A 112,580-nucleotide genomic window follows, 5' to 3' on the forward strand; every position below is an offset into this window, starting at 1 on the left:
CCACACGGGGTGCGGCAACCAGCAAATTCAACCAATCAAAAAACAATCGGTATCAACAAACTTGGCACACTATTGAGTTCTCAAACAACAGGAGCTACCGGCACCAAACACGACCAAACCATCATGTCCTCGCTCCGAAGCAACTTCACAAGCTTACCCTTACTGCTTCCGTTCTCCAAATCGGCCGGTTCCCGCTTCCCCGATCCCCTGTTCCCACCCGTACGGGTAGGAAGGACTTCTCGGTTCTGTGGTTGTCGGCCGACCAGATAACTTCATCAGCGCGGATATAAACAGTAGCATCGCCCGCCCGTGGATGCAAAACAGCGGCGGACCCCGCTTCCGGGGTCCGCCGCTGTCGTGCCGGCCGATGTTCGGGCCGAGGTCCTGCCCGACGGGTCAGGAGGTGGCGGGCTTCAGGTAGAGCACCCCGAGAGGCGGTACGCGGACGTCGCCGTATGCGGGCTGCCCGTTGTGGGCGCCTTCCTTCGCGGTGATGGGGCCGGCGTTGCCCACACCCGATCCCCCGAACTCGGTGGAGTCGGTGTTCAGGACCTCGGTCCACTCCCCCGCCCAGGGCAGGCCCACGCGGAAACCTTCGTGCGGTCCGCCCGCGAAGTTGGCGATACACACCAGCGGGTTGCCCTGGTGGTCCCAGCGGATGAAGGACAGCGTGTTGTGCTCGCCGTCGTTCTCGTCGATCCACTGGAAGCCGGCGGGCTCGTTGTCCCGTGCGTAGAGCGCAGGGGTGTTCCGGTAGATCGAGTTGAGGGAACGGACGAGGTGCTGGACGCCCTGGTGCGAGGGCGTCTCGGTCAGCCACCAGTCGAGGCTGTGGTGCTCGGCCCACTCCGCTTCCTGGGCGAACTCCGACCCCATGAAGATGAGCTGCTTGCCGGGGTGCGCCCACTGGAAGGCGAGATAGGCCCGGACGTTGGCGAGCTGCTGCCACCGGTCGCCCGGCATCTTGCGCAGGAGCGATCCCTTGCCGTGGACCACCTCGTCATGGCTGATCGGCAGCATGAAGTTCTCGGTGTAGGCGTAGACCATCGAGAAGGTGGCCTTCCCGTGGTGGTGCACCCGGTTGATCGGGTCCTCGGAGATGTACTGGAGGGTGTCGTGCATCCAGCCCATGTTCCATTTGATGCCGAATCCGAGGCCGCCGCTGCTCGTGGGCCGGGTGACGCCGTCGAACGCCGTCGACTCCTCGGCGACCATGACGATGCCCGGGGCCCGCTTGTAGGCGGTGGCGTTGACCTCCTGCAGGAAGGAGATCGCCTCGAGGTTCTCGCGGCCGCCGAACTTGTTCGGACGCCACTGCCCTTCCTCCCGGGAGTAGTCCAGATAGAGCATCGACGCGACGGCGTCGACACGGAGTCCGTCGATGTGGAACTCCTCGAGCCAGTACAGCGCGTTCGCGACGAGGAAGTTGCGCACCTCGCGGCGCCCGAAGTCGAAGATCAGGGTGCCCCAGTCCTGGTGCTCGCCGAGGAACGGGTCCCCGTGCTCGTACAGCGTGCCGCCGTCGAACTTGGCCAGGGCCCAGGCGTCCTTCGGGAAGTGGGCCGGGACCCAGTCCATGAGCACGCCGATCCCGGCCTGGTGCAGCCGGTCGATCAGGTACTTGAAGTCGTCGGGCGAGCCGAACCGCGACGTCGGCGCGAAGTAGGACGTCACCTGGTAGCCCCACGAGCCACCGAACGGGTGCTCGGCGACGGGCATGAGCTCGACGTGCGTGAAGCCCTGCCAGGAGACGTACTCCACGAGCTGCTCGGCGAGTTCCCGGTAGCTCAGTCCCTGCCGCCACGAACCGAGGTGCACCTCGTAGACGCTCATGGGGCCGTTGTGGGGATCGCCGGCCGCGCGGGCCTGCATCCACTCGTCGTCCCCGAACACGTAGGTACTCTCTACGACCTTCGAGCCGGTGAGCGGCGGGATCTCGGTACCGCGTGCCATGGGATCGGCCTTCTCGCGCCACTGGCCGTCGCTGCCGAGGATGTGGAACTTGTAGCACGTGCCCACACCGGCGTCGGGGATGAAGATCTCCCAGATGCCCGAGCTGCCGAGGGCGCGCATGGCGTTGACGCTGCCGTCCCAGCCGTTGAAGTCACCCATGACCTGGACGGCCCGGGCGTTCGGGGCCCACACCGCGAAGGACACACCCTCGATGTCGCCGACTACGGACGAGTAGTGGCGGACGTGTGCGCCGAGCGCGGTCCACAGGGTCTCGTGCCGGCCCTCGCCGATGAGGTGCATGTCGATCTCGCCGAGTGTCGGCAGGAACCGGTAGGGGTCGTCGACGGTGATCGGATCACCCTCGTACGTCACCTCGAGCCGGTAGTCGGGGACGTGCCCGGGGTTCTCCGCCCTGACGGCACCGACCCAGATGCCGTTGTGCTCGTGCCGGAGTTCCGTGCGGCCGGATCCGGTGACGACGACGACGGACCGCGCGAGGCGGCGCAGCGTGCGGATGGTGACGACGTCGTCGTCACCGAGGTGCGCACCCAGCACGGCGTGGGGCTGGTGGTACACGCCCTCCGACACCTGGTGGAGGACGGACTGGTCGACGGCCACGGGCGTGAGGTCGGCGGCTCCGGTGGCGGCCGGCGCCGTCCCGGTCTGGCCGGAACCGGCGTCGCGGGCCTTGTCCGCGACCTCGGCGACGGCGCTCCTCGCCTTGTCCGTGGCGGCCTTCGCCGTCTCGGCAACGGTCTTGGCGGCCTTGGCGACGATGTTCGTCTGCCCGGCGCCCTGGTCGCGGTCGGCGTTCTTCGGAGGATTCATGTCAGCTGCTTTCGTTGCGTCCGCACCGGACGGCGCGCCCAAAGCGCGGCGCACGTCCCGTGCAGGCATCTCGACCCAGTCGGGCCTGTTGCGGATCTCGTAGACGACTTCGTACAGGGCCTTGTCCAGCCAGAGGGCACGGAAGAGCGGGCCGGAGGTGTCCACGGGCGCGCCGATCTCCTCCGCGTACCCCTCGAGGAAGGCCTCGCGGGCGGCATCGGACCACTGTTCGGTCGCTGTGGCGTCGGGCGAACCGAGCGGGGCGGCCCCGCGGGACGCGGCCGCGTACTCGAGCGAGCGGACCATCCCGACGACGTCGCGCACTGTCACATCGGGGACGCTGCGCTCGGCGGTGGGCCTGAGCGGCTCCCCCTCGAAGTCGATGACGAGCCACGTGCCGTCGGGGGCCTGCAGCACCTGTCCGAGGTGGAGGTCGGCGTGGATCCGCTGCAGGGGCGGGATCTCCTCGAGGTCCTCGATCTCGTGGATGATGCGGTCGACCTCGGCGCCGAGGTCGCCGACGACGTCGCCCGCCTCCTCCCACGCCCAGCGGATGCGCTGCGCGAGGGCCTCCTTGAACTCCCGCTCCTCGGCCTCGGTGGCCGTGCGGCTGCCGAAGGCGCCGTCGAGCTGCCGGTGGATGCGTGCCACCGCACGGCCGAGGCCCTGGGCCTCCGCCGTGAAGCCGGTGGCGGTGGACGCGGCGGACGAAGCCGTGCGCCAGGCGTCGGTGCTCCCCTCGACGAAGTCCCGCAGGACGCTGACGTGGCCCGTGACGTGGTGGCCGGGCTCGGCGTCCGTTGCCTGCCAGGTCCCCGTCACCCAGCCGAAGGTGTCGGGGGTGTCCGTGGATCCGCCGGCCGTGAGCTCGGCGCTGATCTGCACGTCGGGGCTCTCACCGGCGGCGAGCACCCGGAAGAACTTCACGATCATCGAGCCCGGACCGGACCCATGGACGACGGAGGTATTGGACTGCTCGCCCTGCAGCACCCTGACGGGTGGCACCGTGCCGGGCTCCTGACGCGCCGGCGCCTTGACGAGTTCGCCGACGAGGCGGCCGTCGGCCGTGGTCCCGCGGGTCAGGATGAAGTCGACCCAGAGGCGCACGAAGTCGGCGTCGTGGGTGGCATCGTACGCCCACCGCGCGCCGAGCTCCGGGTGGTCCACCTGGCCGATGAGTCCGGACGCGGCGCCGTCGAGCGGTGCCGTGCGATAGCTGATCGGCACGCTGACGACGTCGGTGCGCGTACCGGAGGTGACGGCCAGGAAGTGCACCTCGAAGCCGGCCTCGCCGGCCGGGTCCTCGAGGACCGTCCCGCCGACGACCGTCAGGTCCACCGACTCCCCCTTCACGGGGAACCACCGCTGCGACGGCAACCACCCGGTGAGGATCTCCGGGACGTAGGGCGTGTGGGTCGCCATTACCTGACCGCCTCCGGGATGGAGATGACGGGCATCGCCTCGGTGTGCGGCGACGCGGTGTTGGAGCTGGCCGAGCGGACACGCAGCCAGAAGAAGTCGTGGCTGCCGAGGGTCAGCGTGATCTCGCCGTCCTCCTCGAACGCCGGGAAGATGGCGCCGCCGAACAGATCGCGCAGGCCACGGCCGGCGAACTCGGGAAGGCGCATCTTCGCCGCGACGGGGTGCTGCGACAGGTTGAAGATGCAGAGCACCGATTCCGCGGGCTCGCCCTCGTTGTTGCCGTGCTCGACCTCGCGGAGGAAGGCCAGGACGTGCTCCGACTCCACCGGGACGTTCCGGTAGACGCCCAGCCCGAACGCCGGGTGCGCCTTGCGGACCGCGAGCATCTGCCGGACCCAGTGCAGCAGCGAGCTGGAGGTCGCCATCTGCGCCTCGACGTTGACGTGGTTGTAGTGGTACACCAGCGACTGCACGACCGGCAGGTACAGCTTGCCGGGATCCACGGGCGAGAAGCCGGCGTTGCGGTCCGGGTTCCACTGCATCGGGGTCCGCGACGCGTCACGGTCCTCGAGCCAGATGTTGTCTCCCATGCCGATCTCGTCCCCGTAGTAGAGGAACGGGCTGCCGGGCAGCGACAGCAGCAGCGCGTGGATCAGCTCCACCTCGGCGCGGGAGTTGTCGAGCAGCGGGGACAGCCGGCGGCGGATACCGACGTTCGCGCGCATGCGCGGATCGGGCGCGTACCACCCGAGCATCGCCTCCCGCTCCTCATTGGTGACCATCTCCAGCGTCAGCTCGTCGTGGTTGCGCAGGAACGTGCCCCACTGTGCGCCCGCGGGGATGTCAGGGGTCTCGGCCATCGTCTCGATGATGGGGGCGGCCTTCTGGTCACGCAGCGCGTAGAAGAGCCGCGGCATGATCGGGAAGTGGAAGCACATGTGGCACTCGGGCTCGTCCTCGCTGCCGAAGTACTCCACCACTTCGTCGGGCATCTGGTTCGCCTCGGCGATGATCACGCGGCCGGGGTAGTTCTCGTCCACCATCGCGCGGAGGCGCTTGAGGAACCCGTGCGTCTCCGGCAGGTTCTCGCAGTTGGTGCCCTCCTCCTCGAAGAGGTAGGGGATGGCGTCCGCCCGGAACCCGTCGATGCCCTGGTCCAGCCAGAACCGCACGACATCGAAGATGGCCTCCTGCACCTTGGGGTTCTCGAAGTTGAGATCCGGCTGGTGGCTGAAGAAGCGGTGCCAGAAGAACTGGCGGCGGACCGGGTCGAACGTCCAGTTCGACTCCTCCGTGTCCACGAAGATGATGCGCGCGTCCTCGTACTTCTCGTCCGTGTCGCTCCAGACGTAGAAGTCGCCGTAGGGACCCTCGGGGTCCCGCCGTGACTCCTGGAACCAGTGGTGCTGGTCCGAGGTGTGGTTCATGGGCAGGTCGATGATGACCCGGACGCCGCGCGCGTGGGCCTCGGCGACGAGCCGCTTGAAGTCGCCCAGGGAGCCGAACTCGTCGAGGACATCGTAGTAGTCGGAGATGTCGTACCCGCCGTCGCGCAGCGGCGACTTGAAGAACGGAGGAAGCCACAGGCAGTCCACGCCGAGCCACTGGAGGTAGTCCATCTTCTCGATGAGCCCCGAGAGGTCACCGGAGCCGTCCCCGTTCGCATCGGCGAAACCTCGGACCAGCGCCTCGTAGAAGACCGCCTTGCGGAACCAGTGGGGGTCGTGGGCCAGTCCAGGTGCGTTGAGCTGGAAGGGGTTGGGCACTAGTGCTGCCTCCTGATTGAGAGAATGTGGGCGGGTTCCACGTAGGGGTCGAGCCGCACGTAGTTGTGCTCGCCCCACGCGAAGGTCTGGCCCGTGACGAGGTCGTCCACGAGGAATGTACCGTTCCCGTCGAGGTCCGCGGCGTCGATCCCGAGCTTCGCGAGATCCAGCGACACGGTGCTCTCGCGCGTACTATGCGGGTCGACGTTGACGACGACGATGATGGTGTCCTTGCCCTCGGCCGTCTGCTTGTGCTTGGCGAAGACCACCGTGGAGGGATCGGTGCTGCTGTGGACGGTGAGGTTCTCGAGGTCTCCGAGCGCGGGATGCGCGCGGCGGATCGCGTTGAGCCGTGTGATGAAGGGGGCTAGCGAGCGGCCCTCCGCCTCGGCTGCGGCGTAGTCCCGGGGACGGTACTGGAACTTCTCGTTGTCGATGTACTCCTCGGCGCCAGGACGGGCGACGTGCTCGAACAGCTCGTACCCGGAGTAGACGCCCCACAGGGGGCTGGCCATGGACGCGAGCACGGCACGGATCTTGAATGCCGCCGGCCCGCCGTACTGGAGGTACTCGGTGAGGATGTCGGGCGTGTTCACGAAGAAGTTGGGGCGGAAGTAGGCCGGCGAGACCGAGCTGATCTCGGTGAAGTACTCCTCCAGCTCCGTCTTGGTGTTCCGCCACGTGAAGTACGAGTAGGACTGCTGGAACCCGGCGCGGCCGAGCGCATGCATCATCGGCGGGCGGGTGAACGCCTCCGCGAGGAAGATGACGTCGGGATGCTTCTTGTTCACGCGGGCGATCAGCCACTCCCAGAACTGCACCGGCTTGGTGTGCGGGTTGTCCACCCGGAAGATCTTCACGCCGTGCTGGATCCACAGGAGGACGATCCGCAGGATCTCCTTCGACAGCCCCTTCGGGTCGTTGTCGAAGTTGATGGGGTAGATGTCCTGGTACTTCTTCGGCGGGTTCTCCGCGTACGCGATCGATCCGTCCACGCGCGTGGTGAACCACTCGGGGTGCGTCTGGACCCAGGGGTGGTCCGGTGCGGCCTGCAGGGCGAGGTCCAGGGCCACCTCGAGGTCCAGCTCGCGGGCCCGGGCGACGAAGGCGTCGAAGTCCTCGAAGGTGCCGAGGTCCGGGTGGATGGCGTCGTGGCCGCCGTCGGCGGAGCCGATGGCCCAGGGCGAGCCGGGGTCGGCGGGGCCGGCCGTCAGCGTGTTGTTCGGTCCCTTGCGGTGCGTGCGGCCGATCGGGTGGATGGGCGGCAGGTACACGACGTCGAAGTTCATGGCCGCCACGGCGTCGAGCCGCTTGGCGGCCTCGCGGAAGGTGCCCGAGGTCCACTCCGCCGTCTCGGGGTTGTAGGTGGCTCCCTCGGAGCGGGGGAAGAACTCGTACCAGGCGGCGCGCCCGGCCAGTTCGCGCTCCACGTTGATGGGGTAGGCCTGCGAGGCGGTCACGAGCGAGCGGATGGGCCGGCGTGCGATGGCCTCGTGGATCTCGGGGGACAGACCCGCGGCGAGGCGCGTCTCGACGCTCTGTGCCGTGTCAGCCAGGACGTCGGCGGCACGGCGGAAGAGCGCGGCGTCGCGGGCGGTCCGCTCCCCTGCGGCCCGCGTGAAGAGTGCGGCCCCTTCGGCGAGCATCAGCTCGACGTCGACCCCCGCGGCGATCTTGATGGTGGCGTCGTGTTCCCACGTGCCGTAGACATCGGACCAGCCCTCGATGGTGAACGTGTGGACCCCCTTGGTCCGCGGCGTCAGGGTCCCGGCCCAGCGGTCGAGGCCGGATCCGACCGGCGTCATACGAACGCGCTGCACCTCCTTGCCACGGGGGTCGTAGAGGACGGCCGAGACGCCGAGCTGGTCGTGGCCCTCCCGGAAGACGGTCGCCCCCACGGCGATGTCCGAGCCCGGGATCCCCTTGGCGGGGAAGCGTCCGTCCTCGACGACGGGACTGACCGCCGTGATCGGGATGCGGCCGAAGCGCAGTCCCTCGGGATACGGGGCATTTCGGTTCTGCTCGGTAGGAGTGCTCACCTGCACGACGTTAGCGAGTAATGGGCCGAAATGCTAAGGGGGCTTCGCGTAACGTCAAGCCCGCTCCTGTATTACGCAAGCGTTTGCGCACCCGTCTCCCCTGCGCAGGGCAAGTGCGCTAGCGTAACCGGGGTGAAGGCCATCCGCAGATTTACCGTCAGAACCGTCCTCCCCGAGAGCATCGCCCCTCTGGGCAAGCTCGCAAGCAATCTGCGTTGGTCCTGGCACCTGCCGACCTCGCGCCTGTTCGAGGACATCGACCGCGCCGCCTGGGAGGAGAGCGGCCACGATCCGGTGTCCTTCCTGGGCTCCGTGACACGCGAGAAGCTGCAGCAGCTCGCCGCCGACGAGAAACTGGTGCAGCGCATCCAAGAACTCGGCGCCGACCTCGACAGCTACCTGACGGAACCGCGCTGGTACCAGGGCCTCGGCGAGGACGCGCCCCGCAGCATCGCCTACTTCTCCCCCGAGTACGGCATCAGCGCCGTCCTCCCGCAGTACTCCGGCGGCCTCGGCATCCTCGCCGGCGACCACCTGAAGTCCGCATCCGATCTCGGTGTCCCCCTGATCGGCGTGGGCCTGCTCTACCAGGCCGGCTACTTCAAGCAGTCCCTGTCCCGGGACGCCTGGCAGCAGGAGACCTACCCGGTCCTCGACCCCGACGGCCTGCCGCTGACCCTGCTCCGCGAGGAGGACGGCTCCGCCGCGATGGTGGTGCTGCCCCTGCCCAACGGACGGCAGCTCTCGGCGCACATCTGGCGTGCCGACGTCGGCCGTGTGCCCCTCCTGCTCCTCGACTCGAACGTCGCCGAGAACGACGACGCGGCGCGCAACGTCACCGACCGCCTCTACGGCGGCGGCGGGGACCAGCGCCTCCAGCAGGAACTGCTCCTCGGGATGGGCGGGGTGAAGGCCCTGCGCATCTTCCAGCGCCTCACCGGGACGCCGGCTCCCGAGGTCTTCCACACCAACGAGGGCCACGCCGGCTTCCTCGGGATCGAGCGCATCCGCGAACTCATGGACCCGTCCAACGAGTCGCCGATGAGCTGGGAGGAGGCGCTCACCGCGGGACGCGCGTCCACCGTGTTCACCACCCACACTCCGGTACCCGCCGGCATCGACCGCTTCGAGCGCTCCCAGATCGAGCACTTCTTCCACGCCGGCCTCGCGCCCGCCGTGCCCACCGACCGCGTCCTGGCCCTCGGCGCGGAGAACTACGCGGACGGCGACCCGACGAAGTTCAACATGGCCGTCATGGGCCTGCGCCTCGCGCAGCGTGCCAACGGCGTGGCGAAGCTGCACGGCGAGGTCTCGCGCGGCATGTTCTCCGGACTCTGGCCGGGGTTCGACGCCCGCGAGGTGCCCATCACGTCCGTGACCAACGGCGTGCACGTGCCGAGCTGGGTGGACCCGCAGATCGCGGACTTCGCCCTCGAGCACTTCGGCGCCGAATCCGTCCTCGACCCCCAGTGGGCCAAGGTCTACGACGTCCCGGACACGGACATCTGGGCCCTGCGCCGCAGCCTCCGCTCGAACCTCGTGGACGACGTGCGCCAGCGCCTGCGCTCCTCGTGGAAGAAGCGCGGCGCGGCCGACGCCGAACTGGCGTGGACCGACTCCGTACTGGATCCCGACGTCCTGACGATCGGTTTCGCGCGCCGCGTCCCGACGTACAAGCGCCTCACGCTCATGCTGCGTGACCCCGCCCGTCTCAAGGCGCTGCTGCTGCACCCGGAGCACCCCATCCAGCTGGTCATCGCCGGCAAGTCACACCCCGCCGACGAGCAGGGCAAGCGCATGATCCAGGACCTGGTCCGGTTCACGGACGACCCCGAGGTCCGCCACCGCATCGTCTTCCTGCCCAACTACGACATCGCCATGGCCCTCACGCTCTTCCCGGGCTGCGACGTGTGGCTGAACAACCCGCTGCGTCCGCTCGAGGCCTGCGGGACGTCCGGCATGAAGGCCGCGATCAACGGCGGTCTCAACCTCTCCGTCCTCGACGGCTGGTGGGACGAGATGTACGACGGCGACAACGGCTGGGCGATCCCGACCGCCAACAACGGTGCCTCCGCCGACGAGCGCGACGACATCGAGGCCGCGGCCCTGTACGACCTCCTCGAGACCCAGGTGGGCCCGCGCTTCTACTCGCTGGTCCCCGCCGAGGGTGCCGGTGCGGCCGGGCCGTCCGAGCCCTCGCGCGACGGCGTCCCGCACCAGTGGATCGCGATGATCAAGCACACCATGGCGACGCTCGGCCCGGCCGTGTCCGCCGAGCGCATGCTGCAGGACTATGTGGAGAAGCTGTACCGCCCGGCCTGGCGCTCCGGCCAGGAGGCCGCCGCCGACTCCTTCGCGCTCGCGAGGAGGACCGCCGCCTGGCGCTCCCGCGTGCAGGGCAGCTGGCCTGCGGTGCAGGTGGAACACGTCGATTCGACCGGCGTGTCCGAGAACCCGCAGATCGGTGATTCCCTGACCGTCAACGCGTACGTCTCCCTCGGGGGCCTCGACCCCGACGACGTCGCCGTGGAGGTCGCCTACGGGCGTGCCCTCGAGAGCGATGAGCTGAGCGATGTCACGGTCGACGACCTCGTCGTCGCCGAGAACCTGGGCAGCGGACGCTACCTCTTCACGGGCGGCGTCCGGATCGACCACTCCGGGTCCTTCGGCTACACAGTGCGGGTGCTGCCGAAGCACGCGACGCTGGCGACGAAGGCCGAACTGGGACTCATCGTCAACGCCTGATCTGCTGCGCCACCGTCGACGAAGCCCGGGACCTGATCGGTCCCGGGCTTCGTCGTTCCAGGGCTTCGTCGTCCCCGGCGGGTGTCCCTGATCCGCCGTCACCGCCTCAGCAGCGGTAGATGCGTACCGAGTCCGCTGCCACCGTGTCGCCGTCGCCCGAGAGCAGACGCAGCGTCCCGTCGACCGGACCGCGCGCCGCGGAGTCGAAGGTGGGGGTGAACCAGCGCGGCTGCTCCCCCTCGACGCCCTGGCCCTGCAGGATCCACGCCGAGGGCAGATGGATGCGGGTGTCCTCGAGCGAGCCGTTGATCACCACGAGTCCGTTGATGGTGCCGCCGGTCGAGCCGAGGAGGAGCTGCACGGTCCGCGTCCGCGGGTCGTTCCATTCCTGCGCGGTCATGGGCAGCCCGGCCGCGCTGAACCACACCAGCGTCGACTGGTCGCCGCGTGAGGGGAACGTGGGGGGCTGCCGCGCCAGGAAATCCTTCCGGATGGACAGCAGCGTGCGCGTGGTCTCGAACATGCGGCGTGACGCGGCGTCGTCGGGCCAGTGCACCCAGGTGAGTTCGTTGTCCTGGCAGTAGGCGTTGTTGTTGCCGTGCTGCGTACGCCCGAGCTCGTCGCCGGCCATCAGCATCGGTACGCCCAGCGAGATGAGCAGCGACGCCATGATGTTGCGTGCGCTCCGCTCGCGGCGGGCCAGGATGCCCTCGTCCTCCGTGCGTCCCTCGGCGCCGTGGTTGTAGCTGCGGTTGTCGTTGTGGCCGTCGCGGTTCTCCTCGCCGTTGGCCTCGTTGTGCTTGCGCTCGTACGCGGTGAGGTCCGCGAGCGTGAAGCCGTCGTGGGCGGTCACCAGATTGATCGAGGCCAGCGCGCTGCGGCCCGATGCCGCGAACAGCTCCGCCGATCCGGCCAGGGATCCGGCCAGGCGTCCCGGCGAGGAGCCCGTCCCTCCGCGCGAGATCGCGGCGATGTCGTGCAGCCAGAAGTCCCGCACCGTGTCGCGGAAGCCATCGTTCCAGTCCGCCCAGCCGATGGGGAACTGCCCGGTCCGCCAGCCGTCCGGCCCGAGGTCCCAGGGCTCGGCGATGAGCTTGGTCCCGCGCAGGGCTTCGGACGCCCTGACGGCCACGAGGAAGGGGTGTCGCTGCGTGAACACGTTGCGCTCGTCGCGGGCGAGGCTCACGGCGAGGTCGAACCGGAAGCCGTCGATCTTGAACTCCTCCACCCAGTAGCGCAGCGAATCGAGCGCGAACTCGACGACGCGGGGCTGGGAGAAATCGAGCGTGTTCCCGCACCCGGTGGTGTCGACGTACCGCCCGGTGGCGTCGTGCCGGTAGTAGTCGGCGTCCCCGAGTCCGCGCCAGCACAGTGCCGGGCGGTGCTGATCGCCTTCGGCGGTGTGGTTGTAGACGACGTCGAGGATCACCTCGAGGCCCGCCTCGTGGAGCGCGCGGACCATGCCCTTGAACTCGTCGAGGACGGCGGACGGCCCCGCGGCCCGGGCCTCCGCGGTGGCGTAGTCCGTGTGGGCCGCGAAGAAGCCGAGCGTGTTGTAGCCCCAGTAGTTGCCGAGGCCCAGGGGCTCGAGATGCGGTTCGTCGATGTGGAAGTGCACGGGGAGGAGCTGCACGGCGGTCACGCCGAGGTCGCGGAGGTGGGCGATCATGACCGGGTGGGCGAGGCCCGCGTAGGTCCCCCGGAGGCGCTCCGGCACGTCGGGGTGGAGCTTCGTGAGGCCCTTTACGTGCGCCTCATAGACGACGGTGTCACGCCACGGGGTCAGGGGCCGTTCGCTCGTGCCCCAGTCGAAGGTGTGCTCGAGGAACACCGAGTAGTAGGAGCGCGACGGTGTCTCCGCCGCCCCGGGGTCGAGAGGGATCGTCTCGATGGCCCGGGCGTACGGGTCGAGGAGCAACTGCGCCTCGCCCACGGCGCCCGGCAGGTCCTTGCCCGTGGGCCAGAACGCGTAGAGGGCACCGGGTGGGACCGGGCCCACCAGGCCGTGGTGGACGCCCCCGTCGAGCCCCACCAGGGTCTCCGACGTCCATGTGCCGTCCGCCCGGCGCCAGTGCACGTCCATCGAGGCGATGCCCGGCGCCCAGACCGCGGCATTGGCGTGGGCGTCCGTGCCCCACGCCCCCCGGGCGGGGTGGAGTCCGAGCGGGAACTCGCGGGAGGCGCGCGTCAGGGGTGCGGGGTTCGTCATGCGCGGGATCAGGCGGAGCGCTGGCGGGACACCTCGTAGAGCGTGATTCCCACCGCCATCGACGCGTTCAGCGACTCCATGGCGGAATCGATCGGGATGGACACGATCTGGTCGCAGTTCTCGCGGACGAGCCGGGAGAGGCCCTTGCCCTCGGAACCGACGACGATGCAGATGGGGTCGCGGCCGAGGGACAGTTCCGGCAGCGAGACGTCGCCGTCGCCGTCGAGCCCGAGGACGAAGATGCCCTTCTGCTTGAAGGCCTTGAGCGCGGCGTTGAGGTTGCCGACGCGGGCCACGGGTACGCGCACGGCGGCTCCGGCGCTGGTCTTCCACGCCGACGCCGTCACGCCCACCGAGCGGCGCTCGGGCACGATGACGCCGTGGCTGCTGAACGCCGAGGCGGAGCGGATGATCGCTCCCAGGTTGCGGGGGTCGGTGATGCCGTCCAGCGCCACGAAGAGCGGGGCGTTACCGATGTGTCCGCGCCGGAACCGCTCGATGGTCTCGTCCGCGAGGTCCAGTGCGTCCGCGTACTCGTACGGCGGGATCTGCAGCATGAGCCCCTGGTGCACGGCGCCGTCCGTCATGCGGTCCAGTTCGGGCTTGCCGGTCTCCATCACGGGGATGCCGCGTTCGGCGGCCATCTTCAGGGACTCCCGCACGCGGTCGTCCATCTCGATGCGGATGGCGACGTGGAGGGCTTTCGCCGGGATGCCGGCCCGGAGCGCCTCCACCACGGAGTTGCGGCCGGTGACGACCTCCTCGGCGGCCTTCCCACGGGTGCGGCCGGTGCCGGCGCCCTTGCCGCCGTCCCGCTTCGCTGCCGCACGCTCAGCGAGCTCCTTGCTCTTGTACGCCTTGTGGTACGGGCGGTCCTCCGCCTTCGGTGTGGGGCCCTTGCCCTCGAGCGACTTGCGCCCATGTCCGCCGGTGCCGATGGTGGGGCCCTTTTTCGTTTTGCGAACCGCGCCTGGACGTCCGTGACTGGCCATGGAAGAACACCTTTATATAGAGGAAGAATCGCCTCCAGTTTACGCGGAGCCGGGCAGCTGGGCCCGCACGTGTTCCAGTCAGGCCGCGCGTGCGGACCGGGAGGGGACGTGCACCGGGTCGGTCAGCCCTCGGCGAGGGACCAGCGGACGCCGTCCGCCGCATCCTCGAGGACGATCCCGGCGGCGGCCAGCGCGTCGCGGATGGCGTCCGCCCGGGCCCAGTCGCGGTCGGAGCGGGCAGCGGTGCGCTCGGCGATCCTCGCACCGACCAGCGCATCGAGGGCCCTCGTGGCCGCGGCGTCGGCGGCGGTGCCGGACGTGGCGGTCCCCGCGTCGTCCAGTCCGAGGACGGCGGTCATCGCGGCGACGGCGGCGAGGTCGGTCCGGACGGCGTCGTCGTCGCCCGCCGCCAGCGCCGTGTTGCCGCTGCGCACCGTGGTGTGGAGGACCGCGAGGGCCTGGGGGACGTTGAGGTCGTCGTCCATGGCGGCCCCGAAGCCGTCGGGGAGGTCGACGGCACGGACGGGGCCGGGGGCCGGGGCGCCGACACGCGCGGAGGCCTTGGCGATGAATCCGTCGATGCGCGCCACCGCCGATGCCGCCTCCTGCAGGGACGTCTCGCGGTAGTCGAGCACCGACCGGTAGTGGGCCTGGCCGAGGTAGTAGCGCACCACGCGGGGCCCGGCGGCGTCGATCATCTCCTGCGGGCTGACGGTGTTGCCGATCGACTTCGACATCTTCTCGCCGCCGTACGTGACCATGCCGTTGTGCATCCAGAAGCGGGCGAACGCGTGGCCTGCGGCCTGCGACTGGGCCATCTCGTTCTCGTGGTGCGGGAAGCGCAGGTCGAGGCCACCGCCGTGGATGTCGAACTCCGTGCCGAGGTACTTCGTCACCATGCTCGAGCACTCGAGGTGCCAGCCGGGTCGACCCGTCCCCCAGGGGCTCGACCAGGACGCGCTCGCGGGGTCGGTGTCCTTCGAGCCCTTCCACAGTGCGAAGTCACGCGGGTCGCGCTTGCCGCGCGGGTCGGCATCGGGCGCGGCCTGCATGTCGTCGATGTCCTGGCGGGTGAGGCTGCCGTAGGCGGGCCAGGACCGCACGTCGAAGTAGACGTCGCCCGAACCGTCCGGCGCCGGGTAGGCATGGCCGCGGTCGATGAGCCGCTGGATGAGGGCGTGCATCTCGGGGATGTGGCCGGTGGCGCGCGGCTCGTAGGTTGGAGGGCGCACACCGAGCGCCGTGTAGGCGTCGTCGAAAGCGCGCTCGAACCGGTACGCAAGCGCCCACCACTGCTCCTGGGGTACCACGGACGGGTCCTCGGCGGCGGCGCCGTCGCGGAAGGAGTCCTGCGACTTGGCGAGGATCTTGTCGTCGATGTCGGTGACGTTCCGTACCACCGTGACGCGGAGGTCCCGCGCCTCGAGCCACCGCGTCAGCTGGTCGAACGCGATCGCCGAGCGGACATGGCCCACGTGGGGCATCCCCTGGACGGTGGCACCGCAGTAGTAGAGACTCGCCCGGCCCGGTTCGAGGGGTTCGAAGGGGCGCACCTCGGCGCGGGCGGTGTCATAGAATCGCAGGCTCACCGGTCCAGATTACCCGTCGGCAGCGCACGTCCCTGCGGCGTCGCGGGCGTAGCGCCTCAGCGGGAGCGTACGAGGACGGCGGTCGCGATGGCCGCGACGCCCTCTCCCCTGCCGGTCAGGCCCAGCCCGTCCGTGGTGGTGGCCGAGATGCTGACGGGTGCCTGCGCGGCGTCGGACAGGACCGCCTCCGCCTCCGCCCGGCGCGGCGCGAACTTCGGCCGGTTCCCGATGAGCTGCACGGCGATGTTGCCGATGTCGAATCCGGCCTCGCGGACGATCGCGGCGGCCGCGGCGAGCAGGGCGTGCCCGGACGCGCCGGCGTATTCGGGTCGGTCCGTGCCGAAGTGGGTGCCGAGGTCGCCCACACCGGCGGCGGAGAAGAGGGCGTCGGCCGCGGCATGGGCGACGGCGTCGCCGTCGGAGTGCCCGGACAGGCCCTGCTCCCCCTCCCACAGCAGGCCCGCGAGCCACAGCGGGGCGGGCGCATCGGCGGGCGCATAGGCGTGGACGTCGACGCCGATGCCCGTGCGGGGAAGGTGGGTGTGCTCGCTCAGGTACACGGCTGCTCCTGCTACTGGTAGGGGTCGGTCAACCCGCGACGTGCGGGAGGGACGGGACGTCGACGGGCACCCGGGCGAGGACCGCCTCGGCGATGACGAGGTCCAGCGGCGTGGTGACCTTGAAGGCGAGGGCGTCGCCGTCGACCACGCGGACGGTGGCACCGCGCGCCTCCATCAGCATGGCGTCGTCCGTGACCGTCGGATCGGCCGCACCGACGGCGGCGTGCGCGGCGCGGAGGGCCACGGCGTCGAAGCCCTGGGGGGTCTGCACGGCGCGCAGCGCACCGCGATCCGGGGTCGCGGTGACGACGTCGCCGTCCACCACCTTGACCGTGTCCACGACCGGCAGCACGGGGATGACCGCTGCGGCGCCGGCGGCGACGGCGGTGGCGACGCGCCGGAACACGTCCGGTGGCGTGAGGGCCCGCGCGGCGTCGTGGACGAGGACGACGGCGATCGCCGCCGGCAGCGCATCGAGGCCGGCTCGGACCGAGGCCGTCCGGGTCGCGCCACCGGTCACCGCGGTGACGGCCGGGCCGCCGGGACGGCTTGCGGCGGCGACCACGGCGGAGAGGACGGCGTCGTCCTGCGGGAGGACCACGACGACATGGCTCGCGACACCCGCCGCGATGACGGCGTCGAGCGAGTGTTCGAGGAGGGTACGCCCGGCGCACAGGACGCGGGCCTTGGGGATGCCCCGGCCCAGCCGCTGCCCGGCGCCCGCGGCGACCACCACGACACCGACCGCGCGGACGGCATGCTGCTTCTCGGACATCCCGTCACCCTATGTCAGGACCACGCAAAAAAGGGACCCGAAGGTCCCTCTTCCGCGCCGCCGTCGTCTCCTAGGAGGCGAGGACGTCGTCGAGAACGCTTGCAGCCTTCTCTTCGTCGGTCTTCTCAGCGAGTGCCAGCTCGGAGATGAGGATCTGCCGCGCTTTCGCGAGCATCCTCTTCTCGCCGGCCGACAGGCCGCGGTCGTGGTCGCGGCGCCACAGGTCCCGGACTACCTCGGCGACCTTGATGACATCGCCGGAGGCGAGCTTCTCGAGGTTCGCCTTGTAGCGGCGCGACCAGTTGGTGGGCTCTTCCGTGAATTCGGCCCGCAGGACGTCGAACACATGCTCGAGTCCCTCCTTGCCCACCACGTCGCGAACCCCTACGAGGTCAACGTTCTCTGCTGGTACTTCTATCGTCAGATCACCCTGTGCCACCTTGAGCTTGAGATACATCTTCTCCTCGCCCTTGATGACGCGCATCTTGATCTCCTCGATCTTCGCTGCGCCGTGATGCGGGTAAACAACTGTTTCGCCGACCTCAAAAACCATGTGGACTTTCCCCTTTCCCGGGAACCAGTTTATCACGGTAACGACACGCCGATGCCGCGTTTTCGCAGGTCAGGCGGCCGAAACAAGCACAAAGAACTATGATTCGCCCCTTGACTGCAGAGGATTTCAGTGATCCAGACCACTGCGCATCCGGCAAACCGACACCACGATTCGACGGCGTTGCCGATAGTCTGTTGAGTACGTCCGCTCCGGATCACCCCCGGTCCCACCTGTTGAACCCCAGGAGTTTGTGCTGTGAATAGTGCACCGAAGAACCGAGTGCAGCAGGCCGTTGCTGCAGGCGCCGTGCTGCTGACGCTGGGCGTCTCCGGCTGCAGCTTCACCACGGAGCAGTCGACGACGACGCAGTACGCGGCGTCCGACGGCATCGTGAAGGACCTCGGGCCGGTGCTCCTGCGCAACATCCTGATCGTCGGCCGCGACGACGAGACGGCCGGACGGCTCATCGGCACCGTGTTCAACACGAGCGACGACCCCGTGACGCTCTCCATCCAGGCCGGCGGTGCCGCCACCGAGGTGACCATCGACGGTCAGGGCCAGTTCAGGTTCGAGGAGGAGTCCTCGGACGACGCAACGCTCGAAGGGCTCGAGGACATCCCGGGCTCCCTCATCGATGTCGAGTTCGACGTCGAGGGCGAGCAGGCCGTCTTCGAGGTGCCGGTCCTCGACGGGACCCTCGAGGAGTACCGCGAGTACGTTCCCGGCGGCTACACGCCGCGACCGAGCGAGCCCGCCGCGACCGAAGAAGCCGCCGAGGGCGAGTAGCCTCGTCTCCCCACGAACGCGAACTGCCCGCCCCGGGATCGGAGGCGGGCAGTTCCATGTCCGGGCCGGGCGCGGCTAGGGCTCGTACTTGTAGCCGAGGCCGCGCACGGTGATGAGGTAGCGCGGGTTCGAGGGGTCGGGCTCCACCTTGCCGCGAAGCCGCTTCACGTGGACGTCGAGGGTCTTGGTGTCCCCCACGTAGTCCGACCCCCACACGCGGTCGATCAGCTGGCCGCGCGTCAGGACCCTCCCGGAATTCCGGAGCAGCATCTCGAGCAGCTCGAACTCCTTGAGCGGCAGGGCCACCTGCTCGCCGTCGACGCTCACCACGTGGCGTTCGATGTCCATCCGGACCGGACCGGCCTGGATGGTGTTGGCGATCAGCTCCTCGGGCTCGCCCTGGCGCCGGAGCACCGCACGCACGCGTGCCACGAGTTCACGGGACGAGTACGGCTTGGTCACGTAGTCGTCCGCGCCGAGTTCGAGGCCCACCACCTTGTCGATCTCCGCGTCCTTCGCCGTCAGCATGATGACCGGCACGCTGGAGCGCTGGCGCAGCTGGCGGCACACCTCGGTGCCGGAGAGCCCGGGCAGCTGGAGGTCCAGCAGCACGAGGTCCGCCCCCGAGCGGTCGAACTCGGTGATGGCGTCGAGCCCGTTGTCCACGACGGACACCTCGAAGCCTTCCTTGCCGAGGAGGTAGGACAGCGGGTCGCTGAACGATTCCTCGTCCTCGACGATCATGATTCGACTCAAGCCTTGACTCCCTGCTCATGGACAGCGGTGCTGCCCTTCTTCGCCGACTTCCTGTCGGCGCCCTGCGTCGTCGCTCCGTCCGCACCGGACTGGGCGTCGTCCTCCGACGTCCCCTCCATCTCCGGCAGGCGGACCGTGAACGTGCTGCCCTGCCCGGCCTGCGACCAGACCGTCACCTCGCCGCCGTGGTTCGAGACCACGTGCTTGACGATGCTGAGGCCGAGACCCGTGCCGCCGGTCTGGCGGGAGCGGGCGGCGTCGATGCGGTAGAACCGCTCGAAGATGCGCTCCTGCTCCTCGGGCGTGATGCCCGTGCCCTGGTCGGTGACCGACACCTGCACGAGGCCGTCCCGCGACCGCACACCCACTCCCACCCGCGTGCCCTCGGGCGAGTAGCGGATGGCGTTGTCGATGAGGTTGCGGAAGGCCGTCATGAGGAGGTCGCGGTCACCGTAGACCGGCGTGGGAGCGGAGCCGCCGACGACGATGTCGATCTGCTTGCTCTCCGCGGGGAGCTTGTTGCGGTCCACGGCCTCCGCGATGACCGAGTTCACGTCCACGGCCTTGCCGCGGCGCACGACGTCGGCGCCCTGCAGGCGGGAGAGCTCGATGATGTCCTGCACGAGGGCGGAGAGGCGCCCGGACTCCTTGTGCATGCGCTGGGCGAAGCGGCGGACCGCCACCTCGTCCTCGGCGGCGTCCTCGATGGCCTCGGCGAGGAGGGAGATGGCGCCCACCGGTGTCTTCAGCTCGTGCGAGACGTTCGCCACGAAGTCGTTGCGGATCTCCTCGCTGCGGGTGATCTCCGTGCGGTCGTCCGCGAGGATCAGGATGTACTCGGCACCCAGGGCCGCCACGCGGACCTGCACCACGATCGTGCCCTGGCCGAACGGCCCCCGGGGGAGCTCGAGCTGCTGCTGCTCGATCACGCCGTCACGCCGGACACGGGCCGTGAGGTCGAGGAGTTCGGAGTGCACCACGGTGTGGCCGCGCACCAGCCCGAAGGCGTAGGCCGCAGGGCTGGCCCGGACCACGCCGTCGATCGCGTCCACGATCACGTACGCACGGCCGATGATGGAGAGGACCTCGGCGGCGCCGTCGGGCAGCGTCGGCTCGTCCTCGTAGAGGAGCCGGACCCGCTGGGCCTCGCTCGCGCGGAACGCCACCATGCCGCCCACGCCGAGGGCCAGGCCGACCAGCCCGGCCACGAGCGTCAGGAGAAGGGGGTCCACGCTCATAGCTTATGCGCTGCGGTTTCCCGGTCCCCTGCCATCCGGTGGCAATGGACCGGTGGTTCAACTAACGTTCACACAAAGCGGAGCATCAGTTCACCGTGGGCTGGAAGGCTCGACCGGAAGTGCACCGTTGGACCAGACGAATTGGGAAGGACGCCTACGTGCGTAAGGTATTCCAGGCCGAGCTCCATCAGATCGGGGAGGAGCTCATCGAGATCTCGCAGCTCGTCTCCGAGGCGATCCAGAAGGCCAACAGCGCCTTCCAGGGGGCCGACACCGAGCTCGCGCAGGAGGTCATCGCCGCCGATGCACGGATCGACTTCCTCCAGAACTCCCTCGATGAGCGCGCGATCGACATCCTCGCCCTGCAGGGTCCCGTGGCATCCGACCTCCGCATGATCGTCGGCGCGCTGCGGATGAGCGCGTCGCTGGAGCGCATGGGAGACCTCGCCCGGCACGTGGCGCAGCTCGCGCGGCTGCGGTTCCCCGCGAACGTCATCCCCGAGAGCATCCGGTCCACCTTCGACGAACTCGCCGCACTCGACGTGCAGATTGCCGCGAAGGTCACCGAGCTGCTGGAGACGCGCAACCTGGACCTGAGCAACGAGATCAACGCGGCCAACGCACGCGTCAACGAACTGCACGCGGGCGTCTTCAGGGCGGTCGCCTCCGAGGACTGGAACGAGACCGCGCCGACGACCGTCGACGTGACCCTCGCAAGCCGCTACTACGAGCGTTTCGCCGATCACGGGGTCTCCGTGTCCAGGAAGGTCACCTACCTCGTCACCGGCGAATGGCAGCCCAGCGCACCGCTGAACTGACCCGCACCCCGATCAACAGGAACGACGGCGACCCCCTGGGGGTCGCCGTCGTTCCTGTTGATGCCGTCGGAGCTAGTGCTTGCCCTGGTTCGCGACCGCCTCGATGGCCGCCGCCGCGGCATCTGCGTCGAGGTAGGTGCCGCCTGCCTTCACGGGCTCGAGGTCCTCGTCCAGCTCGTAGACGAGCGGGATGCCCGTCGGGATGTTCAGCGAGGCGATGTCCCTGTCGCTGATGCCGTCGAGGTGCTTCACGAGGGCGCGCAGCGAGTTGCCGTGGGCGGCGATCAGGACGGTCCTGCCGGCTTTGATGTCTACCGTGATGTCGGACTCCCAGTACGGCAGGAAGCGGTCGAGGACGTCCTTCAGGCATTCGGTGCGGGGGACGTCGTCGCCGAGGTCCGCGTAGCGCGGGTCGCCGACCTGCGAGTACTCGCTGTCGTCGTCGAGCGGCGGCGGTGGGGTGTCATAGGACCGGCGCCATTCCATGAACTGCTCCTCGCCGAACTCCGCGAGGGTCTGGGCCTTGTCCTTGCCCTGCAACGCTCCGTAGTGGCGCTCGTTGAGCCGCCAGTGGCGCTTGACGTCGATCCAGCTGCGGTCGGCGGCCTCGAGTGCGAGATTCGCGGTGATGATGGCGCGCTTCTGCCGGGACGTGTAGACGATGTCGGGAAGGATGCCGGCCTCGGTCAGCAGGTGCCCGCCGCGGGTGGCCTCCTCGCGGCCCTTCTCCGTGAGGGCGACGTCCACCCAGCCGGTGAAGAGGTTCTTCTCGTTCCATTCGCTCTGCCCGTGGCGCAGCAGGATCAGTGTGTAGGTCATGGTTCCAGTCTGCCGTATGGCACTGCCGGAGGTCATGCGCGGGCGACGTATGACGGTGCCCGCGGGACGGGCGCCGGCGCGGCGGCACGCCCGGGGTGCCCTACCCTTGATGGGTGCCTCCGCGTCCCCGTCCCCCGAAACCTCTCGGGACCATCACCCGCGGCACCACCGCCCCGAACCGCCTCCGCCGGATGGACCGCTGGCTCGCGGGGCCCCAGGGACACCGCCTCCGCCGCGCCGCGGACCCGCTCGTCGTCGACCTCGGCTACGGGGCCGCCCCGGTCACCGCCGTCGAACTGTTCACACGCCTGCGGTCCGTGCGCCACGACGTCGAGGTGGTCGGCATCGAGATCGACCCCGCCCGGGTGGCCGCCGCAGCACCGCTCGCCCGCCCCGGCCTCGGCTTCCGGCAGGGCGGCTTCGAGCTGCCGCTGGACGGCCGGCGCCCCGTCGTCGTGCGCGCCTTCAACGTGCTGCGGCAGTACGACGAGGACGAGTACGCCGCCTACTGGGACGAGGTGCGCCTCCGCCTGGCCCCCGGCGGCGTGTTCATCGACGGCACCTGCGACGAGATCGGGCGCCGCGCCACCTGGGCGACCCTCGACAGCGAGGGACCGGTGTCACTGAGCGTGTCGCTGCGCTTCGGTGCGTTCGCACTGCCCTCCGACGTTGCGGAGCGGCTGCCCAAGGCGCTGATCCACCGGAACGTGCCCGGAGAGCGCGTCCACGCGTATCTCCGTGCCCTGGACAAGGCCTGGCTCGACGCCGCGGCGCTCGCCTCGTTCGGGAACCGGCAGCGCTGGACGGCGACGTGCGCTGCACTGAAAGCGGACGGCTGGCCGTTGCTGGACGGCCCGTCCCGGTGGCGGCTCGGCGAGGTCACCGTCGCCTGGGAGGCCGTGCGGCCGGGCTCGACGAGCGGCGGCTACCAGGGGCCGTAGGGCCCGCTGCTGCCGCCGCGACCCGAGGTCTGGCTGACGGCCGGCTTCACGTCGGCGAGATACACGCACGCCGCGATGATGGCCACGAGCTGGAAGAGGTTGAAGCCGCCCCGGCTGCTCAGGGTGGACAGCAGGCCGACGACGACGGCACCGCCCGTGAGGGCCAGCCAGAACCCCTTGGTCCGCTTGAAGGCGGCCTCGAAGGCCGTCCCGGGGCGCCGCACGCAGTCGGTGAGGGCCCACACCTCGATCCCCAGGGCCACGAAGCCGAGCGCGAGGTACAGGTATTGCTGGATCAGGAGGACGAGGTACACGCGTTCAGCTTAGCTGGCCCGCCTCCCGGGATGCACGGGACGCAGCCGGCACCGGCGAGGCCTCACCGCCGGCCGCCCGGTGGCGCGCCCGGTCGGTCGCCTGATGGAGCGCCTGGTCGAGGTCCGCCCAGAGGTCCTCGGGGTTCTCGATGCCGACGGACAGGCGCACGAGTGCCTCGGGCACGGTCAGCGGTTCGGCGGGCTGGCGCCGGCGCCGTTCCACGAGCGACTCCACGCCCCCGAGGGAGGTGGCGGGGAGCCACAGCCGGACGGCGGCGACGAGCGCGTCCGCCGTGGCGACGTCGTCGAGTTCGATGCTGACGATGCCGCCGAAGCCGCTGAACTGCGCGGCCGCGCGCTCGTGGCCCGGGTCCGAGGGCAGGCCCGGGTAGCGCACGCGGCGCACGGCGGGATGCTCCGCGAGGCGGTGCGCGAGCGTCAGGGCCGTGCCCTGGCTCCGGTCCATGCGCAGGGCGAGGGTGCGCAGCCCCCGCAGGGCGAGCCACACCTCGAACGGTCCCGCGATCGCGCCGTGCAGCGTCCGGTGCGCCAGGAGGCGCTCGCGCCGCACGGCGTCGGACGTGACGAGCGCCCCGAGGACCACGTCGGAGTGGCCGGCCAGCCACTTCGTGACGGAGTGCAGGACGACGTCGACGCCGGCCTCCAGCGGGCGGTGCACGATGGGCGTGTTGAAGGTGTTGTCGGCGACGACGACGGCGCCCGCCGCGTGGGCTGCGTCGGTCAGGACGGCCAGCTCTGCGACCTCGAGCATGGGGTTGGTGGGGCTCTCGAGCCACAGCATGAGGTGCCCGGCGTCGAACCGTGCGGCGAGGTCGGCGAGCTGGGCGAGGACGGCGTCGGTGTCCGCGACGTCGACGACGTGCAGTTCGAAGCGGCCCTGGGCGGCGAGGTCGGCGGCGAGGCCGAGCGAGCCCGCGTAGGCGTGGCGCGGCATGAGGACCGCTCCGCCCGAGGGCACGAGCGAGAGCGCGGCGGCGGCGGCGGCGAGGCCCGAGGCGAAGACGAGCGCCGGGAGTTCCCCTCCCTCGAGGGCACCGAGCGCCTCCTCGAAGGGGTCCCACGTGGGGTTGGAACCACGGGCGTAGATGCGGTCGCCCGGCTGGGGCGCCCGCGTCTCGTGGTAGGTCGTGGTGAGGACGATCGGCGCGTTGACGGGTGCGTCGTGCTCGCGGGGAGGACGCCCCGCCGCGACGGTGAGGGTGTCGGGGGCGAGGTCGGGCCGCTCGGATGCCATCCTCCGAGCCTAGCCCGGTGGCCGATCCCGCCCGCAAGTGTTACCCGGGCACAAGGTCGCCGCCACTCGGTAGGCTGAGTCCGTGACCTTTCCCCTCCCGCACGGACTCCCCGGGCTCTTCGTCGCCCTCGAGGGCGGCGACGGCGCCGGCAAGTCCACCCAGGCGGCAATGCTCTGCCGGGCCCTCGAGGCCGGTGGCCGTCGAGCGGTCCGCACACGGGAACCGGGCGGCACCCCGATCGGGGAGACGCTCCGCTCCCTCGTCCTCGAGTACGGCCACGGCGAGATCGATGCTCGCACCGAGGCCCTCCTGTTCGCCGCCTCGCGGGCGGCCCACGTGCAGCAGGTGATCCTGCCCGCCCTGCGGCGCGGCGACGTCGTGGTGTGCGACCGCTACATCGACTCCTCCGTCGCCTACCAGGGGGCCGGCCGCGGACTGGGTGCGCAGGCGGTCCTCGAGGTGAACCTCTGGGCCACCGAGGGCCTCCGCCCCGACCTCACCGTCCTGCTCGACGTGGAGCCCGCGGAGGGCCGGAGCCGGCGCACCGCGGGCTCCGCGCCCGAGGACCGCCTGGAGTCCGAACCCGACGGCTTCCACGCGGACATCCGGGCCGCCTTCCTGGATCTCGCACGCCAGGCGCCGGAACGTTATCTGGTGCTGGGCGCGTCCGGCACGCCGGAGGAGCTGCACCAGGCCATCCTGGACGCCCTCGCGCGGGTGCCCGCATGAGCGCCGCCACGCACAGCCTGCCCGTCACCGGCGTGTGGGCCGAGTTGCGCGGCCAGGAGCAGGTGGTGGAGCAGTTGCGCCGCGCGGCGGAGTCCGGCGCCCCCACGCACGCCTGGCTCTTCACCGGTCCGCCCGGCTCCGGGCGCTCCAATGCCGCCCGGGCGTTCGCCGCGGCGCTGCTCTGCGAGCGGGAGGCCCTGACCGAGCGCGGCTGCGGTACGTGCAAGGCGTGCCGCACCGTCCTCTCCGGGACCCACGCCGATCTCACCAACGTCACCACCGAGAAGGTGACCATCAGCATCGACGAGGCCCGCGAACTCGTCCGCAAGGCGCAGGACAAGCCGTCCACGGGCCGGTGGCGCATCATCATCGTCGAGGACGCCGACCGCATGCAGGAACGCAGCACCAACGTGCTGCTCAAGGCGATCGAGGAGCCGCCGCCGCGCACCATCTGGCTGCTCTGCGCGCCCAGCCCGGGCGACGTCCTCGTGACCATCCGTTCGCGCTGCCGGTCCGTGGGCCTCCGGCTGCCGCCCGTCCAGGACGTCGCCGACCTGCTCGTGGCGCGGGACGGCATCGACCCGGCGACGGCGGAGGCGGCCGCGCGCGCCGCGCAGAGCCACATCGGCGTGGCGAAGCGCCTCGCGACCGACGACGGCGCCCGGGAGCGGCGCAACCAGATCGTCCGGCTCCCGCTGACCCTGCGCTCCGTGGCCGGGGCCATGCGCGCCGCCGCGGACCTCGTGAAGCTCGCGGAGGCGGAGGCGCAGAGCTCCTTCGAGCAGCGCGACGCCGAGGAGCGCGCCGCCCTGCTGGCAACCCTCGGGGCCCCCGAGACGGGTACCCTGCCGCCATCCCTGCGGGCACAGATCAAGCGCCTCGAGGAGGACCAGACCCGCCGAGCGAAACGTTCCAAGAACGACTACTTCGACCGCGCGCTGACGGACCTCATCTCCTTCTACCGCGACGTCCTCATGCTGCAGGTCTCCACGGGGCAGCCGCTCGTGAACGAGCCGCTGCGCCCCGAGCTCGAGGAGTTCGCCCGCCGTGAGAGCGCCGAGGACACCCTCCTGCGCCTCGAGGCGATCAACGAGGTCCGTACGCGGCTCGTCAGCACCAACGTGTCCCCTCTCCTCGCGATCGAAGCGATGACCGTCAGCCTGCTGTCCCGGAAGGACCTCGACCGATGACCCCTGGACCGCTCTCCCCCGGCGCTGCCCCGCGCCGCCGCCCCCTGGGCGTCCTCGCCGCGGCCGCCGCCGTGATGCTCGGCCTGTCCGGGTGCACCCTGTTCTCCCCCGACGGGGCGGACACCCCGGTGACCGGTGTGGAGACCGCCGACCCCGCGGCCATCGGCGAGGTGGCCGGTGACCTCCGCGACTTCTACACGCAGGAGGTGCGGTGGGAGGACTGCGAGGGCTCGTTCTCGTGCGCCACGATCGAGGTGCCGCTGGACTACAGCGATCCCGGCCGCAGCAGCATCGAGCTCTCCGCCATCCGATCCGAGGCCACGGGTGAGGCGCAGGGCACCATCCTCGTGAACCCGGGCGGCCCCGGAGGGTCCGGCGTGAACATCGTGCAGGAGTCCCTCGACTACGTCACGAGCGAGCGGCTGCGCCAGGACTACGACATCGTCGGGTTCGACCCCCGCGGGGTCAACCGGTCCAGTGCGGTCGAGTGCTTCACCGACGCCGAGCAGGACGAGGCCCGGCAGGAGAGCTACCCGCCCGACGCGCCCGAGGACGAGATCCTGGCGCTGATGACCGCTGACGCCCAGGAGTACGCGGACCTCTGCGCCGAGCGCACGGGCGAACTGCTCGGGTTCGTGGACACCGAGTCGGCGGCACGGGACATGGACATCCTGCGCGCGATCGTCAGCGACCCGAAGCTCAACTTCCTCGGCTTCTCCTACGGGACCCAGCTGGGGGCGACGTACGCGGACCTGTTCCCCGAGCGGGCGGGCCGCCTGGTGCTCGACGGCGCGATCGACCCCTCGCTCAGCAACGAGAACATCACCCTCGGGCAGGCGGGCGGCTTCGAACGGGCGGTCCGCGCGTACGTCGCCGCCTGCCAGCAGGGGGCGGACTGCCCGTACACCGGGAGCGTGGACGACGGCGTCCGCCAGATCCAGGACCTGTTCGCCGCCGTCGAGCGTGAACCGCTCACCGCGGAGGACGGCCGCCTCGTGCCGATCTCGACCTTCGTGCAGGGCTTCATCCTGCCGCTCTACGACAACGGCAACTGGCCCACGCTCACGCAGGCGGTCACCGCGGCCCTCGCCGGCGACCCGACCAGCATGCTGTACCTCGCGGACCTCGGCGCCGAACGCCAGCCGGACGGCACCTACGCGTCCAACTCGACGGCGGCGTTCCTCGCCGTGACGTGCCTCGACTACCCCATGACGAGCGATCCCGCGCAGATGCGCGCCGACGAGCAGGAACTCGTCGCCGCGTCCCCGACCTTCGGACGGTTCCTCGCCTACGGCGGCATCACGTGCGCGCCGTGGAAGTACCCGCCCGTCCTCGGGCCGGCTCCCCTGCAGGCCGCCGGGGCGGATCCGATCGTCGTGATCGGCACCACGGGCGATCCCGCCACGCCCTACGAGTGGTCCACGGCCCTGGCCGGGCAGCTGGAGTCCGGCGTGCATGTCACGTGGCAGGGCGAGGGGCACACCGCCTACGGACGGTCCAACGACTGCATCCTGGACCTCGTCGACTCCTACTTCATCGACGGCACGGTCCCGGCGGACGGCACGCGCTGCTGATCGCCGTCGATCACTGCCGGGAGCCACTGCGGCAGGTGGCACATGGACGGCAGGACGACGTCGGCCCCGGCGAGCCGCAGTTCGGCCTCCGAGTGCGCACCCGTCAGGACCCCGATGACCGCGCCCGCGCCGGCCCGTTGCCCCGCGATGACGTCCGACGTCGTGTCCCCCGCCACCAGGACCGAGCGGACGTCCTCGATGTCGAGGGCGAGGACCGCGGTGAGGATGATGTCCGGGTAGGGGCGGCCGCGGCCCGCGTCCGAGGGGCAGAGGCTGAGGTCGGCCAGGCCCATCCAGCCGAGGGATTCCAGGATCATGTTCTGCGTGTGGCGCCCGAAGCCGGTGGCGAGGCAGATCTTCAAACCCAGGCCGCGCAGGGCCAGGATGGCGTCCTCGGCGCCCGGGATGGGCCGGACGCCGTGCCGGGCGAGGAGGGTGTCGTACGCCGTCTCGAAGGTCCGGTTCACGTCGACCGCGGTGGCGATGTCGTCGAAGAGATGCCGGAAGACGAGTTCCTTGGAGGTGCCCATCGTCCGGCGCGCGTACGCGGTCATGTCGTCGAAGGCACCCGTGCCCTCGTGCACGCCGTGCGAGGCGAGGGCTCGCGAGAAGGCCTCCTCCTGCAGGGCGCCCTCGTCGACGGTGGTCCCCGCCATGTCGATCACGGCGAGCGAGAATGTGCGGTCGTGCGCCACGCGGCGTCCCCCTTGTGCTGCCGGATCCGCCCCGATGCGGGTCACGGGTGCCCTCAGCGTTCCGGAGGCGGCTGACGGGCGCACGTACGGAAGGCGGCGCCGGGGTGAACCGGAGCCGAATTCGCGCCGGGATCCGCCATTTTGACCGCGGGGCGGACCCTCCTATAAAGTTGTGGCTTGTGGATCGGCCCCGGGTACAGCCCGGAACCGGGAAGCATTGCCTCCTTAGCTCAGTCGGTAGAGCGTCTCACTCGTAATGAGAAGGTCGCCAGTTCGACTCTGGCAGGAGGCTCCACTAGAACCCCGGACGGTACGCCGCCGGGGTTTTCTCATATCCGGATCAGCCCATCGCCGGGCCGGACTCCGAGGACCCGGTCAGTTCACCCAGGAACGCGTGGCATCTCGCGGCCCGCTCGGAATCCTGGGCCATGACCTGCTCGAAGAACTCGGCGATGTCGTCCCGGCCCGCATTGCGGGCGTCGCGCACGTACTGGCCGTAATCGTGCCCGGCCTTCAGCGAGTGGTACTGCAGGGAGATGAGGTCGAACGAGACGTCGTCGAATCCGGTTTCTCCAGTAGCCATGACGTACCTCCGTGTCGGTGTGAACTGGTGGTGTCAGGCTAGATCGGTGGATTTCCGGGGGCAACGGCGAGATGGGCCCAGCGCGGTCCTCGCCACTCCCCGGGGAGTCTGTTAGACGCCGGGCGGGCCCTCCGGGCCGCCGTCGGTGGTGACCACGGCGCCCGACTGCAGCAGGGCCTTCAGGGCGTCGGCGCCCGCGGAATCGGCGGCCGCGGCGGCGAGGTTCGCCTCCGTGACGGCGCGCAGGACCTCCTCGCGCTGGATCTTCACGCCCCGGGGCGCGTCGATGCCGATGCGGATGCCCTCGCCGCGGGAATCGAGCACCGTGATGACGATGTCGTCGCCGATCAGGATCTGCTCCCCGACCTTTCGCGTTAGAACAAGCATCGTGTCACTCTATCCCGGCCGGCCGGGCTCGTCGGCGACCACCGCCCGGCCTGGTGCGTCCCGGCGGCCCGTCCTGCCAGCCCACCGGCAGTCCCAGTGCGAGGACGGTGTCGGGCGTCGACGTCGCCCCCTGCCCGACGACGGCGAGGCCCGCCGGCTCGAGTCCGGCGCGCTCCATGCTCCTGCGCAGCGCCCCGACCCAGGCGGCGGTGTCCGCCTCCTTGCGCCCGGCATCGACCGCGAGCCACACCTGGTCCGGGCGCAGGGCGATCAGCAGGCGGGCATCCTGCACAGGATCCCCGGACCAGAGCGCGAGGAACACCGGATGTCCGCCGTCCACGCCTGCGGCACGGGCGGCGTTCGCGTCGAGGTGGTCCCCGATCCTGCGGGCGTCCGGTCGCAGCCAGCCCGTCGTCTCCCCCGCGAGCGCGACCGCGGCGGGGGCTCCCCCGCCGAATGCCGTCGCCATCGCCTGGACGACCTCCCAGCTCGCGGCAGGCGACCCGATGACGGTCACGAGGTCGCCGGAGGCCTGGAGGACGGCGGGGACGGGTATCCGCGCGGCGGACCGGCTGACAGCGTGTCCACCCAGGTCGGGCAGCTGTGCGGGGTCGCCCGGTGACGCGTCGAGGTGCGGCACGACAGCGGACGCGTCGTCGGCCTCGGCGAGCTCCGCCGCCGGCCGGGGAGGGTGCGCCGCGGGACGGGCGTGACGATCGTCCGCCGTGACGGCCGGTGCCGGCACCGGGTCGGTGGCGAAGGTCAGGTTGTCCATGAGCGCGGCGAAGAGGCCCGAGTCGGTGGAGACGGCGGCCGCCGGTTCCTCCTGCCGTCCGGGACGGCTGCCGGTGCCCGGACGGCCGGTCCCGGTGAGGCGCGCCTCGTCGAGTTCGGCCTGTTCCAGGAGTGCGTTGATGCCGGAGGGCTGTGCTGCTGCGCTGCGCCGTCCACGTGGACGCTCGGCGGCCGGGGCGTTGTCGTGCTGCGGTACTTCCACGACGATCTCGTAGTGCTTGCGCGCGAAGGCGCCGCGGATCCCGCCGACCGTCACGAGCTCCGCGGAGACGATGAGCGCGTGCGGGCCGTACAGGGTGGCGGCCCGCGCCTTCAGCTCCTCGAGGGAGGAACCCTCAAGATGAAACAGCTGCGGTACCACGCACCACCCCTACGGTCTCGATGGCCACGTTCGCGCTGGTGACCTCCTGGTAGGAGAGCACGGGCAGTGCTGCCGCCTGCGGCCCGACGAGCCGCTTCAGCGCGGGCCGTAGCGCCGGTGCACAGACGAGGACCGCGGCCTGACCGGAGGCCTCGAGGTCGGCCGCCGTGGAGCGGATGGAGGCGAGGACGGCCTCGGTCCGGGCAGGGTCGAGGAGGATCTGCGTGCCCTGGTCGGACGGGCGGAGGCCCTCGAGCATGGATTGTTCGAGCAGCGGGTCGATCATGATGACGCGCAGCAGGGGCCCGTCGAGGTACTGCTGCGTCACGGCGGGCCCGAGCGCCAGCCGGGCGGCCTCGACGAGGCCCTCCGGGTCCGACGACGACTTCGCCTTCAGCGTCAGTGCCTCGTAGATGCGCGCGAGGTCGTTGATGGGCACCTGCTCCGACAGCAGTCCCTGCAGCACGCGCTGCACCTCGGCCAGGGACAGCAGACCGGGCACGAGTTCCTCGACGGCGGACGGGTTGACCTGCCGGACGCCGTCGGTCAGGACGCGGACGTCCTCGCGGGTCAGGAGGCGGGCGGCGTTCGCGGTGATGACCGCGGAGAGGTGGGTCACCAGCACCGACACCCGGTCGATGACCGTGGCGCCGGAGAGCTCGGCGTTGTGGCGGAGCTCGGACGGCACCCACTTGCCTGCGAGCCCGAACACGGGTTCCACGACCGCGGTGCCCGGCAGGTGGGCGAGGTGGTCCCCGAGGGCGAGGACCTTGCCGCGCGGTGCCTCGCCCCGCCCGGCCTCGACGCCGGCGATCCTGATGACGTAGGTGGCCGGCGGCAGGTCGATGCTGTCCCGTGTGCGGACGGGAGGGACCACGACGCCGAGTTCGAGGGCGATCTTCCGGCGGAGCGCACGGACGCGACCGAGCAGATCGTCGGGGGCGCCCGTGACGACGTCCACGAGGTCCGGGGCGAGCAGCACCTCGAGGGCGTGGACGCGCATCTGCTCGAGCAGGTCGTCCGTGCTGTCGGCCGAGGGTACGGCTGCTTCGGCCTCGAGCGCGGCGGCCGCCGTCCTGGCATCGGCGTCGGACTTCTTGAGCCGCTGTGCGATCACGATCAGACCCGCACCCACCACCACGAACGGCAGCTTCGGCATGCCGGGGATGAGGGCCATGACGATCGCCGCCGCTCCGGCGATGCGCAGGGCGTTCTGCGACTGGCCGAGCTGCTGTGCCGCCATCGAGCCCATGTCCGCGTCGGCGTTGGAACGGGTCACGATCATGCCCGTGGACACCGCCATGAGCAGTGCCGGGATCTGGGTGACGAGGCCGTCGCCGATGGTGAGCAGCCCGTACGTGGTGAGGGCCTCGGAGATCGGCAGACCGTCCTGCAGCATGCCGATCGCGAGGCCGCCGACCATGTTGATGATGATGATGATGATGCCGGCGATGGCGTCGCCCTTCACGAACTTCGACGCGCCGTCCATGGCGCCGTAGAAGTCGGCCTCCGCGGAGACCTCCGCCCGGCGCTCGCGGGCCTGGGTGTCGGTGATCAGTCCGGCGTTGAGGTCGGCGTCGATGGCCATCTGCTTGCCCGGCATGGCATCCAGCGTGAAGCGGGCTCCCACCTCGGCGACGCGCTCGGCACCCTTGGTGACCACGACGAACTGGATGACGATGAGGATCAGGAAGACGACGGCGCCGATGATGATCGACCCGCCGACGGCGACATGCCCGAAGGCGGCGATGACCTCGCCCGCGTAGCCGTCGCCGAGCACCAGCCGGGTGGAGGCGACGTTGAGGCCGAGGCGGAACAGCGTCGCGACGAGCAGCAGGGACGGGAACACCGAGAAGTCCAGCGGCTTGCGCACGAACATGGTGTTCAGCAGGATCACGAGCGCCAGCAGGATGTTCACGATGATCAGCACGTCCAGCAGCACCGACGGTACCGGCACCACGAGAAGCAGGATGATGCCGACGACCCCGACGGGCACCAGGAACTTGGACAGGGAAGAACGCATTATCGGAGGCCTCCGGCGGCTGCGGGTCGGGCGGGCAGGGTGTGGACGCCGCGGGCGGCTCCCCTGGTCCTCAGGGACATGACGAATGCCAGGATGCGGGCCACCTGGTCGTAGTTCTCGAACGGGATCTCCTGGCCGAGGTCGCACGCCGCATGCAGGGCCCGCGCGAGCGGGATGTCCGAGACCATCGGCACGTGCTTCTTCTCGGCCTCCTCGCGGATCTTCGCCGCGATCACGCCGGCACCCTTCGCGACGACGCGCGGCGCGGACCGGCCCGGTTCGTACTTGAGGGCGACCGCGACGTGCGTCGGATTGACGAGCACGACGTCGGCCCCGCCGACGGCGGCGATCATGCGGTTGCGGCTCATGGCGAGCTGGCGGGATCGACGCTGCGACTTGATGAGGGGGTCGCCGTCGGAGTTCTTGTTCTCGTCCTTGACCTCCTTCTTGGTCATGCGGGTCTTCTTGCGGTTGCGGCGCATCACCACGAGGACATCGAGCGCCGCGAGGGCCAGGCCCGCGACGACGGCCGCCTGCAGCAGCGCCGCCGTCCCTTCTCCGGCGGTGGAGAGGAGCGAGGCGACGGAGAGCCCGCCGGCCGCCATGAGCGCAGGCATGAGGTTCTGCACGACGACGACGAGCACCAGGGCGACCACCCCGGTCTTCAGGAGCGCCTTCGCCCCCTGCCACAGGGCCTGGCCGCCGAGGATCCGCTTGAGGCCCGTGACCACGTTGAACTGCTCGAACCTGCCCGAGAACTTCTTGACGTGGATGCCGCCCTGCAGTGCTGCGGTACCGAGGACGGCCACGAGCAGCACGCCGAGGAACGGCCCGAGGACGGTGGCGAGGGAGGCGCCGCCGTCGGCGAGGGCGTCGAGGGCCGCCGAGGGGTCGGGGCTCGCGATGGTGTCGGCGACGCGGACGAGCTGCTCCGAGGCGACGTCCGAGGATCGGGCGATGAGGGACGGCAGCATGAGCGCTGCGGCGCCGACGCCGATCCAGGCCGTGAAGTCCTCGGACTTGGCGAGCTGGCCCTTCGAGCGGACGTCCTTCATCCGCTTGTCGGTGGCCTGCTCGGTCCGCTCGCCGGAATCCTCCGCCATGGTCAGCCCACCCCCATCAGGGCGGTGGCGGCCTCGTCGGCGAGGGTCGCGACGACGCGGGGCAGGGCCACGAACACCACGCCGCCGAGGCTGAGCGTGATGAAGATCTTGAGCGGGAAGCCGAGCGCGAAGGCGTTCAGGGCCGGGGCCACCCGCGTCAGGAGCCCGAGGCCGACATCGGCCAGGAAGAGGACCACGATGAGCGGGCCGGCGATCTGGACGGAGGCGAGGAAGAGCCCGGTGACGGCGCCGGTGAGGGCTTCGGCGGGTTCGGCGAGGTCGAGTGCGCCGCCCAGCGGCAGGGCGTCGAACGTCCGTATCAGGCCGCCGATGATGAGCTGGTAGCCGTCGGAGGTGAAGAGCAGTGTCAGGGCGGTGAGCTGGAACAGGCGCGCGAACTGGGCGCCGTTGACCATGGACTGCGGGTCGAAGCCCTGCGCCAGGGAGAAGCCGCCGAACAGGTCGATCAGGGCACCCGCGGACTGGATGGCGGAGAAGATCACGAGCACGAGGAATCCCAGGGCCGCGCCGATCACGAGTTCGAGGACGAGCGCACCGAAGTACTGCCCGGTGCCGCCCGTGGCATATCCCTCGGCGACCCGCGGGGACACCGCGAGGGCGAGCCCGACGGCGAGCATCGCCTTGATGCGCGCCGGGATGCCGCGGTAGGAGAAGGGCGGGGCGATCACGAGGAACGCGACGATCCGCACGCCGGCGAGCATCATCGACTCGATGCGGGCCTGGTCGAGCTCGATGTCCATGTCAGCCGCCCCCGAGCAGGCCCGGGATGCGCTCGAACATCTCGTGCGTGAACGAGATCATCTCGGCGATCATCCAGTGGCCGCAGACCAGCAGGGCGATGCACACCGCGGCCGCCTTCGGCACGAAGGAGAGCGTGACCTCCTGGATCTGGGTGATGGACTGCAGCAGCGAGATCGCGAATCCCACCACGAGGGCCGTCAGGAGGACGGGCGCGGAGAGTTTCGCGGCGGCCCAGATGCCTGCGAGGCCGATGTCGAGGACGGCGTTGGTGTCCACGTCAACCGCCCTGGTAGCTGTTGATGAGCGAGGTGATGATCAGGCCCCACCCGTCCACGAGGACGAACAGCAGGATCTTGAAGGGCAGCGAGATCATGACCGGCGGGAGCATCATCATGCCCATGGACATCAGCGCGGCGGACACCACGAGGTCGATCACGAGGAACGGCACGAAGATCACGAACCCGATGATGAACGCGGCCCGGAGTTCCGAGATCATGAACGCCGGGATGAGCGTGGTCAGCGGCACGCTCGCCGCGTCCTGCGGGTTTGGCTGCCCGGCCGCCCGCGTCATGAGCGCGAGGTCCTCCTCGCGGGTGTGGCCCATCATGAAGGTCTGCAGCGGTCCGGCGCCGTCGGCGAGTGCCTGTGAGAACGTCGTCGCGCCGTCGAGGTAGGGCTGCACGGCGAGGTCGTTGATCTCGGTCAGGACCGGCGCCATGATGAACAGCGACAGGAACAGGGCCAGCCCGGCGAGCACCTGGTTGGGCGGGATGGACGGCAGCGAGAGGGCGTTCCGGGTCATCGCCAGGACCACGAAGATCTTGGTGAAGGACGTCATCATCAGCAGCAGCGCCGGCGCCACGGAGAGCAGGGTGATGCCGATGAGCGTTAGGACCGCTGAGCTCGGCGCTCCGTCCACGCCGTTGATCTGGACCGACAGGCCGTCGTCGCTCCCGGGCGGGGTGGGAGCCGTGGGGTCGGCGGGGGCGGACGGCGCAGTGGGTGCCGGGACGGCCGGGTCCAGCTCGCCGGCGTGCCCCGCAGCCGCCCCGAGGAGGACGACGACGACGGCCAGCACGAAGGCGGCCACCACGGCGAGGGCGCGGGAGCGGCGGGCCGGGCGCGCCGGGACGAGTGCGGCCGAGGTCACCCCGCCCGTCCCTGGCGCAGGAAGGCCGCGGTCTGCTTCCAGGTGGCGGGAGAGAGGATCGATCCGTGCAGCGGTGCGGCGGGACGCGCCGACTCCGTGGCACGCACCGCGCGGCGGCTCGTCGGATACGCGTCGGTGGTCGGTGCCGGAGCGGCGTGGGCCGTCGGCACGGTGTCGACCGCTCCGCCGGCCAGCCGGAGCGAGGCCGCGAAGCGGGCGTCGGAGGTCTCGTCGGGCCCGGATACGGCGGCGGCCGCGCGTCCTGCGGCGTCGTGGGATCCCGGGACCGCCTGCAGTGCGCGCGGGGCGGCCGAGGAGTGGAGGACCGACACGGACTGCTCGGTGACGCCGAGGTAGAACCGGGTCCCCTCGGCGTCGAGCACGACCACCGAGGCCTTCACGCCGATCCCCTGGCGGGCCACGACGGACACGAGGCCCGCCCCGGCACGGTTGCCGTTGATCCTCGAGACCTTGCGGTGCAGCACGAAGAGCAGGGCGAGGACCACGCCGAGGGACAGCAGCACGCGCAGCGCGAGGACCACCACGTCCACTAGAGGCTGCCGTCCGCGACGTCGAGGATCTGGGTGATGCGCACGGCGTAGTCCTGGTCCACGACGACGACCTCGCCGTGCGCGACGAGGCGCCCGTTGAGCAGGACGTCCGCGGGAGCGCCGGCGGACCGGTCGAGTTCGATGACGGCGCCCGGTTCGAGGTCCAGGACGTCGCGGACGGACATGCGGGTCCGGCCGATCTCGACGGTCATGGCCATCTCGACGTTGCTGATGCGGCCGAGGTTGGCGGCCCCGGCGGGTGCCGACGAACGGCGCGGAGCCGCACCGGGCCGGGCCCCGCGCAGGCGCACGGCGAACCAGCCGACCGTGCCGGACGGGCCGGCGAGACGGAAGACGGAGGTCTCGGCGTCGCGGAACAGGGGCAGCGCGTCCTGCACGGCCGGGACGCCGAGCACGCCGTCGCCGAGGGAGTTCGAGGCGGCCTCGAGGGCGGGCACGAGCACGTCGGCCGGGGAGACCAGCGGTGACGACGTGCCGGCGGCGACGGCGAGGGGCTGTGCGTCGATCAGCACGACGGCGAGGTCCGCGGAGGAGGCACCCACGAAGGAGGCGATGACGGCGGTCGAGGCACTCGCGGACGGCACCTCGGCGGCGTTGCAGGGCTCGGCCGTGAGCGGGCCGGGAAGCGGCAGTCTCGCTGCGAGGGACGCGGCGGCGGCGTGCTCGGCGGTGGTGGTGTTCATGGTGCGGTGTTCTCCTCGGTGGTCACTACTACGCAGGCCAGGCGTGAGCCGTTCTGGCCCAGGGCTGCCTCGCCGAGCCGCTGTCCGCTGACGGCGAGCTCGAAGGGTCGGTGCTGCGGGTGCGGCAGCTTCAGCACGTCCCCGACGGCGAGGTCGAGGATGCGGGACGGCAGGACGGGCAGGGCGGCGAGCTGCACCGACACGTCGACGGGCACGTGCGTCACCTGCTGTTCGATCAGTTCGCGGGCGTCCTCGCTCGTGGCCGTCGGGTTCGCGTCGCCGAGCTGTGCGAGCAGGAGATGCGCGGGGATGGCGATGGTCGCCCGGCTGACACGGTCGCTCACACGGATCTCGAAGACGCCGACGATCATGAGCTCGGTGGTCGAGGCCGCCTGGGCGAACTGGGCGTTGTACTGGATCGAGTCGATGCTCAGCTGGTGGGACAGGACGGACCCGAGCGAGTAGTGCAGCCCTTCGAGGGCGTCGTCCATGAGACGGCGGATCAGCGCCTGCTCGATCTGGGTGAACTTCCGCTCTTCGAGGGGAACCGCGCCGTGGCCGCCGAGCATCGAGTCCACCCAGTACAGACCCGCCGATGCGGGAAACTGGATGACCGCCTTGCTCGCGTGGCCGGTGACGGCGCACAGCATCATCGCCGTCGTGGGTGGCAGGGACGCCGCGTACTCGTTGTACGTCTGCAGGAGGAGCTGTTCACTGGTCACCTGCGTGATCGCGCGGATCTTCGCGGTCAGCTGCGTGCCCCACTGGCGGGCGAACGTCTCGAAGCCGAGTTCGAGCACGCGGGAATGTTCACGCGCGAGCGTGGTGGGCCGGCGGAAGTCATAGACATCCACCGCCCGGGGCGTCACCGAGGGCACGCCAAAGGAGAGTTGTTCCTGGACCGTCACGCCATCGACTATCGGACGCCGAGCGCGGGGTGTTAGTGATCCGCGGGCGCGGTCAGCCGGCGGCGATCTCCGGGATCAGTGCGCGCACGTTCTCGGGCTGGTCGGAGTGCACCACGATGTCCACGCGCCGGTTCAGTTCGAGCTCCGCCTCCGTGGTCCCGGGAGCGAGGGGACGCGACTCGCCGTACCCGATGGCCGAGAGCCGGGGTGCCGGGACACCGCCCGTGTCGATGAGGTTCCGCACCACGTTGACGGCCCGCTCGGTGGACAGCTCCCAGTCCAGCGGGCGCGGTACGGAGTCGGGCAGGCGCGCGGTGTGCCCTTCGACGCCCACCTCGTTGGGGATGGACGCCAGGATGGGCCCCACGCCCTCGAGCACGCGGAGCGTCTGATCGGTGAGCTGTGCGCTGTCGGGGAGGAAGAACGTCTCCGATCCGACGAGGCGGATGGTCAGGCCGCGCTCGTCGACGACGTAGCGGACGGCGTCGGCGAGGTCGCGCCCGCGCAGCTCCGCGTCGATCCGCTCCTGCAACGCACGCAGGTTCTCGACCTCCGCAGCGGCACGCTCGCGGTCCGTCGTGGGCTCGGCCGCGTCGCCGCCCGCCGACGGCGAGGGCGACGGCGTGGGTGCGGCGACGTCGGCCGCTCCCGGCTCCTGTTTCTGCGTCTTTGCGTCCGCGAGCGCAGCTCCCCCGGTGAAGGACTCGCCCTCGTCGTTGGCGTGCTCGGCGGGGACGATCGTGCCCTCGGCGGTGTCCACGGTCGCCGTCTCCACGGCACCGAAGCCTGTGGCCAGGGAGCTGCGCAGCTGCTCGAACTTCTGCTGGTCCACCGAGGACATGGCGTACAGGACGATGAACATGCACATCAGCACGGTGACCATGTCCATGTAGGACGCCATCCAGCGCTCGTCCGGGTGCTCCTCGCCGTGCTCCTCGCCATGCCGCTTCCGGTGTGGGCGTCGGCTCACGCGGCTGCCTTGCCCTGCGCGGTGATCGCCTCGCCCGAACTCTTCGCGCCCTTCGCGCCCTTCCCGCCGTCCTTGCCTGCCTTGCTCCTGCCCTGGGCGTGCTGCGGGACCATGGCCTTCAGCCGCTCACCGAGCAGGCGGGGCTGGCTGCCGGCCTGGACCGCGAGGACTCCCTCCATGAGGAGGGTCATGCGGGCGGTCTCCATCTCGCCCAGGCGCTTGATACGCGTGCCGATGGGCAGCCACAGGAAGTTGGCGGACAAAAGGCCCCACAGCGTGGCGACGAAGGCCGCGGCGATCATCGGCCCCAGCTTGTCGGGACTGGAGAGGTTCTCGAGCACGTGCGTCAGCGACACCACGGTCCCGATGATGCCGACGGTCGGGGCATAGCCGCCGAGACTCGCGAAGAACTTGGCGGCCGTGCGGTGCGTCTGCGACGCGGAATCGATCTCGTCCTCGAGGATCTCGCGCAGTTCCTCGCCGTCGGTGCCGTCGGCGATGTTCTGCAGGGCACCGCGGAGGAACGGGTCGGAGACGGTGTTGGCCTCCTCCTCGAGCGCCAGCAGCCCCTCGCTGCGCGCCTTCTCGGCGAGGACCACCACGCTGTCGATGGTGTCCTGCGGCGGGACCGTCTTGCCCTTCATCGCCGGCGGGACGGCCTTCACCGCGACCAGGAAGTCCTTCAGCGTGCCTCCGGCGATGCCGATGGCGATCGTGGCACCGAACACGAGGATCATGGGCGCCGGGAGCAGGAGCGCCTCGACGCTCGCGTGCTCCAGGGTGATCATCGCGTACAGCGCACCGAAGGCGATGAGAATGCCGACGATTGTTGCGGGATCCATTACGTGTTCCTTGGTCGGAGCGGGACGGGAGCACCACTGTCGGTCTCGTCGGAGGACCCGGCATCGTTCCCTGCATCACGGACGAGCCCCAGCGGACGCGGACCCGTCGTGTCCTCGTCGGCAGGGCCGGCTGTGAACCGGGCGAGAGAGATGATCCTCGCCCGATAGGCGGCGATCAGGTCGATCACTTCGCCGAGGGATTCGGTGACGATGTACTTGGCGCCGTCGACCATCACGAGCGTGGTGTCCGGATTCTCGTGGATGCGCTCGATGAGGTCAGGGTTCACCGCGAACTGGCTCTCGTTGAGCCGGGTCACCACGATCATCGGACATCCTGGGGTCGGGACGCCCCGGCGGGGCCTCTTCCACCCACTGTCGGCACCCGCCGCGGCTTCGTAAGGCCCGCGCGCTCCGCCCCGCTCAGACGGGTCCTACCCCCTGCGCCGCGCGAGCAGGCTGAACGCATTCGGGACCTGACCGTTCCAGGCCGCCGCAGCCACACCGCCGGGCCGCCAGAACGGCTCCGCGTGCTCCTCGAGGTGCAGGAGTTCGAAGCCCGCACCGGTGATCCCCATGATCGTCTCCGCCAGGGTCCGCTGGAACTCGACGGCACCGCCCGCCGGGAACGAGTCGTTCACGTGGGTGCGGGCGAAGTATCCGCGATCCTTCCGGACCTCGACCGTGCCCGGGTCCCAGCTCCACAGGGGTGCGAGCGGATGCGCCTCGTAGACGAAGAGGTGTCCGCGCGGCCGCAGGAGACGGCGCATCTCGCTCAGCCACGCCCCCAGGTCCTCGACCCAGATCAGTGCGCCCTTGCCGGTGTAGACGAGGTCGGCCGAGCCGTCGTCGAGTCCGCTCGCCGGCAGCGTCGCGGTCACGTAGCGGCACGCCACGTCGAGTTCGTCCGCCCTGCGCTGCGCCGCGGACGCCGCCGTGGGGCTGTAGTCCACACCGATCACGCTGCGCGCACCGAGACGGATCAGGGCGACGTCGTCGATACCATGGCCGCTCATCGGGTGCACCACGTCGGACCCGGGGACGATGCCGCCGAGTACCGATTCCTCGACGGGGAACAGGCGCGCGGATCTCGCGTCGGCGAGCAGGTCGTCGTACTCGCGGACGTGCTTCTGGGACGCGGATTCCCACGCCTGCTGCGTCTCATCGTGGACCGTCACCACTCCACCCTGTCAGGAACCCACCGCCGGCACCACCGCCGCGACAAGTACCCCCGCCCGCACCTCGAACGCGTCCCGGTCATCGACCGCCGGACGGGGTCACGACGCCAGTCGCTGGCCCGTCCCGGACGCGGAGCCGGCCGTCCCGGCGTCGGGCCGGTTGATCTCGGCCCACACGTCATCGAGGGAGAGTCCGACGACGGCGGCGATCGCCGCGATGGTCGGGAAGGCCGGGGTGGCGACACGGCCCGATTCGATCTTCCGGAGCGTCTCCGGTGAGACGCCGGCGTCCAGGGCGGTCTCGAGCATCGGGCGCTCGCCCCTGGCACGACGCAGGAGGATCCCGAGGCGCTGCCCGCGCTCGACATCCGCGGGGGTGAGGGGCAATCTGACCATGAGGCCGAGTCTAGTCCTGGGATACTATTACCGGGATAGTTATTGGTCCGTCCGAGAGTAGGCATCGCATGATCGAGATCCTGAGCCCCGCCGAAGTGGGCCGCGCCAGAGCCACCGGCACCCTGGTGGCCGATATCCTGCACACGCTCAAGGGCCGCACCACCATCGGCACCAACCTGCTGGACATCGACCGGTGGGCGAAGGACATGATCATCGAGGCCGGCGCGCAGTCCTGCTACGTCGACTATGCGCCCTCCTTCGGGCGCGGTCCGTTCGGGCACTACATCTGCACCTCCGTCAACGACGCCGTGCTCCATGGACTGCCGTTCGACTACGCCCTGGCCGACGGCGACCTGCTGTCCCTCGATCTCGCCGTCTCGCTGGGCGGAGTCGTCGCGGACTCCGCCATCAGCTTCATCGTGGGCGAGTCCGCGGACCCGGCCGGCACCGCGATGATCGCCGCGACCGAACGCGCGCTCGCTGCCGGGATCGCGGCCGCCCGACCGGGCGCCCGTATCGGCGACCTCTCCCACGCCATCGGCTCGGTCCTCCGCGAGGCGGGGTACCCGATCAATACCGACTTCGGTGGTCACGGCGTCGGGTCGACGATGCACCAGGACCCGCACATCCCGAACACCGGGCGGCCGGGCCGCGGCTACGAGCTGCGCCCCGGACTGTTGCTGGCGCTGGAGCCCTGGGTCATGGTGGACACCGCCACACTGGTCACGGACGCCGACGGGTGGACGCTCCGCAGTGCCACGGGCTGTCGGACGGCACACGCCGAGCACACCATCGCCATCACCGACGACGGCGCCGAGATCTTCACACTGCCCAGCCGGTAGGGAGCCCCACCCGGGCCGGCGCCGGAGGAATCCCTTGAGCGGTGCCGGCCGGTCGGCCCTCCCGGCCGGCACCTTTGCCTAGCGCTTCAGGTTCGCGAGTTCCTGCAGCACCTCGTCGGAGGTCGTGATGATGCGCGCGTTCGCCTGGAAGCCGCGCTGCGCCACGATCAGGTTGGTGAACTCCTGCGACAGGTCCACATTGGACATCTCGAGCGTGCCCGCATCGAGCGATCCGAGGCCGTTGGCACCGGCCGCACCGACCTCCGCGGCGCCCGAGTTCGCCGTCGCGCGGTAGGACGAGGCGCCCGCCTTCTCCAGGCCCGCGGGGTTCACGAAGCCCGCGAGCGCCACGCGGCCCAAGGGCTGGCGGCTGCCGTTGCTGAACGCCCCCACCAGGGTGCCGTCGGCGCCGACCGTGAAGGACTCGAGGGTGCCGGCCGAGCGGCCGTTGCCCTCGGAGATGGAGACGGTCCTGAGCTGGGCGAAGCCGGTGACGGCCGAGAGGTCGACGGCGATGCCGCCCACCGTGACCGATGAGCCCGCGGCGGCCTGGCCGTTCGGCAGCAGGAGTTCCGTGCGGCCCGCCGCGCCGTTCGCGTCCTGACCCGCGACCGCCCAGCCCGTGGCCGAGCGGGTGAAGGTGAGCGTGAGGTCGCGTGCCGTGCCATCCGCGCCGTACACCACCCTTTCCTGCAGGATCTGCGTGCCGACGGCCGCATCGGAGGGCAGGTTGCCCGTGACGCGCGCCGTCGTCGTCGCCTGCGCCGGGGAGACCGCGCCCTTGGGCATGCGCAGATCGCCGACCGCGCCGCCCTGCCGGACGACGCCGTTGACGGCGGGCCAGCCCTGGACGAGGGAGCCGTCCGGGGTCACGAGGCGGCCCTCGGCATCGGGCGTGAACGCGCCTGCCCTGGTGTAGAGGGTCTCGCCGCCGAGGCGCGTGATGAAGAAACCGTCTCCGGAGATCATCATGTCCGTGGCACGTCCGGTGGCCTGGGCCGAGCCCTGGGAGAAGTTGGTGACGATGCCCGCCACCTGCACGCCGAGGCCCACCTGGGCCGGGTTGGTGCCGCCGAGGGCTTCCTGGGGTGCACCCGCGCCCTGGGTCAGCTGGGACAGCGTGTCCTGGAACTGGGTGGCGGAAGCCTTGAAACCGGTGGTGTTCACGTTGGCGATGTTGTTGCCGGTGACGTCGAGCATGGTCTGGTGGGAGCGGAGCCCCGAGATGCCGGAGTAGAGCGAGCGAAGCATGGTGGTGCCTTTCGGGAGGGCGGAGCGGAAGGTTTCGGGTACGGGGATCAGGGAGCGGTGGGAACCGGCAGGGCGCCGACACCGGACACGAGGTCGAGGGCGATGCTCCTGCCGCCGATGGTGACGGTGGGGACGGGTCCGCTGTAGGAGACGGCGGTCGCAAGGCCACGGGCCTCGATGCCGTCGGTGCCGGTGTAGGAGACCTCGTTGCCGATGAGCGCGGCCGCCGAGGACCTCATCTGGAGATGGAAGTTCTCCTCGCTGAGGCCGGTCATCTGCGTGATCTTCTCCATCATGGCCAGCTGCGTGGTCTGGGAGATCATCTGGTTGGTGTCCATCGGGGCACTCGGATCCTGGTTGCGCAGCTGGCTCACGAGCAGCGACATGAAGACCTCGGAGTCCATGGCCTGCTTCCGGGTTCCGGCAGCAGGTGTCGTGGTGGGGGCGAAGGTCGCGGACGCGACCGGATCTATGGGCATGGCTGTCCTTCCGGGTTCAGGCGAAGAGGTCGAGGGTCGAGGTACCCGGAACCGGGCGGGCTGCCCAGGTGGGCGGGGCCGGTACCGGGCGGGCCTCCGCCGACCGGGCGTGCCGTGGTCCGTGGTCCCGCGTCCCGTCCCGAGGATCGTCGCCGGTGCCGGTGCCGAGATCGAGCGACGCGGACAGTCCCGACGACGACGCCTCCCGGCGCAGGTCCGGCAGCGCCTGCCTGAGCGCCTCCCGCCCGCCGTCGGTGGCCGAGAAGAACTCGATCCTCGCTCCGTCCGGCGACAGGCTTGCGCGGATGGTGATGGGGCCGAGGTCCTCCGGCGCGACGGTGACGGTGATGGTGCTCGTCCCGCCCGGGGTGCCGGCCGTAGCCTGTGCGAGCGCGAAGGCAGGGCCGCCGAGCTGCTGGGGCAGGGGCGCGGCTGCAGTGCGTGCGGGTGCAGGACTGTCCGCAGGCGTGACGACGGTCGACGGTATCTGCTGCAGGGGCAGGTCGGCGCGGGCGGCCGCAGGAGGCTGGGGGGCGCCGGCCTGCTCGGTGGTTCCTGCCTGCGGCGTGCCGGCGGCCGGCACGCCGGGCTCCGCGGGCCGTCCTGCTTCCGTCCCTGCTGCTTCGGTCTGTCCCGTCGTGCCGGCCGCGAGCGGAGTGCCCGTCGCCGGGAGGGAGCGGGCGCCGGCAGCGACCGCATCCGCGGGGGTGGCCGCGGCGGACGGAGCTCCGCCGGCGTCTCCCGCTGCCGGCACGGACGTCGCCGGAGCTGCGGGCAGGGCTCCGGCGAGCGAGCCCGCCGCGATGCCCTGTGTCGCCGGGACCGGGGCTCCCGCAACGGCGGGTGCCGGGGTCGGCCCCGTCGGCCCTGGCGTCGGAGGGACCGCGCCCGATCCGCTCTCCGCGACGGGCATCGCGGTCCCGGTCGAGGTGGGCGTCCGTCCACCTGCAGCGGCCGTCGACCCGCTCGGGGCGACGGCCCGCACTGCGGCAGCCGGCATCGTCATCGGGGGCGTCTGCATCGCGTCGGCAGGACCGGTCGCGTCGGCAGGACCGACGGCATCAGCAGGTCCGGTAGTGCCCTCGTCGGCCGCCGCCGCGAGGGCGGCCCGTGCGACCGCGACGCCGGCAGCGAGGGTCGAGGGGACATCGTCGGAGGGCGCCTGTGGGCCCGCGGAGGCCTCGCGTGTCGGGTCTGCCGCTGGATCCGATGCCGGCGCTGCCCCCTCCGTCGCTGAGGACTGCCGGGGGCCGCCACGGCGCGGGTCCGGCCCGATCGCCGGGGACGGACCGGGCGCCGCCTCGCGGCGCATCACGCCGGTCGACTCCCTGAAGCCTGCGGCTGTGCCCGCGGGTCCGCTGGCGCGGGTATCGTCGGCGGCCCGGACGGTGGACCGGTCCGGGCGGTCAGCATGCCGGCGGTACGCCTCGCCGAACGACGATGCCGAACGGTTTGTGGACCGGTTTGCGGACAGCGGCGACGCCTCGGAGCCGTCCCGGTTCCCGGCGGCGGGACGGACGACACGCAGGGTGTCGCGCGGAGCGGCCGTGGCGGGAGATCCCTGGACAGGGCTCATCGGGCCATGCTCGCGAGGAAGGCCGCCTGCGCCGCGTACGCTGCATCGGCGGCTCCCGGGGTGCTCGACGACGCGGCCGACGGGATGGCGGCGGGCGCCATGGACGCGGCCCCCGCGGGGGCCGCGGGCAGGATACGGCGGATGGTGGTGATGTTCGCGTCCGTCTCCCACATGTCACGGACCGCGACGGTCTGCCCCGGCTGCGGGGCGTCGATCGCCTTTCCTCCCCCGAGATACATGGACACGTGCCCGCCGTCGTGGCTGAACAACAGGTCCCCGGGCTGCGCCTCGGCAAGCGACGGGACGTGGGTTCCGGCGTTCATCTGGTCCCAGGTGACGCGCGGCAACTGGATGCCGATGTCCGCGTAGGCGCGCTGCACGAAGCCCGAGCAGTCCAGCCCCGTGGCCGGGTCCGTTCCACCCCACACGTACGGAATACCCTCGTAGGAACGCGCCGCCTCGATGAGCCGCGCGGCGTCGCCCGAGGCCGGTACGGGGACGGGGACGACGCCAGGAACCGTGGCGGGGACGACGCCGGGAACCGTGGCGGGGACGACGCCGGGAACCGCGGCGGAGGCGTCCGGCGTGGCGGGAGCGGTCGCACCCGCGAGCGCGTCGGCGAAGAGGTCGGCCGTCGCGGACGGGGCTGCGGTGGAGCCGGCCGCCGTCGGGGAGCCCGCCGTCTTCGGACCCACGGGCGAGGTGACGCCGGGGGCGGACCGCGCCGGCGAGGCGAGCATGGTGAGGGTGGATTGGATCTGCTGGATGCGGCCCACCGCGTCGGTCATGGTCATGCCCGGTCCTTCCCTGTGCGCTGGAGCCTTCCGGCCGCTGCGATCTCGTCGAGGACCCGCTGTTCGGCGCCGAGCAGCGCGCTCGCCTCGCCCTCGCTGTGCCGGGCCTCGAGCTTCTCGAGGCCCTTCGTGTCGGCCCGCGCACCCCGGTAGGTGACCTGGGCGCGCTCCCGCTCGGCCTGCAGCCGACCCTCGAGGGCCTGCAGGTCGGCGAGCATGCTGCGGGCCGAGGCACGGGCCGCAGCCACCGCGTACAGCGACGCCGAACCCGCCGGATCGAGGTCAATGCCCTGGAGTGCCTCGCTGACGCCGTGGGTCCGGGTCCTCGACGCCCTCAGCCGCTCGTTGGCCTCGGCGAGCCTGCCTGCGGCCTCGTCCTCGCGCAGCTGCTTCAGCCGGAGCAGGCCTGCGAGGGGGAACTGTCGTGCCATCAGGAGATTCCCATCGTTGCTGTGAGGTGGGCGAGGCGGTTCCAAGCGTCGTCGAACGGGGTCTGCTCGTCCATGCGTTGCTGCATGAAGGCGTTCACGGCGGGCTCGTGGTCCACGGCGGCGTCCACGAGCGGATTGGATCCGCGGGAGTAGGCGCCGACGTCGATCAGGTCCTGTGCAGCCTTCCGCGCGGCCAGGGCACGGCGGAGGACGGCGGCGGTTCCCGCCTGGTCGCGGCTGGTGACGCGGGAGGCCACCCGGGAGATGGACGCGAGCGGGTCGATCGACGGGAAGTGCCCGGCGACCGCCAGCTTGCGGTCGAGCACCACGTGACCGTCGAGGATGGAGCGCGCGGCGTCGGCCACCGGCTCGTTGTGGTCGTCGCCGTCGACCAGCACGGTGTACATGCCGGTCACGGACCCGGTGGCTCCGGTGCCTGCCCGTTCGAGGAGCTGGGCGAGCAGTGCGAAGGTGGACGGCGGGTATCCGCGCGTTGCGGGGGGCTCGCCGACACTGAGGCCGATCTCGCGCTGCGCCATCGCCACGCGGGTCAGCGAGTCCATCATGAGCATGACGTCCGCCCCGCCGTCGCGGAACGACTCGGCGATCCGCGTGGCGACGAACGCGGCGCGCAGGCGCAGGAGCGCGGGCTCGTCGGAGGTGGAGACCACCACGATCGACCGCGCGAGGCCCTCGGGCCCGAGATCGTCCTCGAGGAACTCACGGACCTCGCGGCCCCGCTCCCCCACGAGGGCGATCACCGAGACCGAGGCGTCCGTCCCGCGCGCGATCATCGACAGCAGCGAGGACTTGCCGACGCCCGAGCCCGCGAAGAGGCCCATGCGCTGGCCGCGTCCCACGGTGGTGAGCGTGTCCATCACCCGGACGCCGAGCTGCAGGGGTTCGGTGATGCGCGTGCGCTCGAGGGCCGCGGGCGGCGTGTTCTCGAGGGACACCCAGGAGACATCGGTGAGGGGACCACGCCCGTCGATGGGCCGACCGACGCCGTCGAGCACGCGGCCGAGCAGCCCGGGGCCGGCCGGTACGAGCAGCGGCCGTCCCTGCGCGCGGACGGGCGCGCCGGCCTGGATGCCCACGAGGTGGGCGTAGGGCATGCAGCGCAGTCCTGTCAGTGATGCGGCGACCACCTCGGCGTCCACGGGCGAGTCGTCGCCGATGGTCACGAGGTCGCCGATGGCGCAGTCGAGCCCCACCACATCCACGCCGAGGCCGACGACGGAGGCCACGCGGCCCACGCGCTGGGGTGCAGCTGCGGTGCTGGCGGCCCGGATCGTCTCGTCGAAGGTGAGCGTCATGCCGCACCCTCCGCCAGTGCGGCACGGACGCGTGCCAGTGCCGCCCCGAGGCGGGCGTCGATGAAGCCGTTCGGGCAGTCCGCGACGGCGTCGCCCCGGTGCAGTGCAGGATCGGCGACGAGGGCGACGCCCGCGGGGACCGCGTCGGGGCCCAGCACGTCGAGGTCGGCCGGATGCAGCCGGACCGCACGGACCTCCTCGCCGTCCGCTGCCCTGAGGGCCCGCACGACGGCGGCGCGCGCCGACGACGGTGCGTCCTCCAGCGCACGCCCGAGCAGGACCTCCGTGATGGAGAAGGCGGCGTCGAGGATGCGGGAGCGGGCCTGGTCGAGGACCGGTGCGCTCCGTGCGTCGAGCGCGCGTGCGGCGGTTTCGAGCACCCCGAGCTGTTGCGCGAGGAGTGCGTCCGCGCGGGCTCGGGCGGCGGCGTGCTCGGCGTCGAGCCGTGCGCGGTGCTCGGCGAGTTCGGCGCGCGCGAGGACCAGTCCGTCGGCGTACCCGGCGGCGTGCCCCTGCGCGGTGGCGGTGTCGTGGGCGGCCCTGCCGGAGCCGGGGCCGAGGCGCGGGAAGGAGATCGGGGTGAGGGCGTCAGTCGACAATCTCGTCCTCCTCCCCGCGCATGATGGTGATGGTGCCCTGGGCCTCGAGGTCGCGGATGGCACGCACCACCTCGGCACGGGCCTCCTCCACCTGCGACATCCGCACGGGACCCATGCCCCGGATCTCGTCGTCGAGGATCTCCCTGTTGCGCTCGGAGACGTTCGCGCGGATCACGGTGATCACGGCCTCGGCGGCACCCTTCATGGCGAGCGCGAGGACGGCGGAGTCGATACCGCGCAGCACCTGCTGGACGTCGCGGCGCTCGAAGTTGACGATGTCCGCGAATGTCAGCATGCGGGCGCGCACCTCTTCGGCGAGCGCCGGGTCGCGGCTCTCGAGCCCGTCGAGCAGTTCACGCTCGGTGCTGACATCCGCCCGGTTGATGATGTCGACGAGGGGCTGGATACCGCCGATCCGCGATGCTCCCCGGTCGGGCGCGGCGACAGCGCCCGCCCTGATCTTGATGGTGTCGGCGACGACGGACACGGCCTCCGGCGTCGCGGACCCCATGGTCGCGATGCACTGCGCGACGTCGGTCCGGGTCTCGGGGGCGAGCCCGGCGAGGATCGTGGAGGCGCGCTCGGGTTTCAGGTGGGCGAGGACGAGGGCGATGGTCTGCGGCAGCTCGTGCTCGAGGACCGTCTGGATCTGGCCGGGCTCCACGGTGTCGAGGAACTCGAAGGACTTGCCCGCCACCGTCGAGGCCAGGCGTCCGACGACGCCGGCAGCGCGTTCGGCGCCGAAGGAGGACTCGAGCAGCCCCACGGCCACTTCCATGCCGCCGCGGGTGCGGCGCCGTCCGCTCGTGGCCAGTTCGTGGAACTCCGCGAGCGCCTCCTCGGCCGCGGCCGGCTCGACGCGGCGCAGGCGCACGATCTCCGCGACGATCTCCTCGGCCTCCGCCTCGGACAGCTGGCGGAGGATCTCGGCAGCCCGGTCCTGGTCCAGCTGCATGAGGACCATCGCGGCCTTCTGCGTACCGCTGACAGCTCGTACGGCACTCATACGCTCTGCCTGTCATCCATCATGCTGCGCAGGAATTCGGCCGTCTTCGCCGGGTCCTGCGTGGCGAGGGCGTCGATGTCGGCGCGCATGCGGTCCAGATCCGATTCTGCCGATCCGGCCTGCAGGGCGCTCTGCACCGCCGCGACGTCGATCGTGGTGGTGTTCGGGGCGGGTTCCAGCGGAGTGATCAGCGCGACGGCCGGGTCGAGTGCCGGCGTGCCGGGACCGGGGAGGGCCGGGTAGACGCCCTGCAGTTCGCCGAGGTCGAGCGGTTCGCGCCGCTGGCGGCGTGACCGGCGGGCGTAGACGATGAGGGCGACGATCGCGACGAGGAGGATGGCCGCGACGATCGACAGCGTGCGGATGAGGGCTGCGCGCTGCTGCTCCGCCTGCGCCGCTTCGGCTTCGGCGAGCGCATCCGCGGCGGCGTCCGCCCCCGCCTCGTTGAAGGGCAGCTCCTCGACCGTCACCACGTCCCCGCGCGCGGTGTCGATCCCTGCGGCGCTGGAGACGAGGGCCGTCAGTGCCGCGGCGTCCATGTTGGCCGTGGCTCCCTGGTTCACCGCGACGGAGACGGTCTGGCGGTTGATGCCGCCGGCCGGCACCGTGGTGGACTCGGTGGTCTTGTTCACGGCGTTGTTGCGCGTGCTGGTCTCCGAGTTGAAGGTGCCGTCGCCGTTGGCACCGTCTTCGGGGACGGCGATGTTGTCCGGTCCGAGGATGCCGGCGTTCCCTCCACCGGCTCCCTCATAGGCCTCGGTGGTGGTGGATTCGTTGAGGGCGGGCGCGTTGTCGGGCGTCGTGAAGCTCTCCTCGACCCGCTCGGCGCTCTCGAGCTTCATGTCCGCGGCCACGGCGACGGTGGCATTGCCGGCTCCGAGTACGCGGTCCAGCATCGACTGCACGGACGTCTGGATGCGCTGCTCGTAGTCGGACGCCTGCTGGTCCGCGCCCCCGGTGGCGCCGACGCCGACGGCGGATAGCACGTGGCCCTCGGCGTCGATCACGGCGACGTCGGCGGCGTCCATGCGATCGATCGAGGCGGACGTCAGGTGGGTGATGGCCTGCACCTGGTTGCTCGAGAGCGTGGCGCCCGGGCTCGTCTCGACGAACACCGAGGCGGTCGGTTTGCCCTGCTCGGCGACGAACACGGTGTCCTCGGGGATGGCGAGGCGCACGGTGGCGGCCTTGACGCCCTCGATCGCGGACACGGTGGCGGCGAGCTCACCCTCCAGGGCGCGCTTGTAGGTGGTGGACTGCTGGAACTCGGAGGAGGTGACCCCCATGTCGTCGAGCAGCGAGTATCCCCCGGTGGACGACGACGGGAGGCCGGCCGAGGCCGCCTTGATCCGCTGGTCGTACACGGCGCCCTCGGGGACGAGGATGGTGCCACCGCCCTGGGTCAGCTCGTACGGCACGCCGTCGGTCTGCAGCTGATCCACGATGGTGCTGGCGTCCTCGCCGCTGAGCCCGGAGAACAGGGGCGTGTAGGAGGGCTTGGACAGCCAGGACGTGAGCGCGATCCCGCCGAGCACGAGCACGGCGACGCCGATGATGGCGATGGTGCGCTGGGCGATGGTGAAGCTCTTCACGGCGTCGCCGAGGCGCGTCGCTGTGGCGGACAGGGGGGTGGGCATCAGGCCTGCATCCTCATGATCTCGTTGAAGGCGTCAACGCCCTTGTTCCGGACGGCCGCGACGAGCTCGAGCGTCACCTGGGCGCGCGTGGAGGCGAGGGTGGCGTTGTGGATGTCGGTCAGGTCGCCGGTGACGGCCTGCACGGCGAGCTCGTTCGACGTCGACTGGAGGGACCGGACGTTGTCCACGGCGGAGGTGAGCGACGTGGCGAAACCCTGCCCGCCGGCATCGGACGCCGGGTCCACGCCGACGGACGGGAGGTAGGAGGTGGCGGCGGGCTGGACCGCGCCGATCGCGGGAACGGGCATCAGGAACGTCCAATCTGGAGGGCGGCCTCGTAGGTGGCCTTCGCACGGTCGACGACTGCGGCGTTGGCCTGGTAGCCCCGCTGCGCCATGATGAGCTGCCCCATCTGGGCGCTCATGTCGATGTCGGGGTAGCGGACGTAGCCGTCCTCGTCCGCGAGGGGGTGGTCGGGTTCGTGCACCAGGCGGCCCTCGGCGCTGCCGAACTCGGCTCCGGCCACGTAGGCGCCCTGACCGTTCTCGTCGGCGCGCGCCGTGATGTAGCGCTGCTGGAAGGCTGCGCCGTCGGTGGAGGTGACCGTGTTGGCGTTGGCCATGTTGTCCGCGACGGCGTCGAGCCACTTGCGGTGCAGGGTGAGGCCGGTGCCGGAGATGCCGATCGCGTCGAAGGTCATCAGGACGTCCTGAGGGCGGTGCGGATGCTGGTGAAGGGGCCCTCGACGGCGCGGGCGGCGAACTGGAAGCGCAGCACGGTGTCGATGTTCGAGAGGGTCTCGGTATCGAGGTTGACGTTGCTGCCGTTCAGCCGGGTCGGTTCGAGGGATGTCTCCGTGGTGGCCTGCGCGCTGCCGTCGCCCATCGACACCGAGCGGGCCAGGGCGTCCTCGAAGCTGACGCGCTGGGCGTGGAAGCCGGGGGTGTTGACGTTCGCGATGTTGTTCGCGGTGGCGCGCTGGCGCAGGGCGAGCCCGTCGAGGGCGCTGCGCATTGCGAGCGAGGACACGGAATCGAGCACGACGGCAGAACCTCTTCCAACAAGGTTGAGCGGCCGATCCATGGCCTGGGAGTGAGCGATCCGTGCTCACCGGCGACTATCGGACGGCGGAGGTCCGGCTGTTAGCCGCTTCGGGGAAGTACTTTCAGCCCGTCACGTCGACGTACACGGAGGACTGCGGCTGGGCCGTCGCCGAATGCACGGAACCGAGGGCCGAGCGGTGACGCCGCAGTGTAGCGGCCTCGGCGGCGAGACCCGCGATGGCGCTGCGCTGGCGCTCGCTGATGCGGCGGGCGCGGGCCACGAGGGCCGTGGGGATGGGTCCGTCCACGCGCGGCGGCGTCCAGCTGCCGAGGGCGGCGGCCTGGTGCACCAGGGTCCTGGCAGGAACCATCCCGGCCTCTGCCTCATCCACAGCGGCCTCGAGGGCGTCGAGCACCGAGGACCACGCCGTGAGTGCAGCGGTTGTCGTCGCGGAGCGAGGATCGACGGAGAGGCCGACGGCGGGCTCGGGGTGGGACGTGGCCGTCGACGTCACACCCTGGCCGGCGGGCAGGGCCGTGGTGAGGTCAGCCGACACCGAGGACTCCGAGTGAGCGCGGCGCGTCCTGGTCCTGCGAGGCGGCGGGCTGTGCCTGCCCCGTACGGGCGGCCTCGTGCCACGCCTGGCGCAGCGGCTCGAGGATCTCCGCGCACTCGGCGGTCCTGGTGCGGTCCCGCCGGGTATTGGCCTCGACGAGCGTCTGGCGCACGTAGGTGTAGAGGGACAGGAGACCGGCGGCGCCGTCCCAGACGTCGGTGCGCAGCGAGGACATGAGTTCGCCGACGATGTCCTGGGCATGCAGCAGGTTCTCGCTCGCAACGGCCCAGTCCCCCGCCTCCTGGGCGGCACCGGCGCGTGCGAGGTCGAGCAGCAGCCGGTCGTAGAGCATGGTCAGCAGCCCCGCGGGTGTCGCCGACAGGACGGCGTCCTGGACGTACTGCGAGCGCTTGGCCTGGTATCCGTTCATCTGCAGCATCTGGGCTAGCTTCCGTTGGTGGGCAGGCCGGCCAGCTGGGATGACAGCCAGTCGCCCTGGGATTGGAGTTTTGAGAGCTGGACCTCGAGCGCCGAGTAGGTGCGTTCGAGCGTCGCCCGGCGCTTCTCGAGCCGCGTGTCCCAGCCGGAGACCTGATCATTGAGGCTGCGGACGGTCGATTCCTGGCTCTTGATCCGGCGGGTGAGTTCGCCGTCGTACTTGTCCGAGGCGGACTTCCCGGCTTCCGCGACGCGTCCGGCGAGCTGCGCGAGCGCGTCCTTCACGGCGGCCGGGTCCTTCGCGAGGGCGGCGGCGAACTTCTCGGCGTCGAATTCCACGGTCCCGGAGCGGGTGAGCGTGATACCGAACTCCGACGTCGATCTGCCGTTGATCGGCGCCGTCGCGGCCGTGAGCACGGACTGGGCGATGCCCCGGACGGCGCTGTCGCCCGTGAACCTGCCCGCCGTGGGGGCGGCACCGGCAGTAGCACCGGGCGTGACCTTGGTGTTCGTTTCGACGAAGGAGAAGACACCGCGCAGTGCGTCCACGAGTTCCTTCGCCTTTGCCGACGTGGCATCGGCGTCACGTGAGACGGTGACGGACACCGGCTCGGTGGTGGTCTTGCCGACCGTGATGGAGACTCCGGGGAGGATGTCGGCGAACGTGTTCGACGACGAGGTGATGGTCTGCTCGGCCGCCGTGCCGCCCCAGAGGACCACCTCGGCGTCCTGGGCGGTTCGGACGGTGGCGGCTCCGGCCTCCGCGAAGAGGTCGGTCGCGGTCCCTGCGGTGATGTCGGCGGCCGTGCCACGGAACACGGAGAAGCCGTGCTCGGTGCCCGGCTCCTTCGCGGTGAACTGGAGCCGGTACTGGGCGACGCCGTCGACGGTGCCGGCGCCGACCTTCGTGGCGGTGATGCCGACGTCGGCGTTGTTCACCTGGGCGACGACGTCGTCGAGGGTGCCGGTGGTCTTCACCTCGGTGGTGGTACCGTTCGCCGCTCGCAGGGTGAGCGTAGAGGCCGCCGGCGAGAAGGCCGTCATGGTCGCCGTGACCGAGGACTGCGAGGAGGCTAGCTGTCTGACGGTGAAATCGAGCGTGCCGGCTCCTGCGGACGAGGTGGCCGTGGCGGTGACGGTGTCGCTCGTGGAGGTGGCCTTGCAGAGGTCGAGGGCCTGGGGCTTGGCGGTCTTCGTCGCGAGCTCCGTCAGGGAGCTCAAGCGGGTGTTCAGCTGCTGCAGTGCGGTAACGAAGCCCTGGGTCGAGGTGGCCTTGGCCTTGAGGATCGACTGCGGGCGTGCTTCCAGCTGCATGAGCTGGTTGATCATGTTCGTGGTGTCCAGCCCGCTGGCGATGCCGTCGATGGAGAACGCCATGGGTCTACCTCTCGGGTGGGGCCGGGATGTGCTGCTTATCGGTCGGGGATGCTTCGCGGCGAATGCACGGTGGCGGGACCTCTCGGTCCAGGATCAGTCCCGCCACCGTGCACCTTCGCCTACGAACTCACCGTCTAGCGGAGGAGCTGAAGGACACCCTGGTTCATCTGGTTGGCCTGCGCGAGCATCGCGGTACCGGCCTGCGAGAGGATGTTCGAGCGGGTGAAGCTCGCCATTTCCTTCGCCATGTCGGTGTCGCGGATGCGGGACTCGGCCGCGGAGAGGTTCTCCTGCGAGACGTTGATGCTGTTGATCGCCGACTCGAAGCGGTTCTGCACGGCACCGAGGCTGGAACGGGCCGAGGAGATGTCCTTGATCTGCGCATCGAGCTCGGTGATCGCCAGCAAGGCGTTGGCCGAAGTATCGAAGGAGAGGCCTTCGATCGCCGTAGCAACGGCGGATACATCAGTCAGTGCAACCTTGATCTGGTCATTGGCAGCGTCATCGCCCGCGCCGACCTGGAAGGTCAGGTCTTCACCGCCCTTGAGGAGGTCGATACCGTTGAAGTTCGTCCCACCCGAGATGCGTGTCAGTTCGTCCTTCAGCGCCGTCACTTCGGTCTGGATTGCGGTACGAGAGTCGGCGTTGTTCGAGTCGTTGCCCGACTGCACCGCCAGGTCACGGACACGCTGCAGGATGCTGTGGACCTCGGTCAGCGCACCTTCAGCGGTCTGGACCACGCTGATGCCGTCCTGGGCGTTGCGGGCTGCAACCCCGAGGCCGTTGACCTGCGAGCGCAGGCCCTCGGCGATGGACAGGCCGGCGGCGTCGTCGGCTGCACGGTTGATGCGGAGACCGCTGGAGAGCTTCTCGAGCGACTTCGACATGTCGTTCTGCATCCCCGAGAGGTTGCGGTATGCGGTGTTCGCCGCGGTGTTGGTGTTGATCTGGAAACCCATGATGTATTCCTCCGTGAAAGGGCTGCGTGCGCCGGCCCATCCATGGGCCGGCACCAGTAGCTATCGGAGGCGGGTGAGCGATCGTTAGGACTCGACGCAACTTTTTTTCCGCACGCCGTCCCTGAGATCTGGATACGCGCAAGGTAGCCCAAGGTTTCACGGCGGGTCGGGCCGCAACGGGCCGAATCCGGGATTGTGCCCGCGCCACGGCCCTAGGCTCTTTCCTCCAAGGTCAGGCTCCTGATCGTCGAAGGGAAGGATGGGCAGGGTGCGTGCTGATGACCGCATGGCCGGCAGGACCGGTGCGATGAGGCTGGATGCCTCCCGCATCCTGGTCATCATGACGGTCTCGGTGCTGTCGCTGTATATCGTCGTCCTCCTGATCGGCGACCCGGCCCGGTTCGACCCGTTCGGCGCGTGGCTCGGCATCGTCGTGGAGCTCGGTGCCGTTGCGGTGTGCGTCGGCGCACTGCGGCGGACGCACTGGTCCCAGTGGCAGATCCTGCTCGGTGCCGCCGCCGTCGCCGTCTACACCGCGGGAGACCTCTCCTATCTCGTGGCGTTGAACGGGGAGCAGTCCCTCGCCGTCGTCACCGTCGCAGATGTGGCGTATCTCGGTTTCTATCCGTTCATGATCGGCGCCCTCGCAGTGACTGTGCGGAAACTGAAGGGTGTGGCCTGGCCGGTGCTGCTCGACGGCCTGGTGGGGGCACTGGCCGCTGCCTCCCTCATGGCCCTGATCCTCGCGCCGGTCCTGCGGTCCGGGGCAACCGGCGGCACCACGCTCGAAGTGGTCCTCGCTGTCATCTACCCACTGCTCGATCTCGTGCTCGTCACCACTGTGGGTGGCCTGCTGGCCTCGCGTGGGCTCGATCTGGGACCGCGCTGGCCGCTGCTCATCGCCGGCCTGATCTTCTTCTCCGCCGCGGACATCGCCTATGCCCTGGGCATGGCGGACTATGCCGTCGGCACGGTCACCGACGCCGGCTGGATCGTGGGGCTCGTTGGCATCGCGGTATGGGTCGACGGCATTTCGCGGTCCGATCCGTCGGCCCGTCACCGTGATCGCGGCCTGCCCGCGCTCACCACGCTGATGGTGTCCACCGCGTCGGCGCTCGCAGTCCTGATCATCGGCTGTCAGGTCCCCATCCCGCTCGTCGCCCAGGTCCTCGCCGCCCTCACCCTGCTCCTGACCGCGGCGCCTCTCGTCTTCCGGAACCGCATGCTCGGGATCCTCGCCACGACGGATGAGCTGACAGGGCTTCCGAACCGCCGGGGGCTGGTCGCCGATCTTCCCCGACGGGTGGGCGGGAACCGCGTCGGAGCGCTGCTCTTCATGGACCTCGACCGTTTCAAGGACGTCAACGATGCGCTGGGACACGACGTCGGGGACGCCCTCCTCGTGCAGGTGAGCGAGCGCTTCGCCCGGCAGGTGAAGCCCGGCGACCTCTTCGCGCGCCTGGGCGGTGACGAGTTCGCGCTGTTCCTGGACGGTGCGTCCAGGGAGGAAGCCCTCACCGCGGCCCGACGGCTGGAAGCAGAGCTCGACCAGCCGATCCAGGTCGGCACGGCCTCCCTGAAGGTCAGCGTCAGTATCGGTATCGCGCTCACCCCGGACAACGGCACCGACACCACCCTCCTGATGCGCAAGGCGGACATCGCCATGTTCCGCGCCAAGTCGGACCGTAGCGGGCACCACGTCTACAGCTCCATGGACGACGACGGCGGCGCGCGGAAACTGAGGACCCTGCAGGAACTGCGAGTGGCACTCGCCGAGGCCCAGTTCGAGGTGCACTACCAGCCCAAGGTGCGCCTGACCGATGATGCCGTGAGCAGTGTCGAGGCCCTGATCCGGTGGAACCACCCCCTTCTCGGGCAGTTGCCACCGGCATCCTTCCTGCCGCTAGCGGAAGAAGCGGGCCTGATGCCCGAGATCTCCGCGCTCGTGCTCGAGCAGGCCGTGGCGCAGGTGGACAGGTGGCGTACCGAAGGGCTGGTGATCAGCGTCGCCGTGAACCTGTCCGGATCCTGCATCCTGGAAGGGCTGCCCCGGCAGATCCGCCTCCTCCTCGAAGAACGCGACATCCCGCCGGAATGCCTCGTGCTCGAGATCACCGAGGACATGCTGATGCGGAACCCGGCCGATGCTGCGAAGATCCTGGCGCGGCTCCGCGCGAAAGGCATCCAGATCTCGATCGACGACTTCGGGACCGGATACAGCTCCCTGGCGTACCTGCGCGATCTCCCCGCCGATGAACTCAAACTGGATCGGTCCTTCATCACCGCCATGCGCACGGACCGCCGAGCCCACGGTCTCGTGGGCTCCATCATCGACCTGGCGCACAGCCTGGACCTGCGGGTGGTCGCCGAGGGAGTGGACAACGAAGCGACCCGGGCGGAACTGCGGGCGCTGGGGTGTGATCTCGCGCAGGGCTTCCACTTCGCGCGACCCCTGCCCGCCGCCGACGTGGCCCCCTGGATCCACGCCCATGCCCCGGCCGTGCCGGAGGACGACGCCCTGGTGGCACAGAGAATCTGACCGACAGCGAAAAGTATTCGAGGTATACATCGCCGTACGCGTGGGTGAACCGCCGGTGAACAGGTAGCGTGGCAGTACCAGTTTGTTCCCATGCCCGAGGACGGGCCAGATGCCAGGGGTCTTCGGCGGACACAGGCATCCCGAGCGCGAGGTGTTGTCATGTCCGGCCGGATTCTGCACGCGACCCGATGGTTCGGCGTCGTCCTGGCGCGTCTCCTGGTCTATGTCCTCATTTGGGCAGGGCTCGCGCTGCTCATCGCCGGCATCGGCATCCGAGCCTACTGGGGTGAGATCTCCGTCGGCCAGATGCTCCTGAACCTCGTCACGGTCAACCCCGACGGCGGGGGCGGCGCCATGGTCTGGACCGGCATCCTGGGAGTCGGCGTGGTGCCCCTGCTCATCACCGGGGGCATCGCCGTGGGACAGCACGTGCGGCGCCGTGACGACGTCACACCTCCTCGCCGCTCGCAGTGGATCCTGCGCACCGTCTCCACCGCCCTGGTGGCTGCGGTGGTCGTCGGTGGCACCACGGCCTTCGCCACCGCTGTGGGGATGGGGGACTACCTCAGGGCCGCGAACTCCGGGTACGACCTCGCCGACTACTACGTGGAGCCGACCGTCACCGGCGACGCGGACAAGCGCAATCTGGTGCTGATCTACGTCGAGTCCGGCGAGGCCACCCTCGCGGACGCCCAGCTCTTCGAGAAGGACGCGTTCGTTCCCCTGAAGGAGGCCACCGAGGCCTCCGACGGCTGGCAGAGCGTGGACGATTTCCAGCAGTATGAGGGAGGGGGCTGGACCATGGCCGGTCTCGTCTCGACGCAGTGCGGCGTCCCGCTGAAGGGCTCGGGGTCCGGCGCCGGCAGCAGCTCCAGCGCCGAGCCCGCCGATCCTGCCGATCCTGCCGAGTCCGCGACCGACGCCGGCTCCTACCTGGGCGGGACCACGTGCCTGGGCGATGTGCTCCACGAGCACGGCTACACCAACGTGTTCCTGGGCGGGGCCAACGCGTCCTTCGCCGCCAAGGACACCTTTCTGGGCAGCCACGGCTACACCGAGGTCAAGGACCTCTCCGACTGGAGGGCCGCCGGGGAGCCGGAGACGAGTTTCCGCAGCGACTGGGGCCTGAGCGACGAACGCCTCATGGCCCACGCCCGCGACGAGATCGACCGGCTGCACGCCGAGGCGGAGACGACCGGCCGGCCGTTCAACCTCTCCCTGCTGACCCTGGACACCCACGAGCCGGTGCACGTGTACGACTACTGCCCCGTGGACACCCGGAACGAGGTCACCTCCGTGTTCGCCTGCTCCCTGACGCAGGTGGCCGGTTTCGTGGACCACATGGAGGCGAAGGGCTACCTCGAGGACACCGCCGTGGTGATCATGGGCGACCACCTCAAGCACATGGGCGCCGGCGACGCGTTCCACGAGCAGCTGGACGACCACGCCGGCCGCACGATCTACAACCGGATCCGGATCCCGGGTGCGGACGGGATGAGCACACTGCGCCCCGGTGTGGACCAGCTGAGCATGTTCCCCACGCTCCTGGAAGCAGCCGGCCTGACCCTGCAGGGTCGTGAGGCCGGGCTGGGCGTGTCCGCTTTCTCCCCTGACGTCCCGACCGGTTCGGCGCAGGCACTGGACCCTGCGACCTACGGCGAACTGCTGCACTCCCACTCGCCCCGGTTCTACACGGCGGCCTGGTCAGCCGGGGACGACGCCCGGTAGCGCAGCCCATGAGCAGGGCTTCGCAGGATCGCTTACAACCGGGCACCCGCTGCCGATAGTTCTCCCGGTTCCACATGACGGTGGCGCCGGAGAGGAGGGACACCGTGAGCACACAGGATCTGTCCGCCCTGCTCTGGCAGGAGCGTGAACTGCTCGAACTCCTCGTCTTCAAGCTCGAGGAGGAGCAGCTGCTGCTCACCTCCGGCAAGACCCGCTGGCTGCACCACGCCACCCGGGAGGTGGAGCAGGTCCTCGAACGGCTGCGCGAGACCGGCCTCGCCCGCGCCGTGCACGCCTCCGGTGTGGCCGGCGCATGGGGCATCGACGACAACGCGACCCTCCGCGAACTGGCAGCGGCGGCGCCCGACGGTCCCTGGCAGGAACTGCTCTCCGCGCATCTCCAGGCCATGACGGCGCTGGTCGCCCAGATCGCCGCGCTGCGCGACACCAATCAGCAGTTCCTGAGGGCGGCCAGCCGGTCGACCCAGGAGACCCTCGCAGGCATCGGCACCGGAGCGGGCACCTACGCCGCAGACGGTGCAGCCCTGCAGAGCCACGGCCAACCGACCCTCCTCAACAAGGATCTGTAGCGGAACAATGAGCACCTTCAGCGGACTCACCACGGCCTACTCCGGCCTCGCCGCCGCACGCGCGGGCCTCGACGTGACCGGCCAGAACATCGCCAACGCGACCACCCAGGGGTACACGCGCCAACGGCTCGAGACATCCGCGGCCGCGCCGGTCCGGCCCACGCTCTTCAGCACCGGCACCCGCGCGGGTGAGGGCGTGCTCGCGCAGGGCATCGCCCGTCTCGGTGACACCCACCTCGAGGCGCGGGTCCGCATCACGGCCGGTGCCGCCGGGTACACCGCCGTGCGCGCCCAGGCGTACTCGGCACTCGAGGAGGGGCTGAAGGAGCCCGGCACCAACGGCGTCGCCGACTCCCTCCAGAAGTTCTGGGCGGGCTGGCAGGGCCTGTCGAACCAGCCCGACAAGGACGCCCCCGCATCCGCGCTCCTCGCCGCAGCCGGGCAGCTCACCTCGCGCATCGCTGCGGGCTACCGTGAGGTCCAGACGCAGTGGGCGTCCACCCGGTCCTCGGCCGCCGGACTCGTCACGGAGGTGAACGACGCCGCCGCGCAGGTCGCCGACCTCAATCGGCAGATCCGCTCCAGTGTCGCCTCCGGCGCCCCGGCCAACGAGCTCGTCGACCGCCGCACGACACTGACGGCGACACTCGCCGGCCTTACCGGGGCCACCGTCCGCGACAATCCGGACGGTACCGCGGACGTGCTGCTGGCCGGCAACCCGCTCGTCGCGGGCACCACCGCCCGCAGCCTGCAGGTCGCCGGTCCCATCCAGCTCGACGGTGCCGGCACGGTCCGGATCGAATGGACGCACCGGCCCGGCGCCTCCGCGGGCGTGGAGAGCGGCGAGCTCGCAGCGACGCTCTCGCTCCTCGCCCCCGCCGACGCGGGTGGCGCCCTCGCGCAGGCCGCGGCCGGGTACGACGCCTTCGCCGCGGATCTCGCCGGTCAGGTGAACGCGCTGCATGCGAACGCGGGCAAGGGACCGTTCTTCGCGTACCAGCCGGAGCGGGCCGCCGCCTCGCTCGCCGTCGTGCCGACGCGCCGCGAGGACCTCGCGGCGGGCGCTCCCGGCGCGGGCGCCTTCGACGGCTCGGTGGCGGACGCGATCTCCGGGCTGGGTATCGGCACGCGGTCCCCCGACTCCGTGTGGTCGGCCTTCGTCACGGATCTCGGCGCCGCAGCACGCGCCGAGCTGCAGGGCAACGCCCTCGCGGAGGTGTCGGCCACCACCGCGCTGCAGCAACAACTCGGCGCCACCTCGGTGAGCATGGACGAGGAACAGGTCAACCTGCTGGAGTACCAGCACGCCTACCAGGGCGCCGCGCGCGTGATGACGGCCGTCGACGAGATGCTCGACGTCCTGATCAACCGCATGGGAATCGTAGGACGGTAGGAAGGCACCATGATCACCCGCGTCACCAACCAGACCATGCTGCACGGAGCCCAGCGCTCCCTGCAGGTGAACCTCGCCCGCCTCGCCGACCTGCAGGAGAAGGCGTCCAGCCAGAAGGCCATCGGCCGCCCGTCGGACGACCCGGCCGCTGCGGCCGAAGCCCTCCGCGTCCGCGCCGAGATCGGCGCCACCCGGCAGTACGGCCGGAACATCGCCGACGGTGAAGGGTGGCTGACCCAGCTCGACAACGCGATGACGATGTCGAAGCGGGCCCTCGACACCGCGAATGACCTGACGCTGCAGGGCTCCAACTCGTCCCTGCCGCCCACCGCCCGCGAGGCGCTGGCACTGAGCATCGAGTCACTGCGCACCGAGCTCGTGGTGCAGGCCAACGCCACCTATGGGGGCCGATTCCTGTTCGCCGGGAACTCCGATGCCCCCGCCGCCGTCGCTCCGGATCTCACGTTCACGACCGGCGGGACCGTCGAGCGCCGCGTCGGCCCGCACGAGACGATCCGTGTCGACGCCGACGGCGCCGCCGTCTTCGGGAACGGCTCCGGCTCTGCCTTCGCCCTGCTGGACACCATCGCCGCTGACCTGCGGGCCGGCAAGGACGTGTCCGTGCACCTCGCACCGCTGCAGCAGCGCATCCAGGACCTCACCGCCCACCACAGTGAGATCGGCACACGCCACGCACGCCTGCTCGGCGCCAAGGATGCTGTCGCCGATGCCTCGCTGGCTCTCGAAGGAGAACGCGCCGCCGTGGAAGACGTCGACCTCGCGTCCATCATCCTGGACCTCAAGCTCCAGGAGACCGCCTACCAGGGTGCCCTCGCCGTCTCGGCCCGCGTCCTGCAGCCCTCGCTGATGGACTTCCTGCGATGAGGGCCGCCTTCGTCACCCCTCCCCCGGGCCTCGCGCCCCTCACACGCTTCGACCTCGAGCAGGTGCCGGGCGCGGACGGGCTGTTCACGCTCACCGCAGCCGACGAGCCGAGCGTGCGCCTGTTCCTCCTCGACGCCGCCACCTATGTGCCGCACTACAGCCCGCGATTCTCGGACGCGCAGCGCGACGTGCTCGGATCCGACGTGCCGGAGGCGCACCTGTTCGTCGTCGCCAACCCGGGGACCGAGGGCACCACCGTCAATCTCGCCGCACCGATCGTGCTGGATCCCTCGACGGGGCGCTGCGCCCAGCTGATCCTGGACGGGACCGACTATCCGCTGAAGGCGGCGCTGGCCCAGGCCGCCTGAGGCCAGGAGCAGGAACGACAGGAGCCGCCCGGCATCGCCGGGCGGCTCCTGTCGTCATCGGTTGCGCTGCAGCGGGACTCCGCCGTCGGGCAACCCCCGTGACGTCGGGAGGAACTGCGGTGTACGGGCCGGCAGGGGTCAGGCGAAGTCCGAGGTTGCCGGATCGGCGCCGATGCGGCCTGCTGCACCCTTGTCGAGGCCGTTGATGGCCTCGATGTCCTCGTCCTCGAGCTTCACGTCGAGCGACTCCCAGTTCTCGATGATGCGGGACTCGGTGACGGACTTGGGGATGACCACGTTGCCGAGCGCGAGGTGCCAGGCGAGGACCACCTGGGCGGGCGTCGCGTTCCGCTTCTGTGCGATGTCCTGCAGCACGGCGTCGTCGAGCAGTCCCTTGCCGGAGCCGATGGGCGACCACGACTCGTGCAGGATGCCCTTCTCCGCCTCGAAGGCACGCAGCTCGGCCTGGTTCAGGTACGGGTGGGTCTCCACCTGGTTGATGACCGGCACCACGCCGGTCTCGTCGATGATCTCGGTGAGCGCCTCGATGGTGAAGTTCGAGACACCGATGCTCTTCACGCGGCCCTGCTTCTGCAGTTCGATGAACGCCTTCCAGGTGTCCACGTACTTGCCCTGCTTGGGCTGCAGCCAGTGGATGAGGTAGAGGTCGAGCGTCTCGAGGCCCAGGCGCTCCATGGACTCGTCGAACGCCTTCAGCGTGCTCTCATAGCCCTGGTCGGCGTTCCACAGTTTGGTCGTGATGAACATGTCCTCGGGGCTCAGGCCCGACGTGGCGATCGCCCGGCCGACGCCTGCTTCGTTCCCGTAGATCATGGCGGTGTCGATGTGGCGGTAGCCGGCCTTGAAGGCCTTGCCCACGACCTCCTCGGCGACCTTGTCCTCGACCTGCCACACGCCGTACCCGAGCTGGGGGATCGTGAGGCCGTCATTGAACGTAAGGTTTGGTGATGTAGTCATATAGGCGGGAACGAACGCGCCGGTTCATTTATTTCTGTTTCCATCGACAACTATCAGCCCGCGAGGTATTCGCTCCCCGGAGCGGACCCATGCGGACCAGCCTGCGATGACGGAGGTATGGGATGAGTGGTGCTGACGATCCCGTGCGGGTCACCCTCCATGACGACGCCTACCTGTACGCCTTCCGCCGTTCCCGGTCCGCGCGGCTGGCCGCGGCGGCGGCGCTGGAGGCCGTGGAGGCCGTCGACGCGCATGCAGCCGGCCATCCTGCCGAAGCCGACCAGGCCGCCGAAGGGGTCAGGGTCCTCCTGGTCACCGCGGCCCGGGCAGCCCTCGAGCGCTACCTCCCGCCGGCTCTCCCGCCCCGGGTCGAGGTCGATGATCTGCAGGCGGCCCTCGCCGCCCTCGCTGCCGGTGAGCGCGAGTTCCTCCTCCTGCACCATTGGGACCGGCTGGACGTCGAGGCCGCAGCGAGGGCCTCGGGAGAGGACGCCGGGAGGTTGCGCGACGTCGAGGCCGCCTGCGCCAGCCGGGTGGAGGCTGCGGAGGGCTCAGTCGTCGCCCTCGCCGCGCTCCTCGCGGACGCCGATCCGGCCCGGGCCGTCCAGGAGGAGGACCTGGGGCGCAGCCGTGGTGCGCTCCCCGACCGGGCGACGGCGACGGCGACGACCGACCCTCCGGCGGAGGTCCGGACCACCATCCCCGCGGCACCGGTGGAGGACGAACAGCCTCCTCCGCCCGGCGATGACGGCGGGTCCCTGAGCCGGAGGATCCAGGTGGTGGTCGGTGCCGCCTGCATCCTCCTGATCGTGGCGGCCCTGACCACGGCTCTCCTCCCCCGCCGGGCCGCCGGTCCCGCGGAGGAGACGGCCCGCCTCTACGACCTCGCGGACGTCGTGGCGGTGGTGGCCGCCTCGAACGTCCAGCCGACCGTGATCAACGGCGAGGTGCGGATTCTGCGGGGGGCCACGGTGGTGCAGCTGCTGAAGGGCGACGAGACGCGCCGGGTCCTCACGGTCGACGTCACGGGGCGGAGCACGCTCGAGCGGCCGTACAGCCGCAGCTTCTTCCCGCCCAACCAGCTCATGTTCCTCGAACACGGCGAGCACGGCGTCCTCACGCCGATGGAGGGCGAGGGCTCCGTCCTGACCCTCGTGGACCGAAGGGTGCCGGAGGCCGCCACGAGCAACGGTGATCCCGCGCCCCTCCCGGACGGGCTGCGCGACACCATCCGGGCCATGCCCGAGGAGGAGCTGCCGCTCGAGACGAGCGGCGTACCTCCCGGGGCGCTGGACCCCGCGGCCGTCGTGGGAATCCGCCCACCGGAGGGCCGCGATCCGCAGGACATGCCGGGCACCCTCCTCGGCACGTTCCGCATACATGCCGAGGACGGGCAGGCGTGCGTGCTCTTCTCGTTCAACGGCCGCGCGGTCCTGCTGCGCTGGCCGGAGGGCTTCACCGCCTACGAGCGGCAGTCGATCTCCGACAACGGCGATCCCGCCGGCGGCCTCCGCGTCCTCACCGTCCTGAACGAACGCGGCTACCCCTACGTGGACGAGAACAGGTCGACGCCGTTCATCCGCGGCGTGCCGACGGGCGCCCGGGGGACGTGCGACGGACGGCAGTTCGAGCTGTGGGACATCGCCGTCGACCCGGCAAGCACCCTGTTGTTCTACTGATGGCCCACGGGGCGCCGACCGGCGTCCGGCATGGCCCGTTCGGCCTCCTCGACGTCCTCCGCCACCAGCTGTGCACGGCGACGCACGTTGTCGAGGCCGGAGGACGCGATGCCCCACCGCTCGCCGTCGAGCCGGGCCATCGCCGCGGCCTCGGCTGTCGTGGCGAGCGTGTTGCCCGCACGAGACAGCGCCCGGTGCACCTGCATGAGCGCTCCGGGGATGTCGAGCCCCGTACTCGGCGAGGAGGCCTGGGCACGCACGCAGACCTCCCGGACGCGCGGGAGCATCTCGCTGAGGTCGTTGGCGATGCCGACGAGTTCGTTGTAGACGTCGTCGTCGTCGATGCCCTCGAGGATCTGGTGGTAGCGGTCGAGTCCGCGGCGGAAGCGGTCGTGCGCGCGCCGCCACACCCCGGTGCCCAGCTCGGCGTCGTCCTTCCGTCCCTGCCGCGCGGCCGCGAAGAAGGCCACGGGCGCCCTACAGGTACTGGCCGGGCCCGTGGGTGTCCGCGGGGGACGCCTGGGCGCTGCGTCCAGGTGGGACGCGCCGGGGCTCGCCGTCCTCGCCGACCACCACGCCGGGCGCGATCACCGTGCCGGGCGGGAGTTCGCGGAGCTGGAGGCGGGCTGCGAGCTGCTGGTTCGCCATCTGCTGGGCCGCCAGCGCTGTCTGGATGCCGTGGAAGAGGCCCTCGAGCCAGCCCACGAGCTGCGCCTGCGCCACGCGCAGTTCCGCGTCCGTGGGCACGGTCTCGCGGTCGAACGGCAGGTTGATGCGGTGCAGTTCCTCGACCAGTTCGGGGGCGAGGCCGTCCTCGAGCTCCCGGACCGAGCGCTCGTGGATGGCGGTGAGGCGGGTGCGGCCGGCGTCGTCGAGCGGGGCGGACCGGACCTCCTCCAGCAGCTGTTTGAGCATGGTGCCGATCCGCATGACCTTGGCCGGCTCGTCCACGAGCTCCGCGAGCTTGGCGGGACGGTTGTCCGGGGCGGGTGCCGCGGGTGTCGCGGGTCCGCCGGGCTGCGGGTTGTCCGGCGTGCCGGGGAGGGGGATGGCGGGGCCGGCAGGCTGCTGTTCAGTCATGACGCAATGCTCCCACAACCGCTCGGGAGCGGGCACGTCAGATCCAGCCTTGTTCCCATGCCCGGGCGGCGGCCTCGTGGCGCGACGGTGCGTCGAGCTTCGCCATCGCGGACGATACGTAGTTCCGTACGGTTCCCGGCGCCAGGTGCAGTTCGCGCGCGATCGCCTGGACGCTCGCGCCCTGCCGGCCGTGGCGCAGGACGTCGAGCTCCCGGACGGTCAGCGGACAGGACTCACCCGTCAGGGCGCTCGCCGCGATGTCCGGGTCCACGTAACGACGGCCGGCCGCGACGTCCCGGATGACGTCCGCGAGCTTGTCCGCGGGCGTGGACTTCGGGACGAAGCCGGACACCCTGCTGGCCAGCGCGCGCCGCAGGACGCCCGGCCGGGCGTGCCTGGTCACGATCACCACGCGTGTCGCGACCGACCGGAGGATCTCCTCCGCGGCGTAGATGCCGTCGGTCGGGGGCATCTCGAGGTCCAGCACGCACACGTCGGGCGAGTGCTGCTGCGCGAGCCGCACCGCGTCGGTCCCGTTGTCGGCACTCGCCACGATCTCGAGGTCGGGTTCGAGTCCCAGCAGGGCCTCGAGGGCGCCCCGGATCAGATGCTCGTCGTCGGCGAGGACCAGGCGGATCACGGTCGCTCCCCCAGGGCCCGGGCCGCAGAGGCGGGAGCCCCGACGGGCGGGGCAGGGGTATCGGCCGCGAGGGCGGTGGACGTACCGGGTGAGGCTGCGAGCGCGACAGCATCCGGGGCTCCCGGCGTGGTGGCCGTCAGGACGAAGCGGTCGGCCTCGAGCCGGGCATCGACAGCGCCACCGACGGCCTCGAACCGCTTCCGCAATCCCTCGATCCCGGTTCCCGCCGTCCGCGGCCCGGGACCGCCGGCGCCGTCGTTCGTCACCGAGAGGACGTGCCCCTGGCCGCTGCGCACGAGCCGGAAGGTCACGCAGCCGGCTTCGCTGTGGCGCAGGATGTTCGTGGTCGCCTCCCGCATGACCAGCCCGAAGAGGGTGCGCTCCTCCGACGGCAGCCCCTCGGCGTCCACCTCCACCGAGGCCTGGATCCCGGCGGCGCGGAGCACCTCGGCCGCGTTGGCCGCCTCGGCGGCGAGGGATACGGCGCGGTAACCGTGGACCAGGGCGCGGGTGTCCTCGAGCGCGGTGCGCGCGAGCTGCTGGGCCTCGCCGATCTGGACGCGTGCCGCCACGGGATCGACGTCGAGCAGGCGGCCCGCGAGCTCGGTCTTGAGCGCGATGACCTGCAGGTGGTGCCCCTGGATATCGTGCAGGTCTGCCGCGAAGCGCAGCCGCTCCTTCGCGACCGCGAGCTCGCCGGAGGCCCGGCGGCTGTCGTCGAGCCGCAGCACGATCTCCCACCACCAGATACCGCCCACGAACAGCAGGGGCGTCATCAGGGCCCAGACGCCCAGCGAGAACAGGCCTCCGGTGTCGGCCGCGGGACCGCCGGCAGGCGTGCCGAGGAGGATCCCGAGCATCCCGTGGAGGAGGAGTGCGGCGAGCGCCATGGCCACTATCGACCAGCGCGTGCGCCGGTCGACGACCACGGCGAGGGCGTTCGCCGCGAACCAGAGCGGCAGGGCGGCGACCCAGAGGGTGTGGGGCTGGACGAGGCCCAGGAACCAGAGGCCGGCGGGCGGGAGCAGGAGCCACAGCGTGTACTTCCGCTCCGGCAGCCCGCCTCCGAGTCCGCTCCGGAAGAACCAGCAGTAGCGTGTCAGGGCTGCGACGGACACGACGGCGAGCGCGATGAGGACGATGTCGAGGAGCTGCAGCCCGTAGTCGCCGCCGGAGAGCATGAACAGCGCGTTCACCGCGCTGACGAAGACGCCGTAGACGACGATCGACGAGACGCTGTACCGCCAGGTGGCGCGGACGCCGCGGCCGGCCTCCGGGACCGGAGCGGTTCCGGCGGCCGCGATCGCGGGCCGGTCGGGGTCCCGGTTCCCGGGGGAAGCCTTGAAGAGCACCATGCCGTCCATCGTAGGACCATGACATTTGTCATGGTCCCGGTGTGCGGACGGGCACGGGAAGAGGTGACGGGCGGGCACTGACGGCGTTCGGAGCCGCTCGGAAGGATGGAGTCATGACTCCCTCACCCAGCACTCCGCCACTGCCCTCGACGCAGAACCGCCCGGCCCCCACGGTCGGCACGGCACCTGCGGACACCATCGCCGTCTCCGCCGCGGGCCTGCGCTGCTCCTACGGTTCGTACGAGGCGGTCCGCGGCATCGACCTGACCATCCGCAACGGTGAGTTCTTCGCCCTGCTCGGCACCAACGGGGCCGGCAAGACCACCACCATGGAGACGCTCGAGGGCCACCGCGCAGCGACGTCCGGTACCGTCTCGGTGCTCGGGGGTGACCCGCACCGCGACCGGGCCTCGATCCGGCCCCGCCTCGGCATCATGCTGCAGGAGGCCGGCTTCGCCGACGACCTCACCGTGGCGGAGACCTGCCGCCTGTGGCTCCGGCTGTCCACGGCCGATCCTCGCGCCAGGACCCGTGAGGAGGTCATCACGGCGGGCCTCGAGGTGCTGGACCTCCACGCGAAGGCTTCGACCCGCGTCAAGATGCTCTCGGGCGGGCAGCGCCGCCGCCTGGACCTCCTCCTCGCCACGGCCAACGAGCCCGACCTCCTCTTCCTCGACGAGCCGACCACGGGCCTCGACCCGGAGTCCCGCGAGCGGACCTGGGAACTCGTGCGCGGACTGAACGACGCCGGGACCACCGTGGTCCTCACCACCCACTACCTCGAGGAGGCCGAGCGCTATGCGGACCGGCTGGCGATCATGCACGATGGCGAGATCGCCGTCGAGGGCACCCTCGCGGAGGTCCTGCGGCGCGAACCGTCGACCGTGTCCTTCGAGGTCGACGCAGCCGTCGACGTCCTGCAGCTCCAGGGACTCGGCCTGTCGCCGGACTTCGTGCCGACCCCGTCCACGACGAGGGTGACCGTGCCCACGCTCGATCTGCAGCGCGACCTCTGGACGGTCCTGTCATGGGCCGAGTCCTCCTGCGTCAGGCTGGACCGGCTGGCCGCCTCGGAGGCGTCGCTCGCCGCCGTCTTCCGCCGGGTCAGCGCCGGCGACGCCGCCTAGCCACCCCGGATTCCCGACACCCCGACCTGGAGAGAACCATGACAACCCTCGCGCACACCCCGTCCCCGTCCGCCGCCGCCCGCATCACGGCCATCGCCCTCATGGAACTGCGCATCATCTTCCGCAACAAGACGGTGCTGACCGGCGCGGTGCTGATGCCCGTCGCCATGGCCGTCTACATGTTCTACGTCGGCGCCGACCGGATGGCCGGCCCGTCCGGCGCAGCCGTCCTGGCCGGGCTGACCCTCATGGTCGTGGCCCTCCTCGGCGTCTACCTCACCGCGACGACGACGCTGGCGACCCGACGGCAGGAGCTGTTCCTCAAGCGCCTGCGCAGCGGGGAGTCCTCGGACACCGTGATCTGGCTGGGCATGCTGACGCCCATCGTGGCGCTCGTCGCGGCGCAGCTCGCGGTCATCGCCGTGGGCTTCGGCATCGCGGGCGTGGACGCCCCGACCCGGCCCCTGGTCGTGGCCGGGGCGGTCCTCGGCTTCCTGGCCCTGTGCGCGACCACCGGCATGCTCACGAGCATCTACACGCCCTCCGCTGCCGCCGCGCAGATCACCACGCTGCCGTTCCTCGTCGTCGTGATCGGCTCGTTCTTCTGGACCGCGTTCGACGACGGCTTCGAGCTGGCCTCCCGGCTCACCCCGGGCGGCGCGCTGCAGAACCTCCTCATGGCGGGGTGGGGTGCGGAGGCGCTCGACGCCTCCGTGGCCGGTGCCGCCGTCGTGCTCCTCGCCTGGATCGTGCTGCCCTACGGCATCGCCGCGAAGCGCTTCCGGTGGGAGAAGCGCTGACGGTCCGCACGACGAAGCCCCGCACTCCGTGCGGAGTGCCGGGCTTCGTCGTGCCTGAACCTGCTCAGCAGCAGCGGCCCTCGGGGTTCGCGTCCTGCCGGTCGGTCTTGTCCCGCCAGAACTCGCGCTCCGTCATCGGGAGCCCGCCGGCGTGGGTGCGCTCATGGTGGTCGAGGTACGCCTGGTAGGCGTTCTCCCCCATGACCCCCTTGAACAGCCACGCCAGTTCACGCGCGGTGTCCCGCGCGCGGGAGAGCACGTGCGGCACGGTCATCAGTGCCCCGTCCGCGCCGGCCGCTTGCCCGGCTCCAGTGCGGCCCACTGCGCCTCCAGCTCCTTCTCCGCCGGGGACGCGATGAGGCCGGCCGGCGCGAAGATGCGCGAGGCCACCGGGGCGTCCTCGTTCTCCTTGCCTCCGCCGTGCCGGTAGGCGCGGATCGTGGCGAGGATCGCCGTCACGATGACGATGATCGCGAGCACCACGAAGAAGATCGACAGCGTGCCCTGGATGAACGTGTTGCGGACCACGGCCTCCATGGCGGCGACGTTCTTGGCCGTGCCGAAGCTCTCCTCGCCCGCTGCCAGGGCGTTCTTGAAGGCCGTGTGCTGCGCCCAGTACCCGATGGCAGGAGTGGGCGAGAAGATCTTCTGGAACGACGCCGTGATGGTCACCACCGATGCGAAGGCGAGCGGCAGGGCCGGGATCCAGAGGAACCGGAAGAGTCCCTTCTTGGCGCAGATCGCCATGCACACCGCGAGCGCGATGGCCGCGAGCAGCTGATTGGCGATACCGAACAGCGGGAAGAGCGTGTTGATGCCGCCGAGGGGATCGGTGACGCCCATGATGAGGATCGCCCCCCAGCCCGCCACCATGATGGCGGTGCAGATCCATGCCCCGGCACGCCAGGAGGTGTCGCGGAAGCGGGGCACGAAGTTCCCGATGCTGTCCTGCAGCATGAACCGTGCGACCCGGGTTCCCGCGTCGACCGCGGTGAGGATGAACAGCGCCTCGAACATGATGGCGAAGTGGTACCAGAACGCCATCATGCCCGCGCCGCCGAAGACACCCTGCATGATCTGGGCGATACCGACGGCGAGGGTCGGAGCGCCACCCGTACGGGAGACGATCGATTCCTCGCCGACGTTCGAGGCCATCGTGCTCAGCGCCTCCTGGGTGAGGTTCACGCCGGTGAGGCCGAGGCCGTTGACGAACGTCACGGCGCCCTCGATGGTGCCGCCGGTCGCCGCTGCGGAGGAGTTCATCGCGAAGTAGATCCCGCGGTCGATCGACAGGGCTGCGACGAGCGCCATGATCGCCACGAAGGACTCCATGAGCATGCCGCCGTAGCCGATGAAGCGGGTCTGGCGTTCCTTCTCGATCATCTTCGGCGTGGTGCCGGAGGCGATGAGGGCGTGGAACCCGGAGAGCGCACCGCAGGCGATGGTCACGAAGAGGAACGGGAACAGCGTGCCCGCGACGACGGGACCGGTGCCGGAGGTCGCGTAGGGCGTGATGGCGGGGACGCTGATCTCCGGGCGGGTGATGACGATCGCGACCGCGAGCATGACGATCGTGCCGATCTTCATGAACGTGGAGAGGTAGTCGCGGGGTGCGAGCAGGAGCCAGACGGGCAGCACGGCGGCGATGAAGCCGTAGATGATGATGCCCCACGCGATCGTGATGCGGTCGAGGGTGAAGATCTCGACGCCCCATGCCGTCTCGGAGATCCAGCCGCCACCGACGATGGCGAGCAGCAGCAGCGCGAAGCCGATGAGGGACACCTCGGTGACCTTGCCGGGCCGCAGGTAGCGCAGGTAGACCCCCATGAAGAGGGCGATCGGGATGGTCATGGAGACGGAGAAGACGCCCCAGGGGCTCTCTCCGAGCGCGTTCACGACCACGAGCGCGAGGATGGCCACGATGATGATCATGATGGTGAGGGTGGCGATAAGGGCCGCGGTGCCGCCGATGACCCCGAGTTCCTCGCGCGCCATCTGGCCGAGGGAACGGCCGCCGCGGCGCATCGAGAAGAACATGACGAGGTAGTCCTGGACCGCGCCCGCGAAGATGACGCCGATGATGATCCAGAGCGTGCCGGGGAGGTAACCCATCTGTGCTGCGAGGACAGGGCCCACGAGCGGTCCGGCGCCGGCGATGGCGGCGAAGTGGTGGCCGTAGAGGACCCGGCGGTCGGTGGCGGCGTAGTCCTTGCCGTCGGCCTTGTACTCGGCAGGAGTGGCTCGACGGTCGTCGGGCTTCAGGAGGTGGCGCTCGATGAACTTCGAATAGAACCGGTAGGCGATGAGGTAGGTGCAGACGGCCGCGAAGACGAACCAGATGGCGTTGACGGTCTCGCCGCGGACGATGGCGAGCATGGTCCAGGCGATCCCGCCCAGGAGTGCGATGCCCACCCAGAGGGCGATCTTCGCCGGCGTCCACCGGCGGTCTTCTGCTTCGGCCTGCTGCGGGTCGACGGCGACCGGCGGCAGGTCCGGATCCGTCACCAGCACGTCGGCGTGCCGGTGGGATCCGTTCTGCTTATTACTCATGATGCTCCTCGGGTGCGGAAGTGTGATGCACACGAAGGTAGCAACCTAGTGAGGCCTGCGTCACACCGCAAGCGGGCGTACCCGGTCGTTGCGCCGAACGCACCCGCGGGTGCGGCGAACGGACGCGCTCCTGGCAGGGGTGGGCCCCCGTCCTCGTGCGCCTGCCCCGGCGGACCGTGCCCGGGAGGTATCAGGAGGTTTCGCGCGGGTCCGTCAGGATGAGCCGCGCGGGCCCCCGTCGGGCCCGTCGTCGAGCACCGGCGGCGGCTCGTCGTCGTCGTTCGCGTTCATGCCCTCACTGACGCTCGAGTGCGTCCTGGTACGGTCGTCCGCGGCGCCGTCCGGCCGGTCCTCCGGACCGTCGTCGACACCGTCGGGCACCTGGTCACCGAGGTTCTCGGCGAAACTGTCGGCCGCCTGCGAGAGGCCGCCCTCGTCGTCGTGATGCGTACTGCCCACGATGGTGCTCCTTCCGGTTGCTGTCCTGCCAGCCTTGCACAGCCCCCGGACATCCGGAAGCATGCTGACGGTCCCGGAACGGCGGCACGCGGCACGGTGACGGGAGTAGGGTTGATCGGTGGCATTCCGCCACCCGATGCCAGCGGCGCCGTCGATCCCTCCGACCGGAAGCCCGCATTCCGTGCCACTCCTCCGCGACCTCGTGCACATGGCCCCCTCGGCCTCCGACCACCACCCCGCGCTGCGCTGCGCCGTGGGAGTGGGAGTCCCCCTCTTCGTCGTGCTGCTGCTCGGCAGGCTCGATCTCGCGGTGTTCGCGACCTTCGGGGCCTTCGCCGGCATCTACGGACGGAACGAGCCACACCGTCCGCGGCTCGCCACCCAGCTGCGCGGTGGTGGACTCATGCTCACGGTGATCCTCGCGGCGGCGCTCACCGCACGCGCCGACGTCGGCCCGTGGGGCCTGATCCTGCTCACGAGCGCGGTGGCGGGGCTGGGCACCTTCCTGGCGGGCCTGTTCCGCCTCCGCCCGGGTGGATCCCTGTTCCATATCTTCGCCTTCGCGGCGATCGCCTCGGTGCCGGTTCAACCGCCGCTGTGGCAGGGGCTCACGACGGCGGCGGCAACGGTGGCGTTCGCCGTCCTCCTCGGACAGGTGGGCCTCCTCTGGCCGGGTCACCGCACACCCTGGCTCAGGGCACCCGCCGATCACCCGACCGCCCGGCACCTCGCTGCCCTGGGACGCGAGGCCGCCCTGTATGCGGTGGCGGCCCTCCTCGCAGGCAGTGTGGCCACCCTGCTCGGGATCGGCCACACCTACTGGGCCATGGTGGCGGCGACGGTCCCCCTGGTCGGTCAGACCGCCCGCGCCCGCGTGACCCGGGGCCTCCAGCGTCTGCTCGGGACGTTCGCCGGGCTGGTCCTGACCGCGCTGATCCTGCTCCCGGGGCTCCCGGCATGGCAGCTCGTCCTCGTGATCGCCGTCGCGCAGTTCGCCGCCGAGATGTTCATCCTCCGGCAGTACGCGCTCGCGCAGGCCTTCGTCACGCCGCTCGCCCTCGTCTCCACGGAGCTGGCCCACCCCACCGACCCGGCGGGCCTGCTCGCGGACCGGGCCCTCGAGACGGGCATCGGCGCGTTCGTCGGGATCGCCCTGGTGCTGGCGCTGCACCTCCGGCAGCGCGCTGCGGAGGAGCGGACCATGCTCAGTCCATGACCAGCAGGACCTTCCCGGTGTGCTCCCCCGAGTCGAAGTAGGCGTGGGCGGCCGCCACGTCGGCCAGCGGGAAGGTCCGATCGACGAAGGGCTTCACGGCCCCCGTGGCGACGAGCGGCCACACGTTCCGGCGGACCGCCTCCATGATGGCGGCCTTCTCCGCGACGGGCCGGGCGCGCAGCGTGGTGCCGGCCACGCTCGCCCGTTTGCCCATGAGCATCCCGAGGTCCAGTTCCGCCGTCGCGCCGCCCTGCAGCCCGATCACCACGAGACGCCCGCCGGCCGCGAGGGACTGGAGGTTCCGCGCGAGGTACTTCGCGCCGACGACGTCGAGGATGACGTCCACTCCCCGGCCGCCCGTGGCCGCCCTGACCTCCTCGACGAAATCCTGCTCGCGGTAGTCGATGAGCGTCCGTACGCCGAGGGACCGGGCGATCTCCAGCTTCGCCGCCGATCCTGCCGTCACATGGGGCACAGCGCCCAGGGCGAGACCCACCTGGACGGCCATCACGCCGATGCCGCCGGAGGCTCCGTGGATCAGGACGTCGTCCCCGGCGGCGAGGCCCGCCTGCAGCACAAGGTTCGACCACACGGTCGCGGCCGTCTCGGGGAGGCCCGCGGCCCCGACGAGGTCCAGGCCGTCGGGCGCAGGAATCACCTGGCCCGCCGGTACGGCGACCCTCTCCGCATAACCGCCGCCGGCCAGCAGTGCGACCACGGGCTCCCCCGCTCGGAACGACGAGCCGCCCGCGTCGGCGATGCGACCGGAGACCTCGAGGCCCGGCAGCGGGGACGCACCCGCGGGCGGCGGGTAGAGGCCGCGCCGCTGCTGGACGTCGGCGCGGTTCAGGCCCGCGGCGACGACCTCGATGAGCACCTCGCCCTGCTGGGGTACGGGCTCCGGGACCTCCTGCACGGAGAGGACATCCGGCCCGCCGGCACCCTCGATGACCACTGCACGCATGCCCGCCTCCACTCCCTCGGCATTTGGGGCTCCCCGCCCTTCGTGAAACACTAGCGGTGGAAGGTTGTCCGAGCGGCCGAAGGAGCTGGTCTTGAAAACCAGTGGGCGGTCACCCCGTCTCAAGGGTTCGAATCCCTTACCTTCCGCTCCCAGGGAGGCTCCGCAGCGCGGGGCCTCCCTTTTTGCGCCTCCGCTGTCGTCGGGTGCCGGGGTGCCTGCCATCCGGTACTGTCCCGAGGAGCAACAGCCATGCCACGGGCGCCGTGGCCGATGACGGAGTCTCGATGGGTACTGGGCAGCACAGGAGCAGGGGACGCTTTCGGGCGACGGCGGCCGCAGCGGTGATCGGGGTCCTCGCCTCCGTCCCGGGCTGCGGTGTCTTCGGCCCACCCGGTCCGGAGCGCGACGCCGACGGCGCCGTGACGGCGGAGGCCACGACGGACGCCTTCTCCCTCCAGGTGGGCGACTGCATCAACGACCCGGGCACGGAGAGCGTCACCGACATCACCGTGCTGCCGTGCGATCAGCCGCACGTCTTCGAGACCTTCGCCCGCACCGACATGCCCGACGGCGAGTACCCCGGCGTGCCCGCCGCCAACACCGCCGCGGGCGAGTTCTGCGCCAGGGAGTTCGCCACGTACGTGGGCCTGGAGTACGACGCCTCGGTCCTCGAACTGCTCTACTTCTACCCTGTCGAGGAGAGCTGGGAAGCGGCGGGCGACCGCGAGATCCTCTGCTTCGTCGCGGAGCAGGGCGAGGAACCGGTGACGGGGACACTGAGGAACGCCCGCAGATAGCGGGTATCCCTCCCGCCGAGAGATCACCTGGTTCAGATCTTCGGGAGGCTCACGGTGGTTTGGTAACCAGATGTTCACGATGTTCTGGTTGTCTACTCCTGGGGATGGAATGTCACCTGTGTCACATATGGTGCTCATGCCAACGCGCCCACCCATCGACGGGTCGGCGGGCTACACACACGGCCGTCTTGCGGCCATCGTCAAGGAGAAATCGAACGAATGGTTAATTCGTCATGGAAGGGTGCGCTCGGTGCGGCGCTGTCGGTGGGGCTCATCGCCTCACCGATGATCGCACTGCCGGCCGGTGCGGTGGAGACACCACCGGCGACGGCGTCCGTCGCAGGGAACGGCGTCGTCATCAACGAGGCATATCTGACCGGCGGTTCCGCAGGGACGCCGTTCACCAACAAGTACGTGGAGCTCTACAACCCCACCGATGCACCCGTGAGCCTGGACGGCTGGTCGCTGCAGTACCGGGCGCCCGTATCCACCGCGACCCCGGGCGCAACCGCCCTCAGCGGCACCATCCCGGCCAGGGGCTACTTCCTGATCCAGGGAGGCACCAACGGTACGGCGGGTTCCGCTCTGCCCACCCCTGATCTCACAGCGGGAATCAACCCCGGTGCCGCAGGCGGCGTCCTCGTGCTGGCGAACCAGGCCACGAGCGTCGGCGCCCTGCGCACCGGCACCATCGTCGGCACGCCCGGCGTCGTCGACGCCCTCGGCTACGGCACCGCCACCGCGTTCGAGGGAACGGTCGCTCCGACCCCCGGTTCCGGGAGCACGAAGTCCGCCAACCGCACGGCCTTCGCCGACACGGACAACAACGGCGCGGACTTCACCCTGCAGGACCCGACGCCCACGAACAGCGGCACGACCCCGGGCGGACCGGCTCCCACGCCGACCCCTACTCCCACCCCCACACCGACCGAGCCTCCGACCCCCGGCCCCGTCACCCCCATCCGTGACATCCAGGGCACCGGAACCACGACACCCCTGTCCGGGCAGACCGTGACCACTCGTGGCAAGGTCACGGCCGCCTACCCCACGGGCGGTTTCGCCGGCTTCTACCTGCAGACCGCGGGCAGCTCGGCAGCAGCCGACCAGACCGCCTCGGACGCCCTCTTCATCTACTCCCCCGACACGGTCGGGTCCGTCGCCGTGGGCGACTACGTGGAGGTCACCGGGACCGCCGGGGAGTTCTTCAACCTGACGCAGCTCACCGTCCCCGCCGGTGGCACCACGAAGCTCACCGAGGCGGCCGAGGAGCCCAAGGCCTCGACCATCGCACTGCCCGCCACGGAGGCGGCGCGTGAGGCAGTCGAGGGCATGCTGTTCCAGCCCTCCGGCGCGTACACCGTTGCGGACAACTACACGCTCAACCAGTACGGCGAGGTCACCCTGGCCGCCGGCACCGAGCCCCTCCGCCAGCCGACCGACGTCGCCCGCCCGGGCACGGCGGAGAACGCAGCGGTCACCGCGGACAACGCGGCCCGGAGCGTCCGGCTCGACGACGGCGCCTCGACCAACTTCTTCACCGGGGCGAACCGCGACAAGGTACTCCCGTACCTGACGCAGTCCCAGCCCGTGCGCGTCGGCTACGGCGCCACCTTCACCTCCCCTGTGGTCCTCGATTACCGCAACAGCGCCTGGAAGTTCCAGCCGCTGGCCGAGCTCGACGGCGCGAACCCGGGCGGCGTGCAGCCGGTGCAGTTCGCCGGCGAGCGCCCCGCCGCTCCGGCGGAGGTGGGCGGGAACCTGAAGATCGCATCGTTCAACGTACTGAACTACTTCCCCACCACCGGTGAGGACCAGACCGGCTGCCGGTACTTCACCGACCGCGCGGGCAACCCGATCACCGTCGACGGCGGCTGCAACTCCCGTGGCGCCGCGAACAAGGTCAGCTTCGAGCGCCAGGAGGCGAAGATCGTCGCCGCCATCAACGGCCTCGACGCCGACGTCGTGACGCTCATGGAGGTCGAGAACTCCGTGCGCTTCGGCAAGGATCGCGACGCCGCGCTCGCCACCCTCGTGGAGGCGCTCAATGAGAAGGCTCCCGGCACCTGGGACTACGTCCGTTCACCCGCGGCCGTTCCGGCTCCCGCCGACGAGGACTTCATCCGTACCGCCCTGATCTACAAGCAGGCCGTGGCGGAGCCTGTGGGCGAGTCCGTCATCCTCAACGACAAGGTGGCGTTCTCCAACGCCCGCAAGCCCCTCGCGCAGGCGTTCAAGCCGGTGCGCGGCACGGAGGCGGAGACCTTCCTCGCGATCGTCAACCACTTCAAGTCCAAGGGCTCCGGCCCCAGCTCCGGCGGCGACGCCGACAAGCGCGACGGCCAGGGCGCCTGGAACGCCGCACGCGTCACGCAGGCCAAGGCCCTCGTGGCCTTCGCGGACACCATGAAGGCGACGGCGAAGACGGACAAGGTCTTCCTGACCGGCGACTTCAACTCGTACACGCAGGAGGACCCCATGCAGGTCCTGTACGAGGCCGGGTACGTCAACCAGGGCGAGAAGGAGGGCGACTTCTCGTACGTCTTCTCGGGCCTGAGCGGCTCGCTCGACCACATCCTGGCCTCGCCTGCCGCGGAAACCGCCGTGACGGGCGTGGACACGTGGAACATCAACTCCGCGGAGTCGGTCGCCCTCGAGTACAGCCGGTTCAACAACAACGTCACCGACTACTACGTGGCGGACCAGTACCGCGCCAGCGACCACGACCCCGTGATCGTGGGCCTCGACCTCGCGCCCGCGGACACCACCGCGGAGCTCAACCTGCTGAACATCAACGACTTCCACGGCCGGATCGACGCCAATACGGTGCGCTTCGCCGGGACCGTCGAGAAGCTGCGCGCCGAGGCCGGTGAGGACAAGACGGCGTTCCTGTCCGCCGGGGACAACATCGGGGCCTCGCTGTTCGCCTCATCCCTGCAGGACGACCAGCCCACGCTCGACGTCCTCAACACCCTGGAGCTCGACGCCTCGGCCGTGGGTAACCACGAGTTCGACAAGGGCCTGGAGGACCTGACCGGTCGCGTGACCGAGGCGGCGGACTTCCCTTACCTCGGCGCCAACGTCTACACCAAGGGCACCACCGAGCCCGCCCTCGACGAGTACACCATCATCACGGTCGACGGCGTCGACGTCGCCGTGATCGGCGTCGTCACCGAGGAGACCGCGTCACTCGTCAGCCCCGGCGGCATCGCGACCGTCGACTTCGGCGACCCCGTCGAAGCCGTCAACCGCGTGGCGAAGGAGATCGAGGACCAGGACCTCGCCGACGTCATCGTCGCCGAGTACCACGAGGGCGCCGGGGACGGCGTCGTCGAGCAGGCCACCCTCGAGCAGGAGCTCGCAGCAGGCGGTGCGTTCGCGAAGATCGTCACCGAAACCACACCCTCCGTGGATGCGATCTTCACCGGTCACACCCACAAGCAGTACGCGTGGGACGCTCCCGTCCCGGGCGTCACGGGGAAGACCCGGCCCATCCTGCAGACCGGTTCCTACGGCGAGTTCGTCGGCCAGATCAGCCTGACCGTCGACAAGGCCACCGGGGACGTCCAGTCCTACACGGCGCGCAACGTCGCACGGACCACGGACACCGACGCAGCCCTCGTCGCCGGCTTCCCCCGGGTCGCCGAGGTCAAGCGCATCGTCGACGCGGCCCTCGCGGAGGCCGCGGTCATCGGCAGCCAGCCCGTCGGATCCGTCACCAAGGACATCACGTCGGCCTTCATCGGCGCTGCACGTGATGACCGTGGTTCGGAGTCGACGCTCGGCAACCTCGTCGCCGATTCGCTGAAGGCCAGCCTCTCCTCCGCGGAACGCGGCGGAGCACAGATCGGGGTCGTCAACCCGGGCGGACTCCGCAACGAGCTCTACTACGCACCCGACGGCGTCGTGACGTTCGCCGAGGCGAATGCTGTGCTGCCGTTCGTGAACGACCTCTGGACCACCACCCTGACCGGTGCGCAGTTCAAGGCGATGCTCGAGCAGCAGTGGCAGCCCGACGGCAGTTCGCGGGCGTTCCTGGCCCTCGGTCTCTCGGACAACGTGAGCGTCACCTACGACCCCACGCTCGCGCGGGGTTCGAGGATCACCTCCGTCACGATCGACGGTGCACCGCTGGACCCGGCGAAGGGGTACCGCGTCGGTACCTTCAGCTTCCTCGCCCAGGGCGGTGACAACTTCACCGCCTTCCGTGAGGGCACCGACACCCGCGAGTCCGGTCTGGTGGACCGTGACGCGTGGATCGACTACATCAGGGCGAACAGCCCGCTGTCGCCGTCGTTCGACCGCCGCAGCGTGCAGGTACAGGGTGCTCCGACCACGGTGAAGGCCGGCGACGCCGTCACCTTCGCGGTGTCGAAGCTGGACCTCACCTCGCTCGGCAGCCCGGTGAACACCACGCTGGCCGCGAGTTTCGTGGCCGCGAACGGCACCATCACGCAGCTCGGGTCCGTCCCGGTCGCCGGCGGTAGCGCCACGGTGAACCTCACCATCCCGACGACCGCGAGCGGACAGGGACGGATCGTCCTGACGGCCGCACCGAGCGCGACGACGGTGACCCTGCCGGTCAGCGTCGAAGCGGTCACTCCGGCCGAGCCGCCCAAGCCGGGCAAGCCGGAGAAGCCCGTGAAGCCGGTGAAGCCCGGCAAGCCGGGCAAGCCCGCCTGCTCCGAGCCTGCTCTGCCGGCGGAGGGCGCGAACAACGGTAGCTGGGCGAGCTACCGCGCCCACCTGGCGAACTACCAACGCTGCCTCGAGGGCTAGGTAGATCGCCGGATTCCGGCCCGCATGATCAAGGGGACCTTCACCAGCATGGTGAAGGTCCCCTTTTTCGGCATCGGAACCGGGCCCGGGAGCGTCCGGCTGCGTCCGGTTACATCCGGTTACATCCGGCTGCGTCCGGCTCCCGAACGCGGCGACTCAGACGGCCCGCTCCAGGAGCGCGGCGGCGATCGCATCGGCGTCGAGCAGTGTCCTGCCGCCCGCCTCCAGCGACGCCCCGGCCTCGGCCGCGATGGCCGTCCCCCACTGGACGGAGGCGAGCTGTAGACCGATCACGAAGAGGTCGTCCTGGGCCCGGCCGGTGCTGTCGACCGCACGGTAGGGCGGCAGGGTGACGTCCAGCCCGGCGGAGGTGACCGGCACGCCGTCCTCCCCCATGAGGGTCCGCGGCCTGACGGTGCCGTCCTCCAGGAGGGTACGCATGAGCGGGGACAGGCTCGTGGTCACCCGGTTCGCGGGCATCATCGCCTCCACGAGGTAGCGCGCCGTGAAGGAATCGCCCTGGACCCAGGGGGAGGTCGCCCGGAACAGTCCCTCGTCCGGGTCGAAGCCGAAGCTCGGGTTCGGCCCCACGAAGCGGACGACGCCTGCGCGCACGAGCGCGGCGAGCTGCGCGATCCGCACCGGCGGCGGTCCGCTGGCGAGGCCCTCGACGAGCGGCTCGAACCAGCCGCGCAGCTCGGCGTTCCACGACGAGTCCGAGATCCCGCCGTCGGCCACCGCCTGCTTGATCACCGACCTCCCGGCGTTCATGGCACCGATCGCCATCTTCAGGGGGTCGTCCTCGCCCTCGGCCGATCCGGCCGCGTCGGCGTCGAGGTAGGCGAGGACGGCGGCCGCATACTCCTCGCCGTCGGCGAAGTGGCGCCGCGCGAACGGCTGCGCGAGGGCTTCGACGTCGAGCCGGAGACCTGTGGGCACGGCGCGGGCGACGGCATCCCCCGCAGCGGCCTCCCAGGCAGGGCCGTCGATCCCGATCGCGGTGTCGAGCTCCGCGAGGAACACCTCGGGCGACACCGCGAGTACCCGGTCCGTGGTGCGGCAGAGCGTCGTGTAGTACGCCCAGAGGACGTCGCGGTGCAGCAGCGGCCACAGGTCGTGGTCGAAGCCGGGCTGGACACCGGACCGCCGGAAGGCGAGGACCCGGGCCGGCGTGCAGTAGCGCAGTGTGACGCTGCGCGGGATGTAGGAGTCGAGGGACGCCTTCGCCCGGTAGGGCACCCCCCGCCGGGAGGCCGCGACGATCCGGGGCTCCCGCCCGGACGGCTCGTACTCGAGCCGGCCACCGTCGGTGGGTGAGAACCTCCCGCCGCGGCCCTCCGTCAGCTGGATCATGGCGTCGAAGAAGTTGAGGCCGAGCCCGCGGACCAGGACGGTCTTCCTTGCGGGGAGGCGGCTCCAGGCCACGTCGGCGGGGACGGCGGGCGGCCAGTACTGCAGCCCGTAGCGGGCGGCGACGTCCTGCAGCCTCGCCTGCTCCGGGGTGAGGGTCGCCGCGAGATGCCCCAGCGCAAGAACCACGTCTTCGACGTGCAGCCGGGAGCCGTCGTCGAGGAGGATCCGCCACCCGTCCGCGCGACCGGGTCCGTCGCCCGGCACCTGGTCGTCCGCGGCGTCGTCGAAGCGCTGGAGCCCGACGGCTTCCTTGCGGTGGTGCGCGACGGTGATACCCGGCGCGGCCCCACGCACGACCTCCGCGAACGTCCACGCGAGGTACCGGCCGTAGAGCGCGCGGCTCGGAAAGTCCCGTGAGGTCAAGCGCGCGCATTCGGCGAGATCTTCGTCGCCCAGTCCGGTGACCCGGCCGGCCTGCACGCGCATCCGCCAGGCGTCGAAGGAGACGCCGCCGGGCGAGGCTGGGACGTCTGCTGCGGCCGGGCCTGCCGGGACGACCGTCGGGTACAGACAGGGTGTATTCATGAGGAACAGTCTCGACTGGTCCGTCTGCCAGACATGTCCCGGGCCGGGCTCGTAGGGCTCGATCACGTGCAGGGCGAGGTCGGGGGCAGCTGCCCCCAGGGCACGATGACGGGCGATCAGCCGCTCCACCACGGAGGTCCCGCGGGGTCCGCCTCCGATGACGGCCACGCGCCTTGCCTCCTGGTTCTTCACGCCCCAAGCGTATCCAACCCCGCCGCCGCGCCCGGCTGCCGGTCCCGTCACAGGACGGCTCCCGCTGCAGGAGCCCTGCATAGGATGAACGGATGACGCACTCGACCGAGACCACCGCGCCCACGGACGACCCCTTCCTCTGGCTCGAGGACATCTACGACGAGGACGGCCTCGCGTGGGTCCGCGCGGAGAACGCCCTGACCGAGGACGCGCTCCTGACTCCGGCCTTCAACGCCCGGGAACGGGGCATCCTCGAGGTGCTCGATTCCACCGACCGCATCCCCATGGTGGGCAAGCACGGGAGCCACTACTACAACTTCTGGCGCGACGCCGAGCACCGGCAGGGCATCTGGCGGCGGACCACCTGGGACAGCTACACCTCGGACACCCCGGACTGGAAGACCCTGCTGGACGTCGATGCCCTGAGCGCCGCCGAGGGGACCGAGTGGGTCTGGGGCGGGGCGCTCTTCCTCCGCCCCGCCGACGGCTCCCCGTACGAGCGGGTGCTCGTGGTCCTCTCCCCCGACGGCGGCGACGCCGCGCGGTACCGGGAGTTCAGCCTCACCACCCTCGACTTCGTGGACGGCGGCTTCGACATCCCGACCGCTAAGAGCCGTATCGGCTGGGCCGGGCCGGACGCCCTGCACGTCGGCACCGACTTCGGGCCGGGTTCGATGACGTCGAGCTCCTACCCCCGGACCGTCCGGACGTTGCGGCGCGGCGGCGACCTGGCCTCCGCGGACCCGTACTTCGAGGTGGACGAGGACCACATGATGGCCCTCGTGCTGCACGACCCCACACCCGGGTTCGAGCGCGACATCGCCGTCGACACCATCGACTTCTACACGCGCCGCACCTACCTGCGGCAGGACGGCGGCTGGCGCCTCATCGAGGTGCCCGAGGACGCGAGCATCTCCCTGCACCGCGAATGGCTGATCGTCCGCCCGCGCACGGACTGGGCCGCGGGCGCCGACACGCACGCCGCCGGCTCCCTCCTCATCATCGCGCTGGAGGACTTCCTCGCCGGCAAGCGCACGTTCGCGACCGTCTTCGCCCCCGACCCGTCCACGTCCCTCCAGTCCTGGAGCTGGACCCGTGACCACCTCCTCCTGAACCTGCTGCGCGACGTGTCCTCCGAGATCCGCATCCTCGACCCGGCGAAGGACTGGGCCGCGGACCTCCTCGATGCGTGCCCGCCGCTGCACTCCGTGGACGCCTACGCCGTCGACGACGAGGACGACGAGACCGGTAACGACTACTGGCTCATCGCCACCGGGTTCCTCACACCGTCCACGCTCTACCGGGGGACCATCGGCGGGGAGCACGCGGCCGTCAAGTCCTCGCCGTCCTACTTCGACGAGGCCCGCTTCGCGGTCGAGCAGCACTTCGCCGTCTCGGACGACGGCACGCGTGTCCCCTATTTCCAGGTGGCGCAGAAGGACCTGGTGCTCGACGGCGGCAACCCCACACTGCTGTCCGGTTACGGGGGCTTCGAGCACTCGATGACGCCCGCCTACAGCGGTGTGATCGGGCGCGGCTGGCTCGAGCGCACCACGGAGGACGGCCGGCACGGCGTGTACGTGCTGGCGAACATCCGCGGAGGAGGCGAGTACGGGCCGCAGTGGCACCGGGCCGCGCTGCAGGCGGACCGGCACCGCGCGTACGAGGACTTCGCGGCCATCGCCGAGGACCTGGTTCGGCGCGGCGTGACGCAACCGGCACTGCTCGGCTGCACGGGCCGGAGCAACGGCGGCCTGCTCGTGGGCAACATGCTCACCACCTACCCGCACCTGTTCGGCGCCATCTCCTGCGGCGTGCCCCTGCTCGACATGCGCCGCTACACGAAGCTGTCCGCCGGCTACTCCTGGATCGCCGAGTACGGCGACCCCGACAAGCCCGAGGAGTGGGAGTACGTGCAGACCTTCTCGCCCTACCACCTGCTCCGCGACGACGTCGCCTACCCGAAGACGCTCATCTGGACGGCGACCAGCGACGACCGGGTGGGCCCGGTGCAGGCCCGCAAGATGGCCGCGAAGATGAAGGACCTCGGCATCCCGGACGTCTGGTTCCACGAGGCGCTCGAGGGCGGCCACGCCGGCGCGGCCGACAACCGGCAGGCCGCGAGGATGCACGCCATGAGCTTCGAGTTCCTCTGGAGGGCGCTCACCGGCTCGCTCTGACACTCGCGGCGCGCGAGAGCCCGCACGGCAACGCCGTGGGGACGGGGTGGTTTTGCTCTTGCCGTCCCCTTCTGGGTAACCTTGGGAGGCTAGCGATAGCCGATGGAGACGTGCCAGAGCGGCCGAATGGGCTTCACTGCTAATGAAGTGTGGGCCTAAAGCCTACCGGGGGTTCAAATCCCCCCGTCTCCGCGTCAGGGCCCCCGGTGTTCCGGGGGCCCTTCGCGTTCCCGGACCGGGCCGTTATGCCTTGAGCGCCAGGGCGAACGGCAGCACACCCGAGGCACCGGCGGTGCGCAGCGCCCGCCCCGCCTCGGTGATCGTCCAGCGGCTGTCCGCGAAGTCGTCCACGAGCAGCACCGGCCCGGGATTCGCGGCGAACCAGGCGGCGCCGCCCTCGGGGACGGCGAAGTGATCCCATACCGACGCCAGGCGGAAGGCGCTGTTGCCCCCGGGCTGGCCCTGCGGGAAGCCGAGCGGGGTGGCCAGCTGTCCGAGGTAGGGGATGCGGCCCACCTGGGCGAGCGCCTGCGCGAGCGACCCGATGAGCTCCGGCCGCCGTCGGGAGGGGACGCTGACGACGGCGACCGGCCGTTCGTCCCAGCCCCACTGCACCAGCACGCGTACCACCGCCTCGATCACCGCAGGATCCAGCGGCGCGTCCGGCGTGGCATCCGCCAGGAGCTCACGCAGCCTGTTGCCCCAGCCGAGATCGGTCAGGCGCGCCAGGGCCCGTCCGGGCAGGCTGACCTCGCCCGGCTTCAGCTTCCCCTTCAGGGGCACGCCCAGCTTGTCCATCCCGGAGGGCCACTGGCCCCGCGGTTCCAGCTCCACGCCGACCCGGCTGAGGGCCTGGCTCGCGGAATCGGAGGCCCCGTGCGCCACCTCGTCCGAGTACCAGGGGCCGGCGCAGTTGTCGCAGCGGCCGCACGGGGTGGCGGCCGGGTCGTCGAGGGACCGGGAGAGGAACTCCATGCGGCAGCCCGCGGTGTTCTCGTAGTCGAGCATGGACTTCTGCTCCACCATGCGGGCCTCGCTGATGCGGCGGTACCGGTCGGCGTCGTACGTCCAGGGCGTCCCGGTGCTCTCCCAGCCGCCGGTCACCTTGCGGACGGCGCCATCGACGTCGAGCACCTTGAGGAGCAGCTCGAGGGGCGAGCGCTTCAGGTTGACCCGTGTCTCCAGCGCCGGCGTGGACAGGACGACGCCAGGCTCCAGGGCCTCGAGCACGCGCAGTGCGGCGTCCTGGGACGGCATCGACGCGGTGGCGAAGTACTCCCAGATGTCGCGGTCCTCGGCGCCGGGCAACAGCAGGACGTCGGCGTTCGGCGTCCCGCGGCCCGCGCGCCCCACCTGCTGGTAGTAGGCGACGGGCGAGGACGGCGCCCCGAGGTGCACCACGAAGCCGAGGTCTGGCTTGTCGAAGCCCATGCCGAGCGCGCTGGTGGCCACGAGCGCCTTGACCTCGTTGTTCTTCAGGGCCGCCTCCGCGGCCTCGCGGTCCGCGGGATCGGTGCGTCCCGTATAGGCACGGACGGCGTGCCCGTTCTCGCGCAGCAGCCGGGCGGTGTCCTCGGCCGCCGACACGGTCAGGGCGTAGATGATGCCGCTGCCCGGCAGGTCGGACAGGTGGGTGAGGAGCCAGGCGAGGCGGGAGCGGGGGCTCGGCAGGCGCAGCACGCCGAGCCGCAGCGATTTGCGCGCCAGCTCGCCGCGCAGCGTGAAGACGTCCGTGCCGCCCGCGCCGAGCTGCTCCTCCACGTCCTTCACCACGCGGGAGTTCGCCGTGGCCGTGGTGGCCAGCACGGGAACGCCCTGAGGCAGTCCCATGATCAGCTCCCGCAGGCGCCGGTAGTCGGGGCGGAAGTCGTGGCCCCAGTCCGAGATGCAGTGCGCCTCGTCGATCACGAGCAGCCCCGTGCGCCGCATGAGCTCCGGCAGGTACAGCTCGCGGAAGGACGGGTTGTTGAGGCGCTCGGGCGAGACGAGGAGGACGTCCACCTCGTCCCGCTGGAGCTTCGCCTCGATGTCCTGCCACTCGGTCTGGTTCGCCGAGTTGATGGCCTCGGCACGCACCCCGGCCCGGGCTGCAGCGGCCACCTGATCCCGCATGAGCGCGAGCAGCGGCGAGACGATCAGCGTGGGGCCGGCGCCGCGGGCACGCAGGAGCAGGCTCGCCACGAAGTAGACGGCTGACTTCCCCCATCCCGTGCGCTGCACGACGAGGGCCCGCCGCCCACCCTCGACGAGCGCCTCGATGGCCTCGAACTGCCCCTCATGGAAGTGCGCGTCGGGTGATCCGACGAGGGTGTGCAGGATGGCGGTGGCTTGCTCGTTGAGCGTGGTGGTCGACGACATTTCCCCAGTATCCCAGCCGCCTCCCCCAGTCCATGCGGCCGGTTCCGCCATGTGTGCAAGCGCCCGCAGCCCCACCGATAGACTCTCCACCGTGACTACAACCTTCGATCTCTCAGCATCCTTCAAGGCCTACGACGTCCGTGGCATCGTCGGCGAGACCATCACGGTGGACTCCGTCCGCGCGGTCGGCGCGGCCTTCGTGGACTCCCTGGAGCTCGCGGGCGAAACCATCCTCGTCGGCGGCGACATGCGCCCCTCGTCCCCCGAGTTCTCGAAGGCGTTCGCCGAGGGTGCCACCCGGCGCGGCGCGAACGTGATCTTCCTCGACCTCATCTCTACCGACGAGCTGTACTACGCCAGCGGCACCCTGCACGCCGCCGGCGTGACCTTCACGGCCAGCCACAACCCGGCCCAGTACAACGGCATGAAGATGACGCGCCCAGGCGCCGTCCCCGTCTCCTCGGAGACCGGTCTGAAGGACATCCAGGAACGCGCCGAGCGCTACCTCGCGGACGACGCGATCCCCGCCGCGGAGACCCAGGGCACCACCGGCGTCCGCGACATCCTCGACGAGTACTCGCGGTTCCTGCGCTCCCAGGTGGACCTCTCGGCGTCGCGCCCGCTGAAGATCGTGGTGGACGCCGGCAACGGCATGGCGGGCCTCACCACGCCCGCCGTCCTCGGCGACCGGATCCTCCCCGCCCTGCCGTTCGACATCGTGCCCCTGTACTTCGAGCTCGACGGCTCGTTCCCCAACCACCCGGCCAACCCGCTGGAGCCGGAGAACCTGCTCGACCTGCAGGCCGCCGTCGTGCAGCACGGGGCGGACATCGGGATCGCCTTCGACGGCGATGCCGACCGCTGCTTCATCATCGACGAGCGCGGCGAGCCCGTCTCGCCGAGCGCCATCACGGCTATGGTCGCGCGCCGCGAGATCGCCCGCGCGCAGGCCGCCGGCGAGCCGGAGCCCGTGATCATCCACAACCTCATCACGTCCCGTGCGGTGCCGGAACTGATCCGGCACGACGGCGGCCGCCCGGTCCGCACGCGCGTGGGCCACTCCTTCATCAAGGCCGTCATGGCCGAGGAGGGGGCCGTGTTCGGCGGCGAGCACTCGGCACACTACTACTTCCGCGACTTCTGGAACGCGGACACCGGCATGCTCGCGGCCATGCACGTCCTGGCAGCGCTCGGCGAGCAGGACGGCCCGCTGTCCGAACTGGGCCGTGAGTACGAGCCCTACTTCTCCTCGGGCGAGGTCAACTCGAAGGTGCAGGACCTGCCCGCATCCATCGCCCGTGCACGCCAGGAGTTCGAGCAGGACGGCGTGGTGGTCGACGACCTCGACGGCCTGACCTTCACCCCGGAGCACGGCGACTGGTGGTTCAACCTCCGCCCGTCGAACACCGAGCCGTACCTGCGGCTCAACGCCGAGGCCGTGGATCCGCAGACGCTCGAGGACCTCGTGCAGCGCGTGCTGGCCGTCATCCGCGACTAGGCCGCGCTCGGTCCGCAGGCACGGGAGAGGCCCCTTCCCGGCGGGAAGGGGCCTCTCCCGTGCGGAGGGATCGGGATCCGGCGCGTCAGGCGACGCTGAAGCGCTGCTTCAGTTCCTCGAGCTGTCCCTTCAGCTCCTCGGGCAGCGAGTCGCCGAAGCGGGCGTACCACTGCTCGATGCCCTCGAGCTCCTCGGCCCACTCGACCGCGTCGACGTGCACCGCGGCCTCGACCTCGGCCGGGGTCATGTCGAGCCCGGTCAGGTCCAGGGCGTCCCCGGTGGGGACGAACCCGATGGGCGTCTCGACGGCGTCGGCCGTGCCCTCGAGCCGCTCGATGACCCACTTGAGCACGCGCGAGTTGTCGCCGAAGCCCGGCCAGGCGAAACCGCCGGTCTCGGTGCGCCGGAACCAGTTGACGAGGAAGATCTTCGGCAGCCGGGCCTGGTCCGCCCCGGCGCTGAGGGTGAGCCAGTGGCGGAGGTAGTCGCCGGCGTCGTACCCGATGAACGGCAGCATGGCCATGGGGTCACGGCGCACCCGCCCCACCTGGCCCGCGGCGGCCGCCGTGGTCTCCGAGGACAGCGTGGAGCCCATGAAGATGCCGTTGGCCCAGTTGCGTGACTGCGTGACGAGCGGGACGGTCGTCTTGCGACGGCCGCCGAAGAGGATGGCGGCGAGTTCGACGCCGTCGGGCCGGTGGAACTCCTCGGCGAGCATGTCGATCTGGTCGATCGGCGTGCAGAAGCGGGCGTTCGGGTGTGCGGCCGGATGGCCCGTGTCCCTGCCCATGTCGGGCGTCCAGTCCCGGCCCTGCCAGTCGGTCAGGTGCACGGGCACCTCGTCGGTCATGCCCTCCCACCACACGCCGCCGTCGTCGGTGAGGGCCACGTTGGTGAAGACCGAGTTGCCCTTCGCGATCGCCCGCATGGCGTTCGGGTTGGTCCCCCAGCCGGTGCCCGGGGCGACCCCGAACAGGCCCGTCTCGGGGTTGACGGCCCGGAGTTCGCCCTCCTTGCCGAAGCGCATCCAGGTGATGTCGTCGCCCAGGGTCTCGACCTTCCAGCCGTCGATCGTGGGGTCGAGCAGCGCGAGGTTGGTCTTGCCGCAGGCCGAGGGGAAGGCCGCGGAGAGGTAGTAGGTCTTGCCTACCGGCGAGGTGAGCTTGAGGATCAGCATGTGCTCGGCCAGCCAGCCCTCGTCGCGCGCCATCACGGAGGCGATCCGCAGCGCGTAGCACTTCTTGCCGAGCAGGGCGTTTCCGCCGTAGCCGGAGCCGTAGGACCAGATGGAGCGCTCCTCCGGGAAGTGCACGATCCACTTGTCGTCGTTGCACGGCCACGGCACATCGTCCTGACCCGGTTCCAGCGGGGCTCCGAGGGAGTGGAGCGCGGGGACGAACCCGGCGCCGAGCTCGGTCATCCGGTCCAGGACCGCGGTGCCGGTGGTCGCCATGATCCGCATGGACGTCACCACGTACGCACTGTCCGTGATCTCGACGCCGAACTTGGGGTCCTCCGCGTCGAGGTGGCCCATGACGAAGGGGATGACGTACATCGTGCGCCCGCGCATGGAGCCGGTGAAGAGGCCGGTGAGCTTCGCCTTCATCTCGTCCGGGTCCATCCAGTTGTTCGTGAAGCCGGCCTCGCGTTCGTCCTTCGAGCAGATGAAGGTCTGCTCCTCCACACGGGCCACGTCCTTGGGGTCCGAGAACGCCGCGAAGGAGTTGGGGAACGTCTCGGGATTCAGCCGGACGAAGGTCCCGCTGGCCACGAGCTGCTCCGTGAGGCGCGTGTTCTCCTCCTCCGACCCGTCCACCCATACGACCTCGGCGGGCTGCGTGAGCTCCTGCACCTCCCGCACCCAGGCGAGGAGGGCCGGATGAGTAGTCGGCGCAGCGCCGGAGGCATCCGGCAGCGGGCTGCCGTCAGGATGTGTGGGTGGTGTGCCGACCTCATCAAGCTGACGCGCAGTATGGCCCATTAGTCTTCCCTTCGGTGTGGGTGCTCGGAGTATCGATGCTAGGGGCGGCGTATTTCGGGGATGGGTCCCGAGGACGAAACATCCGAGGGAACCCGAGCGTGATCCGCGTCATGACTGCGATGTCCTGCGCTTACGCAGGGCCGCCGTGTGACGAAGGTCACCTAGACCGGTATAGAGATGCCGGGGTCAGCCCGTTGATTAGGCGTCCTGCGGATTCCACGCTAAAGTTGTCTACGGCCAAACGGCCAGCTTGTAGGACTCAGTCGCCCGTCGATCTGAATGCCTACGGATGCGTGCGTAGCTCAACGGATAGAGCATCTGACTACGGATCAGAAGGTTGGGGGTTCGAATCCCTTCGCGCGCACCACGGTTCGATGTACGACGAGAAAGGCCCCGGCTCCGGCCGGGGCCTTTCTCGTCGGGTTGCTCCCCCGCAGGGCGGGTGGGAGGCTCTGCATATGAGCGAATCCCGGAACATCGACGTCATCGTGATCGGAGCCGGCGCGGTCGGCGAGAACGTGGCAGGGCGAGTGGTGCAGAAGGGCCTCTCCGCGGTCCTCGTCGAGGCCGACCTCGTGGGCGGCGAATGCTCCTACTGGGCGTGCATGCCGTCCAAGGCGCTGCTCCGCCCCGGCACCGTCCTGAACGCCGCCCGGGGTGTCGCCGGCGCTCGCGAGGCGATCACCGGCTCCCTCGACGCGCAGCAGGTCCTGGAACGCCGCACCTCCTTCACCTCCGACTGGGACGACTCCTCGCAGGAGGAGTGGGTCGCCTCCGCCGGCATCACCCTGGAACGCGGCTGGGCCAGGATCACCGGCGAGCGGGAAGTGACCATCAGCCATGACGACGGGTCGGAGGCGCGCTACCTCGCCGGCCACGCCGTCGTCCTGGCCACCGGCTCGACGCCGACCGTCCCGCCCGTCGACGGACTCGCCGACCTCGACTACTGGACCACCCGCGAGGCCACCTCGGCCAAGGAGGTCCCGGCGAGCCTCGCCGTCCTCGGCGGCGGGGTGGCCGGCGTGGAGCTGGCACAGGCGTACTCGCGGCTCGGGGCGGAGGTCACGGTCGTCGCGCGCAGCGGCATCCTCGGCAATTACCCGAAGGAGGCGTCCGACCTCGTGCTCGATGCGCTCCGGGGCGAGGGCATCACCGTCCTGACGGACACCGCGACGACGTCGGTCCGCAAGGAGGACGGCCTGTTCGTGCTCGGGGTCGGCGACGGCGGGACCGTCACCGCGGAGCGGCTGCTCGTCTCCACCGGCCGCCACCCGCACACGGACGGGCTCGGTCTCGAGGAGCTAGGCCTCGACGTGACGAAGATCCGGGCCGACGACACCGGGCGCGTGCCCGATGCCGGGGGCTGGCTCTACGCCGTCGGCGACGCCGGCGGCAGGGTGCAGCTCACCCATCAGGGCAAGTACGAGGCGCGGATGACCGGGGACGCCATCGCCGCCCGGGCGTCCGGCACGCTCGGGGACACGGCGGCGGACTGGAGCCCGTACACCGCCACCGCGGACCGCGGAGCGGTACCGCAGGTGGTGTTCACCGACCCGGAGATCGCGATGGTGGGGCGCACCCTGGACCAGGCGCGGAAGGACGGCGTCAACGCGTCCGAGACCTCGCTGCCCATCGCGGTGGCCGGCTCGTCGCTCCATTCCGACGGCTACACGGGCTGGGCGCAGATGGTGGTGGACGAGGACCGCAAGGTGCTCGTCGGGGTGACGTTCGCCGGCCCGGAGGTGTCCGAGCTGCTGCACGCCGCGACCATCGCCGTCGTCGGTGAGGTACCCCTCGACCGGCTGTGGCATGCCGTCCCCGCCTACCCCACGGTCAGCGAGGTCTGGCTGCGGCTGCTCGAGCAGTACGGGCTGTAGGGAAGATCCCAGGCTGACGCGGTTCGCAGGACCGGCGCCGGTCAGCGCACGGTCGACGCGCGGCGCACCACGAAGTCGGTGACCTCGGCGTCGCGCCCGTCGAGTTCGGCCCACTCGCCGTCGTACGAGAGGACCGTGAGCCCGGCCGTCGGGTAGTCCGTCGCCAGGTCCATGACGGCGTCTTCGCTCGAGCGCACGGATGCGAGACGCATCGCGAGCTCCTGCACGCCGGGGTTGTGCGCGATCACGAGGAGACTCGTGACGGTCGGCGGCACGTGGTTGATGAGTGCGAGCATCTCCGAGGGACGCGCCGCGTAGAGGTCGTCCTCGAGCTTGGGCGTGGGCGCCTTGTCCCCGAGTTCCTTGCAGACCCAGGTGCAGGTCTGCCGGGTCCGGAGGGCCGAGGAGACGAGGATGAAGTCGGGGACGGCGTCGTGCTCCACCATCCAGCGGCCCACCAGTGGCGCGTCCGCGTGCCCCCGGGAGCTGAGGGACCGCTCGTGGTCCGGTACGCCCTCCTGGAACTCGGCCTTCGCATGGCGCAGCAGCAGGAGCTTCTTCCGGTGGTGGTCCATTTCCGCAGTCTATGGCTTCCGGGCGACGGCCGGCGGCGCTAGATCGAGTACTCCGGAGCGGCCCAGACGATCACTTCGGGGTGGTCGTAGAAGCGGTAGCCCTGTCCGCGCACGGTGCGCACGGTATTGGCCAGGCGACCGAGCTTGGAGCGCAGGCGCCGGATGTGGACGTCGATGGTGCGCTCGTTCGGCACCTCGTCGGCGTTCCGCCAGAGCCCGCTGAGCAGTTCCTCGCGGCCCACGGTGCGGGTCGCGTTCTCCACGAGGTAGTTCAGCAGCTCGAACTCCTTGAAGGTCAGGTTGAGCGTCTCGCCGTCGAGGTGCACCTCGCGCCGCGACAGGTCGATCAGCACGCCCGTGGGACGCGCCGGCTGGGCCTGCGGGGCCGCGGACGCGGCGTCGAGGCGGGGGCGGCGGGCGACCGTCGGGTCGCCGAGGGCGGCACGGACGACATCGATGTCGGATCCGGGGGCATCTGCCGGGGCGAGCGCCACGGCCGCGTGGCTCTCCGCCGTCGGGACGAGCGAGCGGACATAGGCGCGGACGTCCTGCGCGAGCTTCGAGAACGTGGTCCCGGCCGCCGCGGCGGTCGCGTCGTCGAGCGCGACGTACAGCACGAAGCCGCGCGCCGTCGTGTCGCCCGAGACCGCCTGCGGGCCGGGGACGCCGTTGGGGGCGACGACGGGTACCGGAGCGCTCAGGTGCTGCACGTCCCCGGGGACCGCCTGGAGGCGCGAGTGCGGGCGCGGCCCCTGCTGCCCCGGCGCCGGAAAGGCCGGGGTGATGGCCTGGCGCCCCTGGGCGCCGTGCGGGGAGCGGAGTGAGATATGGACGTAGCCCGGATTTACTGACATGAAAACCACCTCGTGAAGTGTGCCGTCATCGCGGCTCGAATGCGGGATGAGCCCGGCCGGTATGAAGAGGATTGCCCGCCGTTGGGCTCGAAATGCGTAGGAAGAGGTTGGGTGTAACCGTTACGCGTGCATTCGATGACAGCGCGGCCCGTTCCCGGACAAGATATCCGGGCAGCAGGCGACGGCTGCATATGCGAGTGAGTGGGTGATCACGCAAGGAATTATTGCATGTAACAATCGGCTACGCACAAGTAACAAAGGAACTTTGTCCGGCATGCGAGACGGCGCTACGGCGATCGGGTGGAGCGACGCCCCTCGTGCCGGCCTGCGCTACTGCACGACGCGCTGCTCGCGCTTGCGTCCGGCGCGGGCTGCCAGGAACAGCAGCGACCCGACCACCATGTAGGCGATGGCGCCGAGCCAGACGACGCCGGACTGCTGGGACAGCAGCGCGATGCTGGCGACGATGGCCAGGATCGGCACGATCCGGGGGGCCGAGAAGTGGGCGTGCTCCACCTTGTCCTTCTTCAGGACGAGAACGCTGACATTGGCCGAGATGAACACCAGCAGGAGCAGGAGCACGGTGGTCTCGGCGAGCGTGGCGAGGTCCCCGAAGAGGGTCAGCACGATGGTCAGTCCGGCGACGACGACGATCGAGACCCACGGCGTGCGCCGGTTGGGCAGCACCCGCGCGAAGGCCCGTGGCAGGAGGTCTGCCTCCGCGAGGCCGTAGGCCACGCGGCTGGCCATGACCATGAACAGCAGGGCGCCGTTGGCGATGGCGATCAGGGCGATCAGGCTGAACAGCCACGACGGGACGGCCACGCCGCTGGCATTCACGACGTCGAGCAACGGCCCGGTGGACTGGGCGAGCTCGGTCGGCGGGAGGACGATGACCGCGCCGATGGCGATGAGGAGATAGACGACGGCCGCAGTACCGATCGCGCCGAAGAGCGCCCGGGGGTAGGCCTTGGAGGGGTCCCGCACCTCCTCGGCCATGTTGGCTGCGGCCTCGAAGCCGAGGAACGAGAAGAAGGCGATCACGGACGCCGCGAACGCGCCCTGCAGCGGTGGTACATCGGGGGCGAACTCGAGCAACCGGCCCGGTTCTCCGTTGCCGCTGGTGAGCACGATGGCGGCGAGCACGATCACGAGCACGAGGCCCGTGACCTCGATGATCGAGGCGACGAGGTTGGCGGTCAGTGATTCCCGCACACCACGGAGGTTGATCAGCGTCAACAGGATGATGAAGACCACGGCTGTCGGAGCGGGCGGGACATCGATCAGCGCGGCGAGGTAGTCGCCGGCGAAGGCGTTCGCCAGGGCCGCGGCGGTGGTGATGCCGGATGCCATCATGAGGAACCCGACGAGGAACGACAGGTACGGGATGCCGAAGGCCCGGTCTGCGTACCGCGCGGCACCTCCGGCGTGCGGGTACTTGGTGATGAGTTCCGCGTATGTCCCGGCGGTGAGGAGCGCCACGACCAGCGCGATGAGCAGCGGCAGCCAGATCACACCCCCGACATCGTCCGCCATGGTGCCCACGAGGGTGTAGATACCCGCCCCGAGGGTGTCGCCGACGATGAAGGCGAACAGCAGCGGCGCACCGATGGCCCGCTTCAGTCCGCCCTCGGTGCTCGCTTCGGTGGTGCCGCTGTCCGTGGCCATCGCACCATTGCAGTCCCTCGCACGCGATGGCGCAACCCCTCGCGCCATTCCGGCGCTGTTGTGCCGGCGCGGACGACGCCTGTCCTACCTAGCCGACGACGCCGTAGAGGCGGTCCCCCGCGTCTCCGAGGCCCGGCACGATGTAGGACTTCTCGTTGAGCTTCTCGTCGATGGAGGCCAGCACGATGGTGACGTTACGGTCCTCGAGCTCCTCCTGCAGCGTGGCGAGCCCTTCGGGCGCTGCGAGCAGGCAGATGCACGTGATGTCGGCCGCACCGCGGGCGAAGAGGAACTTGATGGCCTCGCGGAGGGTGCCACCGGTGGCGAGCATGGGATCGAGAACGAACACCTGGCGGCCCGTGAGGTCGTCCGGCAACCGCTCGGCGTAGGTGATGGCCTCGAGGGTCTCCTCGTTGCGTGCCATACCGAGGAAACCGACCTCCGCCGTCGGCACGAGACGCGTCATGCCCTCGAGCATCCCGAGGCCGGCGCGGAGGATGGGCACCACGAGGGGCGTGGGCTTCACGAGCCCGGTGCCCTCCGTCTTCGTGACAGGCGTTTCGATGGACACGGTCTCCACGCGGACGTCGCGCGTGGCCTCGTAGGCCAGCAGGGTGACGAGCTCCTCGGTGAGGAGCCGGAACACCGGCGACGACGTGTCCTTGTCCCGGAGAACCGTGAGTTTGTGGGCTACCAGGGGGTGGTCGACTACCAGTACGCGCATGCCTCAAAAGTACCATTGTGCCCATGACCCCCGCCCTGCCCGCCGTGGACCCCGAGCACCACGCGTGGATGGGCCTGGCCCTGAAGGCCGCCGAGCTGACGCGGACGAGTGCGGACGTCCCGATCGGTGCCGTCGTCGTCGACCCGGACGGCGACGTGGTGGGCCTGGGCTGGAACCAGCGCGAGGAACTCGGCGACCCGACGGCGCACGCCGAGGTGCAGGCCATCCGTGCCGCCGCGGGCCGGCTGGGCGCGTGGCGGCTCGAGGGCTGCACGCTGGTGGTGACGCTGGAGCCGTGCGCCATGTGCGCGGGGGCGTCGGTGCTGGCGCGCATTTCCCGCGTGGTGTTCGGGGCGTGGGACGAGAAGGCCGGGGCTTCGGGGTCGGTGTTCGACGTCCTGCGCGAACCCCGACTCAACCATTGGACCGAGGTATATCCCGGCGTCCGTGAGGACGAGTGCGCGCGGCTGCTCAGGGAGTTCTTCGTCACTCAGCGAGCCCCCCGAACGAATAGTGCGTAGGCTTAGTAAATACGCAGCAGGCCTCACGAAGGAGCAGACGTGGCAGACCAGCAGGACGGTTTGAAGGAAGTACAGGACATCCTCGGCAAGGCCGACATCGCGATCCTCACCACGGTGAGCCTCGACGGGCAGCTCGTGAGCCGGCCGCTCGCCCTGCAGGCGAAGGACTTCGACGGCGATCTCTGGTTCTTCACCGAGGACCCCTCCCCCAAGGCCGACGAGATCCGCGCGAATCCGCAGGTCAATGTCTCGGCGAGCACGGGCAAGGGCTATGTGTCCATCGCCGGCACGGCGACCCTGACCAAGGATCAGGCGAAGATCGACGAGTTGTGGGGCCCCTCGGTGTCCGCGTGGTTCGAGGACGGGCGCGACGATCCCGCCGTCGCCCTCATCCACGTCGACGCCGACATGGCCGAGTACTGGTCCCTGGACGCGCCGCGCGTGGTCTCGGCCGTGAAGATGGTCAAGGGCCTCGTGACGGGCACCAAGCCGGACTCCGGCAAGAACGAGGTCATCGAACTGCCGTAGGTCCGTACCGGACCCGTTTTGGGTCTGGGGCGCTGGAACCGGTAACGTAGTGGCGTTGGTGACGTGTCCGAGCGGCCGAAGGTGCAACACTCGAAATGTTGTTTGGTGTAAAAGCCAACGTGGGTTCAAATCCCACCGTCACCGCCACGGGTAGATCACGGTTTTCCGGGTTCTACGTAACGAATTCCTTCTCGCAGCGTCTTGTGGGGAGGAATTCGTTGTTTAACGAGTGTTTCGTCGAACGCCGGCTAGCTGGAGCGCCGTGCGCTCCTGGTTTAGGCGCGAGAAAGGCCTCCCTGGCGTGGTTCTGGGCACGCTAGGGAGGCCTTTGGCTTGTGGTGTGAACCGCGCTGGGTTTGATGGAGACTCGCGTTATGTGATTCCCACCAGCCGATTGTGGTCGGTCTGGTCAGCATAGAACGCCTGCTCGAACTCCGCAGGCGGAACATCGCCGAGGTAGCCGTGAAGGCGCTGCGTGTTGTGCCAGTGGACCCATCCGAGCGTCGCTAGCTAGAGATCCTCGCCCGTTTTTCAGGGCCCCGGGCGTGCTGGACCACGGACGAGCTCGGTCTTGTAGTAACCGTTCACCGTCTCGGCCAGAGCATTGTCATATGAATCGCCAACAGTCCCGATCGACGGGGTCGCGCCAATCTCAGCAAGGCGTTCGCCGCACCGAATCGACGTGAATTGGCTACCCGCATCGCTGTGGCAGCGCAGGTCCTCGTGATGACGGCCCCGTGACCAGCGGGCCATTTCGATCGCGTCGAGGACCATGCCCGTGCGCACATGAGAGGCGCACCTCCACCCGACGATCATCCGCGAGTACGCGTCGATGATGAAGCAGACGTACGCGACGCCGGCCCAGGTCGGAACGAAGGTCAGGTCAGTCACCCATAGCCGGTTCGGCGCCGTCGCCGTGAATACACGGCGAACGAGGTCCGGGTGTCGTGCCGCGGCGGGATCAGGCCGCGTGGTCTTCACCCTCTTCGAACGGGTCGCGCCTTCGATACCAGCGGCGCGCATCAATCTGCCCGTCTGGTCGCGGCCGATAGCGATACCGGCGCGGCGGGCGGCTTTCCAGAGTTCACGGACACCGCAGACCCGGTAATTGGCCTCCCATAGTGTGACCAGCTCGGGTGTGAGGGCCGCGTCGCTGACGGCACGCGCGGACGGGACGCGGTTCTTCGCGGCGTAGTACGTGCTCGGGGCCACCTGCAGCAGGGTGCAGATGGGCTCGACTCCAAGCGGTCGGCCTTCGACGATGTCGTGTCTGTTCGCGTCGATGAACGCAACTACTTCCGGTGTTGGCGGTCGAGCTCCGCCCCGAAGAAACTCGCGGCCCGCTTCAGGATCTCGTTCGCCCGCCGCAGCTCCCGGACTTCTTGTTCAAGCTCCCGCACCCGCTTGGCCTCGGCGGTACTCACGCCGGCAGCGTGACCTTCATCGACGTCGGCTTGACGGACCCATGACCGTACCGATTCCGTTCCGTACCCGAGCTGCGATGCGATGCGACCCGATGAACCGTCCCGTGCTCGGTCCCGAGCTCTGCCCGCAACGTCCGCACCATCCGGACCGCTGCGGCTTTCTCTTCCGGCGAGTACCGACGTGCTGTCGGCCTCCCAACTCCCTGACTCGATGCCATGACTCTATTCTCGTTTCCAAGGTCAAAAGCCTCCATCAAACCCAGAGCGGTTCAGTTGTACCTGCCCTGCGTGATCAGGGAGTCTTTATCTCGGTGCGAGGGTGGAAGGGAAGGCCTACACGTGCCATCCGTTTCGAAGCGGTATGGGTGTTCCATGACTTTCACTCCGCTGCGAAGCTCGACGGACTACGGCAGGCGGTGGAGGACGGAATTGTGACGCCGCGTATAGCGAATGTCCTGGCTGCCGAGGATGCGCCTGAAGCGCATCGTCGCGTCGAAGCAGGCGGCGTCCGCGGTCGATTGGTGCTGACCTTCTAGATCACCGAGTTAGTAGCGCCCACTCTGGCGGCGTCACCGAACCTCTCGCTGTGACCTTACTCGGTGCGAGGTTTTCGATGCGGTCCGGCTGACTGTGGGTTCTGATCGAGATGGCCGGACAACATCAACCAGCGTGCGGGTAGTCGGTCAACCAGGCGTGGGCTTCCTCGACGGTGGTGAAGTGGCGTGTCGGGTAGGGCGGGTTATGGACATTGGTAAAGTAGCTGGCGATAAGCCGATCGACCGGCGACGGGCCGACCGAAGCCAGGGCGGCGATGTTCATCCCGCGGGCAAAGATCTTCAGAGCACCCCTGCTCAGGGTCACCATCTCATTGAGCATGACCAGCATCGGCGGACATATGTTCGGGCTGAGGGCGTTTGCCCGCTCGACGAGGGAGGACGCCATACGGTCGGTGACCGTCGCCCGGGTGACCCCTTCGATCCACATCACCTCACCGCGCATCTCCGCGGTAAACGCGTTCTCGCCGAGCCCTGTCTCGTGGCACTCCAATCTCGACCGGACCCGTCTCGGTCAGCACGATCTTCACTCGGGTGCCGTTGCGCGTGTTTTCCGCGATCGGCGTCTGCCCGTGCTCATGCCCGAGGTGCTCGGTCGGCTCCACCTCTGGCGCAGCCTCGAGGACGTTCTTCGTGAGCTGGTTCAACAACCTGCCGGGCCTGACCAGGCTCACATCCTGCTCCCTAGCCTGGGCGAGCAGCCGTTCGGCGATCTCCTTCTGATCGATGATTTCTCCCGCCACAGGATCGATCATCGCCTCTGCTGCTTTGGTCATGAAGTCGTTTACGGCCGTCTCCTCTCGGATCAGGCCGGACTCCACACACCATTCTTTCCCAGCCCCAGGCAGCGGTACCCGTGACCCGCTGAGCATCCTAGCCTCGAGCAAACCACCAGAAGTGGGTGTGGTAGGAGTGGCGGCAAGCCTACAGAACGATCGTTCTGTTGATGATCTGCCGCGCAGCGTCGTCGAGGGTGTGATGGTTGGATCGTGCGTAGAGTCGCAGTCTGCGGAAGGCTTCGTCCATTCCGACGGTAGAGGTTTGGGCGATGACGCCTTTGGCCTGCTCAATCAAAATCCTGCTGTTCAATGCGCGCTGCAGTTGCTCGTTGACGATCTGAGATTCGCGGATCGTGCGGTCTTGCAGGAGACTGATGGTCGCTACGGATGCGAGGGCTTGGGCGATCATGGCGTCCTCCTGAACCAGATTCCCGGCCGTGGAACCGAACAATCCCATAGCACCGATGATCCGGTCGTGAATGCGCAGCGGGACGACATGTACGGATACGAAACCCTGTTGAAGGGCTGCCTGACGGAAGGCCGGCCACCGGTTTAGGGTTGTGAGGTCAGGGATAGTCGTAACGATTCCGGAGTGGTAGCTCTCGATGCAGGGGCCTTCACCGGCCTGTAGTTGCAGGATCTCGACGAGTTCGGCTTGTTCGCTGGTTGACGCTACGACCTGCAGGTCACCGGTGGGGCTAGCCAGTAGCAGGCCGACCTGATCTACCTGGAGGAGTTTCACGCACTCCTCGACCAGGGTGTGTAGCAGGTCAAGGACGTCGTAGTCGGCAACGAGCGTGTCGGCAAGCTTGACGAACGCTGCGCTGACTTGTTCGGGTCGTGACCGGGTCACCATGATGCCGCCCTTCTGGGTTGCTTCGTATCGGCGCCCTGGCGGCGGGGATGATGAAGTACGTTCATCAGTCTTCCTCATGACCGGCATGATCGGATACCGGGTCAGGATCATCATCGTCAGGCGGGGTCGACGGTGTGTCAAAGCCTGTGTTCGTGTCCGGAGTGAAAGCGGTGCGCCTGCTGACGACGGCTTGTGCTGCGTCCTTGAGCGGTATTCCGTTGGCGAACGCGTGAGCGCGCAGAAGTAACAGAGCGTCGGCGGCGGACACATCAGCCTGGACGAGGACCATGCCGGTCGCCTGATGTATCTCGCGGCGTTCCAGTGGCTCGCCCTCAGACGAGGGCCCCGATCCAGAATGACGTTGCTGGTCGAGGATCAGGTGCAGGAGGGCCCAGGACGTCTTGGCCGCCAACATCTGAGCGTGGGCAAGCTGGGATGCGCTGAGCGACCCTGGCCGGTAACGGTACAACTCGATGACGCCTACGTCGACCGCTCCCACCGTGAGCGGTAAAGCAACGAGTGCTGCTGCCCCGGTATCGGCAAGACTTGTTTCCAGTGCCGGCCACATCAGGTGAGCTAGATCCGTATCGGGCAGGGTCACGGGGAGTCTGGTGCGGACCGCGTCCCAGCGGGGTCCCTCCCCGACGGTGAACTGCGCTTCGTCAAGGGCAACAGCAGTGTCATCGGTTGCCGTGATGCGGGTCTCGTTACCCGTTCCTACAAAAATTGAGATCGCAGCCCCATCAACCGGAAGCTCGTCCAGATATGCCGCACACAACTCGTCGTCCGGCGAAGGGCTGTCCGGTGAGGGTGCAGCTAGTGGGGTCATCATCGTCTCGGATCGTTGGCTGCGGCCCTACGGCGGGGGCACTGATGCACTAGCAGCCCTTCAACAATCCGCCGACGATTCCTGAATATCACGAGGTACTTGACTCAACCATAGCCCGTACCTCCAAAGAGAACACCTGCCCGCGCTCAGGCCCGCACCGCGCAGAGAAGATCTGTTCGGGCATGGAGGACCCCGCTCATCGCGTCATCGCCCCTCCTGATGGCAGGTAGTGGCGATCTTTCTTACAGGAACGCGTGATGAGGGTCTATTGGATTGACGAGTGGGCTGTTAAGGCGCACTGTTGAACCAGCACCCTAGACCCCGGTGGCATGGCCCGCTTCCTGCCCCCGAGGAGTCTCACGATGGTACCCCTTCCCGACCATGCTTGTGCTGCAGCCCAAGCAGCTTCCCAGCCGGATCTTCGGAACGTGAACTACGGGGCCTCGATGCGGACTACTGGTGGCACTGCGGACAAGTTGCTGGACCTTGTTTTGAACTATGAAGACATTGCGACGTTCAGCACCGGCGTCGTCCTTTTGGGAAGTCAGCACCTCGCGTCGGATACCGGAGCGACGTGTGTTCTAGTTCTCGAGGACATCGAGGGCGGTGCTGTTCTGACGACTAGAAGCCCAACGACCAGTCCGACCATGAACGCTACTGATGCCAACCCTGTAGATCAGACGAATGATGATCATGGGCGCCGGTTGATTCATTTGGTGCAGGAGCCAGCGATCATCGTTATAGCCCTCGACATCGGTGGTGTTGCTCATGCGTCCTTATCGTTTCAAGCATGCGATGGCGCGACGTTTACTGGCGAGAACGAACACGAGGCGCATGTGTTTGCGAGGGCAGCGTCGCAGGCTTTCCAACTCGTATTCCAACGAACCGCCACCCTGGAGAGGCAGATTCACCTTCAGACTGCGCTACAGACACGGACCGTCATTAACCTAGCAGTGGGAATGGTCATGGCGCAGAACAGGTGCACACAGGACCAGGCCATCACGATCCTAAGAAGCGCGTCCAATACGAGGCACCTGAAACTCCACACGGTCGCTGAGCACATCGTCGGTACCTATGATCCAAACCCGCAGAAAGCCCACTTCATGAACTAAGAACAAAATCGATCACCAAACACGCGAATGCATACGAAGCTGCCGCGGCACCTGTAGTTCTGCAGCGCTTACCCCACTTCCCCTACCCCTGCCACTGCTCACTTCCGCTTTGTTAGGAGATTTCCATGGCAATACCACCGCGACCCTCATCAGAGCTCTACACCATCGTCGGGCGCACGAGAGGCTACCTGCTGACGGAGGAGACCGCCCATAACGCCGTCGACAGTCTCGCGGAAGTCGCCGCAGACGTCATCAGTGCCGCCTACGGTGCCGGGGTCAGCCTCCTTGACATCGATGGGCGCTGCTTGAGTATCGGTGCAACCAGCGACGGAGTGCTCGCGGCCGATGATCTGCAGTACGAACTCAGAGAAGGACCCTGCCTCACCGCCTGGTCCACAGGGGCCCCTGTTCACATCACCGACACCCACACTGATCAGCGGTGGCAAGCCTGGACGACGGCAGCAGCCGAATCCGGTATCCGATCCTGCCTGTCCGTTCCCTTGCTAAGAAAAACGGCGGCTCTAGGAGCGATAAAGGTCTACTCCGATAGCCCCGACGCGTTCTCCACTGATGACCAGAAGCTACTAACGAATATCGCCCGTTCCGCCGCTGCCCTCCTGGGGCATGTGCAGGCCACGGACCTGCCGCAACGTATCAGCACCGAACTCAAAGCATCATTGGCTCTGCGAGATACGGTTGGTGTCGCTCGAGGTATCCTCATGGAACGCCACGGGATGAACACGCAGGACGCCATGAAGAAACTATTCGACCTGGCCGGCCACAACGGAACCACGATCGGCGATCAGGCCCGCACCGTTGCATACCCCGAGATCCACATAGGTGGTGCGCTGTGACTGATGAGCTGTCGCCGGAGGACCAGCGGCTCTCAACCCTTTACGCGATCCACGCCGCCAGTCTCACCCTCGAACAGGTGTGGATGCGTTACTTCTCAATCAGTGGGGATGCGGACGACTTCGAGCTCGACGCCTACCTCCACGGACTGATCGTCCTTCCCCCACTGGAGAGGGATTTGGTCTCACATGCCGTCAATGAACTCATCTCCCAGGTACCGCTACCACCGCTCGCCCCCTACAGCGAACCTCTCTGACTACTACCCGCCCGCTTCAGCAGAGTGAGCATCGACGAGTGAGTGACCCTATACATCCCCTGAACTGCTCGTTGGAAGCCCCCAAGGCGCATGGTGCAATCGGTTTCTCCGGTGTTGATGAATTGATCGATGCCCGGATTTCTAATTGCACGAGTGCAGCGAGTGTTCGGAGTTTGTGCTCATCGCTGGTGCTGAAGCAGCGGGGATTTTCGTTGATGATACATAGGGTGCCGATACGCATGTCGGCTGGCCCTTGGATAGGGTGTCCGGCGTAGAACCTGATGAACGGTGGGCCTGTGACGCAGGGGTTGTCCTTGAATCGCGGGTCCTTAAGGGTGTCCGGGATGACCAGGGTCCGGTCGAAGCGGATGGTCTGGTTGCAGAAGGTGTCCTGCCGCGGCATCACGCCTCAAGGGTGCCGATGAACGACTTCGTGACGAGCTCGCCCTTGCTGATGAGCGTGAACGCAGCACCCATGACGTCGAAATAGGCCCGTGCCATGCGCGGCAGTCTCTCCAGGTTTCGCGTCAACGGCATGTCGAGCAGTCCCGACGCGGACAGGGAGGCAAAGCGTTCAACTTCTGCGTCCTTGGTATAGGGCACATGATGCACCGGTAGCGGGCGGTGCTCAGCCAAGCGTTCACCGTCAAGCTCACTGACCATGTATCCACTGGCCAGCGCGACGCTCGCACTGCTGTACGGAGCTCGTATTGCACTACGGGAGCCAGCGCACCGATAGGGATCGTTGAGTTGGTCATTGACGGCGTGCGCGATCAGGTCGCGTTGCAGTTGCGGCAAACTCCAGGATCCCGACAGGTAGCGGAGCACCTCGGCGTTGGTACTCATGCCACCCATCTCGACATACCCGGCATAAAGCCTGCGCACGTCCAAGTTGTGCTGCAGCACCAGATCAACAGCGATTCCCTGCTGCACATCAGCATCACTCACACCAGTCCCCCTTGTGACTCCCCAGCCCGCACCCGCGTGTGTGCAACTAACCTTCGCACCGCGAAGTCGACGTGTCACGAAGATGATGGTGGTGATGACCGAATGGACCCGTATCGCCGTTTAGCTAGGGCTATGTCCGCCGGTAACGGACCGGAAACAACAAGAACGAATCATGAGGGACGCGCAGCGAAGCAGGAGACGGCCTGTTGACTCGGACGGTTTACCCAAGGACGGGCTGATCAGGTTCAGTACGCACCGTACTCTCAGTGTGATCGGTCAGTGACCATCTCATGGCTATACGGTGCGCGGGGACGGGCTGGCAGCCGATCAATGAGTTCATTGACGACGTGGGCAAGGATGTCGGCCTGGTCATCCGGAAGAAGAACGAGTCCCTCCAGGTGGGCGTCGAGATCAAGCTCATCAGCGGTTCCAGCACACTCGAAGTACCGCACCCATACGTTTAGGAAGTCCAGTCCTGCCGATGATATGGCCAGCGCTGTCATCCGACGCTGCTGGTCAGCTGTCCGTCTCCGCTTCACCACTTCCCCCGGGACATGTCCGCGCCCGAGCTAGTAGCAGCCTGCATCGGCGTATCTGGCCAACGACCGAATCGTTCAGGAGAATTGTCTGCTCGATCATTCATCACCGTGCGGGTTTGACCATGAGTTCGCCACTAGTGATGAGATCGTGGGCGACGTCGACGACTCTGGTGTGGCTTCGTTGGCTGGCCAGCGACAGCACCATGAACGCTTCAGCTCCAGTGATCTTGTGCCGTTCCATGAGGATGCCTTTGGCCTGCCCGATAGTGTCTCGTGAATCAAGGGCGTTCTTGAGGTTTCGATTCTTCTCAGCCCCTGCGAACGCCACCGCGGCGTGGGAGGCAACCAGTAGACCAATGTTTTCCGATTCATCGGTGAACGCGTGAGCTTCACGGGAGTACAGGTTCAGGGCGCCGAGGTCGTCGCCTTCAACCCATAGCTGGATTGACAGCATCCCTTGCGCGCCTGCCTCTGTGGCGCGTTTGGCGAAAAGCGGCCACCGCTGCTCGACACTCATATCCGGAACACGGACAGTGCTGTGCTCGTATGCGGCTTGAAGGCACGGGCCCTCCTTAGTTTCCATCTGCAGTGCATCAATGCGCTCAGGCAAGTCACTTGAAGGGGCCTTCGATCCTACATTCTTCCGGCCAAGGACAACGCTGACAGAGCCCTCGTCCGCTCCCGGAATCAGTTCCAGGGCGGCATGAACGAAGCCGGCAAGAACGGCATCAGAATCGGGCGCCTGCTGCAGTGAGCGGGCTAGTTCCGCGAGTTGCGTCGCTAGATCCCGGGCCCGGTCCTGCCCCTCGTGATGGGTAGACGGCATCCCCCTTGCCACACCAGACTCCTCAGTCACAACCTCCGCACCCCATCCTTTGGATCGTCTCAGTCTCCGGGTTTCAGTCTCAGCTCAGCTTGAACGACTGAACCCGTTCCATACTTCCACTCCGTCTCACACTTCGCTGAACAAATCATCAGGAGGGATTGAGTGACCACTGGGGCAAAAACCCTCTTCACTGGAAGAAGCCCTTGGGTCAAGCAGCCGGCACCAAGGGCGGCAGGGGTGCAGGGCCACATCGCCCTGCACCCCTGGTCCACCTCCCGCACCGCCGCAGGACTGCTCTAATGTTGCCTGAGTGCTGGCCGAGTGCTGCTCCTCGGATCGTCGGGCTCAACCCGAACTCTCTATCTCAACGTTCCACGCACAGTCACAGCACGACTACACGGGTGAAACCATCGAACATGTCTACCTTACGAACTAGCCGCCCGACCAGGCTTGGTGGCCAGGCTGGGCGAGCGTCCTGGTGGGCGAGAGGTAGCTAAAGAAGCGAGATTCACATAGGTCTAGGAATCGTTTAGACTCTCTCACGGCTAAACAGATGCCTGACGGAAACTCGTTACGTGAGGTGTCTTCAATGCCTGCCAACCCCTTCGGGTCTATTCGCACCCGTTCTGTGTGGTCCCTCGTCCAGCCAAGCGCCACCAAGACGGTCCAGGACGATCCCGGCTACGGCCAGGACGCCATTCGAACGATACCTGTGGACCTTTCGACCATGTCGACACGTGAGCTACGCGTCCTATCCAACACCCTTTACCGCGACCTGGACACCAAAGCTCCACCCTTTAGGACCTATGCGCATTACCAGGACGTGTCTGAGGAACTTAGGCTCCGCGAGCCCCAGGCAGCCCAGCACATCGGCGTTGGGAGGGCGACGTCGTTCAGGGACAATCCGCTGCGGTCACGCTTTGAGCTCTTCAGTGACGGCGACCTCGTCGGCATCATCTCCTACACGTTACGAGCAGGCCACCTGACCCTGCAGGAAACCCGCGTCACCGAAGACATCCACCAACCCGAACTGGTAGCTGATCTCATCCGCCGCGCACTGTTCAACGCACACCGGCGCCGCCTGGCAGTCCACTCAAACTGTCCTCAAGCCCAACAGTTCTTGCACGACCACCCCCAATTCCGGTCACTCGTCACCAGACACTGATACCAGCAGCGCCACGGACCCCGCGAATGCTTTCCTCATCCCTTAGCCGACTTCAGACCCTCACCGTCACGCGCTAACCGGGGGCACATGCTTCCACGACCATCTCGGGACTCTGTCGGGCCCTTGAGCTGCCGGAAGTGCGCCTGACGGGAGCATTTACTCAGTGGTACTGAGAATCGGCTATGGGTGATGAAAGTCGCAGGGTGGTGAAGGTTTCCCTTCTCGGAGTTCGTGCGTATCTCGTACCTACTGCGCTCACCCCCTCCTTGGAACGAGGACCCTTCGGGGTTCGATCTCGAAGCAGGATCGCCACCGAACTATCTGCAAATGCCCATGCGAGAACTTCGACAACGCCCTTCGAGCATCACTGAGCGAGACCGCATCACCCGATCAAAAACGGTACGAGTACCTGTTAGCCACTGACATCCTCGACTGCCATGCCACCGCCGTGCACCGCCATTTACATGAACACCATCACCAGCAGCCAGGATCATGACTCAGCACCACACCGCTTCAGACCCGGGCAGGCTCCCTTCCAGGTTCGAGTAGGGATGTCGAAAAGCTGAGCATCACAAGACGAAGCGACGGCCTGGCAGCAGCGTCGCAGGCTGTTCCGACAAGCTCGTTGGACGTTTATTACTTGCAAAGCGACCGGACCAGCTGGGAGCATGCCGCTCGAGCCTCCTGACCACCTGTGTACGGCACAAAATCTCCATGCTCCGCTGCTTGTCCCGCATACACCTGGACAGCAGCAACCGGCAGCCCTTCTGCACATACCTACCACCGTCACCAATACGGAGGAGCTCACCTTGAGCGAGCGGTGAATGTGCACGGCTTCCTCTTCCCCGCGGTTGTGAGCAACATGAGTTGGTCCGACTCAGGCGCATGAGGGCTAGTAGGTCCGGTAGCGGCAGTGCTGCTCATCCACCTGCGGGCGAGAGAGCCCGACGGGTGGAGCTCAAAGCCGTCCACCAGCGGGTAGGCCACGTCGATCCACCGGAGAAAGGTCCGTTGTTCGAGACGATTCGGTCATCTTGGGCCAAACGCGTGAGAGGCTTTGGGCGGACACTTCCTTGGTCGGACTAGCGTTGCTGGTGTCTATCACCTGCTGGTAATGGTGCGGTGGCTGGATTCAGCGCGTGTGTTTGGTGAGCTCGCCCTTGAGCTGTACGGACAGATTTCAGCCGAGCACTGCGAGAGCCTGGCGGATGCTGTCGACGGTGATGTCCGTGCCCGCGTCGACGTCCTTCACTTCGCCGTCGATCTGGTACGGGAGTGGCTTGAGCGTCGAGAAGCGGTACTGGGAGTAGCTGGGCTGGTCGCCGAGTCCCTTCGTGGAGGCGCGCAGGGCGGTCAGGAGGATCTTCCATTTGGCCATGTGCGGGAAGGTGATGACCTCGAACTTCCCGTCGGAGGGATGATCGTCGGCCTCGCTGAGGGTGGCGTACTTCGCCATCTGGGAGATGTTCGCGAACACGAGGCTGTCGAATTTCCGGCGCTTACCGTCGCTCTGCCGGATCTCGAAGGGCTTGAACTTGCGGAAGGTCCGGACGACGGAGAACATCTCCTTCATGGCGCCCTTGCTGCCCTTCTCGAGATCGATCGCCATGATCGGGGTCAGACCGAAACCGATGTACGAGTGCGCGTACACCGGCTCCGCGGCGGGCACGGCGTCCGTCCCGGCAATGCTGATCCGGAGCAGGTCGATCCTTCGCACCTGCCCCTCCACGATCGCCTCACCGAGCGGCTTGCGACCCGTGACGCGGCTGTGGTCGTTCGCGTTGCCGGCCGCCAGGACGGCGCAGACGACGTCGTCCGCGCCGCTGGCCATCACACCGTTGACCACCTCGTTGTACCCGCCGTCACCGCTGACCGAGACGACCAGGGCGTTTCCCGATGATGCGGCTTGGCGGGCGAGGTCGATCGCATGACCGGCGTGCTCGGTCGGGGTGAGCCTCATCTCGGTGTCCGGCAGGGCGGGCACCAGTTCATCCCGAAGCTCCGCGGCCAATTTCGGCGCGTCACCGGTGCTGTTCGGATTGAAGATGATCGTGATCGTGTCGAACTTACGGGGCGATAACGTCGAACTGGTGTCCATGATTGCTCTTTCAGTGAGGCGTCGGGTAAGTAGGGCGTCATCCGCAGGTGCGCTGACGCAAATGAAGCGCCGCCCTTGGGGAAATCTCGCAGCAGGCTACCCGCGGTTGAGGAAGTTGGCGATAGCGGATGCCACCGCCCTGGCGGCGCTGTGGTGTGCCGCGTGAGGTGCACCTTGGATGGTGCCTGATTCTCCATGCTGTGCGGTGCGGGCGAGCCTGTCGGACCATGCGGCGCCGGCGACGACGTCGCGTGAACCGCGAAGGACGAGCACGGATTGTTTCACCAGGGGTAACCGCTCCTCGAGCGGGTAGCTCATCGCCAGTTTCAGCTGTGCCAGGTACCAGCGCGGCCCGCACCGCAGGACGTCGAAGGACTGGACCATGCTCAACAGCGGCTTCTCAAGGATCGAGTTCACGCCTAATCGCACGGCCTGCTGGCGGGCAGTACGGTGATCGACGTCCACGGCAGCACCGATAAGGACCAGGTGCGACACCAGATCCGGGCGTCCGAGAGCCAGTTCCGTGGCGCTCTGCACTCCCATGGAGTGGCCGACGACGACGCAGGACGACGCTCCGGCCTCGTCGAGGAGCTTCCCGATCAGATCGGCCGTCGCCTCATTGCTCGATGCGTGCTCCGGTCGTCCCGTCCATCCATATCCGGGAAGATCGATCAGGTGCACATCACCGTACTCGGACAGGACCGCGCCGAGGCGGCGGAAGTACCGGTGCGACATGCCGATCCCATGGATGAGCACGAACACCGGAGTCGGCTGCCCGTCCTTCGAATCGACGCGGTTCACGCCTTCGCCATGGCCGATGAAGTAGGACCGGCATTGCCGGTCCCCCACCGTGATACTCCTCAATGCAAGCACCGGAAGACGCGACTCGAACGCTTCAGTACGGGATATGGAACGGGAAGAGGAAGCGGCCACAAGGTTCTTCGGCAATACCTCACCTTCTGAGGAGTCAGCTGCTTCCGCGCCCACCCGCACGCTGGTGCGCCCGATGATGTCTTTCTCGACAGCATCGAGTACTGCTGCACTAACAGCTTCGGCACCACCACGGTGAGCGGCGTGGGGCTGTCCCTGGATCTCCACGAGGCGCCCGTTCTGGGCGTTGCAGCTGAGCTTCTCGCACCAGTCATGGCCGGAGATGATGTCGCGGGCACCCCGGATGACCAGGACAGGGCAGCTCACCAGGGGCAGCCTGTCATCGAGGCGATAGCCGAGCATGACGGGCAGTTCCTGCAGGTACCAGCGGATCCCGCATTCGGCGTAGGCGGTACCGACCATCAGGTTCGTGACGGGCAGTTCCAACAGGGTGTCTGCGGCAAGCATGAGGGTGTGCTTTACCGGGGAGCGGTGCTCGACGTCGGTGACGGGACCGATCAGCACGAGCTGGGATACGAGGTCGGGTCGGTTGATGGCGAGCTCGGTCACGAACTGGGCGCCCATCGAATGGCCGATCACCACGCATCGGCTGGCCCCCTCGCCGTCGAGGGCCCGGGAGATCACTGCCGCGTAGTCCTGGATGCTCATCTGGCGCTCCGGGGTTGGCGTGCCACCGAAGCCGGGCAGGTCCGGGATCAGGGTGTCGCCATGCTCGATGAGAGAGCGCTGCAGCTTGTCGTAGTAGCGGTGGGACATCCCGATCCCGTGCACCATCACGAACAGCGGTCGGATCTGTCCGGGGTCCGCTGCCCGGCGGGACAGATGCATGCGACAGGAGAGCCGCGCATACGCGTCATCGGCCTCAACCTCGATCTCGATCGTGGTTGTGCTCGCCACCGTCTCGGGAATCGGTGCGGGTGCGGGATTCTGTGTCATGTTCATGGGCTCTTACTATTCGTGGTTATCGGCTCGTGGGGGCAGTCCGTGATGCCGCTTCGTGATGCCGCTTCGTGGTGTCAGTTGGAGGGATGGGCGGGGTTCAGGGACGGCGGTAGCGGTTCACCATCGGGC

At 69.3% G+C, this 112,580-nt stretch carries 103 protein-coding genes, 5 tRNA genes and 2 pseudogenes (1 of these 110 running past the window's edge); 36 read left to right on the plus strand and 74 right to left on the minus strand.

Going from position 1 to position 112,580, the window contains the following annotated elements; genetic code table 11:
• Positions 1-396 precede the first annotated feature (396 nt).
• The 3 genes from glgB to AC4D2O_RS00015 are packed head-to-tail and all read right to left on the minus strand — an operon-like array spanning position 397 to position 8,008.
• The gene (gene glgB, locus AC4D2O_RS00005) at positions 397-4,203 is read right to left on the minus strand and encodes a 1,4-alpha-glucan branching protein GlgB (RefSeq protein ID WP_490904390.1); all 3,807 of its coding nucleotides are present in this window, start codon (positions 4,201-4,203) and stop codon (positions 397-399) included.
• Positions 4,203-5,969, minus strand: a complete 1,767-nt coding sequence (gene treS, locus AC4D2O_RS00010; protein ID WP_490904391.1) for a maltose alpha-D-glucosyltransferase — start codon at positions 5,967-5,969, stop codon at positions 4,203-4,205. Before treS ends, glgB begins: the two co-directional genes overlap by 1 nt.
• Entirely contained in the window at positions 5,969-8,008 is a 2,040-nt protein-coding gene (locus tag AC4D2O_RS00015) for an alpha-1,4-glucan--maltose-1-phosphate maltosyltransferase (RefSeq protein ID WP_490904392.1), read from the minus strand. The genes treS and AC4D2O_RS00015 overlap by 1 nt, the downstream gene beginning before the upstream one ends.
• Before the next feature lie 132 nt (positions 8,009-8,140).
• Between AC4D2O_RS00015 and glgP the strand changes: the two genes are divergently transcribed.
• Entirely contained in the window at positions 8,141-10,753 is a 2,613-nt protein-coding gene (gene glgP / locus AC4D2O_RS00020; RefSeq protein WP_490904393.1) for an alpha-glucan family phosphorylase, read from the plus strand.
• 106 nt (positions 10,754-10,859) lie between these two features.
• Here the strand turns inward: glgP and glgX are convergent, their stop codons facing one another.
• From glgX to AC4D2O_RS00050, 6 genes are all read right to left on the minus strand, one after another.
• Positions 10,860-12,962 carry a glycogen debranching protein GlgX gene (gene glgX / locus AC4D2O_RS00025; protein WP_490904394.1) on the minus strand — a complete coding sequence of 701 codons (2,103 nt, stop codon included), beginning with the start codon at positions 12,960-12,962 and terminating at the stop codon, positions 10,860-10,862.
• Between the two features lie 8 nt (positions 12,963-12,970).
• Complete coding sequence (rlmB, locus tag AC4D2O_RS00030; RefSeq protein WP_490904395.1) at positions 12,971-13,954, minus strand: 23S rRNA (guanosine(2251)-2'-O)-methyltransferase RlmB; 984 nt, start codon at positions 13,952-13,954, stop codon at positions 12,971-12,973.
• A gap of 122 nt (positions 13,955-14,076) precedes the next feature.
• Positions 14,077-15,543: a cysteine--tRNA ligase gene (gene cysS, locus AC4D2O_RS00035; protein ID WP_490904396.1), complete on the minus strand. Its 1,467-nt coding sequence runs from the start codon at positions 15,541-15,543 to the stop codon at positions 14,077-14,079.
• Between the two features lie 56 nt (positions 15,544-15,599).
• Entirely contained in the window at positions 15,600-16,103 is a 504-nt protein-coding gene (gene ispF, locus AC4D2O_RS00040) for a 2-C-methyl-D-erythritol 2,4-cyclodiphosphate synthase (RefSeq protein ID WP_490904397.1), read from the minus strand.
• Positions 16,104-16,131: 28 nt separating this feature from the next.
• Entirely contained in the window at positions 16,132-16,878 is a 747-nt protein-coding gene (gene ispD, locus AC4D2O_RS00045) for a 2-C-methyl-D-erythritol 4-phosphate cytidylyltransferase (protein WP_490904398.1), read from the minus strand.
• Positions 16,879-16,948: 70 nt separating this feature from the next.
• Entirely contained in the window at positions 16,949-17,431 is a 483-nt protein-coding gene (locus AC4D2O_RS00050; RefSeq protein ID WP_104049001.1) for a CarD family transcriptional regulator, read from the minus strand.
• 255 nt (positions 17,432-17,686) lie between these two features.
• On the opposite strand from AC4D2O_RS00050, the gene AC4D2O_RS00055 reads away from it, so the two are divergent.
• Positions 17,687-18,217 (plus strand): hypothetical protein, encoded by a 531-nt coding sequence (locus tag AC4D2O_RS00055; protein WP_490904399.1) that lies wholly within the window; start codon positions 17,687-17,689, stop codon positions 18,215-18,217.
• A 75-nt stretch (positions 18,218-18,292) separates the two neighbouring features.
• On the opposite strand, the gene AC4D2O_RS00060 is transcribed toward AC4D2O_RS00055, so the two are convergent.
• Together AC4D2O_RS00060 and AC4D2O_RS00065 are read right to left on the minus strand one after the other, a co-directional pair.
• Positions 18,293-18,973 (minus strand): response regulator transcription factor, encoded by a 681-nt coding sequence (locus AC4D2O_RS00060; protein ID WP_104048999.1) that lies wholly within the window; start codon positions 18,971-18,973, stop codon positions 18,293-18,295.
• Positions 18,970-20,205 (minus strand): sensor histidine kinase, encoded by a 1,236-nt coding sequence (locus tag AC4D2O_RS00065; protein WP_490904400.1) that lies wholly within the window; start codon positions 20,203-20,205, stop codon positions 18,970-18,972. The genes AC4D2O_RS00060 and AC4D2O_RS00065 overlap by 4 nt, the downstream gene beginning before the upstream one ends.
• Before the next feature lie 164 nt (positions 20,206-20,369).
• On the opposite strand from AC4D2O_RS00065, the gene phoU reads away from it, so the two are divergent.
• Positions 20,370-21,029: a phosphate signaling complex protein PhoU gene (phoU, locus tag AC4D2O_RS00070; protein WP_490904401.1), complete on the plus strand. Its 660-nt coding sequence runs from the start codon at positions 20,370-20,372 to the stop codon at positions 21,027-21,029.
• Between the two features lie 72 nt (positions 21,030-21,101).
• On the opposite strand, the gene AC4D2O_RS00075 is transcribed toward phoU, so the two are convergent.
• Positions 21,102-21,848, minus strand: coding sequence for a phosphoglyceromutase (locus tag AC4D2O_RS00075; RefSeq protein WP_490904402.1), 747 nt, complete (start codon positions 21,846-21,848; stop codon positions 21,102-21,104).
• Positions 21,849-22,039: 191 nt separating this feature from the next.
• On the opposite strand from AC4D2O_RS00075, the gene AC4D2O_RS00080 reads away from it, so the two are divergent.
• Positions 22,040-22,789 carry a class I SAM-dependent methyltransferase gene (locus tag AC4D2O_RS00080; RefSeq protein ID WP_490905157.1) on the plus strand — a complete coding sequence of 250 codons (750 nt, stop codon included), beginning with the start codon at positions 22,040-22,042 and terminating at the stop codon, positions 22,787-22,789.
• Here the strand turns inward: AC4D2O_RS00080 and AC4D2O_RS00085 are convergent.
• Positions 22,774-23,103 (minus strand): DUF2516 family protein, encoded by a 330-nt coding sequence (locus tag AC4D2O_RS00085; RefSeq protein ID WP_490904403.1) that lies wholly within the window; start codon positions 23,101-23,103, stop codon positions 22,774-22,776. The genes AC4D2O_RS00080 and AC4D2O_RS00085 overlap by 16 nt on opposite strands.
• A gap of 4 nt (positions 23,104-23,107) precedes the next feature.
• Positions 23,108-24,358, minus strand: coding sequence for a trans-sulfuration enzyme family protein (locus tag AC4D2O_RS00090; protein WP_490904404.1), 1,251 nt, complete (start codon positions 24,356-24,358; stop codon positions 23,108-23,110).
• A gap of 82 nt (positions 24,359-24,440) precedes the next feature.
• Here AC4D2O_RS00090 and tmk point away from each other — a divergent pair, with 82 nt between their 5' ends.
• The 3 genes from tmk to AC4D2O_RS00105 are packed head-to-tail and all read left to right on the plus strand — an operon-like array spanning position 24,441 to position 27,852.
• On the plus strand, positions 24,441-25,088 hold the full coding sequence (gene tmk, locus AC4D2O_RS00095) for a dTMP kinase (RefSeq protein WP_490904405.1): 648 nt from the start codon (positions 24,441-24,443) through the stop codon (positions 25,086-25,088).
• On the plus strand, positions 25,085-26,278 hold the full coding sequence (locus AC4D2O_RS00100) for a DNA polymerase III subunit delta' (protein ID WP_490904406.1): 1,194 nt from the start codon (positions 25,085-25,087) through the stop codon (positions 26,276-26,278). Before tmk ends, AC4D2O_RS00100 begins: the two co-directional genes overlap by 4 nt.
• Complete coding sequence (locus tag AC4D2O_RS00105) at positions 26,275-27,852, plus strand: alpha/beta hydrolase (protein WP_490904407.1); 1,578 nt, start codon at positions 26,275-26,277, stop codon at positions 27,850-27,852. The genes AC4D2O_RS00100 and AC4D2O_RS00105 overlap by 4 nt, the downstream gene beginning before the upstream one ends.
• On the opposite strand, the gene AC4D2O_RS00110 is transcribed toward AC4D2O_RS00105, so the two are convergent.
• A complete protein-coding gene (locus AC4D2O_RS00110) occupies positions 27,807-28,547 on the minus strand; it encodes an HAD family hydrolase (RefSeq protein WP_490904408.1) in 741 nt (246 codons plus the stop codon). The two genes, AC4D2O_RS00105 and AC4D2O_RS00110, sit on opposite strands and share 46 nt — an antisense overlap.
• A gap of 219 nt (positions 28,548-28,766) precedes the next feature.
• On the opposite strand from AC4D2O_RS00110, the gene AC4D2O_RS00115 reads away from it, so the two are divergent.
• Positions 28,767-28,842: transfer RNA gene (locus tag AC4D2O_RS00115), tRNA-Thr, on the plus strand.
• Between the two features lie 45 nt (positions 28,843-28,887).
• On the opposite strand, the gene AC4D2O_RS00120 is transcribed toward AC4D2O_RS00115, so the two are convergent.
• From AC4D2O_RS00120 to AC4D2O_RS00195, 16 genes are all read right to left on the minus strand, one after another.
• Positions 28,888-29,130 carry an acyl carrier protein gene (locus AC4D2O_RS00120; protein ID WP_490904409.1) on the minus strand — a complete coding sequence of 81 codons (243 nt, stop codon included), beginning with the start codon at positions 29,128-29,130 and terminating at the stop codon, positions 28,888-28,890.
• A 111-nt stretch (positions 29,131-29,241) separates the two neighbouring features.
• Positions 29,242-29,517 (minus strand): carbon storage regulator CsrA, encoded by a 276-nt coding sequence (gene csrA, locus AC4D2O_RS00125; protein WP_490904410.1) that lies wholly within the window; start codon positions 29,515-29,517, stop codon positions 29,242-29,244.
• Between the two features lie 4 nt (positions 29,518-29,521).
• Entirely contained in the window at positions 29,522-30,673 is a 1,152-nt protein-coding gene (locus AC4D2O_RS00130; protein WP_490904411.1) for a hypothetical protein, read from the minus strand.
• The gene (locus AC4D2O_RS00135) at positions 30,648-32,696 is read right to left on the minus strand and encodes a flagellar biosynthesis protein FlhA (RefSeq protein ID WP_490904412.1); all 2,049 of its coding nucleotides are present in this window, start codon (positions 32,694-32,696) and stop codon (positions 30,648-30,650) included. The genes AC4D2O_RS00130 and AC4D2O_RS00135 overlap by 26 nt, the downstream gene beginning before the upstream one ends.
• The gene (locus AC4D2O_RS00140; protein WP_490904413.1) at positions 32,696-33,799 is read right to left on the minus strand and encodes an EscU/YscU/HrcU family type III secretion system export apparatus switch protein; all 1,104 of its coding nucleotides are present in this window, start codon (positions 33,797-33,799) and stop codon (positions 32,696-32,698) included. Before AC4D2O_RS00140 ends, AC4D2O_RS00135 begins: the two co-directional genes overlap by 1 nt.
• A gap of 2 nt (positions 33,800-33,801) precedes the next feature.
• Positions 33,802-34,560: a flagellar biosynthetic protein FliR gene (locus AC4D2O_RS00145; RefSeq protein WP_490904414.1), complete on the minus strand. Its 759-nt coding sequence runs from the start codon at positions 34,558-34,560 to the stop codon at positions 33,802-33,804.
• 1 nt (position 34,561) lies between these two features.
• Entirely contained in the window at positions 34,562-34,837 is a 276-nt protein-coding gene (gene fliQ, locus AC4D2O_RS00150; protein WP_334208701.1) for a flagellar biosynthesis protein FliQ, read from the minus strand.
• A gap of 1 nt (position 34,838) precedes the next feature.
• Positions 34,839-35,711, minus strand: coding sequence for a flagellar type III secretion system pore protein FliP (gene fliP, locus AC4D2O_RS00155; RefSeq protein WP_490904415.1), 873 nt, complete (start codon positions 35,709-35,711; stop codon positions 34,839-34,841).
• Positions 35,708-36,262: a FliO/MopB family protein gene (locus AC4D2O_RS00160; RefSeq protein ID WP_490904416.1), complete on the minus strand. Its 555-nt coding sequence runs from the start codon at positions 36,260-36,262 to the stop codon at positions 35,708-35,710. Before AC4D2O_RS00160 ends, fliP begins: the two co-directional genes overlap by 4 nt.
• Positions 36,262-36,966 carry a flagellar motor switch protein FliN gene (fliN, locus tag AC4D2O_RS00165; protein WP_490904417.1) on the minus strand — a complete coding sequence of 235 codons (705 nt, stop codon included), beginning with the start codon at positions 36,964-36,966 and terminating at the stop codon, positions 36,262-36,264. The genes AC4D2O_RS00160 and fliN overlap by 1 nt, the downstream gene beginning before the upstream one ends.
• Positions 36,963-37,874 carry a flagellar motor switch protein FliM gene (locus tag AC4D2O_RS00170; protein ID WP_490904418.1) on the minus strand — a complete coding sequence of 304 codons (912 nt, stop codon included), beginning with the start codon at positions 37,872-37,874 and terminating at the stop codon, positions 36,963-36,965. Before AC4D2O_RS00170 ends, fliN begins: the two co-directional genes overlap by 4 nt.
• 52 nt (positions 37,875-37,926) lie before the next feature.
• The gene (locus tag AC4D2O_RS00175; RefSeq protein WP_490904419.1) at positions 37,927-38,844 is read right to left on the minus strand and encodes an OmpA/MotB family protein; all 918 of its coding nucleotides are present in this window, start codon (positions 38,842-38,844) and stop codon (positions 37,927-37,929) included.
• Positions 38,841-39,686 (minus strand): motility protein A, encoded by an 846-nt coding sequence (locus AC4D2O_RS00180; protein ID WP_490904420.1) that lies wholly within the window; start codon positions 39,684-39,686, stop codon positions 38,841-38,843. Before AC4D2O_RS00180 ends, AC4D2O_RS00175 begins: the two co-directional genes overlap by 4 nt.
• The gene (locus AC4D2O_RS00185; RefSeq protein ID WP_490904421.1) at positions 39,686-40,012 is read right to left on the minus strand and encodes a flagellar FlbD family protein; all 327 of its coding nucleotides are present in this window, start codon (positions 40,010-40,012) and stop codon (positions 39,686-39,688) included. Before AC4D2O_RS00185 ends, AC4D2O_RS00180 begins: the two co-directional genes overlap by 1 nt.
• A 105-nt stretch (positions 40,013-40,117) precedes the next feature.
• Complete coding sequence (locus AC4D2O_RS00190) at positions 40,118-40,861, minus strand: class I SAM-dependent methyltransferase (RefSeq protein WP_490904422.1); 744 nt, start codon at positions 40,859-40,861, stop codon at positions 40,118-40,120.
• 99 nt (positions 40,862-40,960) lie between these two features.
• Complete coding sequence (locus tag AC4D2O_RS00195; RefSeq protein WP_490904423.1) at positions 40,961-41,257, minus strand: helix-turn-helix transcriptional regulator; 297 nt, start codon at positions 41,255-41,257, stop codon at positions 40,961-40,963.
• A 68-nt stretch (positions 41,258-41,325) separates the two neighbouring features.
• Between AC4D2O_RS00195 and map the strand changes: the two genes are divergently transcribed.
• Positions 41,326-42,099, plus strand: a complete 774-nt coding sequence (gene map, locus AC4D2O_RS00200) for a type I methionyl aminopeptidase (RefSeq protein ID WP_490904425.1) — start codon at positions 41,326-41,328, stop codon at positions 42,097-42,099.
• Positions 42,100-42,177: 78 nt separating this feature from the next.
• Here map and AC4D2O_RS00205 read toward each other — a convergent pair whose 3' ends face one another.
• From AC4D2O_RS00205 to AC4D2O_RS00280, 16 genes are all read right to left on the minus strand, one after another.
• On the minus strand, positions 42,178-43,350 hold the full coding sequence (locus AC4D2O_RS00205; protein ID WP_490904426.1) for a flagellar hook protein FlgE: 1,173 nt from the start codon (positions 43,348-43,350) through the stop codon (positions 42,178-42,180).
• A 47-nt stretch (positions 43,351-43,397) separates the two neighbouring features.
• Positions 43,398-43,829, minus strand: coding sequence for a flagellar hook assembly protein FlgD (locus AC4D2O_RS00210; protein ID WP_490904427.1), 432 nt, complete (start codon positions 43,827-43,829; stop codon positions 43,398-43,400).
• Between the two features lie 16 nt (positions 43,830-43,845).
• On the minus strand, positions 43,846-45,405 hold the full coding sequence (locus tag AC4D2O_RS00215) for a flagellar hook-length control protein FliK (protein ID WP_490904428.1): 1,560 nt from the start codon (positions 45,403-45,405) through the stop codon (positions 43,846-43,848).
• The gene (locus tag AC4D2O_RS00220) at positions 45,402-46,199 is read right to left on the minus strand and encodes a C40 family peptidase (RefSeq protein WP_490904429.1); all 798 of its coding nucleotides are present in this window, start codon (positions 46,197-46,199) and stop codon (positions 45,402-45,404) included. Before AC4D2O_RS00220 ends, AC4D2O_RS00215 begins: the two co-directional genes overlap by 4 nt.
• Positions 46,196-46,630, minus strand: a complete 435-nt coding sequence (locus tag AC4D2O_RS00225; protein WP_490904430.1) for a flagellar export protein FliJ — start codon at positions 46,628-46,630, stop codon at positions 46,196-46,198. The genes AC4D2O_RS00220 and AC4D2O_RS00225 overlap by 4 nt, the downstream gene beginning before the upstream one ends.
• Entirely contained in the window at positions 46,630-47,946 is a 1,317-nt protein-coding gene (locus AC4D2O_RS00230) for a FliI/YscN family ATPase (protein ID WP_490904431.1), read from the minus strand. Before AC4D2O_RS00230 ends, AC4D2O_RS00225 begins: the two co-directional genes overlap by 1 nt.
• Positions 47,943-48,545 (minus strand): FliH/SctL family protein, encoded by a 603-nt coding sequence (locus AC4D2O_RS00235; RefSeq protein ID WP_490904432.1) that lies wholly within the window; start codon positions 48,543-48,545, stop codon positions 47,943-47,945. The genes AC4D2O_RS00230 and AC4D2O_RS00235 overlap by 4 nt, the downstream gene beginning before the upstream one ends.
• Positions 48,535-49,551: a flagellar motor switch protein FliG gene (gene fliG, locus AC4D2O_RS00240; protein ID WP_490904434.1), complete on the minus strand. Its 1,017-nt coding sequence runs from the start codon at positions 49,549-49,551 to the stop codon at positions 48,535-48,537. The genes AC4D2O_RS00235 and fliG overlap by 11 nt, the downstream gene beginning before the upstream one ends.
• Positions 49,548-51,188 carry a flagellar basal-body MS-ring/collar protein FliF gene (gene fliF / locus AC4D2O_RS00245; RefSeq protein ID WP_490904435.1) on the minus strand — a complete coding sequence of 547 codons (1,641 nt, stop codon included), beginning with the start codon at positions 51,186-51,188 and terminating at the stop codon, positions 49,548-49,550. Before fliF ends, fliG begins: the two co-directional genes overlap by 4 nt.
• Positions 51,188-51,496: a flagellar hook-basal body complex protein FliE gene (gene fliE / locus AC4D2O_RS00250; RefSeq protein WP_490904437.1), complete on the minus strand. Its 309-nt coding sequence runs from the start codon at positions 51,494-51,496 to the stop codon at positions 51,188-51,190. Before fliE ends, fliF begins: the two co-directional genes overlap by 1 nt.
• The gene (locus AC4D2O_RS00255; RefSeq protein ID WP_307086476.1) at positions 51,496-51,888 is read right to left on the minus strand and encodes a flagellar basal body rod protein FlgC; all 393 of its coding nucleotides are present in this window, start codon (positions 51,886-51,888) and stop codon (positions 51,496-51,498) included. Before AC4D2O_RS00255 ends, fliE begins: the two co-directional genes overlap by 1 nt.
• Positions 51,888-52,229 (minus strand): flagellar basal body rod protein FlgB, encoded by a 342-nt coding sequence (locus AC4D2O_RS00260; RefSeq protein WP_490904438.1) that lies wholly within the window; start codon positions 52,227-52,229, stop codon positions 51,888-51,890. Before AC4D2O_RS00260 ends, AC4D2O_RS00255 begins: the two co-directional genes overlap by 1 nt.
• Before the next feature lie 124 nt (positions 52,230-52,353).
• Entirely contained in the window at positions 52,354-52,788 is a 435-nt protein-coding gene (locus tag AC4D2O_RS00265; RefSeq protein ID WP_490904440.1) for a hypothetical protein, read from the minus strand.
• A complete protein-coding gene (fliS, locus tag AC4D2O_RS00270) occupies positions 52,778-53,227 on the minus strand; it encodes a flagellar export chaperone FliS (protein ID WP_490904441.1) in 450 nt (149 codons plus the stop codon). Before fliS ends, AC4D2O_RS00265 begins: the two co-directional genes overlap by 11 nt.
• A gap of 5 nt (positions 53,228-53,232) precedes the next feature.
• Complete coding sequence (fliD, locus tag AC4D2O_RS00275) at positions 53,233-54,603, minus strand: flagellar filament capping protein FliD (RefSeq protein ID WP_490904443.1); 1,371 nt, start codon at positions 54,601-54,603, stop codon at positions 53,233-53,235.
• Between the two features lie 134 nt (positions 54,604-54,737).
• On the minus strand, positions 54,738-55,562 hold the full coding sequence (locus AC4D2O_RS00280; RefSeq protein ID WP_490904444.1) for a flagellin N-terminal helical domain-containing protein: 825 nt from the start codon (positions 55,560-55,562) through the stop codon (positions 54,738-54,740).
• Between the two features lie 268 nt (positions 55,563-55,830).
• On the opposite strand from AC4D2O_RS00280, the gene AC4D2O_RS00285 reads away from it, so the two are divergent.
• From AC4D2O_RS00285 to AC4D2O_RS00310, 6 genes are all read left to right on the plus strand, one after another.
• A complete protein-coding gene (locus AC4D2O_RS00285) occupies positions 55,831-58,101 on the plus strand; it encodes a putative bifunctional diguanylate cyclase/phosphodiesterase (protein WP_490904446.1) in 2,271 nt (756 codons plus the stop codon).
• 159 nt (positions 58,102-58,260) lie between these two features.
• Positions 58,261-59,829, plus strand: coding sequence for a sulfatase-like hydrolase/transferase (locus tag AC4D2O_RS00290; RefSeq protein WP_490904447.1), 1,569 nt, complete (start codon positions 58,261-58,263; stop codon positions 59,827-59,829).
• Between the two features lie 104 nt (positions 59,830-59,933).
• The gene (locus tag AC4D2O_RS00295) at positions 59,934-60,419 is read left to right on the plus strand and encodes a flagellar protein FlgN (protein ID WP_490904448.1); all 486 of its coding nucleotides are present in this window, start codon (positions 59,934-59,936) and stop codon (positions 60,417-60,419) included.
• Positions 60,420-60,426: 7 nt separating this feature from the next.
• Positions 60,427-61,812 (plus strand): flagellar hook-associated protein FlgK, encoded by a 1,386-nt coding sequence (gene flgK, locus AC4D2O_RS00300; protein WP_490904450.1) that lies wholly within the window; start codon positions 60,427-60,429, stop codon positions 61,810-61,812.
• Positions 61,813-61,821: 9 nt separating this feature from the next.
• A complete protein-coding gene (locus AC4D2O_RS00305; protein WP_490904451.1) occupies positions 61,822-62,697 on the plus strand; it encodes a flagellin N-terminal helical domain-containing protein in 876 nt (291 codons plus the stop codon).
• Positions 62,694-63,065: a flagellar assembly protein FliW gene (locus AC4D2O_RS00310; RefSeq protein WP_490904453.1), complete on the plus strand. Its 372-nt coding sequence runs from the start codon at positions 62,694-62,696 to the stop codon at positions 63,063-63,065. Before AC4D2O_RS00305 ends, AC4D2O_RS00310 begins: the two co-directional genes overlap by 4 nt.
• A gap of 138 nt (positions 63,066-63,203) precedes the next feature.
• Here AC4D2O_RS00310 and AC4D2O_RS00315 read toward each other — a convergent pair whose 3' ends face one another.
• Positions 63,204-64,043 (minus strand): aldo/keto reductase, encoded by an 840-nt coding sequence (locus tag AC4D2O_RS00315; RefSeq protein ID WP_490904454.1) that lies wholly within the window; start codon positions 64,041-64,043, stop codon positions 63,204-63,206.
• Between the two features lie 122 nt (positions 64,044-64,165).
• On the opposite strand from AC4D2O_RS00315, the gene AC4D2O_RS00320 reads away from it, so the two are divergent.
• Positions 64,166-65,722: a hypothetical protein gene (locus AC4D2O_RS00320; RefSeq protein WP_490904456.1), complete on the plus strand. Its 1,557-nt coding sequence runs from the start codon at positions 64,166-64,168 to the stop codon at positions 65,720-65,722.
• On the opposite strand, the gene AC4D2O_RS00325 is transcribed toward AC4D2O_RS00320, so the two are convergent.
• From AC4D2O_RS00325 to AC4D2O_RS00340, 4 genes are read right to left on the minus strand one after another with little or no spacing between them, the layout of a single operon-like run.
• On the minus strand, positions 65,716-66,192 hold the full coding sequence (locus tag AC4D2O_RS00325; protein WP_490904457.1) for a hypothetical protein: 477 nt from the start codon (positions 66,190-66,192) through the stop codon (positions 65,716-65,718). The two genes, AC4D2O_RS00320 and AC4D2O_RS00325, sit on opposite strands and share 7 nt — an antisense overlap.
• Before the next feature lie 7 nt (positions 66,193-66,199).
• The gene (locus AC4D2O_RS00330; protein ID WP_490904458.1) at positions 66,200-66,802 is read right to left on the minus strand and encodes a bacterial proteasome activator family protein; all 603 of its coding nucleotides are present in this window, start codon (positions 66,800-66,802) and stop codon (positions 66,200-66,202) included.
• A gap of 37 nt (positions 66,803-66,839) precedes the next feature.
• Positions 66,840-67,442 carry a response regulator transcription factor gene (locus AC4D2O_RS00335; protein WP_334208665.1) on the minus strand — a complete coding sequence of 201 codons (603 nt, stop codon included), beginning with the start codon at positions 67,440-67,442 and terminating at the stop codon, positions 66,840-66,842.
• On the minus strand, positions 67,439-68,797 hold the full coding sequence (locus tag AC4D2O_RS00340) for a sensor histidine kinase (RefSeq protein WP_490904459.1): 1,359 nt from the start codon (positions 68,795-68,797) through the stop codon (positions 67,439-67,441). Before AC4D2O_RS00340 ends, AC4D2O_RS00335 begins: the two co-directional genes overlap by 4 nt.
• 113 nt (positions 68,798-68,910) lie before the next feature.
• On the opposite strand from AC4D2O_RS00340, the gene AC4D2O_RS00345 reads away from it, so the two are divergent.
• Together AC4D2O_RS00345 and AC4D2O_RS00350 are read left to right on the plus strand one after the other, a co-directional pair.
• On the plus strand, positions 68,911-69,924 hold the full coding sequence (locus AC4D2O_RS00345) for an ABC transporter ATP-binding protein (RefSeq protein ID WP_490904460.1): 1,014 nt from the start codon (positions 68,911-68,913) through the stop codon (positions 69,922-69,924).
• 38 nt (positions 69,925-69,962) lie between these two features.
• Positions 69,963-70,724: a hypothetical protein gene (locus AC4D2O_RS00350; protein WP_490904461.1), complete on the plus strand. Its 762-nt coding sequence runs from the start codon at positions 69,963-69,965 to the stop codon at positions 70,722-70,724.
• Between the two features lie 64 nt (positions 70,725-70,788).
• Here the strand turns inward: AC4D2O_RS00350 and AC4D2O_RS00355 are convergent, their stop codons facing one another.
• The 3 genes from AC4D2O_RS00355 to AC4D2O_RS00365 all read right to left on the minus strand — a co-directional run bounded on the left by AC4D2O_RS00355 (position 70,789) and on the right by AC4D2O_RS00365 (position 73,733).
• Positions 70,789-70,998: a YbdD/YjiX family protein gene (locus AC4D2O_RS00355; RefSeq protein WP_490904462.1), complete on the minus strand. Its 210-nt coding sequence runs from the start codon at positions 70,996-70,998 to the stop codon at positions 70,789-70,791.
• Positions 70,998-73,274, minus strand: coding sequence for a carbon starvation CstA family protein (locus tag AC4D2O_RS00360; protein ID WP_490904463.1), 2,277 nt, complete (start codon positions 73,272-73,274; stop codon positions 70,998-71,000). The genes AC4D2O_RS00355 and AC4D2O_RS00360 overlap by 1 nt, the downstream gene beginning before the upstream one ends.
• A 213-nt stretch (positions 73,275-73,487) precedes the next feature.
• Positions 73,488-73,733 (minus strand): hypothetical protein, encoded by a 246-nt coding sequence (locus tag AC4D2O_RS00365; protein ID WP_490904464.1) that lies wholly within the window; start codon positions 73,731-73,733, stop codon positions 73,488-73,490.
• Positions 73,734-73,914: 181 nt separating this feature from the next.
• On the opposite strand from AC4D2O_RS00365, the gene AC4D2O_RS00370 reads away from it, so the two are divergent.
• A complete protein-coding gene (locus AC4D2O_RS00370) occupies positions 73,915-74,949 on the plus strand; it encodes an FUSC family protein (protein ID WP_490904465.1) in 1,035 nt (344 codons plus the stop codon).
• On the opposite strand, the gene AC4D2O_RS00375 is transcribed toward AC4D2O_RS00370, so the two are convergent.
• The gene (locus tag AC4D2O_RS00375; RefSeq protein ID WP_490904466.1) at positions 74,939-75,913 is read right to left on the minus strand and encodes an NAD(P)H-quinone oxidoreductase; all 975 of its coding nucleotides are present in this window, start codon (positions 75,911-75,913) and stop codon (positions 74,939-74,941) included. The two genes, AC4D2O_RS00370 and AC4D2O_RS00375, sit on opposite strands and share 11 nt — an antisense overlap.
• 58 nt (positions 75,914-75,971) lie before the next feature.
• Here AC4D2O_RS00375 and AC4D2O_RS00380 point away from each other — a divergent pair.
• From AC4D2O_RS00380 to AC4D2O_RS00390, 3 genes are all read left to right on the plus strand, one after another.
• Positions 75,972-76,059: transfer RNA gene (locus AC4D2O_RS00380), tRNA-Ser, on the plus strand.
• Positions 76,060-76,197: 138 nt separating this feature from the next.
• Positions 76,198-76,710 (plus strand): septum formation family protein, encoded by a 513-nt coding sequence (locus AC4D2O_RS00385; protein WP_490904468.1) that lies wholly within the window; start codon positions 76,198-76,200, stop codon positions 76,708-76,710.
• A 219-nt stretch (positions 76,711-76,929) separates the two neighbouring features.
• The gene (locus AC4D2O_RS00390; RefSeq protein ID WP_490904470.1) at positions 76,930-81,486 is read left to right on the plus strand and encodes an ExeM/NucH family extracellular endonuclease; all 4,557 of its coding nucleotides are present in this window, start codon (positions 76,930-76,932) and stop codon (positions 81,484-81,486) included.
• Between the two features lie 156 nt (positions 81,487-81,642).
• Here the strand turns inward: AC4D2O_RS00390 and AC4D2O_RS00395 are convergent, their stop codons facing one another.
• Positions 81,643-83,616, minus strand: a complete 1,974-nt coding sequence (locus tag AC4D2O_RS00395; protein ID WP_490904471.1) for an FAD/NAD(P)-binding protein — start codon at positions 83,614-83,616, stop codon at positions 81,643-81,645.
• Between the two features lie 92 nt (positions 83,617-83,708).
• On the opposite strand from AC4D2O_RS00395, the gene AC4D2O_RS00400 reads away from it, so the two are divergent.
• Complete coding sequence (locus tag AC4D2O_RS00400; RefSeq protein WP_490904473.1) at positions 83,709-85,796, plus strand: prolyl oligopeptidase family serine peptidase; 2,088 nt, start codon at positions 83,709-83,711, stop codon at positions 85,794-85,796.
• 104 nt (positions 85,797-85,900) lie between these two features.
• Positions 85,901-85,988, plus strand: a tRNA-Ser gene (locus AC4D2O_RS00405).
• Positions 85,989-86,039: 51 nt separating this feature from the next.
• On the opposite strand, the gene AC4D2O_RS00410 is transcribed toward AC4D2O_RS00405, so the two are convergent.
• Entirely contained in the window at positions 86,040-88,154 is a 2,115-nt protein-coding gene (locus AC4D2O_RS00410) for a RecQ family ATP-dependent DNA helicase (protein WP_490904474.1), read from the minus strand.
• A 49-nt stretch (positions 88,155-88,203) separates the two neighbouring features.
• Between AC4D2O_RS00410 and AC4D2O_RS00415 the strand changes: the two genes are divergently transcribed.
• Positions 88,204-89,652, plus strand: coding sequence for a phosphomannomutase/phosphoglucomutase (locus tag AC4D2O_RS00415; RefSeq protein ID WP_490904476.1), 1,449 nt, complete (start codon positions 88,204-88,206; stop codon positions 89,650-89,652).
• Between the two features lie 85 nt (positions 89,653-89,737).
• Here the strand turns inward: AC4D2O_RS00415 and AC4D2O_RS00420 are convergent, their stop codons facing one another.
• Positions 89,738-91,633 carry a phosphoenolpyruvate carboxykinase (GTP) gene (locus AC4D2O_RS00420; RefSeq protein ID WP_490904477.1) on the minus strand — a complete coding sequence of 632 codons (1,896 nt, stop codon included), beginning with the start codon at positions 91,631-91,633 and terminating at the stop codon, positions 89,738-89,740.
• A 291-nt stretch (positions 91,634-91,924) separates the two neighbouring features.
• On the opposite strand from AC4D2O_RS00420, the gene AC4D2O_RS00425 reads away from it, so the two are divergent.
• Both AC4D2O_RS00425 and AC4D2O_RS00430 read left to right on the plus strand, forming a co-directional pair.
• A tRNA-Arg gene (locus AC4D2O_RS00425) sits at positions 91,925-92,000 on the plus strand.
• Positions 92,001-92,091: 91 nt separating this feature from the next.
• Positions 92,092-93,510 carry a dihydrolipoyl dehydrogenase family protein gene (locus AC4D2O_RS00430; protein ID WP_490904479.1) on the plus strand — a complete coding sequence of 473 codons (1,419 nt, stop codon included), beginning with the start codon at positions 92,092-92,094 and terminating at the stop codon, positions 93,508-93,510.
• A gap of 41 nt (positions 93,511-93,551) precedes the next feature.
• On the opposite strand, the gene AC4D2O_RS00435 is transcribed toward AC4D2O_RS00430, so the two are convergent.
• From AC4D2O_RS00435 to upp, 4 genes are all read right to left on the minus strand, one after another.
• Positions 93,552-94,085 carry a SixA phosphatase family protein gene (locus tag AC4D2O_RS00435; RefSeq protein ID WP_490904481.1) on the minus strand — a complete coding sequence of 178 codons (534 nt, stop codon included), beginning with the start codon at positions 94,083-94,085 and terminating at the stop codon, positions 93,552-93,554.
• A gap of 38 nt (positions 94,086-94,123) precedes the next feature.
• Positions 94,124-94,939 carry a winged helix-turn-helix domain-containing protein gene (locus AC4D2O_RS00440; protein ID WP_490904483.1) on the minus strand — a complete coding sequence of 272 codons (816 nt, stop codon included), beginning with the start codon at positions 94,937-94,939 and terminating at the stop codon, positions 94,124-94,126.
• A 330-nt stretch (positions 94,940-95,269) separates the two neighbouring features.
• Positions 95,270-96,607, minus strand: a complete 1,338-nt coding sequence (locus tag AC4D2O_RS00445) for an APC family permease (protein WP_490904485.1) — start codon at positions 96,605-96,607, stop codon at positions 95,270-95,272.
• A gap of 88 nt (positions 96,608-96,695) precedes the next feature.
• Entirely contained in the window at positions 96,696-97,331 is a 636-nt protein-coding gene (gene upp, locus AC4D2O_RS00450; protein WP_490904487.1) for a uracil phosphoribosyltransferase, read from the minus strand.
• Between the two features lie 23 nt (positions 97,332-97,354).
• Here upp and tadA point away from each other — a divergent pair, with 23 nt between their 5' ends.
• From tadA to AC4D2O_RS00465, 3 genes are all read left to right on the plus strand, one after another.
• A complete protein-coding gene (gene tadA / locus AC4D2O_RS00455) occupies positions 97,355-97,852 on the plus strand; it encodes a tRNA adenosine(34) deaminase TadA (protein ID WP_490904489.1) in 498 nt (165 codons plus the stop codon).
• Positions 97,853-97,891: 39 nt separating this feature from the next.
• Positions 97,892-98,380 carry a pyridoxamine 5'-phosphate oxidase family protein gene (locus AC4D2O_RS00460; RefSeq protein ID WP_490904491.1) on the plus strand — a complete coding sequence of 163 codons (489 nt, stop codon included), beginning with the start codon at positions 97,892-97,894 and terminating at the stop codon, positions 98,378-98,380.
• A 57-nt stretch (positions 98,381-98,437) separates the two neighbouring features.
• Positions 98,438-98,527, plus strand: a tRNA-Ser gene (locus AC4D2O_RS00465).
• A gap of 225 nt (positions 98,528-98,752) precedes the next feature.
• Here the strand turns inward: AC4D2O_RS00465 and AC4D2O_RS00470 are convergent.
• Positions 98,753-100,022 (minus strand): annotated as a pseudogene (locus AC4D2O_RS00470) (IS3 family transposase).
• On the opposite strand from AC4D2O_RS00470, the gene AC4D2O_RS00475 reads away from it, so the two are divergent.
• On the plus strand, positions 99,909-100,340 hold the full coding sequence (locus tag AC4D2O_RS00475) for a zinc-binding dehydrogenase (protein ID WP_490904493.1): 432 nt from the start codon (positions 99,909-99,911) through the stop codon (positions 100,338-100,340). The pseudogene AC4D2O_RS00470 and the gene AC4D2O_RS00475 overlap by 114 nt on opposite strands.
• Positions 100,341-100,464: 124 nt before the next feature.
• Here the strand turns inward: AC4D2O_RS00475 and AC4D2O_RS00480 are convergent, their stop codons facing one another.
• The 4 genes and pseudogenes from AC4D2O_RS00480 to AC4D2O_RS00495 form a co-directional block, all read right to left on the minus strand.
• A complete protein-coding gene (locus AC4D2O_RS00480; protein ID WP_490904495.1) occupies positions 100,465-100,803 on the minus strand; it encodes a DUF7793 family protein in 339 nt (112 codons plus the stop codon).
• 28 nt (positions 100,804-100,831) lie between these two features.
• Positions 100,832-101,113: pseudogene (locus tag AC4D2O_RS00485) on the minus strand (transposase); the annotation flags it as partial.
• Positions 101,114-101,282: 169 nt separating this feature from the next.
• Positions 101,283-102,071 carry an ANTAR domain-containing protein gene (locus AC4D2O_RS00490; RefSeq protein ID WP_490904497.1) on the minus strand — a complete coding sequence of 263 codons (789 nt, stop codon included), beginning with the start codon at positions 102,069-102,071 and terminating at the stop codon, positions 101,283-101,285.
• The gene (locus tag AC4D2O_RS00495) at positions 102,058-102,825 is read right to left on the minus strand and encodes a GAF domain-containing protein (RefSeq protein WP_490904500.1); all 768 of its coding nucleotides are present in this window, start codon (positions 102,823-102,825) and stop codon (positions 102,058-102,060) included. Before AC4D2O_RS00495 ends, AC4D2O_RS00490 begins: the two co-directional genes overlap by 14 nt.
• Positions 102,826-103,151: 326 nt before the next feature.
• On the opposite strand from AC4D2O_RS00495, the gene AC4D2O_RS00500 reads away from it, so the two are divergent.
• The 3 genes from AC4D2O_RS00500 (at position 103,152) to AC4D2O_RS00510 (ending at position 105,042) form a co-directional block, all read left to right on the plus strand.
• Complete coding sequence (locus tag AC4D2O_RS00500) at positions 103,152-103,934, plus strand: ANTAR domain-containing protein (RefSeq protein WP_490904501.1); 783 nt, start codon at positions 103,152-103,154, stop codon at positions 103,932-103,934.
• A 125-nt stretch (positions 103,935-104,059) separates the two neighbouring features.
• On the plus strand, positions 104,060-104,788 hold the full coding sequence (locus AC4D2O_RS00505; RefSeq protein WP_490904503.1) for a GAF and ANTAR domain-containing protein: 729 nt from the start codon (positions 104,060-104,062) through the stop codon (positions 104,786-104,788).
• Positions 104,785-105,042 (plus strand): hypothetical protein, encoded by a 258-nt coding sequence (locus tag AC4D2O_RS00510; RefSeq protein ID WP_490904505.1) that lies wholly within the window; start codon positions 104,785-104,787, stop codon positions 105,040-105,042. Before AC4D2O_RS00505 ends, AC4D2O_RS00510 begins: the two co-directional genes overlap by 4 nt.
• Positions 105,043-105,058: 16 nt before the next feature.
• Here AC4D2O_RS00510 and AC4D2O_RS00515 read toward each other — a convergent pair whose 3' ends face one another.
• Both AC4D2O_RS00515 and AC4D2O_RS00520 read right to left on the minus strand, forming a co-directional pair.
• Positions 105,059-105,445 (minus strand): GAF domain-containing protein, encoded by a 387-nt coding sequence (locus AC4D2O_RS00515; RefSeq protein ID WP_490905158.1) that lies wholly within the window; start codon positions 105,443-105,445, stop codon positions 105,059-105,061.
• Positions 105,445-105,990: a hypothetical protein gene (locus AC4D2O_RS00520; RefSeq protein ID WP_490904507.1), complete on the minus strand. Its 546-nt coding sequence runs from the start codon at positions 105,988-105,990 to the stop codon at positions 105,445-105,447. The genes AC4D2O_RS00515 and AC4D2O_RS00520 overlap by 1 nt, the downstream gene beginning before the upstream one ends.
• 290 nt (positions 105,991-106,280) lie before the next feature.
• Here AC4D2O_RS00520 and AC4D2O_RS00525 point away from each other — a divergent pair, with 290 nt between their 5' ends.
• Positions 106,281-106,454 carry a hypothetical protein gene (locus tag AC4D2O_RS00525; RefSeq protein ID WP_490904509.1) on the plus strand — a complete coding sequence of 58 codons (174 nt, stop codon included), beginning with the start codon at positions 106,281-106,283 and terminating at the stop codon, positions 106,452-106,454.
• 178 nt (positions 106,455-106,632) lie between these two features.
• Here the strand turns inward: AC4D2O_RS00525 and AC4D2O_RS00530 are convergent, their stop codons facing one another.
• Positions 106,633-107,367: an ANTAR domain-containing protein gene (locus tag AC4D2O_RS00530; protein ID WP_490904511.1), complete on the minus strand. Its 735-nt coding sequence runs from the start codon at positions 107,365-107,367 to the stop codon at positions 106,633-106,635.
• Positions 107,368-107,944: 577 nt separating this feature from the next.
• Here AC4D2O_RS00530 and AC4D2O_RS00535 point away from each other — a divergent pair.
• Entirely contained in the window at positions 107,945-108,520 is a 576-nt protein-coding gene (locus AC4D2O_RS00535; RefSeq protein ID WP_490904513.1) for a GNAT family N-acetyltransferase, read from the plus strand.
• Positions 108,521-109,700: 1,180 nt separating this feature from the next.
• On the opposite strand, the gene AC4D2O_RS00540 is transcribed toward AC4D2O_RS00535, so the two are convergent.
• From AC4D2O_RS00540 to AC4D2O_RS00550, 3 genes are all read right to left on the minus strand, one after another.
• Positions 109,701-110,618 carry a diacylglycerol/lipid kinase family protein gene (locus tag AC4D2O_RS00540; RefSeq protein WP_490904515.1) on the minus strand — a complete coding sequence of 306 codons (918 nt, stop codon included), beginning with the start codon at positions 110,616-110,618 and terminating at the stop codon, positions 109,701-109,703.
• 96 nt (positions 110,619-110,714) lie between these two features.
• Entirely contained in the window at positions 110,715-112,451 is a 1,737-nt protein-coding gene (locus AC4D2O_RS00545; protein ID WP_490904516.1) for an alpha/beta fold hydrolase, read from the minus strand.
• A 97-nt stretch (positions 112,452-112,548) separates the two neighbouring features.
• Positions 112,549-112,580: the 3' portion of a fatty acid desaturase family protein gene (locus tag AC4D2O_RS00550; RefSeq protein WP_490904518.1), read on the minus strand. It continues 1,132 nt past the right edge of the window; the window shows 32 of its 1,164 coding nt (coding positions 1,133-1,164); the start codon falls outside the window, past its right edge; the stop codon is at positions 112,549-112,551.

The sequence above is a fragment of the Arthrobacter sp. TJ-238 genome (assembly GCF_058269215.1).

Excerpts from the sequence above, each read along its gene's own strand:
- glgB (WP_490904390.1), bottom strand. The coding sequence starts at position 4,203 with ATGGCGACCCACACGCCCTACGTCCCGGAGATCCTCACCGGGTGGTTG.
- glgX (WP_490904394.1), bottom strand. The coding sequence starts at position 12,962 with ATGACGAACCCCGCACCCCTGACGCGCGCCTCCCGCGAGTTCCCGCTC.
- rlmB (WP_490904395.1), bottom strand. The coding sequence starts at position 13,954 with ATGGCCAGTCACGGACGTCCAGGCGCGGTTCGCAAAACGAAAAAGGGC.
- ispD (WP_490904398.1), bottom strand. The coding sequence starts at position 16,878 with ATGTCCGAGAAGCAGCATGCCGTCCGCGCGGTCGGTGTCGTGGTGGTC.
- AC4D2O_RS00050 (WP_104049001.1), bottom strand. The coding sequence starts at position 17,431 with ATGGTTTTTGAGGTCGGCGAAACAGTTGTTTACCCGCATCACGGCGCA.
- AC4D2O_RS00075 (WP_490904402.1), bottom strand. The coding sequence starts at position 21,848 with ATGACCTACACACTGATCCTGCTGCGCCACGGGCAGAGCGAATGGAAC.
- AC4D2O_RS00080 (WP_490905157.1), top strand. The coding sequence starts at position 22,040 with ATGGACCGCTGGCTCGCGGGGCCCCAGGGACACCGCCTCCGCCGCGCC.
- AC4D2O_RS00090 (WP_490904404.1), bottom strand. The coding sequence starts at position 24,358 with ATGGCATCCGAGCGGCCCGACCTCGCCCCCGACACCCTCACCGTCGCG.
- AC4D2O_RS00100 (WP_490904406.1), top strand. The coding sequence starts at position 25,085 with ATGAGCGCCGCCACGCACAGCCTGCCCGTCACCGGCGTGTGGGCCGAG.
- AC4D2O_RS00105 (WP_490904407.1), top strand. The coding sequence starts at position 26,275 with ATGACCCCTGGACCGCTCTCCCCCGGCGCTGCCCCGCGCCGCCGCCCC.
- AC4D2O_RS00120 (WP_490904409.1), bottom strand. The coding sequence starts at position 29,130 with ATGGCTACTGGAGAAACCGGATTCGACGACGTCTCGTTCGACCTCATC.
- csrA (WP_490904410.1), bottom strand. The coding sequence starts at position 29,517 with ATGCTTGTTCTAACGCGAAAGGTCGGGGAGCAGATCCTGATCGGCGAC.
- AC4D2O_RS00135 (WP_490904412.1), bottom strand. The coding sequence starts at position 32,696 with ATGCGTTCTTCCCTGTCCAAGTTCCTGGTGCCCGTCGGGGTCGTCGGC.
- AC4D2O_RS00140 (WP_490904413.1), bottom strand. The coding sequence starts at position 33,799 with ATGGCGGAGGATTCCGGCGAGCGGACCGAGCAGGCCACCGACAAGCGG.
- AC4D2O_RS00145 (WP_490904414.1), bottom strand. The coding sequence starts at position 34,560 with ATGGACATCGAGCTCGACCAGGCCCGCATCGAGTCGATGATGCTCGCC.
- fliN (WP_490904417.1), bottom strand. The coding sequence starts at position 36,966 with ATGAACACCACCACCGCCGAGCACGCCGCCGCCGCGTCCCTCGCAGCG.
- AC4D2O_RS00180 (WP_490904420.1), bottom strand. The coding sequence starts at position 39,686 with ATGGATCCCGCAACAATCGTCGGCATTCTCATCGCCTTCGGTGCGCTG.
- AC4D2O_RS00185 (WP_490904421.1), bottom strand. The coding sequence starts at position 40,012 with ATGATCGTGGTGACCCGGCTCAACGAGAGCCAGTTCGCGGTGAACCCT.
- AC4D2O_RS00195 (WP_490904423.1), bottom strand. The coding sequence starts at position 41,257 with ATGGTCAGATTGCCCCTCACCCCCGCGGATGTCGAGCGCGGGCAGCGC.
- map (WP_490904425.1), top strand. The coding sequence starts at position 41,326 with ATGATCGAGATCCTGAGCCCCGCCGAAGTGGGCCGCGCCAGAGCCACC.
- AC4D2O_RS00205 (WP_490904426.1), bottom strand. The coding sequence starts at position 43,350 with ATGCTTCGCTCGCTCTACTCCGGCATCTCGGGGCTCCGCTCCCACCAG.
- AC4D2O_RS00210 (WP_490904427.1), bottom strand. The coding sequence starts at position 43,829 with ATGCCCATAGATCCGGTCGCGTCCGCGACCTTCGCCCCCACCACGACA.
- AC4D2O_RS00215 (WP_490904428.1), bottom strand. The coding sequence starts at position 45,405 with ATGAGCCCTGTCCAGGGATCTCCCGCCACGGCCGCTCCGCGCGACACC.
- AC4D2O_RS00220 (WP_490904429.1), bottom strand. The coding sequence starts at position 46,199 with ATGACCATGACCGACGCGGTGGGCCGCATCCAGCAGATCCAATCCACC.
- AC4D2O_RS00225 (WP_490904430.1), bottom strand. The coding sequence starts at position 46,630 with ATGGCACGACAGTTCCCCCTCGCAGGCCTGCTCCGGCTGAAGCAGCTG.
- AC4D2O_RS00230 (WP_490904431.1), bottom strand. The coding sequence starts at position 47,946 with ATGACGCTCACCTTCGACGAGACGATCCGGGCCGCCAGCACCGCAGCT.
- fliG (WP_490904434.1), bottom strand. The coding sequence starts at position 49,551 with ATGAGTGCCGTACGAGCTGTCAGCGGTACGCAGAAGGCCGCGATGGTC.
- fliF (WP_490904435.1), bottom strand. The coding sequence starts at position 51,188 with ATGCCCACCCCCCTGTCCGCCACAGCGACGCGCCTCGGCGACGCCGTG.
- fliE (WP_490904437.1), bottom strand. The coding sequence starts at position 51,496 with ATGCCCGTTCCCGCGATCGGCGCGGTCCAGCCCGCCGCCACCTCCTAC.
- AC4D2O_RS00255 (WP_307086476.1), bottom strand. The coding sequence starts at position 51,888 with ATGACCTTCGACGCGATCGGCATCTCCGGCACCGGCCTCACCCTGCAC.
- fliS (WP_490904441.1), bottom strand. The coding sequence starts at position 53,227 with ATGCTGCAGATGAACGGATACCAGGCCAAGCGCTCGCAGTACGTCCAG.
- fliD (WP_490904443.1), bottom strand. The coding sequence starts at position 54,603 with ATGGCGTTCTCCATCGACGGCATCGCCAGCGGGCTGGACACCACGAAC.
- AC4D2O_RS00280 (WP_490904444.1), bottom strand. The coding sequence starts at position 55,562 with ATGGGTTTCCAGATCAACACCAACACCGCGGCGAACACCGCATACCGC.
- AC4D2O_RS00290 (WP_490904447.1), top strand. The coding sequence starts at position 58,261 with ATGTCCGGCCGGATTCTGCACGCGACCCGATGGTTCGGCGTCGTCCTG.
- flgK (WP_490904450.1), top strand. The coding sequence starts at position 60,427 with ATGAGCACCTTCAGCGGACTCACCACGGCCTACTCCGGCCTCGCCGCC.
- AC4D2O_RS00305 (WP_490904451.1), top strand. The coding sequence starts at position 61,822 with ATGATCACCCGCGTCACCAACCAGACCATGCTGCACGGAGCCCAGCGC.
- AC4D2O_RS00310 (WP_490904453.1), top strand. The coding sequence starts at position 62,694 with ATGAGGGCCGCCTTCGTCACCCCTCCCCCGGGCCTCGCGCCCCTCACA.
- AC4D2O_RS00315 (WP_490904454.1), bottom strand. The coding sequence starts at position 64,043 with ATGACTACATCACCAAACCTTACGTTCAATGACGGCCTCACGATCCCC.
- AC4D2O_RS00320 (WP_490904456.1), top strand. The coding sequence starts at position 64,166 with ATGAGTGGTGCTGACGATCCCGTGCGGGTCACCCTCCATGACGACGCC.
- AC4D2O_RS00330 (WP_490904458.1), bottom strand. The coding sequence starts at position 66,802 with ATGACTGAACAGCAGCCTGCCGGCCCCGCCATCCCCCTCCCCGGCACG.
- AC4D2O_RS00340 (WP_490904459.1), bottom strand. The coding sequence starts at position 68,797 with ATGGTGCTCTTCAAGGCTTCCCCCGGGAACCGGGACCCCGACCGGCCC.
- AC4D2O_RS00345 (WP_490904460.1), top strand. The coding sequence starts at position 68,911 with ATGACTCCCTCACCCAGCACTCCGCCACTGCCCTCGACGCAGAACCGC.
- AC4D2O_RS00350 (WP_490904461.1), top strand. The coding sequence starts at position 69,963 with ATGACAACCCTCGCGCACACCCCGTCCCCGTCCGCCGCCGCCCGCATC.
- AC4D2O_RS00355 (WP_490904462.1), bottom strand. The coding sequence starts at position 70,998 with ATGACCGTGCCGCACGTGCTCTCCCGCGCGCGGGACACCGCGCGTGAA.
- AC4D2O_RS00360 (WP_490904463.1), bottom strand. The coding sequence starts at position 73,274 with ATGAGTAATAAGCAGAACGGATCCCACCGGCACGCCGACGTGCTGGTG.
- AC4D2O_RS00375 (WP_490904466.1), bottom strand. The coding sequence starts at position 75,913 with ATGCGTGCAGTGGTCATCGAGGGTGCCGGCGGGCCGGATGTCCTCTCC.
- AC4D2O_RS00385 (WP_490904468.1), top strand. The coding sequence starts at position 76,198 with ATGGGTACTGGGCAGCACAGGAGCAGGGGACGCTTTCGGGCGACGGCG.
- AC4D2O_RS00390 (WP_490904470.1), top strand. The coding sequence starts at position 76,930 with ATGGTTAATTCGTCATGGAAGGGTGCGCTCGGTGCGGCGCTGTCGGTG.
- AC4D2O_RS00400 (WP_490904473.1), top strand. The coding sequence starts at position 83,709 with ATGACGCACTCGACCGAGACCACCGCGCCCACGGACGACCCCTTCCTC.
- AC4D2O_RS00410 (WP_490904474.1), bottom strand. The coding sequence starts at position 88,154 with ATGTCGTCGACCACCACGCTCAACGAGCAAGCCACCGCCATCCTGCAC.
- AC4D2O_RS00415 (WP_490904476.1), top strand. The coding sequence starts at position 88,204 with ATGTGTGCAAGCGCCCGCAGCCCCACCGATAGACTCTCCACCGTGACT.
- AC4D2O_RS00420 (WP_490904477.1), bottom strand. The coding sequence starts at position 91,633 with ATGGGCCATACTGCGCGTCAGCTTGATGAGGTCGGCACACCACCCACA.
- AC4D2O_RS00430 (WP_490904479.1), top strand. The coding sequence starts at position 92,092 with ATGAGCGAATCCCGGAACATCGACGTCATCGTGATCGGAGCCGGCGCG.
- AC4D2O_RS00435 (WP_490904481.1), bottom strand. The coding sequence starts at position 94,085 with ATGGACCACCACCGGAAGAAGCTCCTGCTGCTGCGCCATGCGAAGGCC.
- AC4D2O_RS00440 (WP_490904483.1), bottom strand. The coding sequence starts at position 94,939 with ATGTCAGTAAATCCGGGCTACGTCCATATCTCACTCCGCTCCCCGCAC.
- AC4D2O_RS00445 (WP_490904485.1), bottom strand. The coding sequence starts at position 96,607 with ATGGCCACGGACAGCGGCACCACCGAAGCGAGCACCGAGGGCGGACTG.
- upp (WP_490904487.1), bottom strand. The coding sequence starts at position 97,331 with ATGCGCGTACTGGTAGTCGACCACCCCCTGGTAGCCCACAAACTCACG.
- tadA (WP_490904489.1), top strand. The coding sequence starts at position 97,355 with ATGACCCCCGCCCTGCCCGCCGTGGACCCCGAGCACCACGCGTGGATG.
- AC4D2O_RS00480 (WP_490904495.1), bottom strand. The coding sequence starts at position 100,803 with ATGCGCGGTGAGGTGATGTGGATCGAAGGGGTCACCCGGGCGACGGTC.
- AC4D2O_RS00490 (WP_490904497.1), bottom strand. The coding sequence starts at position 102,071 with ATGAGGAAGACTGATGAACGTACTTCATCATCCCCGCCGCCAGGGCGC.
- AC4D2O_RS00495 (WP_490904500.1), bottom strand. The coding sequence starts at position 102,825 with ATGATGACCCCACTAGCTGCACCCTCACCGGACAGCCCTTCGCCGGAC.
- AC4D2O_RS00500 (WP_490904501.1), top strand. The coding sequence starts at position 103,152 with ATGGCCCGCTTCCTGCCCCCGAGGAGTCTCACGATGGTACCCCTTCCC.
- AC4D2O_RS00505 (WP_490904503.1), top strand. The coding sequence starts at position 104,060 with ATGGCAATACCACCGCGACCCTCATCAGAGCTCTACACCATCGTCGGG.
- AC4D2O_RS00515 (WP_490905158.1), bottom strand. The coding sequence starts at position 105,445 with ATGCCGCGGCAGGACACCTTCTGCAACCAGACCATCCGCTTCGACCGG.
- AC4D2O_RS00525 (WP_490904509.1), top strand. The coding sequence starts at position 106,281 with ATGGCTATACGGTGCGCGGGGACGGGCTGGCAGCCGATCAATGAGTTC.
- AC4D2O_RS00535 (WP_490904513.1), top strand. The coding sequence starts at position 107,945 with ATGCCTGCCAACCCCTTCGGGTCTATTCGCACCCGTTCTGTGTGGTCC.
- AC4D2O_RS00540 (WP_490904515.1), bottom strand. The coding sequence starts at position 110,618 with ATGGACACCAGTTCGACGTTATCGCCCCGTAAGTTCGACACGATCACG.
- AC4D2O_RS00545 (WP_490904516.1), bottom strand. The coding sequence starts at position 112,451 with ATGAACATGACACAGAATCCCGCACCCGCACCGATTCCCGAGACGGTG.